The organism is Streptomyces sp. NPDC085927, from assembly GCF_044540975.1.
GTDB lineage: Bacteria > Actinomycetota > Actinomycetes > Streptomycetales > Streptomycetaceae > Streptomyces > Streptomyces hirsutus.
Window position 1 is genome coordinate 437,774 of sequence record NZ_JBITSN010000003.1, and the last position, 115,343, is coordinate 553,116.

A 115,343-nucleotide genomic window follows, 5' to 3' on the forward strand; every position below is an offset into this window, starting at 1 on the left:
CCGGAATCTGTGCGACATTGGGGGGAGGGTGGGTATACGGCTTTCGTACAGGTAGCGCACCGTAAGGGGCCACTCATGAACGTAGTCGAGCAGTACGCACGCGCCCAGCTCGTCACGGACGCGGACGCCTCCCAGGCCCTGGACCGCGGAACGGTGCCGGTCAGGCTGGTCTACGACCCCGAGCGCGACCCCCGAACCGTGTGGGTGAGGCTGACCGGTACCCCCACTCGCGAGTGGACCCTGCCCCGTGACCTGCTCGAACACGGGCTGCGCACTCCCATGGGCCGCGGTGACGTGCGGGTGTGGCCGTGCGGCCGTGTGCAGACGATCGTGGAGTTCCACTCGGCGCAGGGGGTGACGATGGTGCAGTTCGAGACGAAGGCCGTGACGCGGTTCCTGCGCCGCACACACGTGGCCGCGGCAGCCGCCGAACCGATCCCGCACTGACGGACGGCCCCGCTGCTCCGGGAGAGGCCCCCGGAACAGCTGCCGATCTGCCGCCGATCAGCCGCCGAGCTTCAGCAGGCTCGCCACGATCGGGCCCGCCGTGGAGCCACCGTGGCCGGCCGCCTGTACGACGCCCGCCGCCGCGAGGTCCCCGCGGTAGGCGGTGAACCAGCCGTTGGGCTTCTTCTGCCCGTCGACCTCGGCCGAGCCGGTCTTGGCACCCTTGTCACCGCCGACTCCGGCCATCGCCTTCGCCGCGGTGCCGCTGGTCGCCGTGTACGACATGAGCTGCCGCAGCTGCGTCGCGGTCCCGGCCGACATGGTGCGCGAGGCGGTGGCCAGCTTCCGGCCGTCCACCTCCGGTGACACCAGGTACGGCTGGTGGAACTCGCCCGCCTTGACGGTCGCCGACACCGACGCCATGTTCAGCGGGTTCATCCGCACGCCGCCCTGGCCGATCAGGGAGGCGGCCATGGGGGCGTCCTTCTGCACCGGCACCGAGCCGTCGAAGGACGAGACCCCGATCTGCCAGTCGTCGCGCGAGAGCCCGAAGACCTGCTGGGCCTGCTTGGTCAGGTCGTCGTCCTTCAGCTCGGGCGCCTGGCTGATGAAGGCGGTGTTGCAGGAGGCGCCGAAGCTGTCGCGGAACGTACCGCCCTTGATCTCGAACTTGTCGAGGTTCTGGAACTTCCAGCCGCCGTAGCTGGAGTACTTCGGGCACGGGTGCTTCTCGTCGATGGACGCGAGGCCCTTCTCGATCAGCAGCGAGGCCGTGAGGACCTTCATCGTCGAACCCGGGGCCAGCGACCCCTGGAACGCGGTGTTGAACCCGCGCGAGGAGTTCGCGGCGGCGAGGATCTCACCGGTCGACGCACGCATCACCACCACCGACGACTTGGCCTTCTTGGCCACCTGCTCCTCGGCCGCCGCCTGGAGTTCCGGGTCCAGCGTGGTCCTCACCGTGCCGGGGGTGCCCTCGCTCAGCTCCAGCACGGTCCTGTCGGAGGCCTCCGCCTTCTTGGACTCCTTGCCGCGGACGACCCGCAGCTCGATGCCGGCCTCGCCGCCCGCCGACTTGCCGTACTTCTCGCGCAGCCCGTCGAGGACCGGACCCAGGGACGGGTAGGTCTTGGTGGTCAGCTCGCCGCCGTCCCGGTCCAGCGCCTTGATCGGCGGGGTGTCCGTTTCGCCCGTGACCAGCTTGTCGCCGTCCTTGAGGTCGGGGTGCACGACCGTGGGCCGCCACGCGACCCGCGGCTCGCCGTCCCCGTCCCGGCGTACGACGGTCAGCCTGCTGTCGTACGCCAGCGGCTCGGCGATCTCCTTGTACGCCACCGTGCCCTTGACGGAGAACGGGACCTCGATGCCGGTGCGGGCGCCGGCGGTGAGGGTGACGTCCTCGACGCGGGCGTCCTCGGCGTAGCCGGTGAGCAGGGCGGTGGCCGCCTCCGGGTCGTCGGTGGCATCGGCGGCCTCGCTCACCTTGCCCTGCTGCCAGGCGGTGAGGAAACGGTCGGCCGCGGCGGTGACCTCGGCGGCGGACAGCGGACCGCTCTTGGCCCTGGCCTGCTGGGTGGCCGATGTCCGGGTGCCGTCCTCGGTTCCGGACCCGCTCCCGAACAGCGCGTAGGCACCGAGTCCGGTACCCCCGACGACGACGGCGATCACTCCGCCGAGCACGACGGGGTTGGTCTTCCGTCGCTCGGCGACGCGCCTTCTGTTGCCCACTGCTGTTCGATCCTCCGCAAAGTCCGCCGAGCCGCCGGCCGTACTGTCGTGCCGTCACATGGTCATACCGGGCCGATGGGCGTCGATGCTCCCAGGCCAATGACGGCCCCAGCCTAGAGTCCCGCCTTCCGGGCGTCGCGCTCAGCCGCCCGCTCGTAGCACAGCTGCGACAATCGGACCGGCCGCGTCGCCGCCGTGGCCGCCCTGCTGGGTCATGGCCGCCGCCGCGACGTCGCCCCGGAAACCGGTGAACCAGCTGTCGGAGGTGGCGTTGCCGTCGACCTCGGCGGAGCCGGTCTTCGCCCCGATGTCGCCGCCGAGACCGGACATGGCCTGCGCGGCGGTGCCCTGGGTGGCCGTCAGGCGCATCATCTGCTTCAACTGGCTCGCGGTACCCGCCGGCAGACCCTTCGCCTGCGCCAGCTGCCGGCCGTCGAGCTCCGGGGAGACGAGGTACGGCTGGCGGAAGGTACCGGTGATGGCGGTGGCCGTCACCGACGCCATGTTCAGCGGGTTCATCTGCACCTGACCCTGGCCGATGGCGTTCGCCGCGCGGTCCGGGCCGCTGACGGCGGGGACGCTGCCGTCGAAGGAGACGACGCCGGTCGCCCAGTCGTCCCGGCCGAGCCCGAACCGCTCCTGCGCCTCCTGGGTGAGCGAGGCGTCGGTCAGCGGGTCCTCGTCGATGAGCTTGATGAAGGCGGTGTTGCAGGAACGCAGGAAGCTGTCGGCGAGGGTGGCGCCCTCGTTCGGCTCCATGCCGGTGAGGTTCTTGAAGGTCTGGCTCTGCCAGGTCGCGGTGGGCGGACAGGGTGCCGGGCCGTTCATCGAGGCGACACCGTTGTCGATGAGCAGGGCTGCGGTGATGATCTTCATGGTGGAACCGGGGGCGACCCGGCCCTGGAACGCCGCGTCGAACCCGTCCTCGCGGTGGTTGGCCACGGCCAGCACCTCGCCGGTGCTCGGCTGCACGGCCACCACCGACGACTCGGCGAACTCCTTCACCGCCTTCTCGGCTGCGGCCTGCACGCCCGCGCTGAGCGTCGTGCGCAGCTTGCCGGGCTTGCCCTTCGCGAGGGTCACCAGCGTGGAGTCGCCGGCGCCGGCCCCGCCCGCGGAGCCGTCGGCGTGCCGGATCGCCAGCTCGATGCCGGGGGTGCCGCCCGCCTTGTCGCCGTACTTCTCGCGCAGGGTGTCCAGGACCGGGCCGAGAGAGGGGTACTTCTCCTCCGTCAGCACCGTGCCGTCCCGGCCCACGGCCTCGATCGGCGGCTGCGCGGCCTCCCCGGTGACCAGGGTGTCGCCGTCCTTGAGCTCCGGGTGGACGACGGACGGCTCCCAGTCGACCAGGGCCCGCCCGGTACTCTTCCCGCGCACGACGGTCAACTCGCTCTTGTAGGCGAGCGGTTCGGACTTCCCGTCGTACGAGACGGTCGCCTTCACACGGAACGGCACGGTGGCGCCGGCGGGCGTACCGGGCGTGATCTCGACGTCGGCTATGCGGGCGTCCTCACCGTAGGCCGCCAGCAGCGGGGCGGCGCCCTCGGCGTCGTTCGTGTACGACGCCGCCTGCGTTGCCTCCCCCTTCTCCCAGGCCGCGAAGAACGTCCCGCTCGCCTTCTCGACCTCCTCCTTGTCCGGCGGCCCGGACTTCTTCGTCACGGCCGCGTCCGAACCGCCGCCGCCCCCGTCGCCGTTCACCGCCGACACGATGTTGTAGACCCCGTATCCGGCCCCGCCCACCATCACCGCGAACACACCACCGATGACGGCGGTCTTGACCCCCTTGCCCATCGGGCGTTTCCCCTCCCCCGCCGGACCCCCACGTCTTCTGAACGTGTTCAGAAAGTTCGGCGAGTGAGCACTCTACGCACAAGGAGTGACGGCAGGGGCGACTGTTTCCCTTTGTTGTCCGAAAGGAGATCGAGGCCGGCCGTCACCGACGAGAGCCCGCCCAACCCCGGACGCCGGGCGTGAAGTTCACGCTCCGAGACCCCGCACGTCCCGCCCCCTCCGCATGCCGCCGATGCCGAGCCCGGGGCAGTTCACCGGGTGCGCAGGCGTTTGCCACCCGTACACGCAGGCACTTGTCGGCCGGCGCGCACGGACAAGCCGTCGGTGCCCGCTGTCAGGACCGGGGCGGGCACCGGTCGGCGGCGCGTGAGAGGAGGTCGACGACCTGCAGGGCTCCGGCCACTTCGGCCGGGGCGGCTCGGGGGTCGATCCTGCGGGCGAGGGCGGCCGCGATCACCGCGAAGTCCTCACCCCGGCTGTACGGGGAGTCCAGGCCGGCTCCGAGGGGCTGCTCATGGCGGTCGGAGCGCTGAAGGCCGTCGCCGACCTTCCAGGACTCGGCCAGGACGAGGCCGGCCAGTTCGGGGAGGGACGCGTCGGCGAACCCGGCGCGGTACCGGTCGATGGTGTTGATGAGGGCGGGAACGCCCCAGACGACGAACGTGAAGTCCTGCATCGCCGTGGAGACCGTGACCCGACGGGTGACGGCCCGGCCGAGCAGGAAGGTCGTGGCCACGGAAGCGTGTGGACGCGGAGTGCGGCGGATGTCATGATCACGGCGGCGTCCGGAGCGGGTCCGGCGCGCAAGGGGGGAACCGTGCGGCTCTATCTCGCCATACCTTCTGTTCTGGTGGCGCTGCTTCTCGCCGCCTTGGGCGTAGCGGCGGTTACCCGTGGCTGGGTGCTCCCCATGAACCGGCGCCACGTTCGCCGCGTTCGCCTCTACGGCTGGGGGCAGTTGGTGGCTGCCTTCGGCCTGTGCTGTCAGGTGGTCTTCGGACTGGTGATCACCGACCCCGGCATCCGGGAGTGGGCGGCCCCGTCCGGCAGCGGGCTTCTGGTGGCCGGCCTCATCGTGATGACGGTGAGCCACCGCCCGGGCGGCAATCGACAGGGCAGCGACATGTCCTAGTAACCCAGTCCGACTTCGCGATCTTGCCGGGTGGTGGTGGGGGGAAGTGCCTCAGGTGGCGGTGAGTCCGGTGCTGCGCGTAGATCGCGTTGTGGGCCCGGGTGCGCCCCATGGCATTACCGGCATGTCTGTGCGTCTTCGTGCGCCGAGCACTGCCGGAAGCGATGCGTGCCCGCGACAAGGCCGCGGTGAGTGCCCTGCGCGCAACACTTGCCGCGCTGGACAACGCCGAGGCGGTGCCCGTGGACGAAGCCGAGCTCCGCGGTTCGGCCATCGAGCATGCGCCGGTCGGCGCCGGCGCCACCGAAGCGGCGCGGCGTGAGCTGAGCGAGCGCGGCGTGGTGGATGTCGTGCGAGCCGAGGCCGCCGAGCGCCTGGAGATCGCGGCGCAGTCGACTGCGCCCGCGCACGCCGACCGAGCCGCGCGGCTCCGCGCCGAGGCCGCCGTACTGCTTCGCTTCCTCGACGGCCCCGGCGCCGCGTAGGAAAGGACTGCCGGCGGCCCACAACGACCGGGGGGGGGGGGGGGGGGGGGGGGCCCCCCCCCCCCCCCCCCCCCCCGGCGCCCCCCCCCCCCCCCGCCCCCGCGCCCCCCCCCCCCCCCCCCCCGGGGGGGGGGGGGCGCCCCCCCCCCCCCCCCCCCCCCCGGTACGTCTGTCCGGCTAGACCCACGTGTCGAGCCACATCCGGGCCCGCCAGTCGTCGATCGGGATGGCCTGGCCGGTGTAGATGGGCCAGAAGTAGATGAAGTTCCAGGCGATCAGGAGGGTCAGGACGCCCGCGGCCGTGGCGCCCGCCACGCGGCGGGTGTCGCCGGCGCGGGGCGGGCCGATGAGCGCGCCCAGCAGCATCGCCACCGCCAGGCACAGGAAGGGGAGGAAGACGACGGAGTAGAAGTAGAAGATCGTGCGCTCCTGGTAGAAGAACCAGGGCAGGTAGCCGGCCGCGATGCCGCAGGCGATGGCGCCCGCCCGCCAGTCGCGGCGGAAGAACCAGCGCCACAGGACGTAGAGGAGCGCGAAGCAGCCCACCCACCACAGCAGGGGCGTGCCCAGGGCCAGCACCTCGCGGGCGCACTTCTCGGCCACGTCGGCCGGGCAGCCGCCCGTGCCGGGTGCCGGGGAGTCGTAGTCGAACGAGACCGGGCGGCCCGCGACGATCCAGCTCCACGGGTTGGACTCGTAGGTGTGCGGCGAGGACAGGCCGACGTGGAACTCGTACACCTGGTTCTCGTAGTGCCAGAAGCTGCGCCACCAGTCGGGGAACAGCCACGACCAGGCGCTGTCCTTGCCGTCGGTCACGGCCCAGTCGCGGTAGTAGCCGCCGCTGCCGTCGTCCGGGGAGAGGAACCAGCCGAGCCAGGAGGTGACGTACGTCGCCAGGGCGACCGGCACCGTGGACAGGAAGGCCCAGCCCAGGTCGCGCTTCACCACGGCCCGGACGGGGCGGTGGGCGCCGGCGGTCCGGCGGGAGCCGACGTCCCACAGCACCGCCATCACACAGAACGCGGCCATGATGTACAGGCCGTTCCACTTCGTGGCGAACGCCAGGCCCATCATCAGGCCCGCCGCCAGCCGCCACGGCCGCAGGCCCAGCCGTGCGGTCTCGGCGATGTGCGCGTCCGGCAGGGTCCTGCCGTCGGTGCCCACGGGCAGCGCGGCCGCGAGCTTCTCCCGCGCCCGGTCCCGGTCGACGACCAGACAGCCGAAGGCCGCCACCACGAAGAACATCAGCACCCCGTCGAGCAGCGCGGTGCGGCTCATCACGAAGTGCAGGCCGTCCACCGCCATCAGCGCGCCCGCCAGGCAGCCGAGGAACGTCGAGCGGAACAGGCGCCGGCCGATCCGGCACAGCATCAGGACCGAGAGTGTGCCCAGCAGGGCCGTCATGAACCGCCAGCCGAACGGGTCGAACCCGAACATCAGCTCGCCCAGCCCGATGACGTACTTCCCGACCGGCGGATGTACCACGTACGCCGCTTCGATCGGGACGGGGACGTCACCGCCGGAGGAGAGGATCAGCTTGTCCGCGGCCTTGTCCCAGTTGACCTCGAAGCCGCGCTGGACCAGCGCCCACGCGTCCTTCGCGTAGTACGTCTCGTCGAATATCACCTTCTTGGGGCTGCCCAGGTTCCAGAAGCGCAGCACCCCCGCCAGCAGGGTGACCAGCAGCGGACCGCCCCAGCCCGACCAGCGCGTGATCCGCTCGCCGAGTGCCGGTGGTGCCCCGAGCGCCGTCCACAGTCTTCCGGCCGGCTTCGTGTACGGCGGGACCAGACGGTCGCGGACGTCGCCCCCGGGCCCCGCCGTGTAGCCGAAACGGCGGAGCCGCTGCTGCCACGACGGTTGCTGGTCCTGCGGCGGCTGTTCCTGCCGGGTGTCCGTGGAGGACGCGGTACTCGTCACCGCGCCATCGTAGGGAATGGCTCTGTGCGAGTCCCGTGCATGGGAGGTATGGGCCCGGTATGCCCCAGGTGCGCCCGGCTCCGCCGCACCGGGCGAGGGGCGGGTGCGCGTGCGGACCGGGTGCGGGGCCGGGTCGGGGCGCGGGCACGGGGTGGGGGCGCGAGCGCGGGGGCGGGGCGCCGGCCGTCCTCGTGGGGTCCCGGGTGCTGGGAGGATGAGGGGGTGACCGGAATCCTCGTACTCGCAGGCACCCCCATCGGCGACGTCTCCGACGCACCGCCCCGGCTCGCCGAGGAGCTGGCCGGTGCCGACGTCGTCGCCGCCGAGGACACCCGGCGGCTGCGGCGGCTGACCCAGGCGCTCGGCGTCACCCCCAAGGGACGGGTGGTCTCCTACTTCGAGGGCAACGAGTCCGCCCGGACGCCCGAACTGGTCGAGGAGCTGGCGGGCGGCGCCCGCGTGCTGCTGGTCACGGACGCCGGGATGCCCTCCGTGTCCGACCCCGGATACCGGCTGGTCGCCGCCGCCGTCGAGCGGGACATCAAGGTCACCGCCGTACCCGGACCGTCCGCCGTGCTCACCGCGCTCGCCCTGTCCGGGCTCCCCGTCGACCGGTTCTGCTTCGAGGGGTTCCTGCCCCGCAAGGCCGGAGAGCGGCTGGGGCGGCTGCGGGAGGTCGCCGGGGAGCGGCGCACCCTCGTCTACTTCGAGTCCCCGCACCGGCTCGACGCGACGCTCGCCGCGATGGCCGAGGTGTTCGGCACCGGGCGCCGCGCCGCCGTCTGCCGTGAGCTGACCAAGACGTACGAGGAGGTCAGGCGCGGTCCGCTGGCCGAACTGGCCGCATGGGCGACCGAGGGCGTACGCGGCGAGATCACCGTCGTCGTCGAGGGCGCCCCGGACCACGGGCCCGAGGAAGTGGACGCCGCCGAGCTGGTGCGCCGGGTACGGGTGCGCGAGGAGGCGGGGGAGCGGCGCAAGGAGGCCATCGCGGCGGTCGCCGTGGAGGCGGGGGTGCCCAAGCGGGAGGTCTTCGACGCCGTGGTGGCGGCGAAGCGCTCCGAAGGGTGAGCAAACGCTCCGCGGGGTCGGCCGGGTTCGGGGAGCGCCGTGGGGGAGCGGTCCGTCGCGGGACGGCGGTGGGTGGTGGGCAGCGGGCGGTGGGCCGAGCGCGCCCGCGCTGCGGAGCCGCAGACCGGGGGGATCGGTACGGTCCCGCGCCCTCGGGCGCGGGACGGCGCGTCCACGGCCTTCCGTAGGATCGGGGCATGCCTTCGAACGCCCCCGGCGCCGCCACCACCTCGGACAAGAACGCCGCCCCGCCGCTCCCTGAGCCGCTGCGGGTGCCGGTCGCGGACTCGCACACCCACCTCGACATGCAGTCCGGCACGGTGGAGGAGGGGCTCGCCAAGGCCGCGTCCGTGGGCGTGACGACGGTGGTCCAGGTCGGTTGCGACCTCGCGGGCTCACGCTGGGCCGCGGAGACGGCCGCCGCGTACGACGGCGTGCACGCGACCGTCGCGCTGCACCCGAACGAGGCGCCGCGCATCGTGCACGGGGACCCTGGGGGTACCTCCCAGCCCCCCAGGGCTGGGGGAGGTTGGTCGCGGCAGGGGGCGCGGGAGCCCGGCGGGGACGCGGCCCTGGACGAGGCGCTCGCCGAGATCGACCGGCTGGCCGCGCTGCCCCAGGTCAAGGGCGTCGGCGAGACCGGACTCGACTACTTCCGCACCGGCCCCGAGGGCAAGGAGGCGCAGGAGCGGTCCTTCCGCGCCCACATCGAGATCGCCAAGCGGCACGGCAAGGCCCTGGTGATCCACGACCGTGACGCCCACGCCGACGTGCTCCGCGTGCTCAAGGAGGAGGGCGCACCGGAACGCACCGTCTTCCACTGCTACTCGGGGGACGCCGCGATGGCGGAGATCTGTGCCCGCGCCGGGTACTTCATGTCGTTCGCCGGCAACGTCACCTTCAAGAACGCCCAGAACCTGCGTGACGCCCTCGCCGTCGCCCCGCCGGAGCTCGTCCTGGTGGAGACCGACGCCCCGTTCCTGACGCCGGCGCCCTACCGCGGCCGGCCCAACGCCCCGTACCTGGTGCCGGTCACCGTGCGCGCCATGGCGGCCGTACGCGGCACCGACGAGGACACCCTCGCCACGGCCCTCGCGGCGAACACGGCACGGGCCTTCGGTTATCCACAGGCGTGACCTGCGGGGTCCCGCGCCCCGTACCCTTGTCCCCGTGACGAGCCCCACCCCCGACGCCCTCCTGGGCCCCGCCGAGGTCCGCGAACTCGCGGCCGCGCTCGGCGTACGGCCCACCAAGCAGCGCGGCCAGAACTTCGTGATCGACGCGAACACGGTCCGCCGTATCGTTCGCACCGCCGGGGTCCGCCCGGACGACGTGGTCGTCGAGGTCGGACCGGGACTCGGCTCACTCACCCTGGCGCTGCTGGAGGCCGCCGACCGGGTCACCGCCGTCGAGATCGACGACGTCCTCGCCGCCGCGCTGCCCGCGACCGTCGCGGCCCGGATGCCGGAGCGGGCCGACCGGTTCGCGCTGGTCCACTCCGACGCGATGCAGGTCACCGGGCTGCCCGGCCCCGCCCCGACCGCGCTGGTCGCCAACCTGCCCTACAACGTGGCCGTCCCGGTGCTGCTGCACATGCTCGAGACCTTCCCGAGCATCGAACGCACCCTCGTCATGGTCCAGGCCGAGGTCGCCGACCGGCTCGCCGCCCCGCCCGGTTCGAAGGTGTACGGCGTGCCCTCGGTCAAGGCCAACTGGTACGCCGAGGTCAAGCGAGCCGGCGCCATCGGGCGGAGAGTGTTCTGGCCGGCGCCCAACGTCGACAGCGGCCTGGTCTCCCTCGTCCGCCGCGACGAGCCGCTGAAGACCACCGCCACCCGGCGCGAGGTCTTCGCCGTCGTCGACGCGGCCTTCGCCCAGCGCCGCAAGACCCTGCGGGCCGCCCTCGCCGGATGGGCGGGCTCGGCCGCGGCGGCGGAGACCGCACTGGTCGCCGCCGGGGTGTCGCCGCAGGCCCGCGGCGAGTCCCTGACCGTCGAGGAGTTCGCGCGCATCGCCGAGCACAAGGGGCAGGCCGAGCCCGGGGAACGACGGGGGCAGCGAGGACAGCAGGGACCGAAGCAACAGCAGGAACCGAAGCAGCAGCAGGGATCGAAGCAGTCACCCGAGGAGCCCGTCGCGTGAGCGTCACCGTCCGCGTGCCCGCCAAGGTCAACGTCCAGCTCGCGGTCGGCGCGGCCCGCCCCGACGGCTTCCACGACCTGGCCAACGTCTTCCTCGCGGTCGGCCTCCACGACGAGGTCACCGTCACGCCCTCCCCCGGCGGCCTGCGCGTCACCTGCGAGGGCCCGGACGCCGCCGAGGTCCCCCTGGACCGTACGAACCTCGCCGCCCGCGCGGCCCTCGCGCTCGCCGAGCGGTACGGCCGGGACGCCGACGTGCACCTGCACATCACCAAGGACATCCCCGTCGCCGGCGGCATGGCGGGCGGCAGCGCGGACGGCGCCGGCGCCCTGCTGGCCTGCGACGCGCTGTGGGGGACCGGCGCCTCGCGGCAGGAACTGCTCGACATCTGCGCCGAGCTGGGCAGCGACGTGCCGTTCGCGCTGGTGGGCGGGGCGGCACTGGGCACCGGGCGGGGCGAGAGACTGACCGGGCTGGAGGTCGGCGGCACCTTCCACTGGGTGTTCGCGATGGCACGGCGAGGACTGTCCACCCCGGCGGTCTTCCGGGAGTTCGACCGGCTCGCGCAGGGCCGGGACATCCCCGAGCCCGTGGCCGCGCAGCCCCTGCTCGACGCCCTGGCCAAGGGCGACCCCGTCGCCCTCGCCGCCTCGGTCTCCAACGACCTCCAGCCCGCCGCCCTCTCCCTCTTCCCCGAGCTCTCCGACACCCTCGCGGCGGGCAGGGCGGCGGGCGCGCTGACCGCCCTGGTCTCGGGATCCGGGCCGACCACCGCGTTCCTGGCCGCCGACGCCGAGTCGGCGGCCGAGGTGGCGGCGGTGCTGCACGCCTCGGGCACCTGCCGGACGGTGCGCACGGCGGCGGGACCGGTACCGGGCGCGACCGTGCTGAACGACGCGTAGGCACCTGGCCGGCCGCCTGCCCTCCGGGCCGCGGTGGGCCGTCCCGGACCCCGGTCCGGCGAGCGGTCCGTCGCGCGCGATTACCCTGGAGGGTCGATGCATCCCCCTTGGTTCAGGAGCGTAATGGCCGTCAATCTCGTCAATGTCGAGAACGTCAGCAAGGTGTACGGCACCCGTGCCCTCCTCGACGGCATCTCCCTGGGCGTCTCGGAGGGGGACCGCATCGGTGTCGTCGGGCGCAACGGCGACGGCAAGACCACCCTGATCCGGATGCTCGCCAAACTGGAGGAGGCGGACACCGGGCGGGTCACGCACTCCGGCGGGCTGCGCCTCGGCGTGCTGACCCAGCACGACTCCCTCGACCCGAAGGCCACGGTCCGGCACGAGGTCATCGGCGACATGGCCGACCACGAGTGGGCGGGCAACGCCAAGGTCAGGGACGTCCTGACGGGGCTGTTCGGCGGCCTGGACCTGCCGGGATTCCCCAAGGGCCTGGACACCGTCATCGGACCGCTGTCCGGTGGCGAGCGGCGCCGGATCGCGCTCGCCAAGCTGCTCATCGACGACCAGGACCTGGTCGTCCTCGACGAGCCCACCAACCACCTCGACGTCGAGGGCATCGCCTGGCTCGCCCGGCACCTGCGGGAGCGGCGCTCCGCGCTCGTCTGCGTCACCCACGACCGCTGGTTCCTCGACCAGGTCTGCACCCGCATGTGGGACGTGCAGCGCGGTGACGTGTACGAGTACGAGGGCGGCTACACCGACTACGTCTTCGCCCGCGCCGAACGGGAGCGCATCGCCGCCACCGAGGAGGTCAAGCGGCAGAACCTGGTCCGCAAGGAGCTGGCCTGGCTGCGCCGCGGGGCGCCCGCGCGGACGTCCAAGCCACGCTTCCGCGTCGAAGCCGCCAACGAGCTGATCAAGGACGTGCCGCCGCCCCGGGACAGCAGCGAGCTGATGAAGTTCGCCTCCTCCCGGCTGGGCAAGACGGTCTTCGACCTGGAGGACGTCACCGTCCAGGCAGGGCCCAAGGTGCTGATCAAGCACCTCACCTGGCAGCTCGGCCCCGGTGACCGGATCGGTCTGGTCGGCGTCAACGGCGCCGGGAAGACGTCCCTGCTGCGGGCCCTGACCGAGGCCGCCCGCAGCGAGGGCGAGATCCAGCCCACGGCGGGACGGATCCACGTCGGCAAGACGGTCAAACTCGCCTACCTCTCCCAGGAGGTCGCCGAACTCGACCCCACCTGGCGGGTGCTCCAGGCCGTGCAGGCGGTCCGCGAGCGCGTCGACCTCGGCAAGGGGCGCGAGATGACCGCCGGGCAGCTATGCGAGACGTTCGGCTTCAACAAGGACAAGCAGTGGACGCCCGTCGGCGACCTGTCCGGCGGTGAGCGGCGGCGGCTCCAGCTGCTGCGGCTGCTCATGGACGAACCCAACGTCCTCTTCCTCGACGAGCCCACCAACGACCTCGACATCGAGACCCTCACCCAGCTCGAGGACGTCCTCGACGGCTGGCCCGGCTCGATGATCGTCATCTCCCACGACCGGTTCTTCGTCGAGCGCACCACCGACCGGGTGTTCGCCCTGCTCGGCGACGGCGCCCTGCGGATGCTGCCGCGCGGTATCGACGAGTACCTGGAGCGGCGCAAAAAGATGGAGGAGGCGGCCGCCGCGTCCGTCGCTCCGTCCTCGTCGGCGAAGCCGGCCGCGGACGCCGCCCCCGAGAAGAGCGCCGCCGACACGCGCGCAGCCAAGAAGGAACTGCAGAAGATCGAACGGCAGCTCGACAAGGTCTCCGAGAAGGAGGCCAAGCTGCACGCCGCGATCGCCGAGAACGCCACGGACTTCGGCAAGGTGGCCCAACTCGACGCCGAACTGCGGGAGACGGCCGGTCAGCGGGACGCGCTCGAACTGCGGTGGCTGGAACTCGCCGAGGACGCCTGACCCCGGCCGCGCCGCGCCCCCGACCCTCCCGCGTCCCCACGCGCACCGCTGTGCACGTCCCCGTACAGGCACCCCGCACGCCCTGCTCACGCCCCGGTGCAGGTCCGGGCGCGGGCTCGTGCGCGGGGCGTGCGGGGTGTGAAGGGGGCGTGGAGGCGCGTAACGAGGGCATCACAGGCGGGTTCTCCCTTGGGAACAGCGGTGGACGGGACCCGGTGGCCTGTCGGTACCGGGTGATAGAAAGACCCCGTCTGAGAACTGTAAGAACCACCTCAAGACGACTCTGGGAGCACCACGTACCTCAGGGTGTGGCTAAAAATCAGTGACCAAGGGGGGAACGCGCTGATGGCTCAGCCGCCCAGTCAGCCGCCGCAGGATGGCTTCGGAGCACCACAGGATCCGCCCGCCCCGGGCGGCGGTTTCGGGGCTCCGACCCCGCCACCCCCGCAGGGCCCGCCGTCCGGACCGCCGCAGCCGGGGTACGGCTACCCGCAGCAGACCCCGCCCCCGCAGCAGCCGGGACCGTACGGGCAGCCCCAGCCGGGACCGTACGGACAGCAGCCGGGACCGTACGCCTCCGGGCCGTACGCCTCCGGCCCCTACGGCGGCCAGCCGCAGCAGCCCGGTCCGTACGGGCAGCAGCCGGGGTACGGCTACCCGCAGCCGCAGTTCCCGGGCGCGCCCGGCACCCCGCCGCCGGGACCCGGCTCCCGCAATCCCTTCAAGGGCAAGCCCGTCGTGGTCATCAGCGCCGCGGTGGCGGTACTGCTCGCCATCGGCGGCACCGTGTGGGCGGTCTCCGGCGGCGACGAGGAGAAGGACAAGAAGCCCGTCGCCCGGCAGAGCGACGACCCCGAGCCCCAGCCCTCCGGCGCCCCGGTCAACCCGGGTGACGGCAGCGGCGACGGCGACTCCGGCCCCGAGGACCTCAACGAGGGCCGCAAGTCCGGCGAGTCCAAGGTGCTCTGGTACAAGGAGGCGCCCGACGCGCCCGGTTCCGGAGCCGACGCCCCCGGCATGTGGATCACCGACAAGACGGCGGTGAAGGCGGCCTACAAGGAGCTCTCCGCCTACAACGTCGCCGACGGCAAGCCGACCTGGGAGCCCCTCGTCTTCCCGCAGAAGATCTGCGCGGTCACCCCGGAGAAGACGTCCGACGACAAGGTCGTCATCGCGTACATGAGCGGCAGCAGCGACCGCGCCAAGTGCAACCAGCTCCAGCTCGTCGACCTCGACACCGGCGAGAAGGGCTGGACGCAGAAGGTCGACGACGGCGCGCTGTTCGACTCCGTGATCTCCATCGAGATGACCCTCAGCGGCAACACGCTGATGGTCGGCCGCTCGCAGTCCGGCACCGCGTTCGACGTGACGTCCGGCGACAAGATGTACGACAAGAGGAAGTACGGCGAGGCCTGCTTCCCCGCCGCGTTCGCCGGCGGCGAGCGGCTGATCCAGGTCGCGTCCTGCGGCGCGGGCGGCAACAACGAGCACGACGAGGTCCAGGAACTCGACCCGAAGACCGGCAAGGTCAAGTGGACCCAGAAGTTCGACAAGGGCTGGCGCGTCGAGCGCGCCTACTCCGTCGACCCGGTGGTCATCTACAGCACCAACAAGGACAAGAAGGCGTGGAACATCTCCACGCTGGGCGCCGGCGGCTCGATCCGCTCCCAGGTCTCCGTGGACGAGGACTTCGGCACCCAGTGCGGCTGGGCCATCCTCGCCCGTGACCTCCAGGGCTGCGAGGGCGTCGTCGTCGACGGGGACACCCTCTACCTGCCCACCAAGGCGACCACCGGGGCCAACGAGGTCGTCGCGGTCAGCCTCGCCACCGGCAAGGAGAAGTGGCGGGTGAAGTCCCCCGTGGCGAACTCGATGGTGCCCGTGAAGGTCGAGGGCGGCAAGCTCATCGCCTACGTGGAGCCGTCGTACGACGGGGGCGGGCGGATCGTGTCGATCGCGACCACGGGCAGCAGCCACAAGCCGGTCACACTGCTGCAGAACCCGCAGGGCACCGCGGCCATCGAGAGGGGCTTCTTCAGCAAGTCCATCGACTGGGTCGACGGCCGCTTCTACATCTCGACCACCCGGCTGACCGGCAATGACGACACGAAGGAAAAGCTGATGCTCGCCTACGGCAAGTGAGGCACGCAGCAGCGGTGAGGCGCGCCGGCCCCCGCCGGCCGGCGCCCCCGCCCCCTCCGGTCCCTTCCCCGCCGCCCGTCCCCGTCTTCGAGTTCTTCGAGGTACTCACGTCATGACGCAGCCGCCCCAGCCGCCCAACCAGCCGGGCTTCGGCCCGCCGCCCGAGCCCGAGCCGTCCCGGCCCGAGCAGCCGTCCCGGCCCGAGCAGCCGCAGCAGGCCCCCGCGGCCCCGCAGGCCCAGCCGGGCTTCGGTCCGCCGCCCGAGCCCGCGCAGCCGACGCAGCCGCCGCCGGCTCAGCAGCCGCCGTCCGCACCGGGCGGGCCCGACCTCAGCAAGACCCCGGAGCCGGGCTACGGCTACCCGCAGGCGCCCCAGCCCCCGCAGCAGTCGCCCCAGGCGGTCCCGCAGACCCCGCCGCCGGCCGCTCCGGTGCCGGGTGGTCCGCAGACGCCGCCCGGGTACGGCTACCCGCAGCAGCCTCCGGCCGGCTACGGATACCCGGGCCAGCCGCAGCCGGGCCAGCCCGGTGCGTACGGCCAGCCGCAGCAGCCGTACGGTCAGCAGCCCTACGGCCAGCCCTACGGTTATCCGCACCCGACCATGCCGATGCAGTCGCAGCCGGGGCAGCCCGGCGGCGGGCGGAAGGTCAACGCGACGCTGGCGATCATCGTCGCCGCGGTCGTGGCCATCGCCCTGATCGTCGGCGCCGGTGTCTGGTACTCCTCGGCCGGCGGTGACGACGAGAAGAAGAACACCGCGAACTCCGGCGACAGCGGCGGCACGAAGGGCGCCAAGGGCGGGGGTTCCGGCGGCGGGACCACCGGCGACGAGAAGGCCCCGGCCGACCCCTCCGCCAAGGTCCTCTTCCAGGTGCCGGCGCCGAAGGTCCCGAAGGACACCACGACCATCGTCACCTCCGGCTCCTGGATGACCGACAAGGTGTACGCCAAGAGCGGCGTCGCCGAGGTCGTCGGTTACGACGCCGCCAAGGGCAGCGAGCTGTGGACGCTCGACCTGCCCGGACCGGTGTGCGAGGCCAGCGACCACGTCACCGAGGACGGCAGGACGGCGATCATCTACAAGCCGAAGATGCCGACCAAGACCGCCCCGCAGAGCTGCACGCAGGTCGCCGCCTTCGACCTCGCCACCGGCGAGAAGCTGTGGTCCGAGACGGCAAAGACCGGCACCCAGGAGATCAGCTTCAACAACGTCACCATCAGCGGGAACACCGTCGCGGCGGCCAGCACCAGCGGCGGCGCCGCCTGGGACATCACCTCCGGCAAGCCCCTGTGGGCGCCCAAGACGTCCGACTCCTGCTACGACTCCGGCTACGGCGGCGGCCCGAAGATGGTCGCGGTGCGCAAGTGCGGTTCGTACGACCAGCGGCAGCTGCACATCCAGACCATCGACCCGAAGGACGGGAAGGTGATCTCGGAGTACAAGATGGCCGAGGGCATCGAATACGCGGCCGTGGTGTCCACCGACCCGCTGGTCGTGGCCGCCGACGTCGGCGACTCCGCCGGTGACGGCAGCGGCATCTCCGACTTCTTCTCCATCGACAACAAGAGCGGCGAGCTGCGGACCCGCATCTCCGCGCCCGGCGAGGAGTTCGCCGCCCGCTGCGACGGCATCACCAAGATCGAGCACTGCAGCGGACTGGCCGTCGGCAAGGACCGGCTGTACATCGCCACCGAGGAGCACGAGGGCACGGGCGACGGGTACAGCCGGACCAACGAGGTCGTCGCCTTCGACCTGTCCACCGGCAAGCAGACCGGCCAGCGCGCCGACGCGGGCGACGGCTACATGATCGTCCCGCTGCGGATGGACGGCGACAACGTCATCGCGTACAAGCGTCCGCCCTACGACAAGGGCGGGCAGGTCGTGAGCATCGACGGTGGTTCCTTCAAGGAGACCAGGCTGATGGAGAACCCGGCGGAGAAATCCGTGCGGGACGTGGAGGCGCGGATGCTGCCCCAGCACGCCGAGATCCTGTACTCGCAGGGCCGGCTGTACATGTCGGACGTGTACGCCAGCGATTTGTCCTCGGGCGACAAGGAGTACCTGGCGATCGCGTTCGGCACCGGCTGATCGTTCTTCGGCCTGCCGGGAACCGCTCGGGACCGCTTCGGTCCGCTCCGGTCTGCTTCCGGTTCGTTTCCAGGTCCGCTCGTGAGGCCCGTTCGTGAGGCCCGTTCGTACGGCCCCGCCCCTGCTCAGGGGCGGGGCCGTACGCGTACCGCTCCTCGGATGTCCATGGTCGAGGAATGCGAGAATTTCGGCGTTCCGGGGCGATTCTCGCCGGTAGGGGGAGCGCGACGTCGAACAAGCGTGTAGCTTCCGGGACCGGACGGGGAGGCGGCGCACGGGGGTGCGCTCGCGGTTTGGGGGGATGATCGATGGGCGTGCGGTTGATGGTGGTCGACGACCACCGGCTGCTCGCGGAGGCGTTGGCCTCGGCGTTGAAGTTGCGGGGACACCGGGTGCTGGCCGCGGCGGCACCGGTGGCGGGGGCGGCGGATCTGGTGATCAGCAGAGCGCCGGAGGTGTGCCTGCTGGGGACGGCGGCACCGGCGGAGCCCGGGATCTTCGACCCGGTGGTGAAGATCAAGCGGGAACGGCCGCAGGTGGCGGTGCTGGTACTGGGCCCGGTGCCCAGCCCCCGCGGGATCGCGGCGGCGTTCGCGGCGGGCGCGTCCGGCTATGTGCGGCACGACGAACGCATCGAGGGCGTCGAACGGGCGATCATGAAGGCGCGGGCGGGGGAGGCGGCGGTGGCGCCGCAACTGCTGCAGGGCGCGTTCGGCGAACTGCTGAACCCGGCGGTCCAGCCGGACGACGAGGGCCAGCGGCTGCTGCGGATGCTGACCCCGCGGGAGGTGGAGGTCCTGGTCCGGGTCGCCGAGGGCGAGGACACCCGGCTGATCGCGGCGGGCATGGGCATAGCACCGTCCACGGCACGGACGCACGTACAGCGCGTCCTGATGAAACTCGGCGTGGGCTCCCGGCTGGAGGCCGCGGCGCTGGCTGCCCGGACGGGGCTGCTGGACCGGGCGGGCCCGGTGCGGGGGACGGGAGCGCCCGAGGAGTGAGGGCGCCCGCGGGGCGGGACGCCCGCGGTGCCGGTGCCTGTGCCACCGGTACCGCGGACCTCCCCGCCGCGCCGCGCGTCCTCGGACGTCCCGCCGCGCGCGGGTGATCAGCTGCCCCGCCGGGTGCTCAGTCGCCCTGCTGCCGCTCCTGTACGGCGTCCGTGACGTCCGGGGGCGGTGGAGCGGTGGGCCGCAGCTTCAGCCAGACGAGGAAGAACAGGCCCAGGGCCAGCATGCCCAGGCCGGTCCACAGGTTGATGTTGATCCCCTCGGCCTTTTCGATGTCCGCGTCGGACGCGGTGATGCCCGCGATCGTGACGATGACGCCGTACACCACGAACAGACCGCCGATGAGGCGGCGGATGTCGAAGAGGCGGGCGGCGGTCGCGGACTTGGCCTCCAGTTCGGAGACCTCCTCCTGGAGGTCCTTGTCCGAATAGTGCGCGGAGCGGTCCGCGGGGTGGCGCCCGGACGAGGAGCCGGAGTCGGACGGGGATGCGGAGTGGTGGTCGGACATGGTCTCTCAATCCTCCCGCGGTCAGAACGAGAACGGGATGTAGCAGGCGGCCGCCAGGATCACCGCGCCCCAGCCGAGCAGCGCGGGCCTGCGGTACCAGGCGTCGTCGCCCTCGGCGGGCGGCTCGGCCATGCCGGGCGAGACGGTGCCGTAGACCAGGCCCTGGAGGTCCTCGGCCGGCTTGGGTGCGGTGAACAGCGACACCGCGACCATGACCACCGCGCCCGCGACGAAGCCCGCGATCGCGGAGACGAAGTTGGCGCCCTGGTCGGTGGGGATGCCGACGATGCCCTGCTTGTAGAGGACGAAGTAGTTGACCATCGCGGCGGTGGTGCCGGCGATCAGCCCCCAGAAGCCGGACTTCATCGACGCCCGCTTCCAGAACATGCCGATGATGAAGACCACGAACATCGGCACGTTGAAGAAGGAGAACAGCGTCTGGAGGTAGCTCATGATGTTCGAGAACGACGAGGCCAGGAAGGCCGTGCCGATCGACGCCAGGACCCCGGCCACGGTGATCAGCCGGCCGAAGCGGACGTAGTAGCCGTCCTCGCGGTCCTTCACCACGTACCGCGCCCAGATGTCGGTGGTGAACACCGTGTTGAAGGACGAGATGTTGGCCGCCATGCCCGCCATGAACGCGGCCAGCAGACCGGTCACGGCGATGCCCAGAACGCCGTTGGGCAGCAGTTGCTCCATGAGGTACGGGATGGCGTCGTTGTACTGGAGATCCGAGTCCGCGGTGCCGATCTTGGGCACCAGGACGGCCGCGACCAGGCCCGGGATCATCACCAGGAAGACGATGAAGATCTTCGGGTACGCGGCGATGAGCGGGGTGCGCTGGGCCGCGGAGAGGTTCTTCGCGGACAGGGCGCGCTGCACCTCGGCGAAGTTGGTCGTCCAGTAGCCGAAGGACAGGACGAAACCGAGACCGAGGACGATGGTCAGCCAGTTCGCACCGAGCGGGTTGTCGCTGCCGATGCCGGTGCCGCCCCAGGACGTCATGAAGTCGGCGCCGCGGGACTCGGTCAGGGAGTCCGACAGCCCGTTCCAGCCGCCGACACTCCTCAGCCCGAGCACGGTGATCGGGATGAGCGCGGCGAGGATGACGAAGAACTGCAGCACCTCGTTGTAGATGGCCGAGGAGAGACCGCCGAGGGTGATGTAGGCGAGGACGAAGAAGCCGGCGACCACGATGGCCACCCACTGCGGCCAGCCCAGCAGCGCCTCCACCACGATCGCCAGCGCGTAGAGGTTGACGCCGGCGATGAGGATGGCCGCGCAGGCGAACAGGAGCGAGCTGAGCAGGTGGGCCGCCTTGTCGAAGCGCAGCAGCAGGAACTCGGGGACCGAGCGGACCTTGGAGCCGTAGTAGAACGGCATCATCACCAGGCCGAGGAAGACCATCGCGGGGATGGCGCCGATCCAGTACCAGTGCGTGGTGTAGACGCCGTACTGCGCGCTGTTGGCGGCCATGCCCAGGATCTCGGTGGCGCCCAGGTTGGCGGCGACGAAGGCCAGACCGGTGACCCAGGCGGGCAGGGAGCGGCCGGACAGGAAGAAGTCGAGGCTGGTCTTCACCGACCGGCGGGCCGCGAAGCCGATGCCGAGGACGACGACGAAGTAGATCCCGAGGATCAGGTAGTCGAGCCAGTTGGTGGGGAGCCGCAGCTCGGCGGCGAGGTGGAGCGGACTGGCGGGGTCGGTGGGACCGATGACGCCGGTGGAGCCCGTGGGGCTGATGGCACCGGTGGGGCCGGTGGGAGGAGTGAGGTGTGGGGTGAATGGTGCAGGCAGATGTGTGGGGGTCTGCATGGAGTACTCGCTTCGTTGCGCGAACCGATACGTCGCGGAACCTACGCCTCCGCGTTCACTGATCGACCACTTCCGCTGGTGCGGTTTGTTTGATGGTGATGTTGACGGTCCTGGTGAGTTGTGTTTTGGTATGTTGGGTTATGTTGAAACGATGTGAAGACGGTGCAGTGAAGACCGTGCAGTGAACGGCTCGAATGGAGCGTCCGGCGTGAAGAAGACCTCGACCCGGCTGGCCGACGGTCGCGAACTCATCTACTACGACCTCAGTGACGACACTGTGCGCGACGCGGCCGACCGCCGCCCGCTGGACGCCACCGTCACGACGTCCGAGATCCGCCGCGACCCGCTGCTCGGCGACTCCGTGGCCATCGCCTCCCACCGCCAGGGCCGCACCTACCACCCGCCGGCCGACGAATGCCCCCTGTGCCCCTCCGAGGGCGACCGGCTCAGCGAGATCCCGGACTCCTCGTACGACGTCGTGGTCTTCGAGAACCGCTTCCCCTCGCTGGCCGGCGACTCCGGCCGCTGCGAGGTCGTCTGCTTCACCTCCGACCACAACGCCTCCTTCGGCTCCCTGGGCGAGGAGCAGGCACGCCTGGTCCTGGACGCGTGGACGGACAGGACGTCGGAGCTGTCCCATCTACCCTCCGTTGAACAGGTGTTCTGTTTCGAGAACCGGGGTGCCGAGATCGGCGTCACCCTCCAGCACCCGCACGGGCAGATCTACGCCTACCCCTTCACCACCCCCCGCACCTCCCTGATGCTCCGCCAAGTGGCCGCACACAAGGAGGCGACCGGCGGGGCAAACCTGTTCGACACCGTCCTGGCGGAGGAACGGGCGGGGGAGCGGGTCGTCCTGGAGAGCGACCACTGGGTCGCCTACGTGCCGTACGCCGCGCACTGGCCCTACGAGGTCCACCTGTATCCCCAGCGCCGGGTGCCCGACCTGCTCGGGCTCGACGAGGCGGCACGCGCGGAGTTTCCCCGGGTCTATCTGGAACTGTTGCGGCGGTTCGACCGGATCTTCGGCGAGGGCGAGCCTCCGACCCCGTACATCGCGGCCTGGCACCAGGCCCCGTTCGGCACGCTGGAGGAGTTCGACGGCATCACGCGCGACGACTTCGCGCTCCACCTCGAGCTTTTCACCATTCGCCGCACATCCGGCAAGCTGAAGTTCCTCGCGGGCTCCGAGTCCGGCATGAACGTGTTCATCAACGACGTGCCGCCGGAGCGCGCGGCCGAGCGACTGCGAGAGGTAGCGAGTTCATGAGCGGGAAATACCTGGTCACCGGCGGCGCGGGCTATGTCGGCAGCGTCGTCGCCCAGCATCTGCTGGAGGCGGGCCACGAGGTCGTCGTCCTCGACAACCTCTCCACCGGCGTGCGCGAGGCCGTCCCGGCCGGTGCCTCCTTCATCGAGGGCGACATCCGCTCCGCCGCCACCTGGCTCGACCCCTCCTTCGACGGCGTCCTGCACTTCGCCGCGTTCTCCCAGGTCGGCGAGTCGGTCGTGAAGCCCGAGAAGTACTGGGACAACAACGTCGGCGGCACCATGGCCCTGCTCGGCGCGATGCGCGAGGCGGGCGTGCGCCGACTGGTCTTCTCCTCCACCGCGGCCACCTACGGCGAGCCCGAGCAGGTCCCGATCGTCGAGACCGCCCCGACCCGCCCCACCAACCCCTACGGCGCCTCCAAGCTCGCCGTCGACCACATGATCACCGGCGAGGCGGCGGCCCACGGCCTGGGCGCGGTCTCCCTGCGCTACTTCAACGTGGCCGGCGCCTACGGCCACTGCGGTGAGCGGCACGACCCCGAGTCCCACCTGATCCCGCTCGTCCTCCAGGTCGCCCAGGGCCGCCGCGACGCGATCAGCGTCTACGGCGACGACTACCCGACGCCGGACGGCACCTGCGTACGCGACTACATCCACGTCGCCGACCTGGCCGAGGCCCACCTGCTGGCCCTGACCGCGGCGACCGGGGGCGAACACCTCATCTGCAACCTCGGCAACGGCAACGGCTTCTCGGTCCGCGAGGTAGTCGAGACGGTCCGCCGGGTCACCGGTCACCCGATCCCCGAGGTCGTGGCCCCCCGCCGGGGCGGCGATCCGGCGGTCCTGGTGGCGTCGGCCGCCGCGGCCCACGAGAAACTGGGCTGGAAGCCGTCCCGCCCGGACCTCGCCGGGATCGTCGCGGACGCGTGGGAGTTCGCGCAGCGGCAGCAGCAGGGCAAGCAGTAGCAGGACGTTCAGGACGACGAAGAGTCAGGGGCAGGGCATGAGCGAGTCCATCGCCGGCGAGGCGGCCGCGGGAGCGGTCGGCGAGCGATTCCGGGAGCTGTACGGAGCCGAACCGCAGGGCGTCTGGGCGGCGCCGGGCCGGGTCAACCTCATCGGTGAGCACACCGACTACAACGACGGCTTCGTCATGCCGTTCGCCCTGCCTCACACCGCGGTCGCGGCGGTCTCCCGGCGCGACGACGGCGTCCTGCGCCTGCACTCCGCCGACGTGGCCGCACCCGTCGTGGAGGTCACGGTCGACTCCCTCACCCCCGGCACGGACAAGAATTGGACCGCCTACCCGGCGGGCGTCGTCTGGGCCCTGCGCGAGGCCGGCCACACCGTGACCGGCGCCGACATCCACCTCGCCTCGACGGTCCCGGCCGGCGCCGGCCTGTCCTCCTCGGCGGCCCTGGAGGTCGTCGTCGCCCTCGCCCTCAACGACCTGTACGAACTGGGCCTGCGCGGCTGGCAGCTGGCCCGCCTGTGCCAGCGCGCGGAGAACGTCTACGTCGGCGCCCCCGTCGGCATCATGGACCAGACGGCGTCCGCCTGCTGCGAGAGCGGACACGCCCTGTTCCTCGACACCCGCGACCTCTCCCAGCGGCAGATCCCCTTCGACCTCGCCGCCGAGGGCATGCGCCTGCTGGTCGTCGACACCCAGGTCAAGCACAGCCACAGCGAGGGCGAGTACGGCAAGCGCCGCGCCGGCTGCGAGCGGGGCGCGGCCCTGCTGGGCGTCGACGCCCTGCGGGACGTCCCGTACGCCGGCCTCGACGCGGCGCTGGAGCGGCTGGGCGACGAGGAGGAGGTCCGCCGCCTGGTCCGGCACGTGGTGACGGAGGACGAGCGGGTGGAACAGGTCGTCGCCCTCCTGGAATCGGGCGACACCCGCGCCATCGGCCCCTTCCTCGTCGCGGGCCACGCCTCCCTGCGCGACGACTTCCGCGTCTCCTGCCCCGAACTCGACCTGGTCGTCGACACGGCCGTCGCCGCCGGCGCCCTCGGCGCCCGCATGACCGGCGGCGGCTTCGGCGGCTCGGCCATCGTCCTGGCCGAGGAAGCCGACGTGGACGCCATCACCAAGGCGGTGGAGAACGCCTTCGCCACGGCCGGCTTCAAGACCCCCCGCGTCTTCGAGGCGGTGCCTTCGGCGGGGGCGCGACAACTCCGCTGAGCACCGGGCGGCTGTGCCGGCCAGAGCCCGGCACAGCCGCCCGTGAAGTGACGCCAAGGGCCGGACGAGTGCCCGTGCCCCTGGTACCCAGCACGGAGCCTCTTGCCTCCGGCTGCGCTACGGGCTCATCGGCCTCGACGCTGCCGAGCCGCTCGCCGACGAGAAGGTGAAGCCGGACAGCGGCCTGATCACGCGTCGGTACCGGCGGACGCATGGGCACGCTCCGTCAAGGAGCCGGCCGTGTCCGCCATGCGGGATCCGGGGGTCGCCCGCCGTCCCGCGGCAGGCCCGCACGTCACGTGGAGCGTTCCGGCAAGGGCGAGACAGCAACGTAGTGCGTGGTGTCTTCGGGTACGCCGGTGTGTTCCACGCCGTCGTCGTCGAGGTAGCGCCATTCGAACGGCACACCTCGTGCCGTCATCACATCGGGACCGTCCATCAACTGGAAGTGGAGGTGCGGCTCGGACGAGTTGCCTGAGTTGCCGCATTCGGCGATCTCCTGACCCGCCGTCACCCGGTCGCCCACGGCCACACGCAGCGAGCCGCGCCGCAGGTGCGCGAAGGCCGCGTACACGCCGTCGCCGAGGTCCAAGATGATGTAGTTCCCCATGAGGTGCCTCGGCCAGCCGAGACTGCGGACGAAACCCTCCAGGTAGAGGAAGAGGAAGGCGGGCAACGACATGCGCGACAGATGGTCCCGCTGCCGTCCCGCGGTCGCGACGACGACTCCGTCGGCGGGGGCGAGCAGCGGCATGCCGTGGGTGGGGTAGAGGCGAGGGCTCCGCGCGAGTGGCCAGAGCCAGCGGAAGGGCGGAGCCTCCGGGGTGTCCCCTTCGCCGCTTCCGCTTCCTTTGGGTACGTACTTCAGATCGATGGCGTATGTCTGTGCGTGGCTGTGGGTGTGGCTGGGGATCTTCGTGGCCGGGCCGTTGAGAGCCATCCAGCGTCCGGAGGTGGGGGCGCGGAGGAGTACCGGCTCGCGGTCCAGGGGCGGGTGCTGGGCACGGATCAGTGTCACGCGCATGATCTGGCTGGCGATCAGCAACGCCACACCGGTGTACCAGAGCGGGCCGAGCCCTTGGGTGTTCACCACGATGCACAAGGCACCGACAGCGAGCACCAGGCCATAGCGTTTCCACAGCATCACGAGCATGCGCACCTCTTCGCGGGTATGTCAGTTCGGACGGCGTCCGCATCCTGTCATTGCGGAGCGGCAGGTTCCGGCGGGGCCGACCGTCAGACGGCTCCGACGGGAGCCAACTGCTGGCTCGCCAGACGTCGATAGGTGGCGTCGTCCGCCATCAGTTCCAGGTGGCTGCCGCGGGCCCGCAGCCGGCCGTCCTCGATGACGAGGATGTGGTCGGCACCCATGGTGGTGGAGATGCGGTGGGCGATCGTGAGCACCTGGCAGCCGGCACCGATGGTGGTGAGGGCGGAGCGCAGCGCGGTCTCGGAGTCCGAGTCGAGGTTCGACGTGGCCTCGTCGAGGAGCAGGACCGCGGGGCGGGTCAGTAGCGCCCGGGCGATGGCCAGACGCTGGCGCTGACCGCCGGAGAGCCCTGTGCCACCCTCCCCGAGGTTCGTGTCGAGTCCGTCCGGCAGGGCGGAGACGACGTCGGTGAGGTGGGCCGCCTCCACTGCCTGGGCGATCTCCTCAGCCGTGGCGTCGGGCCGGGCGTAGACGAGGTTCTCGCGGACCGTGCCCCGCATGAGCGGGGAGTCCTGCTCCACCAGGCCGATGCGAGAGCGGAGTTCCCGCAGCGGCAGGAGGGAGGCGTCCTCGCCCGCGATCCGGATCGTTCCCTTGTCGGGGTCGTAGAAGCGTTCGATCAGCTGGAACAGTGTGGACTTGCCCGCGCCCGACGGTCCGACGATCGCGGTGACGCCGGTGGCGGGGAGCGTGAACGAGACGTCGTCGAGGGCCGGGGGCACGGCGTCGGAGTAGCTGAAGGTGACGTTCCGGAACTCGACGGCGGCGGTGCCGTCGGCCTTGTCCCGGTCCTGCCTCGCTCCGCGTCCCGCCGGGACCTCGCCGGTCTCCTGGTCGACGGTGGCAAGGTCGTTGACGCGGTCGATGGCGGCCCGGCCCTGCTGCAGTTCCCCCAGCGACATGAAGAACATCACCAGCGGTGAGACGAGGTAGAAGAGGTACATGATGAACGAGGTGAGGTCCGCGGCCGGGAGGGCTCCCGTGGCGGTGCGGGCCATGCCCCAGGTGATCACCACCGCGAGGGACACCTGGGTTCCCACGTTCATCGCGGGCATCAGCATCGACGACAGCCGGGTCACCCGAATTCCGCTGCCGCGCGCGGCCTTGGCGAGCGTCTCGATCCGTTCGGCCTCACGGCCCTCGGCGTTGGATGCCTTGACCGTGGTGAGCGCGCCGAGAACCCGTAGGAGTCCGGAACCGTATTCGCTGGTGTCCTCGCGGTTCTGGACCGCCGCCTTGCGGACCGCTCTGGCCAGGAACAGCGCGAGTGCGGACGCGGCTCCGAGGCAGCCCGCGGTGACCAGGAGCAGCCGCCAGTCGATCCAGGCCATGACGGCGATGCAACCGACGGTGGTGAAGCCCGAGGTGATCATCTGGGCGACGGACGAGGACAGCGCGATCCGGGCGATCGAGGTGTCGGAGACGGTACGGGTGAACACGTCACCGTGTTCGAGCCTGTTGAAGGCCCGTATCCGGGAGTGGAGCAGGCGTCCCGTCAAGGTGGAACGCATGTCGAGGACGATGTTCTCGCCCGCCCTGCCGATCAGGTAGAAGTGCGTGGCGGCGAGCACCGCGTCGGCGACGAACAGGGCGGCGATGGACAGGATCGGCCAGGTTGTCGACTTGTCCAGGGCGACGGCTTCGATCAGGTCGCCGATGAGGAGCGGCTGCACGAGGGTCGCAGCGGTGCCTCCGAGACCGAGGACGATGCCGACGGCGAGAAGGACCCGGTGGCGTCGGACGATCGCGGAGAGGTTCACGACGTGCCCTGCCCGAAGGCGACGGCCACGATCACCGCGATGCTCGTGGCGAAGACGCTGCCCAGGGCCATCGCCCGTCCGGTGAGCCGGCCGTCCTCACGGAACGCCGCAGACATGATCGGCGCGGCGAAGACGAACGCAGCCGTGAACCACCACACGCGGTTTGCTGTCATCACTTGTTTCTCCCTTGCACGGCTCGCTCCCACCGGCGGTGGCTCAGGCGTTCTTGGTGTACGTGGTCAGGAACATCGGGTACTGCTCGGTATAGGGCGAGAGGTTCCAGTCGGCGTAGCGGCCTTCCGGGGTGAGCCCGGCCGCCGTGGCGTACCGGTCGACCTCGTCGGGGATCGTGAGGCGCGCCAGTTCACTGCCCACACGGGTGCTGCCGTCGGACTCGTACCAGATGTGGGAGCACTGCCATATTCCGGGGGCGAGCGTGGAGTGGGTCTGCAGTCCCGTTCCCGGCTCCGGGTAGGGCGTGAAGAGGGTGGTGCGCAGCTGGCCGTCGTGGAGCTCCTCCACCGCGGGGAGATTGCCGGTCTCCACCACCAACCGGCCGCCGGGAACGAGGAGTTCGGCGGCTCGGCGCACCGCCTCCTGCTGGTCCTCGGGGCTGAGCAGCATCGACAGCGTTCCGCACACCATGTAGACCAGGCCGTACGTGCGGGTGTCGCTGTACGTGCGGATGTCCGCGTGCACGGAGACGACGTTCTCGCTGCCCGGGGTATCGGCCAGCTCGGCGAGCATTTCCGGGGACGAGTCGACCCCCGTCACCGGACCGGTCTTCAGGGAGAGCGGAACGGCGATGCGTCCGGTGCCGACCCCGAACTCGAGGGTGCCTGCGTCGGGGTCGGGGTGGAGTCGGGCCAAGGTGTCCGCGACGGCCTGGGCGTCGGCGCCTTTGGGGAAGATCCGGTCGTACCACTTCGCGAACTGTGTGCCGTAGCCGATGTCTGCAACTGCGCTGGTCATACGAGGTTTCACTTCCCTTGGGCTTGGAGGGTTCGGGGGGCGCGCGGCCTGGCGCGGTCAGGTGGGCCAATAACCGCTCTTGGTCTGCATCACGGAGCGGAGAAGGCGCACGCGTCCGTCGTCGGCGAACTCGCCGAAGGTGAATACCTCCATCTCTCCGGCCCGGCGCCCGTGCTGCGAGGGCACCATGGAGTAGCGGGCGGCGAAGCGGTTGCCCTGGGCGAGCGCCGTGTGGATGTCCAGGGTGTAGTCGGGGCCCGTGTCGCGGGCCGCGGCGAGGGACTGCAGGGCCGAGGGGCGCTGCATCGACGTGCCGTTGATGTACTGGACGGAGTCGGGAGTGTGGAACCGGTCGTAGGCCTCCTCGAGGGGCGTGTGCGGGTCGTTGGCCAGCTCCGCGAAGGTCGTGAGGTAGACCGCGGGGTCCGCCGGCACACCGCTCGGTGTTCCGGCGGGCACCGCGTCGCTGTCCCAGGTCCCGGTGTCGGAGCTGCCCCACCCGTATGTCGACCGCGCGGTGGTGACGGTGGACGCGACGCGTCCGTCGTCGGCGAGGTCGGCGAACACCACTGCCTCGGTGTTGTGCCGTACCTGCATCACCAGGGGCTTGCTGATGGTGTAGCGGGCGGCGGCGCGGGTGCCGTCCACCACTGCCTCGTGAATCCACAGCTCGTAGGGAGTCCGGTCCGCCCGCCACCGCGAAAGGTTTCTCAGCGCGGTGGCCCGGTCGCGCTGCTTCCGGTTGACCACGTGGGTGGCGTCCGGTACGTGGTAGCGGTCCCAGACGTCCTCGAGGTTCTGCGTGGTGGCGAACGCGTCGGCGGTGTAGGAGCGGAGATAGCCGACGAAGTCGTCGGCGGGGATCGGGGCAGTGGTCATGGTGCGTTCTCCAACACTGGTGCTAGGTGGTTCCCGGTGGTGTGCCGGCCCGCGTTCAGGCCACGGTGAGGTGCGGGCCGGCGCGGCGCATCGGGGTGTACGGCGAGATGAACAGGGGCTCGGGGTCCTCGCTGGTGTCGTGCCCCGCGGCGCGTACGACCGCGAACTGGAAGCCCTTGACGTCGGCCTCGCCCTGCCGGTCGCGGATCGTCTTGCGGATGAACTCGGCGAGCACCCGGTAGGAAGGGGTCTTCTGCACCTCCCTCGTCCCGGTTTTGGCGGCTTGCTGGAGGATGGCGGTGCACAGGTCGAACACCGACTTCTCCGGGCGGCGGGTGGCGAACCAGAACGCCTGGGACATCCTCCGGGGCTCGATCATGTCGATCTCACTCCACTCGGACGTCTCGCCCGCGTGGTCGAGGGTGCGGTAGACGTAGTGGAAGTCGTGTGTCGCCGGGTTCGGGGCGAAGAACTTCCAGTTCGGGACGAAGGAGAACAGGTCCTTGGAGCGGATCCGGTCGAACGCCGGGTGCGGGTGCTGTGCGGCGACGGTCGCCACCAGCATGCCGGCGCCCACGACGCGCGCCAGGGAACCGGGACCGGTGAACGTGTCCTTGAGCAGGGCAGTGGGGTTCATCTCTGTGCTCCTTGCTCGTCGGCGGCGGACTCGCCGTGCTCGTCGCCCGTGCTGTTCTTCAGGAAGTCGGTCATGTGCTGCACCGTCTTGTGGGCGAAGAGCACGTTGGTCAGCAGGGAATCGTGGTCGGCGCCTTCGATGACCTTGATGTCGGCGCGCTGGTGCACCCGGGCGAGTTCGTTGTACATCAGGAGCTGTTCCGGGTCCTGGTCGACGGTCTGCTGCGCGGCGACGATCAGCGCGGGCGCCTCCACCTGTGGAATGTCGCCGTCGAAGGACCTGAACTCCTTCTCGACCGCCTCCCATTCACGCTTGCCCGCCTTCCAGATCCGGGCGTCGGTGTACTGGGCGAACACCTTGTCCTGGTAGTTCGCCGGGAGCCGGCTGAGCCATCCGGGGCGGCTCATGAGGATGCCGGTGCCCAGGGAGACGTAACGGGCGGCGAGCGTGATGTTGTCGCTGAGGTCCTTCGCCCCGTCGCTCTGGCCCTCGGAGCGCTGCAGCTGGGCGGGGTGGGACGGGTCGAGGTAGACGAGGCCGGCGACCCGGTCCGGGATCCGGGCCGAGACCCGGCGGATCAGCTCTCCGCCCAGGGAGTGGCCGACCAGGACCGCCTTGCGGTGCTCGGGCACCGTGGCGCGGATCAGGTCTTCCAGGTCGTCGACCGACTCGTCCAGGACGAACGGCGCATTGGTCCGCCGGAGGCTGCCCGCGTACCCGGCTCGCGCGTAGGAGACGACCGCGTTGTCCGAGTCGTTCACGAACTGCTCGGTGATCCAGGCGAAGTGCTCGGACGTCGAGGTGAGCCCGGCGCAGAAGACGAGCACCGGAGCGTCCGTCCGGTCGTCCCGGCCGCCCGTCTCGTACATGAGCTCGTTGCCGTGCCGGGTGACGAGCTTCCGTGACGTGGGCCAGCCTTCGCGGACCACTGCGCGGCGCTGGGCGGCGACTGCGACGCTGACGGCGATGCCTCCGGCGAGCAGCAGGGCCGCGGCCTTCACCGCACGGTCGTCGCGTCCCGCCACCAGCGGGTGCGTCTTGGGGGCCGTGGTGTAGGCGACCGTGGGGTGCATGGCGGGGAAGGCCGTCATGAAGCGCCCGAGTCCCATGACGAAGCCGTTGGCGACGTGGAAACTTCCCGCCGCCGCGAGCATCGGGCGGGTCATTTTTCCTCCCGCGAGGTACACGACCGGGAAGAGGCATTCCATCGCCAGCACGCCGTGCTGCAGGTACTTCGCGGTCCGCGGGTAGCGCTGGGTGAGCCGGTAGGCGCTCTCGAATCCGTAGGTGCGGGTGCGCATCACCCCGGGAAGTGCCGAGCCGTCACGCCACTTGTCACCGAGGAGTTTGACCCAGCCGGAGGCCGCGTAAGCCAGGCTCGTCTGCAGCGCCACGTACCAGAGGAATGCGTCCTTGGCCTGAGAACTCTTCGACAGGCGGGCAAGGCCGGTGGCGGTCTGCACCAGGTTCGCCACCTGGTCCGAACCGTCCGTGCCGTAGCGGTGGCGGGTTTGCAGAACGGAGGTGGAAGCGGTGAGGAAAAGGCTTCCGGCCCCGCGCCATCTGCTGTTGCCCGGCAAGAGGAGCCCCACACTCACGGCCGCCCGGGCGGCGTGCAGCGCCACCGTCACCTTCTTGCCGCTGACGGCCTCGGTGATCCTGCGGATGGTCAGGTTCTTGGCCTCCGGTGCCTCCTTCATGATTTCCCAGTCGTTGAGACCTCCGGGATCCATCTGCTTGTGCTGGTGCAGATACTCGAGAGAAGAGGAGAGAATGGTGAGTGCGGAAAGGCGTTCAGATATACCCAAGGCGCGGTCCCGGGATATCGGAACCGGAGAGAAAAGCGACGAGAAAATCTTCTTCGTTAGTCTCACAGGACATTCCTCACGACTGAATCATGGGGTGGGCTAATATGTGCAGGCTGTCGGGCCGCGATTGCAGCGCGGCCCGACAGCCTGCTCGCCGCTCGCAGAGGTCACTCTCCGAGCGGCTTCAGGAGCCCGCCTCATGTCAAGGGCTGCTGAAGATGTGCTTTAGCCGGCGGCGCGGCCGAGCTCGTAAGCGCCGACCACGGCAGCGCCGGCCGCGAGTCCGCCGGCCGCGTACGGGCAGGTGACGAGAACGGCGGGGGTGAAGGCGACGGGCATGGTGCGGGTGACCCGGTCCTTCTCGCCCTCGGTCAGGTTCGGCGCCGTGATCGAGCGCACACTTTCGATGACGTGAGTCATTCCGATCTCCTCTTGTGGATGGTCCGGAAAGCCTGGCGGCTTTTAGTTGACGACACGGCCGAGGACGTACGCGGCCACCGGTACGGTGAAGGCGACGACGCCGGCAGTGATCTTGACGGCGGCAGGCACCGCCACGGCCGGGGTGGCCATGACGGGAACGCCGCCGTTCATCGTCATCCCCTCGTCGAGGGAGCCCAGTTCCTTCTGGTTCATGAAGGCAGCGATGTTGCCCATGGTCCATTCCTCCTGTGATTGCAGCCGATATTTCGGGGTTGAAATCATTGTCGATCATGTACGGTGGAGTGCCGGCGGAATGAAATCCGTGAACGAATGGCGGGTGCGGGTCGGTGTGGAGCGGTGCAAAAGATTTCCACATGAGGCACCGTCCGCGAAATGAAAGGGTGAAACGTGTCATTTCGTGGACGGCTGGCCTTCCGAGCATCGCCTGGATTTCTTGTTCGGTAGCTGCCCGTCGGTGATCGATCGACTTCCCCCGACGGGCATCACTATACGAATATCGCGAAGCTTGAAATCAAGAGGATTTCATGTGACGTGCATCACAGATTAAAAATGATTGAGGTTCGATTGGGTGCCGATGTCGTTCCGGTATTGGCGTGAAGCTGGTGATGACATAAGTCATGCTTTTCGTGTTGACCAGCAAGGACAAAGGCGGGAGGGGGCCGAAAACAGGTCGACCTTGATGGCTTGGACTCGACAGTCGGCATTCGGCCCCGGCGGGCGGCGCCCGGTTGCGCTCCACGGTCACCCTCGAGGTGACGGGAGGCTGATCGCCCCAGGCGACGGAGGTGAACTCATCCTGGTCACCCGCCTGTGCTCCCGCCGGCCGCAACCGGCGGCTTCTGTTCGCGCCAAGCGTCCGAGGGGTATTTTCCGGCCACTCTCGGTTCGCTTGCTTCGGAGTGTCGGCGCGGTGACGTGCGCTGCTCTCATTGAATATGGCAAACGTAAGCGTCGAAAAATGGTTGGGAGTGCCCGACCGGCGAAAAGCAGGTGAGGGAGTATTGCCCTCGCGTACGCGCTGTGCCTGAAGCTGAGATCGAATGCTGCAGTGATGTTCTACCGGTCGTTGCGGAGTGAGGTGCAATATATGTTTCCTTCCGCTGCGGATCCTCCTGTCCCGTTGATCGCATGGCGGCTTTCGCATACAAGCCGTTCTCTTTGGCGGTTGTGGCGCCCTGTGTGCTCGAGGATGGTGAATGGAGGAAATTCCCGATGAAGAATTTATTGCATTCATGGTGGCGGTTCGCTGAATTGGCGGAGGGATGATGCTGCTCGAAGGTGAACCAGGGACCCCGCTCGCTGGTTCCCTCGCCGTGAACGACCCGGAGGCGAGGGCTGAGTCGGCCATGGCCACCTGCACGGTTGTCGCCGGGCCGGGCGGTGCGGCGCCTGCCGCTCTCACGTCTCCGTGAAGTCGCAGAATCCGCGCGTGCCGGCCCCTCTCCACCGCCGGGCGAATCTCCACCGCCACTCATCCGCTGTCGAGCCCCGCGCGCTGGGTACGTAAGAGTGATCGCGCGCCGGGCGGGCCCAACGGCTGGACCCGTCCGGGAGACCAGCTCCCTGTCGCCGGCAGGTCCGTGCGGGCAATCCACGGGTCATGAGCCCTGGCGGCAGCGGTGCCCGTCCTTCCGGCGCGGAACCACACGGCGCGGATGGCCGCCAACGCATATCTCGCAGGCAGCCAGACCCTTGTCCGCCATCGGCATTCGTTCGGCACCGAAGGGTCCGACCCGGTGTCGTTCCCGGCGCAAGCGGCAGCCGTTTTCGACGACGTGGAAGGCGCACTCGGCGTCGCCGAAGCGGCTGGTGGTCATGACGGCAGGCCCTTTTCGACGGTCGGCGGGTCATGACCGCGATCGGTTCGGCGGGACTGCGGCTGGAGTGCTGGGCTGTGCCTGCCTCTTGTGGTTGCGGCTCGCGGGCACGGCCCGTGGTGCGCTACGCCCTGCCGTGCGGGCCGTGCGGGCCGTGCGGGCCGAGCGGAGGCGGAACGCGGATGCCGTGTTCGTGGCGCAGCGCGGAGAGCGCGGCCAGATAGCCGGACATTCCATGCACGCTGGGTCCCGGTGGCGTGGAGGCCGAGCACAGGTACAGGCCGGGCAGCGGGACCCGGTACGGATCCCACTTCGCGGTGGGGCGCAGCAGAGCCTGGCGGAGGGTCATGGCCCCGGCTCCGATGTCGCCGCCCACGTAGTTGGGGTTGTACGTCTCGTAATCGGCGGCGCTCACACCACGCGCGGCGACGATGGTGTCGCCGAAGCCCGGTGCGTACTGCTCGATGCGGCGACGGACGAGGTCGACGGGGTTTCGCGGGTCGCCATGGGGAACGTGGGCATAGGCCCAGACCGGGCGTTTGCCGCCGACGGACCGGCCGGGGTCGGTCGCGGCGGGGTCGACGAGGAGTATGAAGGGCTCGGGGTCCCGGGTGCCGCGTACGGCCGCCGATTCCGTGCGGTACATGTCGGCGCGGGTACCGCCGAGGTGAACCGTGCCCGCCCGGCCGGTTTCGGGATCGGACCAAGGGATGGGTCCGGACACCAGGAAGTCGACCTTGGACGCCCCGGGTCCGTACCGAAAGCGCTCGAGGGCCCGGCGGTAGTGCCCGGGCAGTCGGTCTCCGGCGATCTGGAGGAGCCCCTTGGGGCTGGTGTCGAGCAACACCAGCGGCACGTCTCCGAGTTCGCCGAGGTCCTTGATCGGTTGTCCGGTGTGGATGCGGCCGCCGTGCGCGACGATGTCCGCCACGAGGGCGTCGGCGATGCGGGCACTGCCTCCCCGGGGCAGGGGCCATCCCGTGGTGTGCGCCAGATGTCCCAGCAGCAGCGCGACGGCGCCGGAGGCAAGTGAAGGGAGTCTGCCGACGGCGTGCGCGGCGACGCCCGTGAGGAGGGCGCGGGCCCGCTCGGTACGGAAGGGCAGCCTGGTGGCGTGGGCGAGCACCCTGGGCGCCAGGAGGAACGGTGCCGCCAGGTCGTCGGGGATGCCGCGCTGGTCGGACAGGATCAGGTCGACGACACCCCGGCTGTGTGCGGCGAGCGGCGCCATGAGCCGCCGCCAGCGTTCGCCGTCCGCACCGAGCCCGGCGCTGGTCTCGGCGAGGTCGCGGTGGGCGAGGACCGTGTCCTCGCCGGGCAGCGGGTGAGCGTAGGGAATCTCCGGCTGGAGCAGGTCGACGCCGCGTGCGGGCAGGTCGAACTCCCGGAAGAAACGGGACGCGGCCGCCATGGGGTGCACAGCCGCACAGATGTCGTGCACCACGTCGGAGTCGAAGAGCGGCTCGGTGCGCAGACCGCCACCGGGCGTGTCGTGCGCCTCGTACAACTCGACACTGAGACCCGCCCGCAGGAGTGTGACAGCGGCGGCGAGCCCGTTGGGGCCTGTACCGACGATCACCGCGTCCGTCATGCGATTGCCCCTCCTGCTGGTCTCACGGCGGGCTCGCGCAAGGGGCCTCCGTCGGTCACGCACAGTGGATACAAGCAGCACTCGAGAACTCTCGATATGGCGCAGATCACAGCAGAAGGCGGAGCTGTCCATTCCGGATGCCTGGCGTGCGTCACGACTTCGGTATGACGAATGCCACCGCGCCCCATGGGGCGGTTGTCGCCCCGCCCTGGAAAATCCACCGCAGCGGCCGGGGACGCGAACACCGGCGGCCTGGGAAATGTGATCGAAGCCACGCGGATCGAGGGAGCGGCGGCGGCAAGCGGCGCACGAAGGCGCGAAGGTACGACTGACGGGCCGCGGGCGCACCTTCTCCGAGGGCCGTGCTGCAGCGCTCCCGAAGATCGTCGAGGGTCCCGAGCGCTCGGCGGCGACGGCGGACGCCGTTCCCGCGACGGCCGCCACCGGGGTGGCGCAATGGAGGCAGTGCCCACTCGACGGCAGGGCGGTGACGGCGCTCGAGCGCGTACCCGTACGACCCGCGGTGTTCACTCCGGCCGCCCGCCGTACCCCGGCCGCTCCGAACCGTTGTGCCGGCCGCGGCATTTCGGCAAAGGCCGGCGCGGCGCACGGCCGCAGCGGGTGACCCGGCGCCCGCAGGCGGTCCACGGCGCAGGAAGTCTCCGCCGCGGCGAGGCGCCGGAGCCGAGGGGCGGGCGAGCCCTCGCTCGTGGGGCCGTCGCTTCCCGTCACTGTTCCCGGTGCCACTGTGCCGAGGATCAGATCCAGCCCTGCCCGCGGGCGACATGGGCGGCCTCGTGCCGGTTGGCCACCTTCAGCTTGCCGGCGATCCTCGAAAGATAGTTGCGTACGGTCCCGGGGGACAGGGCTGCGCGCTGTGCCACCTTGGCCAAAGGTGCCCCGTCCGCGGACAGTGCCAGAATGTCCGCCTCCCGCCGGGTCAGCGGGGACTTCCCCGCCGAGGCCGCATTCGCGGCCATCTCCGGATCGACGTAGTGGGCACCCCGGTGAACCATTCTGATGATGACGGCCAGTTCTTTCGCGGACGTCGTCTTCGGCACGAATCCCCGGGCCCCCGCCGACAGGGCCGATGTGAGATGTCCAGGCGCCGTATGGGAGGTGACCACGATGCATCGTATGGAGGGCAGGGTCTGCTGCAGATCACGGATGACGCTGATCCCGCTCCTGTCGGGCATGCTCAGATCCAGTACGCAGACGTCCGGAACGAGCTTCTTCGCCATCGCGGCCGCTTCCACACCGCCCGCGGCCTCACCGACCACTTCGAGGTCCTCCTCCGTCGCCAGCAGCACGGAGAGCGCACCCAGGACCAGTTTCTCGTCATCGGCCAGGAGGGTTCGAATCCTCACGCCTCGTTCCTCTCGTGGAAGGGGACAGTGACCAGGAGGCGGTACGTGCCGTGAGGCCGGGGGCCGTGCTCCAGGCGTCCTCCCAGCGGTGCGACGCGCTGCTTCAGCCCTTCCAGGCCCGTACCGACCTCCAGGTGCCGGCCCGGCACCCCACGCGCACCGTCGTTCACCACCCGCAGGACGCACTCTCTCGCTCCGTCCGCGCCGGACAAGGCGAGAGCGATCGTGCAGGTGGTGGCGTCCGACGCGTGCCGCAGGACGTTCGTGGCCGCTTCTCGCACGGCCCAGCCAAGTACCTCCCGCACCTCGCGGGGCAGGCGCAGGCCGCAGCTCTCGCCGGTCACGTCGCACCGGATGCCGGAGACCCGGAGCAGGGAGCGCGCGCTTTCCAACTCGTCGTCGAGTGACGCGGTGCGCACCGCGTTCACCACCGCCCGCAGCTCGCTCTGCGACGCCCTCGCCAACACCTGCACCTCTTCCATCTCCTCCAGCTTTCCGGTGCGTGCGACGAGTTCGGACTTGATCGCGATGATGGCCAGATGCCGCCCCAGCGTGTCGTGCAGATCGCGGGACACCCGCAGTCGCTCCTCGGTCACCGCGCGCAGGGCGGCCTCGTCCGCGGCGGTCTCCAGCCGGGAGATGAGGGAGACGGGCCGCATCGCGGTGCGGACGGCGAGGACGATGGTCAGAAGGACCCCGCCGGCGGCCAGCGCCGAAGGCAGCGGGGCGTGCGGGCTGACGGCGGCGGCCACCGCGACACACGTGACTCCAGTGGCCAGTCGGACGCGCAGCGGCAACTCGGCCACCGCGATGGCCGCAGGCACGACGGCCATTCCGGAGAGCGGGACGACCTCCATCCGCGAGAAGGCTCCGGTGTAGGGGAGCAGCCAGAGACAGGCCGGCCATACCGAGGCGGGCGCGAGCAGGGCGAGCGGTGGGACCGGGTAAGGGCGTCCGGTCCACACCGGACGCAGCAATACCACCAAATGAAGGGTGTAAAGGACGCATGCGACTAAGAGGGCGGGGTGCGGATCGGGCATTTCCGCAATGAGGACGAATGCCCAAGGAGGTGCGGTCAGGTAGGTGGCGAGGCGTCGCCGGGTGCGTCTCGCAAGTCTTCGGGCCTCTTGGCGCGTGGCATGCAATTGCATGGATTCCGATGGAGGCCGGCGCGGATCCCGGTCGGGGGGCGGGGTGGGCGCAAGGGGCGGCTGCCGCATGTCCTCCCCTGCCTGTCGCCTCCGGCGGGAGTCGCCGGGGGCCTCTGCGGACGGAGGCTGACAGGACTCGGACAAGTAAGGCAAGTTGGGCCTCGCAAAGTGGGTTCATCCCGCAGGGGCGTTTCGGCTTTCTTGCCGGGCTGCTGTCGGCAGGCAGTTGCCTGTTCGGGCTCCGGAAGCGGTCGAAGGCATGGCGCCGCCGGACCCGTGTGTGTGGCGACGTCCCCTGCGGGCCGGTCGGCAGGCTCAGCTGCGAAGACGGAACGGGTCGTACTCCGGCGGGCTGCGGCGCATCAAGTCGTTCATGTGCCGCCGGATCGAAATCGCACTGCGCAGGGGCTGTGTCCGCTCCGGAAGACGGCACCCGGATCCGGCGTGATCAGTGACGACCGCGGGATCGGGCGGTGAGTCGGGAGGCGCGGCGGCTCGCAGGCCGTCCGGGGTGGCAGGGGCGGGTTCCGGTCAAAGAGGTTTCTGTCCGGGGGAGTGAATCCCTGCGTCAGCGCCGTCGTCGGCGAAGGATGCGCGAGGGCGCACCGCTGCGGATTCCCTTCCCGTCGGCGTGACGGACTGCGAGTACGCGCGGGTGTCGAGCAGCGTGAGATGCGCACCTCTCGGCGCGTGAAGCCTGGAAGTAGACATGGGATCCCCTGAGCATGCCGTGCTGGAGGTGCGTCCGCTTGATCAGCCGTTCTTACCGAATCCTCACCGCCCACCTGCACGAGTGTCAACTATGGGTGGCACTTGTGCGGGGTGTTCCGAATGACCTGCCTGGTGACTGACAGTTCTTGCCGGCATGCGGGCCGAGGGCCCTCCAGACTTCCCTGGCCCCCATTCACCCCGGACAGACGAGGAGCTGGGCCGTGAGGGAGAGCGGTGACGAGCTGGCCCAGCGCGTGGCAGTGCGCCTGGAGAAGCTGTTCCAGAACGTCACCCCCGCCCGGTCGGGTCGGGCGTGGACGAACCGGGAGGTCTCCGAGGCTACGGGCGTGGCCGTGGCACGGATCGCCGGCCTTCGCTGCGGTCGACCGGTCGAACCCCTGCACCGCGCCCCCCGCGGGAGCACATCTCCGCACGTTTCACCGACCGTCTCAACCGGCTGTTGGCACAACGGACGGACGAACGTGGGCAGCCCTATTCGCTACGGGCGGCAGCCAGGGCCTCGGGGATGTCCTCGACCTGTCTCGACAAGTTGCTGGAAGGCCGCAGCCAGCCCACACTGTCGAAGCTGAAGCCCCTGGCCGCCTTCCTCCAGGTCGCATCGACGTCCTCCTGACGGACGATCTGGGCGCCGTCGCCCACCATTTCGGAGTCCGCCGATAAGCCCTCACCCACGACAGCGGCGAGCCGGTGGTCATCGAGTTCGAAGACACCCTCAAGGCCCTGGCCGCCTATCGCCGCATCGCTCACCATCCGGCCGCCGTGAAGATCGCTTTCCGTATGGCCGGTCTTCCCCAGGGGCAGGCGTCCGAGGTCGCGGCCGCGGTGGAGGGCCTGCTTGCGGACCTGTCTCCGCACGACGCTGACTCGTGACCTCTCCGTCTTGCCGGGAAGTCACCTGCGACCGGCAGTACTTGGGCAACCCGGCGACGAGGGTGCATGTGGGTGTCCGGACACCACCGATACGGCCTTTGCAAACGAGCTAATCCACCAGGAGCGCGCACCCGGGCGCACGATCGGGCGGGGCGTCATAGGATCACGGCGTCGTGGTTCTGGCCAGGCCACAGGCGTTCAAACACTACGGGGGCACCATGCGAATCGGGCGGGAACGGCGGCGCGCAGTCCGGCTGATCCGGGAGCTCGGTCTTCCGGAATTGCCTGTGCTACGGGACGTCGTCGAGTCGGTGGCGCGAGTCCGCGACAGACCGATCGAGGTCACCCACCGTCGGCTCCCCTCCCCGGCCTCACCGGTTTCTGCGCACAGTCGGCCCACCGTGATGTCGTCGTCATCGGTGACAACGCATCGCCTCTGAACAGAATCCTCACCGGCTGCCACGAACGTGTGCATCTGTGGCGCGGACACACTCCGGAGCAGGGCGCGCTGTTCGAGAACGAGCCCACCTGGTCCGTATGGCCAGCGCACTGCAACACCATGACGATCGCCACCGGCCCGGGTGAGCGGACGATCGGCACCAGCGAGTTGCCTGGGCGCAGTGTCAAGGGGACGGGGCCGACGGAGGAACAGGCGTGCGCAGGCGGGAGGGCGGGGGCGGGTGCACTCAGGCCAGACGTTTCGTCAAGGTGTACTCCGTGATGCCCGGGGGATAGTCCGGGATCACGCAGACCACCTCGTAGCCATGCCGTTGGTAGAACTTCGGGGCCTGGAAGTCCCAGGTCTCCACGCGGGAGAAGCGGCAGCCGCGCCGGCCGGCGGCGATGCGTTCCGCCGTGGACAGCAGGAGGGTGCCGAGCCCCGCTCCGCGGTGGCGTTCGTCGACCCACAGGTACGTCACGTGCAGCCAGGCCGTCCAGGTGTGGCCGACCAGGCCGCCCGCCAGATCACCGGCCGGGTCCGATGCCCACACGTGCAAAGGGGACTCGCGTTCCTGCGGGGTTCCGCGCAGGGCGCGCAGCACCGGCGACGCCGCCGTGTTGGTGTCCCGCAACCGCCTGTGGAGCAGATCACGTCGGTCCTTGTCGACTTCTGTCTCAAGACGAAACATGTGGCTCACCATAAACGCGCAGGAGCGCCAGTTCTGCAAATAGCCTTCCGCTCCCGGCCCTCGTCCGTACTCTGATGAACAGCGCCGGTGGGGGCCGGCGCCGTTCAGGGGGCGAGACACTCGGGTACGCGATCCGGGGCGGGGCGGTGGTGACGTACGGCGGCGGCCGGGCGGCTCCGGGCGGCCCGCCCCGGGATCGGTGGTTCCGGTGGTTCCGGCCGGGTCCCGTTGGTCCGGAACCGGACTCCGGCGTCGTACCCGTGCCGGTGTCCGGTGTCGTCTTTTGGCGACGGGGTAGTCCCCTGCTCTGCAGAGAGCATGGGGAAGGGGGTTTCGTGCAACGTATCCGAGTGCTGGTCGTCGACGACCATCGCATCTTCGCCGAGTCGCTCGCCGCGGCTCTGGCCGCCGAGCCGGACGTCGAGGTGTCCGCGGCGGGCAGCGGGCCGGCCGCACTGCGGTGCCTGGAGCGGGCGGCCGCCGAGGGGCGGCGGTTCGACGTCCTGCTCGTCGACGCCGACCTGGGCGGCACAGTGCCGTCCGGCCCGTCCGCCGTACCGGCGCGAGCGGGCGACGAGGACGGCATCGTCGACGGGATGTCCCTGGTCACCGGGGTGCGCTCGATCCAGCCGCGGGTACGGATCGTGGTGCTCGCCGAGAAGGACGACCCGCGCCGTGCCGCGCTCGCCCTCCAGGCCGGAGCAGGCGGCTGGGTCGCCAAGGACTGCTCGCTGAGCCGGCTGCTCACCGTCATCCGGGGGGTGCTGCGCGACGAGACGCATCTGCCGCCCGCCCTGCTCACCGGTGTGCTGCGCGAACTCACCGCCGCCCGCAAGCACCGCACCGAGAGCGAGCGGCTCGTGGAGTCCCTGACCCCGCGCGAGCGGGAGGTGCTGCGGTGCATGGTCGCGGGCCTGGGGCGCAAGGCCGTCGCCGAGCGCCTGTACCTGTCCCCGCACACCGTCCGTACGCACATGCAGAACGTGCTCGGCAAGCTGGGCGTGCACTCCACCCTCGCCGCCGTCGCCCTGGCCCGCAGGGCGGGCGTCGGGCCGGTCGACCTAACCGGGGATGTTGTCGAACGGGGCAGTCAGTTGGCGTAGCAGGCCCGCCAGTTCGCCGCGCTGGGCGCGGGAGAGCTCGGCGAGGATCGCCCGCTCCTGCGCCAGCAGTCCGGCCAGCGCCTGGTCGCCGCGGTCACGGCCCTCGTCCGTGAGGCGGACCAGGACCCCGCGCCGGTCGCTGGGGTCGGGCAGGCGCTCCACCAGACCCTTCTTGGTCAGGCGGTCGATGCGGTTGGTCATCGTGCCCGAGGTGACCAGCGTCTGCGTGAGGAGCTGCCCCGGCGAGAGCTGGTAGGGGGCGCCCGCGCGGCGCAGCGCGGTCAGGACGTCGAACTCCCAGGGCTCCAGCCCGTGCTCGGCGAAGGCCAGTCTGCGGGCCCGGTCCAGATGCCGGGCGAGCCTGCTCACCCGGCTGAGCACCTCGAGCGGTTCCACGTCGAGGTCCGGGCGCTCCCGGCGCCATGCTGCGACCAGCCGATCGACCTCGTCCTCCATGACGATCAGTGTAGTGGTTGTGTCGATGTGAAGTCTCTTGACGTCAAGTTTCTTGACGTCGAGCCGGGTGTGCGGAACGGTGGGTACCCGTCAGCCCGTTCGTCGGCCGGCCCGTCCGCCGGTTGCCGATCCACCAGGAGGTGCCCCGTGCCCGCGGTCACCGATCCCCGCTGGGACCCCGCCCAGTACCTGCGTCACGCCGGTCACCGGGCCCGTCCCTTCGCCGACCTCCTCGCCCGGGTCCCCGAGCTGCCCGGCGACCCGCCCCGCATCGCCGACCTCGGCTGCGGCGCGGGCAACGTCACCGCGCTGCTCGCCGGCCGCTGGCCGCGCGCCCGCATCACCGGCTACGACAACTCGCCCGAGATGCTCGACAGGGCCCGCGCCGACCACCGGGGCCCCACCCCCGACGGCGGCCGGATCGACTTCGCCCACGCCGACGTCCGCACCTGGACACCCGAGCCCGGCCGGCCGTACGGCCTGATCGTCAGCAACGCCACCCTGCACTGGATCCCCGGGCATACGGAACGGTTCGCGGACTGGGTGGCGGGTCTGGCTCCCGGCGGCACCCTCGCCTTCCAGGTGCCCGGCAACTTCGACGCCCCCAGCCACGTCCTCCTGCGCGAGCTCGCCCACTCCCCGCACTGGGCCGGCCGCCTCGGCGGTGTCCTGCGGCACGCCGACGCCGTGCTCCGTCCGGAGGCGTACCTGGAGCGACTGACCGCTCTCGGCTGCACCGCCGACGTGTGGGAGACGACGTACGTCCATCTCCTCCAGGGTGAGGACCCCGTCCTGGACTGGGTCGAGGGCACCACCCTGCGGCCCGTCCTCACCGCCCTCGCCGACGACCCCGGGGCGCGCGACGCCTTCGTGGACGAGTACCGCACCGCCCTGCGCGACGCCTACCCGGCCGGCCCGCACGGCACCCCGTTCCCGTTCCGCCGGATCTTCGCCGTGGCCCGCGCACAGCAGGAGGAGACCCGGTGATCACCGGCCTCGACCACGTCCAGCTCGCCGCGCCGCCCGGCAGCGAGGAGCGGCTGCGCGCGTACTACGTCGACGTCCTCGGCATGGTGGAGATCCCGAAGCCGCCCGTACTGGCCGCACGCGGCGGCTGCTGGTTCCGGGCCGGCGGCGTCCAGCTGCACCTGGGCATCGAGACCGGATTCCGGCCCGCGAAGAAGGCCCACCCCGGCATCGAGGTCACCGCGATCGAGGCGTACGCCACCCGGCTGCGGGACTGCGGCGCCCCCGTCACCTGGGACGACGGCCTCCCGGGCCACCGCCGTTTCTACTCCGAGGACCCGGTCGGCAACCGCCTGGAGTTCCTGGAACCGGTCACCTGAGCGCGATGCCGGTCCTGTACGGGTGATGCCACGCGGTCGGCTCACCGGCCCGTCGGTCCACCGGCCCGTCGGTCCACCGGCCCGTCGGCTCACCGGCCCGTCGGTCCACCGGCCCACCGGCCCGTCGTCCCGGTTCCTCCGGTCAGTTCTTCCGGTGTCCGATCAGCCGCGGCTTCTGCTCCAGGCCGTCCAGGCCGTGCCAAGCCAGGTTGACCAGGTGCGCGGCCACCTCCGCCTTCCGCGGCTTGCGGACGTCCAGCCACCACTGGCCGGTCAGCGCCACCATCCCGACCAGCGCCTGCGCGTACAGCGGAGCCAGCTTGGGATCGAACCCGCGGCTCTTGAACTCGCGGCCCAGGATGTCCTCCACCTGGGTGGCGATGTCCGAGATGAGGGAGGCGAAGGATCCCGTCGACTGGGGGATCGGGGAGTCACGGACCAGGATGCGGAACCCGTCCGTGTACTCCTCGATGTAGTCCAGCAGCGCGAACGCCGCCTGCTCGCACAGCTCCCGCGGATGACCCGCGGTCAGTGAACCCGTCACCATGTCCAGCAGACGCCGCATCTCGCGGTCCACCACCACCGCGTACAGGCCCTCCTTGCCGCCGAAGTGCTCGTACACCATCGGCTTGGAGACCCCGGCCTTCGCCGCGATCTCCTCCACCGACGTGCCCTCGAAGCCCTTCTCGGCGAACAAGGTGCGGCCGATCTCCAACAGCTGCTCACGGCGCTCCGCGCCGGTCATCCGGGTGCGGCGGGCGCGCCGCGGCTTGTCATTGCTCGAGGTGCTGCTGGAGTCGGTCGCCACGGCAACCATCATGCCGCTTCGGCCGCCTCCTGCCCGCGCAGGGAGCGGCCTTCCCCTGTTTCGCGGCGTGAATCGATACGCGAGCGTGACGGCCAGCGCACGTCGTACGCCCAGCCCAGCATCTCGAACCAGCGGATCAGACGGGCGCTCGAATCGATCTGCCCCCGCTCCACGCCGTGCCGCGCGGACGTCGGATCGGCGTGATGCAGGTTGTGCCAGGACTCGCCGCAGGACAGCACCGCCAGCCACCACACGTTGCCCGAACGGTCCCGCGACTTGAACGGCCGCTTGCCCACCGCATGGCAGATCGAGTTGATCGACCACGTCACATGGTGCAACAACGCCACCCGGACGAGTGACCCCCAGAAGAAGCCGGTGAACGCGCCCCACCAGGACATCGTCACCAGACCGCCGATCAGCGCCGGCAGCGCCAGCGACACCCCCGCCCACAGCACGAACTGGCGGGAAATCGCCCGCAGCGTCCGGTCCTTGATCAGATCCGGCGCGTACTTGTCCTGCGGAGTCTGCTCCTCGTCGAACATCCAGCCGAGATGAGCCCACCACAGGCCCTTCAGCAACGCCGGCAACGACTCCCCGTACCGCCACGGCGAATGCGGGTCGCCCTCGGCGTCCGAGAACTTGTGGTGCTTGCGGTGGTCCGCCACCCAGCGCACCAGCGGCCCCTCCACCGCCATCGAGCCCGCCACCGCCAGAGCGATCTTCAGCGGACGCTTCGCCTTGAACGAACCGTGCGTGAAGTGACGGTGGAAACCGATGGTGATGCCATGGCAGCCCAGGAAGTAGAAGGACACCAGCAGGCCGAGGTCCAGCCAGCTCACCCCCCAGCCCCAGGCCAGCGGCACCGCTGCCAGCACGGCCAGGAACGGGACGGTGATGAAGACCAGCAGCGCGATCTGCTCGATCGAACGCTTGCGCTCCCCGCCCAGCGTGGCGGAGGGGGCGGCTGCGGTGTCGGCGCCGGAGGGCACGGCTGCGGTGTCGGCGCCGGTGCCGGAGGGCGGCGGCTTCTTCGAGGCTTCGTCGATGACATCAGGACGTGAGGTCATGCGTGTCCCTTGTGGGGTATGAGGAGGGAGGGTGATGCCGGGCTCCCGGAACCGAGCGGCGTTTCCTACGGGACCGTAACCTACGGCATCGTAAGTATGGCAGTGCGCGGCCCGGCGGCAAGAGCCCACGAGCCTGTGCGTCCCGGCCGACACCTATCCTTGGAATTGGTCGGACAGCGCGGTCCGCTCTGATTACCTCCTTCCCGGATGCCCGGCCCGTATGCGGCGCCAGCCGCCCGGAGACGCCGTCCGGGCCCTCCAGACCAGCCTCCACACTGCAAGGAGCCGCACCTGTGAGCAGTGCCGACGACCAGACCGTGTCCACGGCGACCACGAGCAGCGAACTGCGGGCCGACATCCGCCGCCTGGGTGATCTCCTCGGAGAGACCCTCGTGCGCCAGGAAGGCCCCGAACTCCTCGACCTCGTCGAAAAGGTCCGCCGACTCACCCGCGAGGACGGCGAGGCCGCAGCCGAACTGCTGCGCGGCACCGAACTCGACACCGCCGCCAAACTGGTCCGCGCCTTCTCCACCTACTTCCACCTGGCGAACGTCACCGAACAGGTGCACCGCGGCCGTGAGCTGCGCACCCGCCGCGCCACCGAAGGCGGACTGCTCGCCCGCACCGCCGACCGCCTCAAGGACGCCGACCCCGAGCACCTGCGCGAAACCGTGCGGCACCTCAACGTCCGCCCGGTCTTCACCGCGCACCCCACCGAGGCCGCCCGCCGCTCCGTCCTCAACAAGCTGCGCCGCATCGCCGCCCTCCTCGACACCCCCGTCATCGAGAGCGACCGGCGCCGCCTCGACACCCGCCTCGCCGAGAACATCGACCTCGTCTGGCAGACCGACGAACTGCGCGTCGTACGCCCCGAACCCGCCGACGAGGCCCGCAACGCCATCTACTACCTCGACGAGCTGCACGCGGGCGCCGTCGGCGACGTCCTCGAGGACCTCACCGCCGAACTCGAACGCGTCGGCGTCACCCTCCCCGACGACACCCGCCCCCTCACCTTCGGCACCTGGATCGGCGGCGACCGCGACGGCAACCCCAACGTCACCCCCCAGGTCACCTGGGACGTCCTCATCCTCCAGCACGAACACGGCATCAACGACGCCCTGGAGATGATCGACGAACTCCGCGGATTCCTGTCCAACTCCATCCGCTACGCCGGCGCCACCGACGAACTCCTCGACTCCCTCAAGGCCGACCTCGGCAACCTCCCCGAGATCAGCCCGCGCTACAAGCGCCTCAACGCCGAGGAGCCCTACCGGCTCAAGGCCACCTGCATCCGGCAGAAGCTCGAGAACACCAAGCAGCGCCTCGCCCAGGACACCCCCCACCAGAGGGGCCGCGACTACCTCGGCACCGGCGAACTCCTCGCCGACCTGCGGATCGTCCAGACCTCGCTGCGCGAGCACCGCGGCGCCCTCTTCGCCGACGGCCGCCTCGCCCGCACCATCCGCACCCTCGCCGCCTTCGGCCTCCAGCTCGCCACCATGGACGTGCGCGAACACGCCGACGCCCACCACCACGCCCTCGGCCAGCTGTTCGACCGGCTCGGTGAGGAATCCTGGCGCTACACCGACATGCCCCGCGACTACCGCACCAAGCTCCTCGCCAAGGAACTCCGCTCGCGCCGGCCCCTCGCCCCCACCCCCGCACCCGTCGACGCGGCCGGCGAGAAGACCCTCGGCGTCTTCCAGACCGTCAAGCGGGCCCTGGAGATCTTCGGCCCCGAAGTCGTCGAGTCCTACATCATCTCCATGTGCCAGGGCGCCGACGACGTCTTCGCCGCCACCGTCCTCGCACGGGAGGCCGGGCTGATCGACCTGCACGCCGGCTGGGCGAAGATCGGCATCGTCCCGCTGCTGGAGACGACGGACGAACTGAAGGCCGCCGACACCATCCTCGAGGACATGCTCTCCGACCCGTCCTACCGGCGCCTCGTCGCGCTGAGGGGCGACGTCCAGGAAGTCATGCTCGGCTACTCCGACTCCTCCAAGTTCGGCGGCATCACCACCAGCCAGTGGGAGATCCACCGCGCCCAGCGCCGGCTGCGCGACGTCGCCCACCGCTACGGCGTACGCCTGCGCCTCTTCCACGGCCGCGGCGGCACCGTCGGCCGCGGCGGCGGCCCCACCCACGACGCCATCCTCGCCCAGCCCTGGGGCACGCTCGAGGGCGAGATCAAGGTCACCGAACAGGGCGAGGTCATCTCCGACAAGTACCTCATCCCCGCCCTGGCCAGGGAAAACCTCGAACTCTCCGTCGCCGCCACCCTCCAGGCGTCCGCCCTGCACACCGCGCCCCGCCAGTCCGACGAGGCCCTGGCCCGCTGGGACGCCGCCATGGACGTCGTCTCCGACGCCGCCCACGACGCCTACCGCCGGCTCGTCGAGGACCCCGACCTCCCCGCCTACTTCTTCGCCTCCACCCCCGTCGACCAGCTCGCCGACCTGCACCTCGGCTCCCGCCCCTCCCGCAGGCCCGACTCCGGCGCCGGCCTCGACGGACTGCGCGCCATCCCCTGGGTGTTCGGCTGGACCCAGTCCCGCCAGATCGTCCCCGGCTGGTACGGCGTCGGCTCCGGCCTCAAGGCCCTGCGCGAGAGCGGCCTCGACACCGTGCTCGACGAGATGCACGAACAGTGGCACTTCTTCCGCAACTTCATCTCCAACGTCGAGATGACCCTCGCCAAGACCGACCTCAGGATCGCCCAGCACTACGTCGACACCCTCGTCCCCGACGAGCTCAAGCACGTCTTCGACGCGATCAGGGCCGAGCACGAGCTCACCGTCGCCGAAGTGCTCCGCGTCACCGGTGAGAGCGAACTCCTGGACGCCGACCCGGTCCTCAAGCAGACCTTCACCATCCGCGACGCCTACCTCGACCCCATCTCCTACCTCCAGGTCGCCCTGCTCAAGCGCCAGCGCGACGCCGCCACCGCCGGCGACCAGCCCGACCCGCTGCTCGCCCGGGCCCTCCTCCTCACCGTCAACGGCGTCGCGGCGGGCCTGCGCAACACCGGCTGACCCCGAAGCCGCCCACGACGAAGGGTGCCCCCGAGCCGTACTCCGGCCCGGGGGCACCCTTCGTCGTTCCGCAGCCCCTGCGCACCACAACCGTGGGGATCCGGCCTCACGCCACCAGGAACGCCGCCGTCACCAGCGCCACCCCCGACAACCCCATCACCCACGCCGCCCGCGTCCGCAGCAACCCGCCCGCCACCACCACCGACGCCAGCATCAACGCCCCGCCCAGCGGCACCCACGCGTAGAGAACCCCGGCGGGACCGGAACGGACCGCCTCGGTCCCGCCCGGCTTCATGACGACGGTGTACGTCCGCCCCTTCGCCACGGCCGCGTTGTTCTCCAGCACGACCTCGGCCCGCGGCTGCGACCCGGGCGACACCGGCGTGTACACCCCCGTACAGGTCCGCTCACCGCAGGACTCCACCGCCACCGCGCCCTGCTCCCGCCCCTTCGTCAGCATCGCGTACTGCGCCGTGCCCCACGACGCCCACACACCCGCGATCAGGATCAGCACGGTGACCGCGCCCATCACCGCGAACCGGCCGAAGCGCAGAGCGGTGGACGAACCCCGGGAGGACGAGACGGCTGAAGGCATGGCCGAGATCTTTGGCCATGCCCTTGCGGTCGGTCAACTCCGTGAGGAATCCGCCCCCACTCAGGAGTTGTACGTCCCCTGCGCCCGCTCCAGACCGTCGAGCACCAGACACTCCACCGCGTCCGCCGCCCGGTCCACGAAATAACCCAGCTCCTTGCGCTCCGCCGACGAGAAGTCCCGCAGCACGTAGTCCGCCACCTGCATCCGCCCCGGCGGCCGCCCGATCCCGAACCGCACCCGGTGATAGTCCGGACCGAACGCCTTCGTCATCGACTTCAGCCCGTTGTGGCCGTTGTCCCCGCCCCCCAGCTTCAGCCGCAGCGTCCCGTAGTCGATGTCCAGCTCGTCATGGACCGCCACCACATGCGCCACCGGCACCTTGTAGAACTCCCGCAGCGCGTTCACCGGCCCGCCCGACAGATTCATGAACGACGTCGGCTTCGCCAGAATCACCCGCCGGCCGGCCGGACCCGGCGGACCGATCCGCCCCTCCACCACCTGCGCCTGCGCCTTCCCGGCCCGCTTGAACCGGCCCGAGATCCGCTCCGCCAGCAGGTCCGCCACCATGAACCCCACGTTGTGCCGGTTCCCGGCGTACTCCGGCCCCGGATTGCCCAGCCCCACGATCAGCCAGACAGCCGCCGCATCGGTCGTCACGTCCCTGTCTCCTTCGTCCACGTCCGCGTCCCGTACTCGTCCCCACACGCACGTCGGCCGCTGCCCCCGCACGGGAGCAGCGGCCGACGCGTAGGAAGACTACGAGAAGGATCAGGCCTGGGCGGCCTCGTCCTCGTCACCCTCCGCGGCCTCCTCGGCCTGCGCGGCCAGCACCTGCAGCACCACGGTGTCCTCGTCCACCGCCAGCTTCGCACCGGCCGGCAGCTCCAGGTCCTTGGCGAGAATCGTGGCGCCGGCCGACAGGCCCTGCACCGAGACGGTCACGCCGTCCGGGATGTTCGTCGCCTCGGCCTCGATCGGCAGCGTCGGAATGACGTGCTCCAGCAGGTTGCCGCCCGGAGCCAGCTCACCTTCGGCGGTCACGTGGATCTCGACGGTGACCCGCTCGCCCCGCTTCACCATCAGCAGGTCGACGTGCTCCAGGAAGCCCTTGATCGCGTCACGCTGCACGGCCTTCGGGATCGCCAGCTGGCTGCCCTCACCGTCGATGGCCAGATCGATCAGCACGTTCGGCGTACGCAGCGCCAGCAGCAGCTCGTGGCCCGGCAGGGTCAGGTGCAGCGGCTCGAGACCGTGCTCGTACACCACGCCCGGAACCTTGCCCTCGCGACGGATACGACGCGCCGCGCCCTTGCCGAACTCACGCCGCGTCTCCGCGTGAATCTTCACCTCGGACATGCTCACCACTCCTCGAAGTCAGAAACCGTTGGGGATACCCCCCGCTCCGTGGAGCTTGGGGAAAGTCACCCGGCCACGAACGGCCTGCTACGAAGAGCGCGTCGATTACGGACCGCCGTACTCCACCTCTCGCGAAGCGGTACGGCCTCCCTCGCCGAGCAACTGGGGCAGTCTACTCGGACAGGGAGGCCGTACCCAAAACGATCAGCCGGGACGCAGGGGAATCCGGAGCAGAACCCTTACTGCACGACCCTTACTGCTCGTCGAACAGGCTCGTCACCGAACCGTCCTCGAACACCTCACGCACCGCACTCGCGATCGTCGGCGCGATCGACAGCACCGTGAGCTTGTCCAGATCGGCACTCAGCTCACCCGGAGTCGGCAGCGTGTCCGTGAACACGAACTCACTCACCCGCGAGTTCTTCAGCCGGTCCGCCGCCGGACCCGACAGCACACCGTGCGTCGCCGTCACGATCACGTCCTCCGCACCGTGCGCGAACAACGCGTCCGCCGCGGCGCAGATCGTGCCACCCGTGTCGATCATGTCGTCGACCAGGACGCACACCCGGCCCTTGACCTCACCGACCACCTCGTGGACCGTGACCTGGTTCGCCACGTCCTTGTCCCGCCGCTTGTGCACGATCGCCAGCGGCGCACCCAGCCGGTCGCACCAGCGGTCCGCCACCCGCACACGGCCCGCGTCCGGCGACACCACCGTCAGCTTCTCCCGGTCCACCTTCGCGCCCACGTAGTCCGCCAGCAGCGGCAGCGCGAACAGGTGATCCACCGGACCGTCGAAGAAACCCTGGATCTGGTCCGTGTGCAGATCCACCGTCAGCACCCGGGTCGCACCCGCGGTCTTCATCAGATCCGCGATCAGGCGCGCCGAGATCGGTTCACGCCCGCGGTGCTTCTTGTCCTGCCGCGCGTAACCGTAGAACGGCACGATGACGGTGATCGACCTCGCCGACGCGCGCTTCAACGCGTCGATCATGATCAGCTGTTCCATGATCCACTTGTTGATCGGAGCCGTGTGGCTCTGGATCAGGAAACAGTCGGCACCACGGGCCGACTCCTCGTACCGCACATAGATCTCGCCATTGGCGAAGTCGAAGGCCTTAGTCGGAACGACCCCGACACCCAGCTGGCTGGCGACCTCCTCGGCAAGCTCGGGGTGGGCCCGGCCGGAGAAGAACATCATCTTCTTCTGGCCGGTCGTCTTGATCCCGGTCACAGCACTATCTCCTCAGAGGTGTCGCAGAAACTCGCGGCTCGAAGGCGAGAGACCTCTCAGACGGCACGCGAGAAGCCATCTCACCTGATGGGGTGCGGATGTGCATTTATCACGATACGACGACTCCGGCGCACCGCTTTCCGGTCAACCCTCCTCGGCCGACCCCCGGACAGCCTCCTCCGCGGCCTTCGCGGCAGCACTCCCCGGACGCTTACGAGCCACCCAGCCCTCGATATTCCGCTGCTGGCCACGGGCCACAGCCAACGAACCGGGCGGCACATCCTTCGTGATCACAGAACCCGCAGCGGTGTACGCACCGTCCCCGACCGTGACGGGCGCCACAAACATGTTGTCCGAACCGGTCCGGCAGTGCGAGCCGACCGTCGTGTGATGTTTGTCCTGCCCGTCGTAATTCACGAACACACTCGCCGCACCGATGTTCGAGAACTCGCCGATCGTCGCATCCCCCACATACGACAGATGCGGAACCTTCGTCCCCTCACCGATCGACGCGTTCTTCGTCTCCACATACGTACCGATCTTGCCCTTGCGCCCGAGCCGCGTCCCCGGACGCAGATACGCGAACGGCCCGACGGAAGCCTCCGCACCGACCTCCGCACCCGACGCCACCGTGTTGTCCACCCGCGCACCGGCACCCACCCGGGTATCCGTCAACCGAGAGTTCGGACCCACCTCACACCCCTCCGCAAGGTGCGTCGACCCGTGCAACTGCGTCCCCGGATGCACCACCACGTCCTGCTCGAACGTCACCGAAACGTCCACCCACGTCGTAGCGGGGTCGATGACAGTGACCCCCGAGAGCATCGCGGCGGTCAGCAGCCGGTCGTTGAGAATCCGCCGAGCCTGGGACAACTGCACCCGGTTGTTGATCCCCGCGATCTCCCGGTGATCCCCCGCCACCGACGCACCCACCCGGTGCCCCGCCTCACGCAGAATCCCCAGGACGTCCGTCAGGTACTCCTCGCCCTGACTGTTGTCCGTCCGCACCCTCTTCAACGCGTCCGCCAGCAACGCCCCGTCGAACGCGAACACACCCGAATTGATCTCCCGGACCGCCCGCTGCTCCTCGGTCGCGTCCTTGTGCTCCACGATCGCGGTGACGGCTCCGGACGCCTCGTCGCGCACGATCCGCCCGTACCCCGTCGCGTCCGGCACCTCGGCCGTCAGCACCGTCACCGCGTTCCCGTCGGCGGAATGCGTGGCCGAAAGGTGCCGCAGCGTCTCACCGGTCAGCAGCGGGGTGTCACCACAGACCACGATCACGGTCCCGTCCACGGAACCGCCCAGCTCCTCCAGCCCCATCCGCACCGCGTGCCCGGTGCCGTTCTGCTCCGCCTGCACCGCGGTACGGGCCCCCGGGGCGATGCCGGCGAGATGCGCGGTCACCTGCTCGCGGGCGTGCCCCACGACGACGACCAGGTTCTCCGGCTCCAGCTCGCCGGAGGCGGCCAGCACATGACCCACCAGGGAACGGCCACAGATGTCGTGCAGGACCTTCGGGGTGGCCGACTTCATACGGGTGCCCTCACCCGCTGCGAGAACGACGACGGCTGCCGGGCGATTGGCGCTCACAAGGATGCCCTTCGGCTGTAAGGGGGAGGGGACATCCGCAGGATACCGGGGTGGTCGTGGGGGGACATGAGTGCGGGCCCTGACCGGGGGTTTGGCCGGTCAGGGCCCGCACTCAACAGGCTCCCGGGGGAGGACTCGAACCCCCATAAGTGACACCAAAAGACACCGTCTTGCCCTTAGACGACCCGGGATAGTCCTTATGTCCGGTTCGATGGATCACCCGGAAGGACAGCTCCTACTATGCCGTACCACCAGCCCTCGACGCGACGGTACAGGTCAGCTCCGTTCCTGACGTCGACGCGAAGGCATCCGCGGTAGTTGTTGTCGATGTTCTTCCGATTGGTGCGCGGGTTGTGCTTCTTGAGGGTGGTCTTCATGAGGCCGGCGGCGTCGATGCCCACGTGGTGGGCCCAGAACTTCTCGGCGGTCGCCACATCGGCGTTCTCGTGGATGTGTAGCGCGAATCTGAGGCTCACTGGATCTACGTCGAGCAGGTCGAGCCACGCCAGGAAGACCGTGATCATGTCCGGGTCGCTATTGACGAAGGTGATGCGCTCTCGGCGGCTGTAGGGCTTGCTCTTCGAGCCTTCGGCCCAGTAAAGGCCCACGCCGATCATGAAGAGCTCGCGGTCGGTCAGCGTGCCCACCTCGCTCATGGCCCGCTGTTTGGTGCGCTGGCGATCCTCCTCTCGCAGTCGAAGCGTGGCTTCCCGGCCTCGCTTTGCGATCGCCGATGCCTCCTCGCGGGTTCGTGGCCGGCGCTCCGGTTTCGGCAGGTCCCTGACCCACAGCGAGATCGAGCTCTTGGAGCAGCCCAGCTCCACCTGGATCCGGTCGTACGTCCAGCCCTGGAGTCGGAGTTCTCTCGCCTTCTCGCGCCGGTCGTCCTTCGCGTTCGGGCGCTTCGTCCATTCCGGCGGCGGCTCACCCTGCAGGAGGCGGTTGAGGATGTCGTTGTTGTCGACGTGGAGCCGGTCGCGGATCTGGCGTCGGCTCAGCCCCGCCCGCCGCAGCGCCACCGCCTGGTCCCTCAGTGCTTCGAAGTCGGCGTATTTGCCGGGTGCATGTGTCACCTGCATACCGTCCGGCCGGAATGCGGGCTTCCGGGGTCGAACGGTGTGCGGTTCGGCAGTTCGAGGGATTTCGGGCCGTACCGCATCCGAACGGTCACGGATTGTGGTGGGGGTCAGTCGGGGAAAGTCCCCGGAAAACCGGCACGGGGCGCCCGTAGGGTGGAGGCATGACCACGACGGGGGAAGACCATGTGACGGCCCGGGGAGGGCCATGGTGGTGGGGCAGGCGGCGCAGTGCCGTGCTGGATGTGGGCCTTGCGGCGGTGTCCGCGCTGGAGTGCGGGCTGGAGGGGATCCCGTTCGCGCGGGACGCGGGGATTCCGGTGGCCGCGGGTGTGGTGTTCGGGTTGCTGGCGGGGTCGGTGCTGCTGGTGCGGCGGCACTGGCCGATCGCCGTGGTGCTGGTGGTGATCGCCATCACGCCGGCCCAGATGGGTTTCCTGATGGGTCTGGTGGGTCTGTACACGCTGGCGGCGTCGGAGTTGCCGCGCCGGATCATCGCGTCGCTCGCCGGGATGTCGCTGGTGGGGACCTTCATCGTGACGTTGGTGCGGGTGCGGCAGGACATGGTGCGGGGGGAGCTGGACCTGGGGGACTGGTTCATTCCGTTCGCGTCGGTCACGACGTCGTTGGGGCTCACCGCGCCGCCGGTGCTGCTGGGGCTGTATGTGGGGGCGCGGCGGCGGTTGATGGAGAGTCTGCGGGAGCGGGCGGACAGTCTGGAGCGGGAGCTTCAGTTGCTGGCCGAGCGGGCCGAGGAGCGGGCCGAGTGGGCGCGCAACGAGGAGCGGACCCGGATCGCGCGGGAGATGCATGACGTGGTCGCGCATCGGGTGAGTCTGATGGTGGTGCACGCGGCGGCGTTGCAGGCGGTGGCGCGGAAGGATCCGGAGAAGGCGGTGAAGAACGCCGCGCTGGTGGGGGACATGGGCCGGCAGGCGTTGACGGAGTTGCGGGAGATGCTCGGGGTGCTGCGGTCCGGCGGGAACGGGGCGGGGCGGAGTGCGGGGGCGTCGGTGCCGTTGGCGGCGGTGGGTGCGGCGGCCGCCGCGGCGGCGTCGCGGGCGGTGGACGAGGCTCGGCGGGCCGGGGGTGAGGGGCCGAGTCTGTCGGAGATCGATGAGCTGGTGGGGCAGTCGGCGGCCGCGGGGATGGTGGTGGCTCTGTCGGTGGAGGGGGAGGGCCGGCCGTACGCGGGGGAGGTGGAGGCGACGGCGTACCGGGTGGTGCAGGAGGCGCTGACGAATGTGCACAAGCACGCGCCGGGGGCGAAGGCGTATGTGCGGCTGGCGCATCGGGTGTCGGAGATCGCGATGCAGGTGGAGAACGAGCCGCCGCCGGAGGCCGGGGCGTCGGCGCGGTTGCCGTCGGGTGGGAACGGCTTGGTGGGGATGAAGGAGCGGGTGTCGGCGCTGGGCGGGGTGTTCGTGTCGGGGCCGACGGATGCGGGGGGTTTCCGGGTGTCGGCGGTGATTCCGGCGTCGTAGGCCCGTCGGGGGCAGGGACGCGGGCAGGGTGGCGGGTAGGCGGCCGGAGGGCGCGGGGTCCGGTGGCGCTTGGTGCTTGGTGCCCGGTCTGCGGTCGGCCGGTGTGCGGTCAGCCTGTGGTGAGGCGGGAGGGTTCGGTGCCGGTGATGAGGGCGGTGAGGCCCTGGTCGATGTGGTGGCCGAGGTACCAGTCGCCGGTGTGGTCGAGGGCGTAGACGCGGCCTTCGGTGTCGATGGCGACGAGGGTGTGGGTCTCGGGGTCGGTGCCGAGGGGGCAGACCTCGGTGCCGAGTGTGCGACCGAGGTCGCCGAGGGTGCGGGCCATGTGGAGGCCGTGGAGGGGGTCGAGGTGGAGGGTGGCGGGGGCGAGTTGGCGGCCGGGGGTGGTGGGGGTGATGTGGAGTCCGCCGAATTCGGCCCAGGCCTCGACGGCGGCGGGGAAGACGCTGTGGCGGTGTCCCGCGGGTGAGGCGTGGTCGCGCAGGGTGTCGGCCCAGACTTCGGCCTGTTTGATGTCCCAGCGTCCCGGTTGCCAGCCGGCGGTGCGCAGGGCGGTGGCGACGGGGGCGGGGAAGCGGTGCGAGGTTCCCCCTGGCTCGGGTGGGGCCGGGTGGCTGGGGGAGGGGGTGCGGTCGGTGCGCATGTGCCGTTCGTTCGTCGTGGTGCGGCCGGTGGTGGGTGAGGGGGTGGCCTGCCGGGTGGTGGTCGAGGGGTGGGTGGGTGTGGGTCAGGGGTTGGTACGGGCGGGGCGGACGGAATCACTCACCGGGTCGGGCGTCCGGGGTCGTTTGGGTCGTCCGGGTCATCCGGGGTCGACGATGCGGACGCCGAAGTGGGCGGCGAGGGCGGTGCAGGCGCGGCAGGGTGCGGCGTAGGTGCCGTGGAGGGGGTCGCCGTCCTCGCGGATGTGACGGGCGGTGAGTTTGGCATGTTTGAGCGCTTTGCGTGCTTCGCCGTTGGTCATGGGTTTGCGTGCGGCGCGTTTGCTGCGTGCGGCGTCGGCGGCGGTGAGGTGCCGGGAGATGAGGATCGTCTCGGCGCAGCGGCCGGTGAAGCGGTCGCGTTGGCCGCTGGTGAGGGTGTCGAGGAGGTCCTGGACGAGGGGGTGCAGGCCGGGGGGTGTGTCGCCGCGGGCGGCGGTGCCGGTGAGGGTGGCGCCGCGGATGGAGAGGGCGGCGGCGATGGTGGGCAGGATGCCGTCGCGGCGGTGATGGAGGAGGGGGGTGCGGGCGGCGTCGGTGCTGCTCCAGTCGATGCGGGGGTCGCCGGTGCGGGGGTCGGCGGCGTGCCCTGCCGGTGCCCCTGTTTGAGTCATGTTCATGATCGCATTCCCCTCCTGTGCATCCCCCGGAAGGTCACAGAGTGCCAAATGGCGTGGCTGATGGGGAAGCTGGGGCGGGGCGACACGCCCAGGTTTGGGCGTGCTGTCACGGGAGGGTGACGTTTGGTCACGGAACCGGACGGGTGAGCCGCCGGTGCCCGGTGACCGGTGACGCCGTACCGCATAGGCTGTTGGTGTCGCGATTCCTGCGGTGATCCGTGCGGACGACGTGCGGGGCGCCGGGGGATGGCGGCGGTAAGCAGTCGAAACAGACGTGACAGTCGAATACGTTCCGTAACGACACGATGGTGGTCGGTGCGGGTCGTACAGAGTGCCGCAGGGGGCAACCGCCATGACGACAGGTCGGCTCGGGCAGAGAGCCGTGCCGCCGAATGCGGCCTATTCCGGGCAGGTCGTGCACTTCCCGGATCCGGTACGGGCGGCCCGTCACCCGAGAGGGGTACGGGTGGACGAGCGCGGTTACCCCGATTTCTCGCCGTACGCGCGTGCGTCGGCGGAGATCGCGGAGCCGCCGGAGGGATTCGGTGTCGACGAACTGCGGCTGACGGACTACGTGTCGGCGAACGCGGCGCTCGCGGCGACCGGTCATGAGCTGTGGGACACGGTGCCGGCGGTGGCGACGCCGCACGGCTGGACGTGGCATCACGTGGTGGCGTCGCGGCGGCTGGAGCTGGTGCCGGTCGAGGTGAAGGCGCTGCTGCGGCACCACGGTGGTGTGGTGACGTCGGGCGTGGACCAGGAGAAGCGGGGCACGCGGCCGCTGCAGGAGACGCGCCCGGCGCATTTCCGGCTGCCGAAGTCGGGGCTCGCGGTGACCGAGGCCCAGGTGCTGAGCGTCGAGGAGGACCTCGGCTACCGGCTGCCCGGCGCGTACCGGTCGTTCCTGAAGGCGGCGGGCGGTTGCGCGCCGGTGGGTACGGCGCTGGACGCCGAGCTGGGCCTGCTGGTCGACCAGCCGTTCTTCACGGTGCGGGACGAGGCCGCGGTCAACGACCTGGTGTACGTCAACAAGTGTCTGCGTGATCACCTCACCAAGGACTATCTGGGCGTCGGTTTCGTCCAGGGCGGTCTGCTGGCGGTGAAGGTGCGGGGCGACCGGACGGGTTCGGTGTGGTTCTGCTCCTACGACGACGCGCGGGACGTGGATCCGTCGTGGTCGCCGGCGGAGCGGGTGGAGCGGCTGCTGCTGCCGTGCGGGGACGACTTCGACGCGTTCCTGGCCCGGCTGGCGGGGTCGCCGCCGGAGCTGGAGACGGTGGCGAATCTGATGGTGGACGGCGGCTTCGCGCAGGTCGTTCCGGTTGCTGCGGGGGAGTGAGGTCCGGCGATGGTGACGTTCGCGCAGGCGCAGGAGCGTGCGGAGGAGTGGGTCAACGGGGATGTGCCGTCGTATCAGCACCGTGAGGTGCGGGTACGGGAGTTCGGCCTCGGCTTCGTGGTGTGGGCGGAGGACCGCGCGGACGGGCCCCGTTCGGACGGCGGCGCGCAGCGGCTGGTGATCGCCCGGGACAGTGGCGAGGCGACGCTGTGGCCCGCCCTGGCGGTGGGCGAGGTGATCCGCCGGTACGAGGAGGAGTACGCCCGTACGGACGCGGCGGCCGAACCGGCGCCGGCGGCTCCGGCGCGGGTGGATCTGAATCAGACGTCGTTCCTGCTGAGTCCGCCGGAATGGTTGCAGGAGGCGGCGGACCGGCTGGGGATTCCGGACCGGAGGGGAGAGACGTCGGGCGGTTCGGCGAGTACGCCCGGCGCGGCCAGTGCGGCGGGTGCGTCCAGTGCGGCTGGTGGGTCCGGTGCGGGTGGTTCCGGGGTCCCGGTGCCGGGTGCGCCGGTGGCGCCCGGGAGTGGTACTTCCTGGCCCGCCGCCGGGGGCGGCACCCCGGCGGGGCCCGGCGCGGGTGCTCCGGGTGAACCGGCCGGGGCGACACCGTGGGCCGGTACGGACACGAACGCCGACGCCGGCGAGGACGGTTCGGTGCCGCTTCCGGTCACCGTTTTCGCTCCTCCGCTGAGCCAGTCCGACGACGACACGCCGCCGCCGCCGCCGACGACGTCGGCTTCGAACGCCCCGACCGCACTGATGTCGGGGGGCAGCCGGCTGCCGCCGAGGGCGCTGACGCCGGCGTTCCCGGACGCGGAGGCGCAGTCCCCGCCGCGCGCGCCGGAGACCCCGGCGGCGCCGAGCGCCGCGGACATCGCCGACGCCGCGACCAGCAAGGCGGCTCCGCCGCGCCGTCCCTCGGGTCCGACGACGCCGCCTCCGCCGGGTGCTCCGGGCACGCCGGGCGTGCGGCCGGGGGGTACGCCTCCGCCTCCGTCGTCGCCTCCTTCGGGTCCCGGTGCGCAGGGTGCTCCGGCGGGCGGGTACGTACCGACGCAGATGGTGTCCGCCCCGGGGTCCAACGGCCTCGGCGGTTTCAACAACCCGGCAGGCCCGGGGGGTTCGACGGGCGGCCCGCCGCCCGGTGCCCCGACGCCTCCGCCCGCGCCGGGTACGCCGCCCGGCGGTGTCCATCACGCGATGACGATGTTCGCCGACCCCGGCCGGCCGGGTGCCGGCGCGCCCCAGCCTCCGGGCCCGCCCGGTGCTCCGGGCGCCCCCGGTGTCCCTGGCGCTCCGGGCGCTCCGGGCGTCCCGGGGGGTGGGCGGGGCACCGTGCATCACGCGGAGACCGTGCTGTCGGGCCCCGCGGTCGGTGGGCCCGGTGTGCCTCCGCCGCCGGCTCCCGGTGGCCCGGGTGTGCCTCCGCCTCCTTTGCCGCCCGGAATGCCCGGCGGGATGCCGGGTGCGGTGCCGCCGGGTGTGCCCGGACCCGGCCGGCCGCCGGCGTACGGCTATCCGCCGCAGCCGGTCGGGCAGCCGACGGTCGGCCCCGGTTACCAGGCCGTGCTGCGCTACCGCGCGCAGGACGGTTCCGAGCAGCAGCTGATCCGGCGTTCGGCGCCGGGCACGCCGCATCCGGAGTGGCAGATCTTCCACGAGCTGCGGGCGATGAACGTGCCGCCGGACCAGGTGCTGGAGCTGCACACGGAGTTGGAGTCGTGCGAGCTTCCGGGTGCGTACTGCGCGCGGATGATCCGGGAGCAGTGGCCGCAGGCGCGGATCACGAACATCGCGCCGTACGGCACCGATCAGGCGAGCCGCCAGCAGGGCATGCAGCAGCTGCTCGTTCACCAGGGCGAGTTGCATCAGGTGGCGGACGGGCCTGCCCGGCCGGCGCCGGTGCGCGTGCCGTTGACGCCGGTGCAGCCGGCGCCGCCGGTTCCGCCGGAGGTCATCGGGCAGGAGCTGGCGGGGGCGTTCGGGACGGGGGTGTTCCGGTTCGAGCAGCAGGCGGTGTCCCGGCAGGGTGTGCCGCCGGTCGTGGCGCACACGCTGGTGGCCGCCGGGCTGCCGCTGGACATGGGCCCGTTCTTCTGGGCGCAGGCCCAGCCGGGCCGTCCGGTGCCGACGCTGGCGGAGCTGGCTGCGGAGCGGGGTGTGCAGCCGGCCTCGGACGCGGGCTCGTACCTCGTCATGGGCAGCGACTTCGGCAAGGCGGTCTGTGTGCAGTACGGCACGGCGAACATCGTCGCGGTGCCGGTGGAGGCGGGGCCGGGCGGTGCGCCCGTACCGCCGCAGTTCGTGAACACGGGGCTGCCGGAGTTCGCCCGCTGCCTGGCGTTGCTGGGGCGGATGTGGCGGCTGCGGTTCGGGCTGAACCAGGAGCAGGCGGGCCGCTGGACCGTCGACTTCCAGATGCAGCTGGCGGCGCTGGATCCCGCGGCGCTCGGTTCGCCGGAGAGCTGGTGGTCGGTGCTGCTGGAGCAGATGTGGGACGGACTGCTCTGAGCATTCGCCGCTGCCGCGGACGCTGCCGCGGACGCCGTGCAGAGGTGAGGAGCCGGGCCCGGTCGGACAGGTGTGTCCCGGCCGGGCCCGGTCGCGTGTCGGGGGTTGACGCGGTGTCAGGGTGTGAGGCGGCGTATGTAGCTCGCCCCCGGGCGGTTGTCGACGGTGGTGTTCGCCACGTGGGTGAAGGCGTTGCGGGTGAGCACGGTCGTCGAGGCCGGGTTGTCCAGGGTGGTGACCGCGGTGAGGGCGGTGAGGGAGTAGAGGGTCCCGGCCAGGCGGCAGGCTTCCGCGACGGCTGCCGTGGCCACGCCCCGGCCTGCCGACCGTTCCCCCACGCGGTAGCCGAGTTCCGCCGCGCCCTCCGCCGCATCGATCAGGTTCACCCGGCCGGCGAGGTTCCCGTTCTGGTCCAGGACGACATGGAAGTGGCAGACGCCCGCCTCCTGTTCGGCCAGGAGGGACGCGTGGCGGGCGGCGAAACCGGCCGGTGTGAAGTACGCGTCCCCCCGGTCCGGTACCGATCGGGCGAAGTACGCGCGGTTGTCGCGTTCGAAGGCCAGCAGTGCGGGCGCGTGCTCGGCGCGGAGGCGTTCCAGGGTCACCATGGCCGAAGGGTAGGGAGCGCCCGCCCCCTGGGCACCGGGATTTTTCACGGGTGTGGGGAGCGGGCCGTCCTGCCTGCCCCGGCTGCGGCAACAGGCCCCGCACTTGACCCTCACGCGGCGGGAAGGTGGAAGCTGACCGGGACCTCAGGACGAGGCGACCCCGAGAAACAGTCCGCCTGACGGTGGAGAGCCCTTAGGGGTACCTCCGTATTACGGCTCGGGGAGGGGTCGTACTGGCGGAGGACGAGACGGGGCGGGGTTGGTCCTTAACCTGGCTTTACGCCGCTGGGGGGTGGCGGAACACACCATCGGGGGTGGGGTTTTCCCCAGGAGAAGACTGCGCCGGGCACCAGGGCGCCCGGCCTTCCCCGCCGCCAGACTGAATCACGTCGAACGACCACGCACGAGACGGCCGCCGGGCACGAGGACGGTCGCGCGGGCACCGCTTTCCCACCTGCTGACCGACATAGGAGACTTACCGTGACATCGGCTGTGACCATTCCCAAGCACGGAGGAACTGGTGGGCGTACGGCCGTTGCCGCGCGGGCGCGGCAGGTCGTGAAGGCGTACGGGTCCGGTGAGACCCGCGTCGTCGCCCTGGACCATGTCGACGTGGACATCGCCCGCGGCCGGTTCACCGCGATCATGGGCCCGTCGGGGTCCGGCAAGTCCACGCTGATGCACTGCCTGGCCGGGCTCGACACCGTCACCAGCGGGCAGATCCACCTGGACGAGACCGAGATCACCGGGCTGAAGGACAAGAAGCTCACGCGGCTGCGCCGGGACCGGATCGGGTTCATCTTCCAGGCGTTCAACCTGCTGCCGACGCTCAACGCGATCGAGAACATCACGCTTCCCATGGACATCGCCGGCCGCAAGCCGGACCAGCCGTGGCTGGACCGGGTGGTGGAGACCGTGGGGCTCGCCGAGCGGCTGAAGCACCGGCCCACCCAGCTCTCCGGCGGGCAGCAGCAGCGGGTGGCGGTGGCGCGGGCGCTGGCGGCCCGGCCGGAGATCATCTTCGGTGACGAGCCGACCGGAAACCTCGACTCGCGCGCGGGTGCCGAGGTCCTCGGCTTCCTGCGCCGCTCGGTCGACGACCTGGGTCAGACCATCGTGATGGTCACGCACGACCCGGTCGCCGCCTCCTACGCGGACCGGGTGCTGTACCTCGCCGACGGCCGCATCGTCGACGAGATGCACCAGCCGACGGCCGAGCAGGTCCTGGACCGCATGAAGGACTTCGACGCTCGGGGGCGTACGTCATGACCGTCCTGAAGACCTCGATGCGCAACTTCTTCGCGCACAAGGGGCGGATGGCGCTGTCGGCGGTGGCGGTGCTGCTGTCGGTGGCGTTCGTGTGCGGCACGCTCGTGTTCACGGACACGATGTCCACGACGTTCGACAAGCTGTTCGCGGCCACCGCGTCGGACGTCACGGTCAGCGCCAAGGACGCCTCCGACGGCGGCGAGACGACCTCCGACAACGGCAGGCCGCCGGTCATACCGGCCTCCGTGCTCGCCGAGGTGCGGGACGTGGACGGGGTGAAGTCGGCGGAGGGGGCGCTGCACTCCACCTCGCTGACCGTCGTCGACGCCGACAAGGAGAGCCTCTCGCCCACCAGCGGCGGGCCGACCATCGTCGGCAACTGGACCGCCAACGACGCCCGCACCATGAAGATCACCTCCGGTGCGGAGCCCCAGGGCCCCGGCCAGATCCTCGTCGACGCCGACACCGCCGACAAGCACGGCCTGAAGCTCGGTGACGAGATCGGCGTGATCAGCGTGGTCGGCACGCACACCGCGAAGGTCTCCGGCATCGCCGACTTCACCGTCACCAACCCCGGTGCCGCGATCTTCTTCCTGGACACGAAGACCGCCCAGCAGGCACTGATCGGTGAGAGCGGCGTCTTCACCAACGTCAACGCCACGGCCGCCGACGGCGTCAGCGACGCACAGCTGAAGAAGAACGTCGCGGCCGCTCTGGGCAGCGACTACAAGGTGCTGACCGCGCAGGAGAGCGCGGAGGCCGGCCAGAAGGACGTCGAGGGCTTCATGAGCGTCATGAAGTACGCGATGCTCGGCTTCGCCGGGATCGCGTTCCTCGTCGGCATCTTCCTGATCATCAACACGTTCTCCATGCTGGTCGCCCAGCGCACCCGGGAGATCGGCCTGATGCGGGCCATCGGCTCCTCCCGCAAGCAGGTCAACCGCTCGGTGCTGATCGAGGCGCTGCTCCTCGGCGTCGTCGGTTCGGTGCTCGGGGTGGCCGCGGGTGTGGGGCTCGCGGTCGGGCTGATGAAGCTCATGGGCTCGATCGGCATGGAGCTGTCCACGGACGACCTCACGGTCGCCTGGACGACCCCGGCGACCGGACTGCTCCTCGGCGTCGTCGTCACCGTCCTGGCCGCCTACCTGCCCGCGCGGCGGGCCGGGAAGATCTCCCCGATGGCCGCACTGCGCGACGCGGGTGCCCCCGCGGACGCCCGGGCCGGCTGGATCCGGGGTGGCATCGGCACGCTCCTGACCGCGGTCGGCGCGGGCGCGCTGTACCTCGCCGCGGCGGCGGACAAGGCCACGGAGGGCTCGATGTGGCTGGGCCTGGGTGTGGTGCTGTCGCTGATCGGGTTCGTGCTCATCGGCCCGCTGCTCGCGAGCGGTGTGGTCCGGGTCCTGGGCGTCGTCGTGCTGCGGGTCTTCGGTCCCGTGGGGCGGATGGCCGAGCGCAACGCGCTGCGCAACCCGCGCCGCACCGGCGCCACCGGTGCCGCGCTGATGATCGGGCTGGCCCTGGTGGCGTGCCTGTCGGTGGTCGGCTCGTCCATGGTGGCCTCCGCCACCGACGAGCTCGACAAGACGGTGGGCACGGACTTCATCATCCAGTCCGACAGCGGCCAGCTGCTCACTCCGCAGGCGGTGAAGGCGGTCCAGGACACCCCGGAGCTGGAGCGCGTCACCGAGTACAAGTGGACCGAGGCGGACTTCACCACGCCCGACGGCACAACGCTCGAGGACACGGCGATCACCGCGGCCGACCCGACGTACGCCACCGACCTGCGGGTCGAGACGGTGGAGGGGAAGCTCTCCGACGCCTACCGGCCCGACTCGATGTCCGTCCACGAGAAGTTCGCCGAGGACCACGGCATCGGCCTCGGCTCGACGGTCGACGTCGCGTTCAAGGACGGGTCGGCCGGCAGGCTGACCGTCCGGGCGATCACCAGCAGTGACGCCGTGGTCGACGCGGGCGCGATGTACACGTCGATCGACACCCTCGCGAAGTACGTCCCGGCCGACCGGATGCCGCTGGACATGCTGCTCTTCGCCACGGCGAAGGAGGGCCAGCAGGACGCCGCGTACACGGCGCTGAAGGACTCGCTGCACGACTACCCGCAGTACACCGTGCGCGACCAGACCGACTACAAGGAAGCGCTCAAGGACCAGATCGGCCAGCTGCTGAACATGATCTACGGCCTGCTGGCCCTGGCGATCGTCGTCGCGGTCCTGGGTGTGGTGAACACCCTGGCCCTGTCGGTGGTCGAGCGGACGAGGGAGATCGGCCTGATGCGGGCCATCGGCCTCTCGCGCCGCCAGCTGCGCCGCATGATCCGCCTGGAGTCGGTCGTCATCGCCCTCTTCGGTGCCCTGCTGGGCCTGGGGCTCGGCATGGGCTGGGGCGCCACCGCCCAGCAGCTCCTCGCACTGGAGGGTCTGAAGGTCCTCGAGATCCCGTGGCCGACGATCATCGGTGTGTTCATCAGCTCGGCGTTCGTGGGGCTGTTCGCGGCACTGGTCCCGGCGTTCCGGGCGGGCCGGATGAACGTCCTGAACGCGATCGCCACGGAATAGCCGCGGCTCCGGGTGGCCGGCGGTGACTTCGCGCGGCCACCCGGTGAAGCGGCCGCGACCGGCCACCGCACACGGGGGTTGCGGGGGACCGCCCGGCACCGGGAAGCCCAGGAGGGCCACCGGCGCCGGGCGGCTTCATGCGTGCGGGTGCCTTCAGGGCACCGGCCGGGCCGGAGCGTTCGCCGTGCACGCCTCGTGCGCGGTGGCCGGCCCGTCCGTGCCGGCGGGAAACCAAACGGGGTTGAACATCTCCCGTACGAAGATCAGCGGCCTGCCCGCGTGGCACATCACGTACGTCTTGGACGCGCAGGTCCGGTCCGGTGCCTCGGGCCAGGCGACGCGGCCGATATGGAGCAGGCGCCGCTCCAGCCGGCGGCCCCGGCCGGCCAGCGCGTACCCCAGGGGCTGCGGGGCCGGCATCACCGCGTCCACGTCGGCGTCGAGGCCGGCCGCGGCGACCACGACGTTGGCGGAGACGGGCACCCCGGCGGGGGTGACCAGCCGGGTCCGGCGCAGCAGGCACGGCCGGCCCGCCTCCAGACCCAGTGCGGTCCGGGGGCCGGGGTCCTCGAGGGCGTGCGCGGACAGCCGGGCGGTGTGGGTGATCCGGACGTGCAGGGGGGCCTTCGCCGCCGCTTCGAGGAGGACGGTCGTCAGGCCGTCGCTCGCCAGGAGCATGCGCGTGCGGGAGGAGGTGAACCCGGTGATGCGCCGGTCGAGTCCGGGCACGGGGCCGGGGGGCGGAGCGCAGGGAGGGACTGTGGTCATCTGATGCGGGACTTGCTTTCGCTGAATGCGGGAGGACTCGGCACGGAGCGGGGACGGAGTACGGGAGCGCGGCGCAGAGGTGCGGTGCAGGGGTGGGGCAGGGGAGGGACGGGCCTACCGGTCGGTCGCGTGCGGTTTGTGTCCCCACGCCGTCAGCATCGCGATGAACATCTCCCGGGTCTCGGGCCGGCGCACGTGGGCGACGGCCTCGTCCAGCGTGGCCCGGGCGATCCCGTCGGCCAGCAGGTGGCTCTCGGACTGCTCGAGCGTGTGCGCGACGAAGGTGGCGAACCCCGGGTTCATCCCGATGATCGGATGGTGCGCGAGCAGGCCGACCTTGGCCAGTCCCATGTCCGTGAGGATCTGCGGGTACCGGGAGGCGAAGTGGAGATCGCTGCCGATCACGTTCGCCATCATGCGGAAGTGCCCCGTCATCACCTCGCGGTAGGCGGGATGGTGGTACTGCCCGGGGTGCAGTGAGACACCGTCGGTGAGCACCAGCAGCCCTCCCGGCCGCACCCAGGACAGCATGCGGGGCAGCAGTTCCTCCCGCTGCCGCAGGTGCATCATCAACAGCCTGGCGTGGACGAGGTCGAACTCGCCCGGAAGGAAGTCGGTGTGGTTGATGTCCGCGTGGACGACATCGAGGTGGGACCGCTTCCGCGCCAGGAACGTGATGTCGCGGTCGACCGCGGTGACCGGCCCGTGGACGGTCCGGCTCAGCCAGGAGCTGACGGTGCCCGTCCCCGCTCCGACGTCCAGGCAGCGCCAGCCGGGGCCGACACCGAGGTCGTGCAGGGTTTGGAAGGAGACCGGGTCCAGGGCCCGGGTGAGTCCGTCCAGGCGTGTCTGTTCGTTGTCGCGTGCCGATGAGAACAGCACGTCGCCGTAACTTTCCGTAGCCACGGTGGTATCAACGATCTACTGGGTGTAGCGACACGGGCGGAACGGGCGGTTCGAGGAGGGCTGTCCGTCGCTGCCCGCCGCCCGGCCCGTGCTCGGTCCGCCGCCCGGCCCGTGCTCGGTCCGCCGCCCGGCCCCGTGCTCGGTCCGCCGCCTGCGCCGTGCTCGGTCCGCCGCCCGTGCCGTGCTCGGTCCGCCGCCCGCCGGGGCGCGGTGTCCGGGTACGGGCGTCGTACGCTGGAGATCCCCGGCCCGCGGCGCGTGTCGGGCCCGTCGTGTTGCACACCTCCGGATGGAAGCGCCCCGAATGAGCCTGCACGGTCTGTTGGACGCCGTCGTCAAGGACACCGCCCTCGCGGAAGCGATCTCGGCGGCCGCCGACGGCAACCGCATGCACGTCGATCTGGTCGGTCCCTCCGCCGCCCGCCCGTTCGCGGTCGCCGCCCTCGCCCGGGAGACCGGCCGTACGGTGCTGGCCGTGACGGCGACCGGCCGGGAGGCGGAGGACCTGGCGGCGGCCCTGCGCTCCATGCTCCCGCCGGAGGAGGTCGTGGAGTACCCGTCCTGGGAGACGCTGCCGCACGAGCGGCTCAGCCCCCGCAGCGACACCGTGGGACGCCGCCTGGCCGTGCTGCGCCGGCTGGCGCACCCCCGCGCGGACGACCCGGAGACGGGCCCGGTGTCGGTCGTCGTCGCGCCCGTACGGTCCGTGCTCCAGCCGCAGGTCAAGGGCCTGGGCGAGCTGGAGCCGGTCGCGCTGCGGACCGGGGGGAGCGCCGACCTGAACGAGACCGTCGAGGCGCTCGCCGCCGCCGCGTACGCGCGCGTGGAGCTGGTCGAGAAGCGCGGCGAGTTCGCCGTACGCGGCGGCATCCTCGACGTGTTCCCGCCCACCGAGGAACACCCCCTCCGGGTGGAGTTCTGGGGCGACGACATCGAGGAGATCCGCTACTTCAAGGTCGCCGACCAGCGGTCCCTGGAGATCGCCGAGCACGGCCTGTGGGCCCCGCCCTGCCGGGAGCTGCTGCTCACCGAGGACGTACGGGAGCGCGCGCGGGTGCTGGCCGAGCAGCACCCGGAGCTGGGCGAGCTGCTCGGCAGGATCGCCGAGGGGATCGCGGTCGAGGGCATGGAGTCCCTCGCGCCGGTCCTGGTCGACGACATGGAGCTGCTGCTCGACGTCCTGCCCGAGGGCAGCATGGGCGTGGTGTGCGACCCGGAGCGGGTGCGGACCCGTGCGGCGGACCTGGTCGCGACCTCGCAGGAGTTCCTGCAGGCGTCCTGGGCGGCCACCGCCCAGGGAGGCGAGGCGCCCATCGACGTCGGCGCGGCCTCCCTGCGGTCCATCGCGGACGTCCGTGAGCGGGCCCGCGAGCTGGGGATGATGTGGTGGGCGGTGTCGCCGTTCGCCGCCGACGAGACGTTCGCGTCCGACGACGGGGCGGGGGACTCGGACACCCTCAAGCTCGGCATGCACGCCCCGGAGAGCTACCGGGGCGACACCGCGCGGGCGCTCGCCGACACCAAGGGCTGGCTCGCCGACGGCTGGCGCACGGTGTTCGTCACCGAGGGCCACGGTCCGGCCGCCCGCACCGTGGAGGTGCTCGGCGGCGAGGGCATCCCGGCCCGCCTGGCGGGGACCGAAGGGAAGCCGGGGACGGGCGACCTCGGTGAGATCGCCCCGTCTCTCGTGCACGTCGCCTGCGGCTGCATCGACCACGGCTTCGTCGACCCCGTGCTCCGGCTCGCGGTGCTCACCGAGACCGACCTGTCCGGCCAGAAGGCGTCCGGCCGCGAGGGCGCCCGGATGCCGGCCCGGCGCCGCAAGACCATCGACCCGCTCACCCTGGAGGCGGGCGACTACATCGTCCACGAGCAGCACGGCGTCGGCCGCTACATCGAGATGGTGCAGCGCACCGTGCAGGGCGCGACCCGCGAGTACCTGGTGGTGGAGTACGCCCCCGCCAAGCGCGGCCAGCCCGGCGACCGCCTCTACATCCCCACCGACCAGCTGGAGCAGATCACCAAGTACGTCGGCGGCGAGGCGCCCACCCTGCACCGGCTCGGCGGCGCCGACTGGACCAAGACGAAGGCCCGCGCCAAGAAGGCCGTCAAGGAGATCGCCGCCGACCTGATCAAGCTGTACAGCGCGCGCATGGCGGCCCCCGGGCACGCCTTCGGCGGCGACACGCCCTGGCAGCGCGAGCTGGAGGACGCCTTCCCGTACGTGGAGACGCCCGACCAGCTCACCACCATCGCCGAGGTCAAGGAGGACATGGAGAAGACGGTCCCCATGGACCGGCTGATCTGTGGCGACGTCGGCTACGGCAAGACGGAGATCGCGGTGCGGGCCGCGTTCAAGGCCGTCCAGGACGGCAAGCAGGTCGCCGTCCTCGTCCCCACGACGCTGCTGGTGCAGCAGCACTTCGGCACGTTCGGCGACCGGTACGCGCAGTTCCCGGTGAACGTGCGGGCGCTGTCCCGTTTCCAGACCGACACGGAGGCCAAGGCGGTCCTGGAGGGCCTGCGGGAGGGCTCGGTGGACGTCGTCATCGGCACGCACCGGCTGTTCTCCTCGGAGACGAAGTTCAAGGACCTGGGTCTGGTCATCGTCGACGAGGAGCAGCGGTTCGGCGTCGAGCACAAGGAGCAGCTGAAGAAGCTGCGCGCCAACGTCGACGTGCTGACCATGTCGGCCACCCCGATCCCGCGCACCCTGGAGATGGCGGTCACCGGCATCCGTGAGATGTCGACGATCACCACGCCGCCGGAGGAGCGCCACCCGGTGCTCACCTTCGTCGGTCCCTACGAGGAGAGGCAGATCGGCGCGGCCGTCCGCCGTGAACTGCTGCGCGAGGGGCAGGTCTTCTACATCCACAACCGGGTCGAGTCGATCGACCGCGCGGCGGCCCGGCTGCGCGAGATCGTGCCCGAGGCGCGCATCGCGACCGCCCACGGGCAGATGTCGGAGACGGCGCTGGAGCAGGTCGTCGTCGACTTCTGGGAGAAGAAGTTCGACGTGCTGGTGTCGACGACGATCGTCGAGTCCGGCATCGACATCTCCAACGCCAACACCCTGATCGTGGAGCGCGGCGACAACTTCGGCCTGAGCCAGCTGCACCAGCTGCGCGGCCGGGTGGGCCGCGGCCGGGAGCGCGGTTACGCGTACTTCCTGTACCCGCCGGAGAAGCCGCTGACGGAGACCGCGCACGAGCGGCTCGCGACGATCGCCCAGCACACCGAGATGGGTGCGGGCATGTACGTGGCGATGAAGGACCTGGAGATCCGCGGCGCCGGAAACCTGCTCGGCGGCGAGCAGTCGGGCCACATCGCGGGCGTCGGCTTCGACCTGTACGTGCGGATGGTCGGCGAGGCCGTCGCGGACTACCGGCGCCAGCTGGAGACCGGAGAGCTCCAGGAGGAGCCGCCGCTCGAGGTCAAGATCGAGCTGCCCGTCGACGCGCACGTCCCGCACGAGTACGCGCCCGGCGAGCGGCTGCGGCTCCAGGCGTACCGGTCCATCGCCTCCGCCAACAGCGAGGAGGACGTCAAGGCGGTGCGCGAGGAACTCGTCGACCGCTACGGCAAGTTGCCGGAACCGGTGGAGAACCTGCTGCTGGTGGCGGGGCTGCGGATGCTCGCCCGCGCTTGCGGCGTCGGCGAGATCGTCCTGCAGGGCAGCAACATCCGGTTCGCGCCGGTGGAGTTGCGCGAGTCCCAGGAGCTGCGCCTCAAGCGGCTCTACCCCGGCACGGTCATCAAGCCGACCGCGCACCAGGTGCTGGTGCCCCGGCCGAAGACCGCGAAGGTGGGCGGGAAGCCGGTGGTCGGCCGGGAGCTGCTGGCGTGGGTCGGGGAGTTCCTGACGTCGATCCTGGGGTCGTGACCCGGCAGGCCGCGCCGTACCCGGGACCGTCCTGACGAGCGGAACCGCCCACGGGGAAGGGAGTCCGTGGGCGGTTCCCGACCGGAGTCACGTCGGGTCGTGGTGACGTATGTACCGGTCGGTCCTGCCGTGCGGGCTCCCTGGTCCCCTTGCGGGGCCGGGCCGCGCACGACGGATCGTCCGGGTTTCCCGGTGTGTTCCGGCCCGGCGGCCGGGCGAGGGTCCGGGAGCCGGGCGAGGGCCCGGAGGCTACGCCTGACCGGGGCGGTCCTGGTCGCGACCCTGGTCCCGGCTCATGCCGAGCCGGTCCTCGGCCTGCCGCTGCCCGGTGTCGACCTGGTTCTCGTACTTGCCGCCGGTCCTCTCGTTGACTTTCTTCTCCGCGGCGTCGGAGGCCTTCTTCGCCTTGTCCTGTGCCGCGCGGTTGCTCTTGAACTTGTCGAAGATGCCCATCCGGAGCTCCTTCCCAGGTGACTCAGCACCGACCATACGCGGAACGTGCAACGAATGCCCCTTTTGCGGTGATGTGGTCTGGACCTCTCGCTGGCTACCGTGGAGACAGTGAGATCCCGGCCGTTCGGGACGGGTGCAAGGCGCAAGGAAAAGGGGGCGCCGTGAGGCGGTACTCGACAACGTTCTCGGCGGATGCGGAGCGGGGCGGAGCGGGACGTGCGGGGGCGGCCGGCCGACGGGTGCGCCGCGACGGCGCGCCCAGGGGCCTGCGCCGTACCGGCCCCGTGGCACCGGCGCTGGCCGCCGTGCTGCTCCTCGCCGGCTGCGAGGCCCTGGAGGAGGGTGGTTCTCCCGCCGCGGGCGACGGTGCGGCACAGGTCCCGGACGGACGGGTCGTCAGCCCCCTGGACAACCCGAAGGGCGTCGAACCGGGCCTCGCCCCGCTGACCGGGGAGACGGACCGGACCGCCGGACGCGAACTCATCGGGACGGTGAAGACCAAGGGGCGCGGGCCGAGGACCGGATACGACCGCGACGAGTTCGGCTATGCCTGGAAGGACACGGCCGACGGCGTCCCCTTCGCGAGGAACGGGTGCGACACACGGAACGACCTCCTCCAGCGCGACGGGCAGGAGCTGCGGTTCAAGTCCGGTTCCCACTGTGTGGTCGTGGCCATGACGTTGGCCGACCCGTACACCGGCAAGACCATCGAGTGGCGCAAGGAGAAGGCGGCCGAGGTCCAGATAGACCACGTGGTGCCGCTCTCGTACAGCTGGCAGATGGGTTCCTCCCGCTGGTCCGTGGCTGAACGGGAGCAGTTGGCGAACGACCCCCTCAACCTCATCCCGGTCGACGGCAGCACCAACTCCTCCAAGAGCGACTCCGGGCCCGCGGCCTGGCTGCCGCCCAGCAAACGGATCCGGTGCGCGTACGCGGTCCGCTTCGCGCAGGTCGCCGTCAAGTACGAGATGCCGGTGACCACCGCCGACAAGGAGATGATGATGCGGCAGTGCGGCAACTGACCGTCGCCACGTGCGGCCACGGGGGCGACCTGTCACGCTCCGTCCGTTTCGTGAGGCCGCGTATGCGCGGTGTCCGCCCTCCGCGCGGAGGGCGCGCGGAGGGCGCGTGGGGGAGGGCGGGGCGGTCATGACGGCAACGGTTCGGTACACACCGGGACCGGTTGTCCCTGTCGGCCTATACGCTCGGACTCCCCACCGCGTTCTGCTCCGCGCAGACTCGCGGACCCGCACCACTTGTCCCATCGGCTACACCGGTCCAGGAGCAGTCATGTACGGCCACGGCGCGGCGCCGCCCCCTCGCAGCACGGCGACGGTCATCACCCTGCGCGTGCTGATCGCCGCCGCCGGCTTCCTGTCGTGCGGACTGCTGTCCTGCGTGCCGCTGTTCCGGGTCGCGGTCCTGCGCGGGCGCTTCCTCGACTGGCTGCTGGCCTGGGTGAGTCTGCCGCTGTCCCTCTTCTTCCTGATGGTGATCGGTTCGCTGCCGGAGACGGACACCCGGACCGATGTCGCCCTCTACTGTCTCCTGTCCCTGGGCGCCGGCGCCGCCGCCTACTACCTGACCATGGACATCCGCCACCACCGCCTGCTGCACCGGCACGGGATGTACGGCCCGCAGTCGCCCTACGCCGCGACGATGCACGCGCCGGGCGGCGCCCCCCTTCCGTACGGCTACCCGCAGCCCGCGTCGCCGTACGCGCAGACGGTCGTCCCGCAGCCCGGGGTGCAGCTGCCTCCGACGCCCGTGCCGCACCACGACACGCCGTCCTCCTCCGTCCCCCCGGCGCAGCCGCCGCAGCGCCCCGGACCGGCCCGTATCGACCAGGTGCGCGCCGAACTCGACGAGCTCAGCGACTACCTGCGCAGAAGTGACGGCGGCCAGGGCCAGGGCAACGACCGGGGTGACAGGTGAGCGTGACGGCGAAACGTGTCGTCGCCGGCCGCTACGAACTGTCCGCGCTCATCGGACAGGGCGGCATGGGGCAGGTCTGGACGGCCTACGACAAGCGGCTGGACCGGCGGGTCGCGGTGAAACTCCTGCGCCCGGACAAGGTGGCCGGCCAGGAGGCCGACGAACTGCGCCGCCGTTTCGTGCGCGAGTGCCGGGTGACGGCCCAGGTCGACCATCCGGGCCTGGTCACCGTGCACGACGCGGGCAGCGAGGACGGCGACCTGTTCCTCGTCATGCAGTACGTCGACGGTGCCGACCTCGGCGACCACCTCGCCGAGCACTCCCCGTACCCGTGGCAGTGGGCGGTCTCGGTGGCCGCGCAGCTGTGTGCCGCGCTGAGCGCGGTGCACGCCGTGCCGATCGTCCACCGCGACCTCAAGCCGCGCAATGTGATGGTGAAGCAGGACGGCACGGTCACCGTGCTCGATCTGGGCGTCGCCTCCGTGATGGACAGTGACACCACGCGCCTGACGCACACCGGTTCGCCCATCGGCTCGCCCGCCTACATGGCCCCCGAGCAGGCGATGGGCGGCGTGGTCGGCCCGTACACGGATCTGTACGCGCTCGGTGTGCTGCTGTACGAGCTGCTCAGCGGCGACGTGCCCTTCGCGGGCTCGACGGCGCTCGGTGTGCTGCACCGGCACCTCTACGAGGCGCCGGTGCCGGTGCGTCAGGTCCGCCAGGAGGTCCCCGAGGCGCTGGAGGCACTGGTGCTGCGCCTGCTCGCCAAGGACCCGCAGCACCGCCCCGCCTCCGCCCAGGAGGTCTACGAGCACCTGACGCTGCTGCTGCCGTCGCGGGGCACGCCCACCGGGGCGCCCCTCGACCCCACGCGTCCCTTCCTGCGTCCGCACGCGCCCTGGCCGGACCGGGCGCGTACCCCCGCGCCCCAGCCCGCCCCCGCCACACCGCCCGCGCCCGCCGCGGAGAAGGCCGACGTCGCCGCCGCCGTGGACGAGGTCAAGCGGCTGCTCGGGGAGGGCCGCATCACCCAGGCCGTGGACATCCTCGGCGGCATCCTGCCCGCCGCCGCCGAACAGCACGGCGAACACTCCCCGGTCGTCCGCACCCTGCGCAAGCAGTACGCGGCCACTCTCCTGGACGACGGCCAGTACCGGCGCGCACTGCCCGAACTGCGCCGCCTCGCCGACGAACGCGCCACCGAGGCGGGCCAGGCCGACCCGCAGTCCCTGCGCTACCGCTACGAGGCCGCCCAGTGCCTGGAGCAGCTCGGCCAGCCGACGGCGGCGCTCTCCGAGTACCGGGCGCTGCTGCCGTACTACGAGAACCAGTACGTGGCCGCGGGCGACCCGCAGCTCGCCCATGACGTCCGCCGCCGCATCGGCCACCTCCTGCTCGCCCTCGGCGACCGTCCCGCGGCCCACGAGACCCTGGCCCGGCTGCTGCACGACGTGGAGCGCTCCCAGGGTCCCGGCCACCCGCTCGCCGGCGAGATCCGCCGGACCCTGCAGTGGCTGGGACAGGTGCGCGGATAGCGGGGCAGGACGTCCCCTTCCGGCACCCGGCCGGGCCGGTGGGCGCGCGGCGGTGCCGGAAGTCCCGGTGAATCGTTGGTCGAATGGGTTGGCCAGAGCTCGGCCGCTGCCTACCATCGATCATCGCAGGACTTTGTGCACCGCCGCACAAGCTTCCCCAGGAGGTCTCCTTGCACCGCCGTCGCCGCACCGCGCTCCTCCTCACCGCCGCCCTCACCGCGGCGGCCCCCTTGCTCACCGCCTGCGGGAACGACGCCCGTCCCGGGGCGGCGGCCGTCGTGGACGGCCAGCGGATCACGGTGTCGCAGCTGGAGAACCGGGTCAACGAGATCCGCGCGGCCCAGCAGGAGGCGGTGCCGGACGAGGCCCAGTACGAGCAGGCCATCGCCCGCACCGGCAGCCTCACCCGCGACACCCTGCACAGCATGGTCCTGGACCGGGTACTGGAGCGCGCCGCGCGCGACGCCGGTGTGACGGTCACCCCCAAGGAGACCCAGGGGATGCGGTCCGGTCTGGAGGAGCAGGCCGGCGGGGCCGAGGCGCTGGAGTCGACCTGGCTGCAGCAGTACGGCATCCCGCCGGAGCGGCTCGACGACAACCTCCGCCTCCAGCTCCAGGCCCAGAAGCTCGCCCAGCGGCTCGGCACCGACACCAGCAGGCCCGAGTTCTGGCAGGCGCTGTCCGAGGCGAGCAAGAAGCTCGACGTCGACCTCAACCCGCGCTACGGCACCTGGGACGACGAGAAGAGCAGCCGCGTCGACGCCGGGACCCCGTGGGTGCGCGAGGTCACGGGGGCAGCCGGAGCCCAGCCGGTCGCCTGACGCGCGGGCCGATCGCCCGACATGCCGGGCGTACTTTCACACCGGGCCGGTCCCCCTGTGGACAACTTTCGGGGGCCGGCGGCGCCGTGGGTTAGTTTCGGATCGTGAACGCAACCAGCCCCGCGGCACCCTCCGCGGCCCCGACCGGCCGCATCGTCCTGCTCACCACCAGCCACCGCGTCGCGCCCGGCCTGCTGTCCTGGCCCGCCTGGCAGACCCTGCACGCGGCCGACAAGGTGCTGTGCGCGGACGGCGCCCACCCGCAGCTGCCGTATCTGCGCGAGGCGGGCATACCGGTCGAGGAGGCGTCCCCGGCCGCCGAGGACCTGGTGGATGCCTGCGCCGGCGGGCGGACGGTGGTGGTCGTGGCGACCGGTGAGGGCGAACCCGCCCTCACCGACGGCCTGGCCCGCCTCGCCGGCACCGGCCGCGTCCCGATGCCGGAGCTGGAACTGCTCCCCGCCTCCTACGACCTGCCGGGCGCCCGCCTGCTCGACCTCGTCCAGGTCATGGACCGCATCCGCGCCGAGTGCCCCTGGTCCTCCCGCCAGACCCACAAGGGCCTGGCGAAGTACGGCATCGAGGAGGCGTACGAACTCGTCGAGGCGATCGAGGAGGGCGACCGGGACGAACTGCGCGAGGAACTGGGCGACGTCCTCCTTCAGGTCGTCTTCCACGCCCGCATAGCCGAGGAGCACCCCGAGGAGCCCTTCTCCGTGGACGACGTGGCCGGCGGCATCGTCGCCAAGCTCGTCCACCGTCACCCCCACGTCTTCGGCGACGAGACGGCGACCACCCCCGAGGAGGTCAAGGAGCACTGGCTGCGCACCAAGGCGGTCGAGAAGCGGCGCAGCTCGATCACCGAGGGCATCCCGCTGGGCCAGCCGGGACTGGCCCTCGCCGCCAAACTCGCCTCCCGCGTCCGCACGGCCGGGCTGGACGTCCCCCTGCCCCGAGCGGAGGGCATCGGCTACGAACTGCTCGGCCTCGCGGTGCGGGCCGAGGCGGAGGGCGCCGACCCGGAGGCGGCACTGCGCGCGGCCGCCCGGGCCTACCGGGACGCGATACGGGCCGCGGAGGGCGTGGGGGAGTAGGCACCCCTGCCGCGCGCCGCCGGACACCTGCCGTGGAAAGCGGGGCGCACCTGCCCGTGGGCTGTTGGGCACCCGCCGCGGGGAGGAGGGCGCGCCTTGCCCGTGGGCCGCCGGACGCCCGTCGCGGGGAGCGGGGCGCGTCTCCCCGCCCGCCGCCGGATACGGTCGAGCGGTGACCGACCAGCCCCAGCCCCAGTTTCAGTCCCAGCCCGAGAACGGCGCCCCCGAACTCTTCACCTGGGAGTTCGCGAGCGACCCCTACCCCGCGTACGCCTGGCTGAGGGAGCACGCGCCCGTGCACCGGACGCGGCTGCCCAGCGGGGTGGAGGCCTGGCTGGTCACCCGTTACGCCGACGCCAAGCAGACCCTCGCCGACCCCCGCCTCTCCAAGAACCCGGCCCACCACGCCGAGCCCGCCCACGCCAAGGGGAAGACCGGCATCCCCGGTGAGCGCAAGGCCGAGCTGATGACGCATCTGCTCAACATCGACCCGCCGGACCACACCCGGCTGCGCAGACTGGTCAGCAAGGCGTTCACACCGCGCCGGGTCGCCGAGTTCGCGCCCCGGGTGCAGGAGCTCACCGACGGACTCATCGACCGGTTCGCGGACAGCGGCTCCGCCGACCTCATCCACGACTTCGCCTTCCCGCTCCCCATTTACGCCATCTGCGACCTGCTCGGCGTTCCCCGGGAGGACCAGGACGACTTCCGCGACTGGGCGGGCATGATGATCCGCCACCAGGGAGGCCCCAGGGGCGGCGTAGCCCGGTCGGTGAAGAAGATGCGCGGCTACCTGGCCGACCTGATCCACCGCAAGCGCGAGGCCCTGCCCGCCGAACCCGCCCCCGGCGAGGACCTCATCTCCGGCTTGATCCGTGCCTCCGACCACGGTGAGCACCTCACCGAGAACGAGGCCGCCGCCATGGCCTTCATCCTTCTGTTCGCCGGTTTCGAGACCACCGTCAACCTCATCGGCAACGGCACCTACGCCCTGCTCACCCACCCGGAGCAGCGTGAGCGCCTGCAGACGTCGCTCGCCGCAGGGGAGCGCGGGCTGCTGGAGACCGGAGTGGAGGAACTCCTGCGCTACGACGGGCCCGTGGAGCTGGCCACCTGGCGGTTCGCCACCGAGGCACTCACCCTCGGCGGGCAGCGCATCTCGGCCGGCGACCCGGTCCTCGTCGTCCTGGCCGCCGCGGACCGCGATCCGGATCGGTTCGCCGACCCCGACACGCTCGACCTCGCCCGGCGCGACAACCAGCATCTGGGGTACGGCCACGGCATCCACTACTGCCTCGGCGCTCCTCTGGCCCGTCTGGAGGGCCAGACCGCGCTCGCCACCCTGCTGACCCGTCTGCCGGACCTCGAACTCGCGGTGGACCCGGCCGAACTGCGCTGGCGCGGCGGCCTCATCATGCGCGGACTGCGCACACTGCCGGTGCGGTTCACCGCGCTGCCGATGTGATCTCGCCTACGGAGCACCGTGCCCGGCACCCGTTCCGAAATGACCCGGATGGTCGCCGAGTCCGCTCCGGGCCGTCCTCCGGCCGCCCTTTGCCTCCGCGCAAGTGACCGTCAGGTCCGCCGTGGACACGGTCCGTCGAGTTCGGGTGGGGCCGGCGTAAAGGTGACACCCACTCAACTCTGTGATCTTCATGTGATCTGCGCGGCATGAACTTGTGACAGACGTTCGAGTGCGGATACGTTCACCCATCAAGCACGGCGTCTCGCTTCTGCGATACCACAGTTCCAATCGCCGTGCGAGCAACCGTTGTCTGCGAAAGGTCTCCGCATGCTCTCCGGGAACGGTCGTCACCGTCGCCCCCGCCAGGCTCCGGCTCTTATCGTCGCGGCCGGAGTGACCGGCTCGGCCATCGCGATTCCCCTCCTCGGGGCCGGCGCGGCCAGTGCGGCCGACGGCTCGACCTGGGACCGGGTCGCCGAGTGTGAGTCCGGTGGCTCCTGGAGCCAGAACTCCGGCAACGGTTATTACGGCGGCCTGCAGTTGACCCAGACGGACTGGGAGAAGTACGGCGGCCTCGACTACGCGGCCAGCGCCGACCAGGCCAGCCGCGGCCAGCAGATAGCGGTGGCCGAGAAGATCCTCGCCGACCAGGGTGTCGGCGCGTGGCGGGCCTGCGGGCTGCTGGGGGGCCTGGGACAGGACTCGCCCGCGCTCGACCTCGGTACCGGCGCGAAGGGCGACGCGTCGGGCAAGTCCGGTTCCGAAAGGTCCGTCACTCCGTCGCCGTCCCAGTCCTCCGACTCCTCGAAGGACGCCAAGGACACCAAGGACACCAAGGACGCGAAGGACGCGAAGGGTGCCGCGGACGGCAAGGAGAAGGAGGAGGGTGCGGGCGGACCGGTCGACCCCGACGCTTCCCCCTCCGCCTCCCCGTCTCCCTCCGCCTCGGCCAAGGGTGACGACTCGGACAAGTCGGGGCAAAAGGAAGATGCTTCGGAATCGTCCGATGGCGAGAGCTCCGGCAGCGGCCGCCACCGCGGCGCCAGCGCCGAGGAAGAGGTGCGCGAGGACCGTGACGCCGGATCCTCCGGCCGGCACGCCTCACGCGGCGGTCTCGGCTTCACGCGCGGCCTTGACAGTGCGTCCCCGTCCAGCAGCTCCGGCTCGGGTGCCGGGAGCGACTCCTCGGTCGCCTCCGACTCCCTTGCCCTCGGCGGCGGATGGCTCGCCCAGTACAGCGGAGGGGACGAGGTCCTGGGCGCGGCCGCCCCGAACCTCATCCTTCCCGGTCAGACGCTCGCGTTCGGGTTCGAATCGGACAACGGCTGACATCCGGGCGGCAGCTGGGGGCGCGGGCACTTCCCGGTCGAGCGGTGGCCGGGTGCGGGTCGGGCGGTGACGGGGCGACAGGCGGACCGGTGTGCGAAAAAGTGCGTCGACAGCGCCAATTGACGTTGCGTTTTGCCGCGAATGTCCGGTTTAAAGATGATGAGAGATAGGTCTCAGAAGGCCTGATCTTCTTTGATAATCCGCCGGGCCCGTGTCTACGGTCGTGACCGCTCGTCATCACGGGCCCCGGCTGCCGCCACGCCGAATCCTGCCAGTGGCAGCACGGGAACAGTCGTCGCGTCATGCGCCGTAGGCAGGAGCGGGGGACCCAAGGTAGGCGCCGAATCCGGTGAGGGATGCCGGATGCGGCTAGGGGTGAAGCCGTGTCCCGTGAGGGACGCGGCCGGGCAACTCAACCGGCCCGAACCCGACAGCTCACCTCGTAGGCGTCGGTGAGGGGATCCATCCATGCTGTTTTCCGGCAAGGGCAAGCACCGTCGTCCGTCCAAGGCCACCCGTGTCATCGCCGTCGCCGGCGTCACCGGTGCCGCTGTCGCCGCCCCGCTGATGGCGGCCGGCAACGCTTCCGCCGCCACCGCCTCCGAGTGGGAGACCGTCGCCCAGTGCGAGTCCGGCGGCAACTGGTCGATCAACACCGGCAACGGTTACTACGGCGGCCTGCAGTTCTCCGCCTCCACCTGGGCCGGTTACGGCGGCACGGCGTACGCCGGCACCGCCGACCAGGCCAGCAAGGCCCAGCAGATCGAGATCGCCGAGAAGGTCCTCGCGGGCCAGGGCAAGGGTGCCTGGCCGGTCTGCGGCAAGGGCCTGTCCAACGCCGCCCACACCGGTGGCGGCTCCACCGAGGGCTCGGGCAACCAGAGTTCGGGCAACCAGGACAGCGGCTCCTCGCAGCAGTCCCAGCAGCAGGAGTCCCAGCAGCAGGAGTCCCCGAAGCGGAACACCGAGGCCGCTCCCGAGCGTTCGGCCGAGCAGAAGGCCTCCCGCTCCGACGAGCGTCCGGCCGCCAAGAAGACCGTCACCACCCCGACCGGTGAGAAGGTCGAGAAGGGCGACGGCGAGTACAAGGTCGTCAAGGGCGACACCCTCAGCTCGATCGCCTCGGAGCAGGACGTCAAGGGCGGCTGGGACAAGCTGTTCAAGCTGAACGACGACATCGTCGAGGACGCCGACCTCATCTACCCGGGCCAGCAGCTGCACCTGAAGTAAGGCCGCGGCCGCGAGTCCGGGCCCCGTCCCCACGGGTGCCTGCCCCGCCCCGGCGCGTGCCCCCGTACGCGCCGGGGCGGGGCTTTTTCCGTGTCCGGTACCGGAGTGGGTCCGTGCGTGGTACCGGAGTGGGTCCGTGCGTGGTGCCGGAGTGGGTCCGTGCGTGGTGCCGGAGTCGGTCCGTGCGCGGTGCCGGAGTGGGTCCGTGCGCGATGCCGGAGCCGGCCTCCCGTCTCCCGGTTTTCCGATACCGCCTTTGTTCCGTTCGGAAACAATTTACTCTCGGTTCTGTCCGCGGAGCGGCCGACCGGATGGCCGATCGCCCCGAGCCGGATAGGCTCGGGTCCGCAGGGCCCCGTGGCCCCGCTGAACCACGTCACATCCATGAAGGAGATGCTCGTGCCGTCCATCGACGTCGTCGTAGCCCGGGAAATCCTGGACTCCCGAGGCAACCCCACGGTCGAGGTCGAGGTCGGCCTCGACGACGGCAGCACGGGTCGTGCCGCCGTTCCGTCCGGCGCCTCCACCGGCGCCTTCGAGGCCATCGAACTCCGTGACGGCGATCCCGACCGTTACCAGGGCAAGGGTGTGGAGAAGGCCGTCCTGGCCGTCATCGAGCAGATCGGTCCGGAGCTCGTCGGCTACGACGCCACCGAGCAGCGCCTGATCGACCAGGCGATGTTCGACCTGGACGCCACCGACAACAAGGGCTCCCTCGGCGCCAACGCCATCCTCGGCGTCTCCCTGGCCGTCGCCCACGCCGCCTCCGAGGCCAGCGACCTGCCGCTCTTCCGCTACCTGGGCGGCCCCAACGCGCACCTGCTGCCGGTGCCGATGATGAACATCCTCAACGGCGGTTCGCACGCGGACTCCAATGTGGACATCCAGGAGTTCATGATCGCCCCGATCGGCGCGGAGTCCTTCTCCGAGGCCCTGCGCTGGGGCACCGAGGTCTACCACACGCTGAAGAAGGTCCTGAAGCGCAAGAGCCTGGCCACCGGCCTCGGCGACGAGGGCGGCTTCGCCCCGAACCTCGGCTCCAACCGCGAGGCCCTCGACCTCATCCTCGAGGCCGTCAAGGAAGCCGGTTACACCCCCGGCGAGCAGATCGCCCTCGCGCTCGACGTCGCCGCCTCCGAGTTCTACAAGGACGGCACGTACGTCTTCGAGGGCAAGGAGCGCTCCGCCGCCGAGATGACGGAGTACTACGCCGAACTGGTCGAGGCGTACCCGCTGGTCTCCATCGAGGACCCGCTGTTCGAGGACGACTGGGAGGGCTGGAAGGCCCTCACCGACAAGCTCGGCGACAAGGTCCAGATCGTCGGCGACGACCTGTTCGTCACCAACCCGGAGCGCCTGGCCCGCGGCATCGAGGAGGGCGCGGCCAACGCCCTGCTGGTCAAGGTGAACCAGATCGGTTCGCTGACCGAGACCCTGGACGCCGTCGAGCTGGCCCAGCGCAACGGCTTCAAGTGCATGATGTCGCACCGCTCCGGTGAGACCGAGGACGTCACCATCGCCGACCTGGCCGTCGCCACCAACTGCGGCCAGATCAAGACCGGCGCCCCGGCCCGCTCCGAGCGCGTCGCCAAGTACAACCAGCTGCTGCGCATCGAGGAGATCCTCGACGACGCCGCGGTGTACGCGGGCCGCAGCGCCTTCCCGCGGTTTCGCTCCGCGAACCAGTAGGCGCGGCGCTCCGCGAACCAGTAGGCGCGGCGCTCCGCGAACCAGTAGGCACAGCGCTCCGCGAACCAGTAGGCGCGGCGCTCCGCGAACCAGTAGGCGCAGCAAGGGCTGACCCGTACGGGGACACGACCCGGGTCGTGTCCCCGCCGGTAGTCCCTACGTCCCCGGACGCGGTCCCGTACCGTGTCCGGGGACGTACGTGCGTATGGCAGGGGAACGGGAGGCGGGGACATGGCCGTGAAGGACCGGGACCGGTTCTCCACCGCGACCAGGATCCGGCTGATCGGCGAGCAGACCGCCGCCCGGGTCTACCGCTCGCAGACCAAGCGCCAGGCCCGCCGCTCCCGGCTGACCGGCCGGGCCGCGCTGCTCGCCCTGGTGGTCTGTTCGCTGATCGTGGCCCTCGCCTATCCCATGCGGCAGTACGTGTCCCAGCGCGCCGACATCGCCGACCTCCAGCAGGAGAAGGACGAGACCCGCCAGCGGGTCGAACAGCTGCGCGACATGAAGGCGCGCTGGCAGGACGACGCCTACGCCGAGCAGCAGGTCCGCGCGCGGCTGCACTACGTCATGCCCGGCGAGACCGGCTACATCGTGATCGATCCGAGCGCGGCCGACCAGCCGCGCGCCGACCGCGGATCGGCCGCCCGCCCCTGGTACGCGAACGTCTGGGACGGCGTCGACAAGTCCGACGCGGCCGAGCGGTGAGCCCGGAGCCGTAGCCTTGATGCCCTGCGGTTCACCGGAACCCGCAGGGCCGACCGCACGACCCCGTACGACCCCGCACGACGGCGACAGCCCGTCGTACGGAGACCCGCGCGGAAGTCGCGCGGAAGCCGCGCAGACAATCGTAGAGAACCACCGAGAACCGCCGAGAACCGCAGAAAGACAGGTATGGACACGCCCCCGCCCACGACCCCGCGCACCGAACCGACCGACGCGGACGTCGAGGCGTTCAAGCAGCAGCTCGGCCGGCCCCCGCGCGGGCTGCGCGCCATCGCGCACCGCTGCCCCTGCGGGCAGCCGGACGTCGTCGAGACCGCGCCGAAGCTGCCCGACGGCACCCCCTTCCCGACGCTGTACTACCTCACCTGCCCCCGGGCCGCCTCGGCGATCGGAACGCTGGAGGCGAACGGCGTGATGAAGGAGATGACGGAGCGGCTGGCGACGGACCCGGAGCTGGCGGACGCGTACCGCGCGGCGCACGAGGACTACATCCGGCGCCGCGACGAGATCGAGGAACTGAAGAACTTCCCGAGCGCCGGCGGGATGCCGGACCGGGTGAAGTGCCTGCACGTCCTGGTCGCCCACTCGCTGGCCGCCGGCCCCGGGGTCAACCCGCTGGGCGACGAGGCGCTCGCGATGCTGCCGGAGTGGTGGCGCAAGGGCCCGTGCGTGACGGCCGTCGAGCCGCCCGCCGGCGAGGGATGGCAGGTGGAGAGCTCGGACGGCGGTTACTTCGCGGCCAAGCCGATCGAGGAGAACGACCGATGACCCGAGTCGCCGCCATCGACTGCGGTACCAACTCGATCCGGCTCCTGGTGGCCGACGCCGATCCGGCGACCGGTGAACTGACCGACCTGGACCGGCGCATGACGATCGTGCGGCTCGGCCAGGGCGTCGACCGCACGGGCCGGCTCGCCCCCGAGGCGCTGGAGCGGACGTTCGCCGCCTGCCGTGAGTACGCGGAGGCCATCAAGGAGCACGGCGCGCAGCGCCTGCGCTTCGTCGCCACCTCCGCCTCCCGCGACGCCGAGAACCGGGACGAGTTCGTGCGCGGGGTGCTGGACATCCTCGGCGTGGAGCCCGAGGTCATCACCGGCGACCAGGAGGCCGAGTTCTCCTTCACCGGCGCCACCAAGGAACTGACGGGCCGTGCGGACCTGCACCGCCCGTTCCTGGTCGTGGACATCGGCGGCGGCTCCACCGAGTTCGTCGTCGGCGACGACCACGTACGTGCCGCCCGGTCCGTGGACGTGGGCTGCGTACGGATGACCGAGCGGCACCTGCTGGTGGACGGGGCGGTGATGGACCCGCCGACCGAGGAACGGATCGCGGCGATGCGGGCCGACATCGAGGCCGCCCTCGACCGGGCCGAGCGGACGGTCCCGCTGCGCGAGGCCCGCACCCTGGTCGGCCTGGCCGGCTCGGTCACGACGGTGTCGGCGATCGCGCAGGACCTGCCCGCGTACGACTCGACGGCCATCCACCACTCCCGGGTCACCCTGGAACGCGTCCGCGAGATCACCGGCCGGCTGCTCCACGCCACCCACGCCGAACGCGCGGAGATCCCCTCCATGCACCCGGGCCGGGTCGACGTCATCGGAGCGGGCGCCCTGGTCCTCCTCGCCGTCATGGAACGCACCGGCGCGAAGGAGGTCGTCGTCAGCGAACACGACATCCTGGACGGGATCGCCTGGTCGGTGGCGTAGGCGTAGAAGACGTGCGTGTGGGCGCGGTCCGCATCCCGGGAGTCCCGGCCCACGGGCGAATTCTTCGACGCCGGAGCTCTCGGGACACGGGCCGCCCCCCCCAGGTCCGTACGGCGGCTGCCGGTTCACGTGGCCACGGTCCGGACCCCGAGGGCGAGGTACACCGCGGCTGTGATCCTCGCGGTCACGCGCCGGAAGCGGGGCGTGCGCAGGGTGCGTGAGGCGCGCCGGACGAGGACGGTCCAGGCGAGCAGCCGGAGTGTGATCAGCAGCGCGTGGGGCCGACAGGCCGCCGATGGCGAGCGCGGCGTGGATGTACAGCCCGGTGATGGTCCCGAGGGCGACGGAAAGAGCCTGACGGCGGCCGCTGCCGCGGCTGCTTCCGGTGACGTGCTGGACCGGAGGGGCCAGGCCGGCTCCGGGGGTGGCGACCGGGGGAGGGCCGCCGCCAGGAACCCGAGGACGGCACAGGGACGGACCACGATGCCTCCGGGCCGAGTGGATGGGGTCAGAGCACGACGCGGAAATGGGTGGTCAGGCGCCGGTCGTCGCCCAGGAGATGGAAGGCGAGGCCGGGCGGCTGGTCGCGGTCCGCGGGCCGGTCGCCCTCCCAGGGCATGCGCAGGGTCCAGGTGACGGCAGGACCGACGATCAGGGGGCGGGCGGCGAAGGTCGAGGCGGCCGCCGTGTGGGCGTGTCCGGTCAGGACGGCGGCCACCTGCGGGTGCGCCGCCAGCAGGGCCGCCAGTCGTCCGGGTTCTTCGAGCATCCCGGAATCGGGCAGCGGGTGGTGGAGTTCGACCGGCGGCTGATGGAACGCGACCAGGGCCGGGGTGTTCTGCGGCAGCCCGGTCAGGGTGGTGTCGATCCAGTCGAGGGTCCGGGCGTCGAGGCGTCCCTCGTCACGGCCGGGAATGGTGGAGTCGCACATCAGGACGGCGGTCCCGGCGACGTGGTGGAGCCGGTTGACGGGCCCGTCCTCGGGTGCCTCTTTGAGCAGGGCCTTGCGGTAGGCCGGACGCGCGTCGTGATTGCCGGGGCAGGTGAGCACCGGGAAGGGAGCGGCCAGAATGCGGGCCGCCTCCTCGTACTCGGCTTCCTCGCCGTGATCGGCGATGTCCCCGGTGACCAGGACCGCGTCGACCGGGCGGGGCAGGGCCCGCAGGTAGTCCATGACACGTTCGGCACGCCGGGTGGCCCGTTCGCTGCCGTCCAGGTGCAGGTCACTGACCTGGGCAAGAAGCACCGTCATTTTCCGTCCCCTCCCATGGCGGCCTCAACCGCAGTTTCTCTAACGGAAGTTCTCGTTTTCCCATGAGAGACCCTAGGGTGCGCGCAGGAATGTGATCAAGTGATCGGCGAACGAGCGGGGAGGGACGGGGATGTCGGCGGAGCGTTGGCCGGCGCTGGAACTGGCGAGCACGATCCGTCACGACGGGGACGGCGGCGTCACCGACGACCTCGCTACGGTCCAGGGAACGACCCACTGGATCCAGGCACAGGCCGGCCTGCTCACCGGCTGCGTGCCCGCTGGGGAAATGACGGCGGACGAGGACCTCGGAGCCGAGATCGTCGCGTTGCGACGCGCGGTCCGGGCGCTGTTCGCCCGGGCGGTGAGCCCCGCTCCCCCCAGCTCGGCGGACGCCCGGCGGCTGATGCCGGCCGAGCAGGCACTGGCCCACCTCAACGCGGTCGCCGCCCGTGAAACGGTCGTCCCGCAACTGGAATGGCCGCCGGACGGTGTCCCCACGCCCCGCCTGCTGTCGGCGGAGACCGATCCGAAGGTCCGCCTCGTGGCGGCCCTGGCCCGCGCCTCCATCGACTTCCTGAGCGGCCCGCAGCGCGAGCGGTTGCGGGCCTGTGCCGCACCCCGCTGCGTGCGCTACTTCGTCAAGAGCCATGGGCGTCAGGAATGGTGCAAACCGTCATGCGGAAACCGGGCCCGAGCGGCCCGCCACTACCGGCGGCAGCGCATGACCGCCGAGGGTGATCCCGCCCCGTCCTGATGCACGCCGAAGCAGGGCTCACGCCCGCTCCGTCCGTCGTGGGATCCGATCCGGCCGGCACCGGCGGGAGTTGACGGACCTCGGAAGGGCGGACGCGGGCCCGCCCCGGCGCGGCGCGCTCGCCGCCGGCGTGCTCTTGGCGGCCCTTGCCATTCCCGGCTTCTCCACCCCTGCGCGTGCCGCGAATCAGCCGGGGAGCCCCAGCAGGAGGACAAGCCGTGCCGGTGCCTCGCGGGTCCAGGCGGTGCGCACCATGACGGACCGGAGCGCCGACAGCCTCGACGAACTCGGCGCCGAACAGCACTCCGCTGAGCAGCGTGGATACCGTTTGAGCGGCTGAGGGAAGGGGCCGACCGGCCCTTTCGGGGCCTGCCGGCGGGAAAGTTCGTGAAGTTCTTCACAAGGAAATTGCCCCGGTAGGTCGAAGAACTGAGTCCGGTTGCCCCTTTCGGGCCCCCTGGGCTGCTTTGAACATGTTCAGAAGGTGTGGGCGAGAGGCGTCCGGCAGGTTGCCCCCGAGGGCACGCGGGGGGACTCACGGCGTCGCCGGGATCGAAGAGAGGCAGCTCACGCGGCATTGACAACGGGTCGGGCAGGGTCCTGGTTCCCGACTCCCGGCATGGGCTTGATCACAAAAGCCGGGAAGTGTAACACGACCGCTGACCAAGCTTGTGAAGGGGCGCACGAACGCACCCCCTCGGGCGGGTGGATACTCGATGGCATGAGCACCACGGAGCGTCCCAGGATCCTCGTAGTAGGCGGTGGGTACGTAGGCCTGTACGCAGCTCGGCGCATCCAGAAGAAGATGCGTTACGGCGAGGCGACCGTCACCGTCGTCGACCCGCGGTCGTACATGACCTACCAGCCCTTCCTGCCCGAAGCCGCCGCCGGCAACATCTCCCCGCGGCACGTCGTCGTCCCCCTGCGACGCGTGCTCCCCAAGGCGGAGGTCCTCACCGGCCGGGTCACCACCATCGACCAGGACCGCAAGGTCGCCACGGTCGCGCCGCTCGTCGGCGAGGCCTACGAGCTGCCCTTCGACTACCTGATCATCGCGCTGGGCGCGGTCTCCCGTACCTTCCCGATCCCCGGCCTCGCCGAGCAGGGCATCGGCATGAAGGGCATCGAGGAGGCCATCGGCCTGCGCAACCACGTCCTCGAGCAGCTCGACAAGGCCGACTCCACCACGGACGAGGAGATCCGCCGCAAGGCGCTCACCTTCGTCTTCGTCGGTGGCGGCTTCGCGGGTGCGGAGACCATCGGCGAGGTCGAGGACATGGCCCGGGACGCGGCCAAGTACTACAGGAACGTGTCCCGTGAGGACATGCGCTTCGTCCTCGTCGACGCTGCCGACAAGATCCTCCCCGAGGTGGGTCCCAAGCTCGGCAAGTACGGCAAGGAGCACCTCGAGGGCCGTGGTGTCGAGGTCTACCTCTCCACCTCCATGGACTCCTGCGTCGACGGCCACGTCGTGCTGAAGAACGGCCTCGAGGTCGACTCCAACACCATCGTGTGGACGGCCGGCGTCAAGCCGAACCCGGCGCTGGCCCGCTTCGGCCTCCCGCTGGGCCCGCGCGGCCACGTCGACACCCAGCCGACCCTCCAGGTCACCGGCACCGACTACATCTGGGCCGCGGGCGACAACGCCCAGGTGCCGGACCTCGTGGGCCGCAAGGCCGGCAACGAGAACGCCTGGTGCCCGCCGAACGCCCAGCACGCCCTGCGCCAGGCCAAGGTCCTCGGCGACAACGTGGTCTCCGGCATGCGGGGCTTCCCGCAGAAGGACTACAGCCACGCCAACAAGGGCGCCGTGGCGGGCCTCGGCCTGCACAAGGGCGTGGCGATGATCGTCATGGGCAAGATGAAGATCAAGCTCAAGGGCCGGCTCGCCTGGTACATGCACCGTGGCTACCACGGTCTCGCGATGCCGACCTGGAACCGCAAGATCCGTGTCTTCGCCGACTGGACGCTCGCCGTATTCCTCAAGCGCGAGGTCGTCTCGCTGGGCGCGATCCAGTCCCCGCGCGACGAGTTCTACGAGGCCGCGAAGCCGGCGCCGCTGCCCGCGGCCGCCAAGAAGGAATCGACCGAGAAGGCCGAGAAGGCCAACGCCTCCTGACGCCAGGCCGATCGACCGCTGGTCGCCCGACCCGCCGGCCCTCCGGGCCCGCGTACGGCCGGGCGACCTCCGGTCCGCCTGATCCGCCGGTCCGTCCGATCGACCGGTCCGTTTGATCCGCCGGCCCGTCCGATCCGCGTCCCATCTGGCGCTCCTGCTCCGAGCGACAGGCTCCGGGTCGTCGGCCAGGCCGTCCTCGGCTCCCGAAAGGGCCGCCCGCCATCCGTGGTGCGGGCGGCCCTTTCGGCGTTTTGCCCACTCATGACGCGCGCCTAGGACTGCCGCGCGCCCCGCAGGTGTTTACGTGGTGACGACACGACATTCCGGGATTTGGCCTTCCCGAGCTCTCGACGTCGCTCGAGCAGGGGACGCCCCTATCGGAGGTGCACACCATGAGAGATGCCGCCTCGCGGCTGAAGGGCCTTGTCGAACAGCTGGTGGGCGCACCGCTCCCGTTGCGCGTCCGCGCCTGGGACGGATCACAGGCCGGTCCGCCGGACGCCCCGATCCTCGTCGTACGCAACCGCCGCGCCGTGCGCCACCTGCTGTGGAAGCCGGGCGAACTCGGCCTCGCCCGCGCCTGGGTGTCCGGCGACCTGGACGTCGAGGGCGACCTGTACACCGTCCTCAAACTCGTCTCCGGTCTCCTCTGGGAGCGCGGCGAGGACACCCCCACCCTCGCCCGGTCCCTGCGCGACCCCGGCGTCCGTGCGGCCGTCCGCGGCCTCGTCGCGCTGGCCGGCCCGCCGCTGCCGCCCGGCCCGCCCCCGGAGGAGATCCGCAGGCCCCACCGCGGCCTCCACACCAAGCGCAGCGACAAACGCGCCATCAGCCACCACTACGACGTCGGCAACGACTTCTACGAGATCGTCCTCGGCCCGTCCATGGTGTACTCCTGCGCCTACTGGCCCGCCCCGTCTCCGCGTGCCACCCTCGAACAGGCCCAGCACGACAAGCTCGAACTCATCTGCCGCAAGCTCGCGCTGACCCCCGGCCAACGGCTGCTGGACGTCGGCTGCGGCTGGGGTTCCATGGCGATCCACGCCGCCCGCGAGCACGGCGTGAGCGTCGTCGGCATCACCCTCTCCCAGGAGCAGGCCGCGTACGCCCGCAAGCGCGTCGCCGACGCAGGGCTCACCGACCGGGTCGAGATCCGCGTACAGGACTACCGTGATGTCACGGACGGCCCCTACGAGGCGATCTCCTCGATCGGCATGGCCGAACACGTCGGCTCCCCGCTCTATCTGGAGTACGCCACCGCTCTGCACCGCCTCCTCAAGCCCGGCGGACGGCTGCTGAACCACCAGATCGCACGCCGCCCGCACCGGGACGAGACGGAGTACGCACTGAACCCGTTCATCGACGCCTACGTCTTCCCCGACGGCGAACTCGCCCCCGTGGGCACCACCGTGTCCCTGCTGGAGCGGGCCGGCTTCGAGGCGCGCGACGTCGAGTCGATCCGCGAACACTACGCCCTCACCCTGCGCCGCTGGGTGGCGAACCTGGAGGCCGGCTGGGACCGGGCCGTCACGCTCACCGGGCCGGGCCGTGCCCGCGTCTGGCGGCTGTACATGGCCGCCTCCGCGCTCGCCTTCGAACGCAACCGCATCGGCGTCAACCAGGTCCTGGCCGTGAAGACCCCCGAATCCGGCGCCTCCGGCCTGCCCCTGCGCGCCCGCGCCTGGAACTGACCGCGGCCCCTGCCCCCTGGCACGACCACGGGCACGACCACGGGCACGGCGGCAGGCACGACGACGGGCCCTGCTCCGGTGACCGACCCCGACCGACTCCGGCCGACGCCAGGAGTCCGGCCGAGTGCGGCCACCGGAACAGGGCCCGCGCCCCGCTCTCCCGTACTACTCCGCCTTGATGGCCTGGAGCATGTTCAGCCGTGCCGCCCGCCGGGCCGGCCACAGGGCCGCGAGCACGCCCACGACGCCGGCCAGCAGCAGGAAGACCGCCATCCGGCCCCAGGGCAGGATCAGTTCGTACGTCGCCATCCTCGAGCCCACCAGCTGCCCGGCCGCCCAGCCGAAGAACACGCCCAGACCGATGCCGAGCACTCCGCCGAACAGGGAGATCACCAGGGACTCCAGGCGGACCATCCGCTTGATGCCCTTGCGGTCCAGGCCGATCGCGCGGAGCATGCCGATCTCCTGGGAGCGCTCGAACACCGACATGGCCAGGGTGTTGATGACGCCGAGCACCGCGACGAGCACGGCCATCGCCAGCAGTCCGTAGACCATGTTCAGCATCAGCGTGAACATGGACGCCAGTTCGTTGGAGATGTCCTTCTTGTCCTGCACCTTGACGGCGGGGTTGGTGCCGAGGGCCTCCACCAGCCGGTCCTTCGCCGCGTCGGAGGCCCCGCCGGAGGTCTTCACCATGACCTGCATGTCGACCGGGTCCCGCTGGTGCGGGGTGAGGGCGGCGGTGTCGAGCAGGATGCCGCTGAACATCTCGTTGCCCTCGTAGACCCCGGCGACCGTCAGCTCCTGCTTCTTGCCGTCCTCGTGGGTGAGGGTGAAGCCCGAACCGACCTTCCAGCCGTACCCCTCGGCCGTCCTGCGGTCGACGACGATCCGCGTGCCGGCCACCTCGAAGGCGCCGTCGCGGACCGGGAAGTCGGTCAGCTCGTCGATCGAGGAACCGTCGACGCCGGTCAGGTACTCCGTCTGCCCGTCGATACGGGCGGCCGCGTTGCGCAGCGGGCTGCTGGCCGTGACGTCCTCGGACTGCTTCAGTGTCCGCGCGACGTCCGGCGACAGCGAGTTGCCGTTCGCCATCGACACCACGTAGTCGGCCTCGATCGCGGAGGCGGCCATCTTGTCGATGGCGTTCTGCAGGCTGCCCGCCACCACCGTCATTCCGGTGATCAGGGTGAGCCCGATCATCAGCGCGGACGCGGTCGCGGCCGTACGGCGCGGGTTGCGCACCGCGTTCTGCCGGGCCAGCTTCCCGGACACCCCGAAGAGGCGCAGCACCGGCGCCGCGGCGGCGATCAGCGGACGGGACAGCAGCGGGGTCAGGATGAACACGCCGATGATCAGCAGCACCGCGCCGAGACCCATGGGGGCCTGGCCGTCCGAGCCGCTCATCGTCGTCGCCGCGAGGACCACCGCGATGCCGGCGCCCGAGAAGAGCCCGCCCAGCGTGTTGCGCAGCACCAGCGACTTGGTGGTCGCCTTGGCGTGCACGGAGCTCATCGCCGCCACCGGCGGGATCTTCGCGGCCCGGCGGCCGGGCAGCCACGCGGCGAGCATGGTGATCAGGATGCCGACCGCGAACGCGGTGGCGACGGTGCCCGGCGTGACCACCAGCGGGCCGGCGGGCACGGTCGCCTCGAACGTCCCCATCAGGGCACGCAGGCCGGCCCCGATGCCGATACCGGTGAGCAGCCCGACCACGGCGGCGACCGCGCCCACCACGAACGCCTCGATCAGCACCGACCGGGTGACCTGCCGGCGGGAGGCGCCGACCGCGCGCATCAGCGCCAGCTCCCGGGTGCGCTGGGCGACCAGCATGGTGAAGGTGTTGGCGATGATGAACGTACCGACGAACAGCGCGATGCCGGCGAACACCAGCAGGCTCTGCTTCAGCCCGCTCATCGAGGAGGCGATCATGCTCGCCTGGTCGTCGGCGAGCTGCGTGCCGGTGGTGGTCTCCACGGCACCCTCGGGCAGCGCCTTGTCCAGCTGCGCCTTCAGCGCGGTCTCGGAGACGCCGTCCTTCGCCTTGACGGCGATCTCGTCGAACGTGCCCTCCTTGCCGAACAGCTTCTGCGCGGTCGCCGTGTCGAACAGCGCGAGGCTGCCGCCGGCCGCGACATTGCCGTCGTCGGTGGTGAAGATGCCGGTGACGACCGGCTCGAGGACGGGGCCGTCGACCGACATCCGCACGGTGTCGCCGACCCGGTAGCCGGTGCGCTTCGCGGTCTCGGCGTCGATGAGGATCTCGTCGGCGCCCTTCGGCGCGTGCCCTTCGGCCAACGGGTAGCGGGGGTCGTCGGTGCCCCAGTAGTTGCCACCCTGCGACTGGAAGCCGTCGCCGATCAGCTTGCCGTCCTGGTCGGCCATCGCGGTGAACCCGGTGACGACGCCGATGGCCTGCGCGGCGCCGGGCACCTCGGCGCTGTCCTCGACCGTGGCCGAGGTCAGCTCCTGGACCTCACCGAGCCGGTCGCCCTCGGCCTGCTTCCATCCGGGGGCGACGGCGACGTCGACGTGGTCGAAGCCCTTGGCGGAGCTCTTCTGCAAGGCGTCGGAGATGGTGTTGGTGAAGACCAGGGTCCCCGACACGAAGGCCACGCCGAGCATCACGGCGAGCACGGTCATCAGGAGCCGGGCCTTGTGCGCGAACACATTGCGCAAGGCGGTACGGAACATGGGTGTCTTCTCGAGTCCAGTCGTACGAGTGGGGGGCGGGGGCGTCAGCAGAAGTGAGGTCGCATCACCGGAAGAGGTGAGGGGCGGTTGTGCGCTGACGGCGGCTCGGCCGGTGACGGCTCAGCTCGTACGGCCCTTGGCGTCGAACTGCTTCATGCGGTCGAGCACCGAGTCGGCCGTCGGCCCGTGCACCTCGTCCACGATCCTGCCGTCCGCGAGGAACACCACCCGGTCCGCGTAGGCCGCGGCGACCGGGTCGTGGGTCACCATGACCACCGTCTGCCCCAGCTCGCGCACGGAGTTGCGCAGGAAGCCGAGGACCTCGGCGCCGGAACGGGAGTCGAGGTTGCCGGTGGGCTCGTCGCCGAAGATGATCTCGGGCCTGGAGGCCAGTGCCCGCGCGACGGCGACCCGCTGCTGCTGACCGCCGGACAGCTGGGACGGCCGGTGGCTCAGCCGGTCGGACAGGCCGATCATCCGGATCACGGTGTCGAGCCACTGCTTGTCCGGCTTGCGCCCCGCGATGTCCATCGGGAGGGTGATGTTCTCCAGGGCCGTCAGGGTCGGCAGCAGGTTGAACGCTTGGAAGATGAAGCCGATCTTGTCCCGGCGCAGCTTGGTGAGCTGCTTGTCCTTGAGGGAGCCCAGCTCGGTGTCACCGATACGCACGGAACCGGCCGAGAACGTGTCGAGGCCGGCCACACAGTGCATCAGCGTGGACTTGCCGGAACCGGAGGGGCCCATGATCGCGGTGAACTCGGCCTGCCGGAAGTCCACGGAGACCTGGTCGAGGGCGACCACCTGGGTCTCGCCCTGGCCGTAGATCTTCGACAGCTCCGTGGCACGTGCGGCCACGGTGGTGGTCCGGTCGGCGATGGGTGCGGTGGTCACGGGATGGGCACTCCTGACGGGACGACGTTTCACGGCAACGGAACGAGATCCATCGTTCCGCCCGCCGGCCGCCGTGTAGTCACCCGCAGCTCCGGTTCCGGGGGGCGACTCAGGGTGGACGCCGGAGACCGCCGTCATACCTGGGGGTGACGGCGGTCTCCGGGGAGGCGAGGGTGCCGGCTCCGAGGAGAAAGCGTTTTCGAGCCGAGCGGGGCCCTCCCGGCGCCGGTTGCCGTGAGAACAGGTGGAGCACCCTTGTTCGGACGGTGAAATTCCGTCATTCCGTACGTGCGGCCGGGTCCCCGCGCGCAAGGCTGGTGGCATGTGCTGATGGCGATTTCCGTGGCCTGATACACCCTCAGGCGCCAATAAAATAAGACAACATCGGCCCACCACCCCGCAGTTCGGGTGAGGGGTCCCGATAGGCTCGGGGGGCCCGACGCGGAGCCCATGGCCTGCCCGGATGGTGGAATGCAGACACGGCGAGCTTAAACCTCGCTGCCCCTGCTGGGGGCGTGCCGGTTCAAGTCCGGCTCCGGGCACCTTTCCTCGAGCTCCTCCGCTCGGGGGCAAGGGGGAGGGCACTGAGGACCGGCTCGGAGGACTCCACCATGCGGCCGAGCCTGCGCCGCCACCCGGACCTGGAACGGCACCCGCTGGACGGGCGCCCCTGCGGTGATCCGGAGCGGATCGCCACCCCCACGGCCCCTACGAGGGCTCCCCGCTGCCCTGAGGGGAGCATCGGCGTCACCTGTGGCTCAGTGCCAACCGGACCGACCGGGCTCCTCGCGTCCTGCGCCAGGCGGCGCTCGCGCAGGGCGCCGGCCCGATGGGTGCGCCCCCGCGGCGCGTGGTGTGCGGTCGCGGAGGCGGTACCGGGGCGGCGCCCGACGAGCAGGCCGGGTTATCGGGCACGGCTGTCCACAAACGCGGGTGCGGGGGACATGAGGGTGCTCTCCCGGAACGGGGAGGGGCGGGGGTCAGCGGTCACGCAGCTCCAGGGTGCAGCACTTGACGCTGCCGCCCGCCTTGAGCAGTTCGGTGAGCTCGACGCCGACCGGTTCGAAGCCGTGGGCGCGCAGCTGGGCCCGCAGGCCCTCGGCGGCGGTCGGCAGCAGGACGTGACGGCCGTCGGAGAAGGCGTTCAGGCCGAAGACGGCGGCGTCCTCGGCGGAGGCGATCACGGCGTTCGGGAACAGCGTGCGCAGCACGGCCCGGCTGCCCGGGGTGAACGCCTCGGGGTAGTACATGATCTCGTCGTCCGAGAGCACCGCGAGCGCGGTGTCGAGGTGGTAGTGCCGGGGGTCGACCAGCGTCAGCGAGGTCACCGGCAGACCGAAGAACTCCTGCGCCTCGGCGTGCGAGCGGATGTCGGTACGGAAGCCGGTGCCCGCCAGGATCCGCCGGCCGACGGTGAGGAAGTCGCCCTCGCCCTCGTTGATGTGCTGCGGCCACAGCACGTCCCGGTAGCCACGCTCCTGGAACCAGCGCAGGTAGGCGGGCCCCTCGGCGGTGCGCTCCGCGTGCCGGAAGCGGGCGCCGAAGACCTTGCCGTCGACGACGGTGGCGCCGTTGGCGGCGAACACCATGTCGGGCAGGTCCTCGACCGGCTTGATCTCCTCGACGCTGTGCCCGAGTTCGATGTAGAGGTCGCGCAGCCGCTCCCACTGGCGCAGCGCGAGCGCGGCGTCGGTGCTGCGGTCGGGATTCATCCACGGGTTGATCGAGTACGTGACGTCGTAGTGCCGCGGCCGGCACATCAGCAGCCGGCGGCGGGTGGCGACCCGGGGGTCCCGGCGAGCGGGCCGCTCGCCGCGGTGGGCCGGATCGGTGGGCATGAGGGTGTCACTGACGGGCACGGGTGCCTCCTTGACGGGTACTCAGGGATGGTGAGTACGGGCGTGACTCGGGGTGATGAGGGGCGCCGGCCCGTCCGGGGGTGGGGGACGGGCCGGGCGGTACCGGAACCGGGCGCAGGAGCCGGGGCCACCGGCCGGGGCCGTACGTGGACGGCGTCAGCCGACGACGGCCGAGTCCTCGCGTGGGCCGGCCCCGGCGGGCGGATCCTGCGGCGCCGCTTCAGCCGCTTCAGCCGCTTCAGCCTCTTCGGTCGGCCCGGCCGGCTCGTCCGAGGGGCGCAGGCCGGCGTAGGCCAGGGCCGCCGCCAGCACGCCGACGATTCCGCAGGCGAGCCAGATCCCGTCGCCGTAGCGGGTCCACATGAGCATGCCGAGAGCCGGTCCGATCGCGGAGCCGAGGCCGAAGACGGCCTGGGAGGCGGCGATGTACCGGCCGCGGACCCTCTGTTCGGCCTTGGCCGGGTGGGCCCACAGGGTCGGACCGCTGACCATCAGGCCGCCGACGCTGACGACGGTGGTGAGCAGGATCAGCGCGGGCACGCTGCCGGGCAGGCCGAAGCCCGCGACGCCGAGGCAGTACACGAACGTGCCCACGGCCGCCGCCGTGCTCGCACGCCACCGGCTCACCCGGGCGGTCACCGCCAGCTCCAGGCTGATCAGCAGCGCCGAGGACAGAGTGAGGACCACGCTGTAGAGGGCCGTGGAGTGGCCCGCGTCCTCCAGGTCGATCGGCAGGACCGAGAAGAACTGGGCGTAGACGAGCGCACTGAGCAGCATCGACGCCAGATAGAAGAGGAAGCGGTGGTCGCGGATCATCGCGCCGTACGCCGACTGCTTCTCCTCCTCGGCCGCGGCGCCCTCGGCGGGGTCCGGCGCGGAGGCCTTCTTCACCGGCCTGGGCAGCAGGACGGCGGCGAGCAGCGCGTAGACGAGGGCGGTCACGCCGTCGAACCAGAACAGCAGGTTCCAGTTGATCTGGATGAGGCCGGCGGCGAGCAGCGGTCCGGCCGCGGCGCCGATGTTCATGGCGATCCGCAGCATGGAGAAGCCCATGACCCGGAACTCGTCCGGCATCAGCTCGCTCAGCAGCGCGGAGGCGGCCGGGCGGTAGGCCTGGGTCATCAGGCCGAGCAGGACGACCAGCCCGAGCAGCACCGGATAGGTGCCGGGCTCGGCCAGCCACGGGATGACGAAGACCAGGACCGAGGAACCGCCCATCGCCGCGATGATGGTGTTGCGGCTGCCGAGCCGCAGGGTCAGCTCGCCGCCCAGGACGGTGCCCGCGACCGCGCCGACGCCGTAGGCGCCGAGCAGGAAGCCGGCCCGGTCGACGCCGTAACCGCGGTGCGTCAGGTACAGCACGAGGAAGGTCTGGACGAAGGCGCCGAGCTGGTTGAGCAGCACGCCCCCGAGGAGGTAGCGGACCGGGCGCGGCGTCGCCCGCAGCGCGTCGAGGACGCCGGGGGAGGCGTCGTCCTTGGATTTGGGCACACTCATTGCGTCACCTTCGTTGGGATGGGGGGACCCGGGTGAGGCCTCTGCGTGGGGAGCCTCGGTGGGGGCCCGCGGGAGTTCAGGAACCGATCGCCTGGTCGAAGGAGAAGACCCCGTCCGGGTCGTACTTCCTCTTCACCTGCGTCAGGCGCTCGTAGTTGGTGCCGTAGTAGGCCTCGCGCCAGCCGGTCAGCTCCGGGTCGACGAAGTTCTGGTAGGCGGAGCCCGTGACGTGCGGGGCCATCGCGGCGTGCAGGCCGTTCAGCCAGTCGAGGTTGGCGTCGATCCGCGCGGGGCCGTCGTCGTCCGTCCACGAGGTGTCCAGGGACACCAGGAACAGGGTGTCGCGGTGGACGAAGGCGGTGGCGTCGGGGGCCACCCGGTTGATGGCGCCGCCCCAGGAGAACAGTCCGGCCCCGCCGCCGTCGGCGTTGTGGCTGCCGGGCCAGCGCTCCACCCAGGACAGCAGGGTCTCGACGCCCCCGGCGGCCAGGGGTTCGCGGATGTAGTTGGAGCGCAGTGCGAACTGGTCGCCGGTGGTCGCGTGGACCATGTGCGCGTTGGCCTCCCAGAACGTCCGCTCGGTCACGTCCCGGGACACCGGCGCGGCCGCGGTCAGCACCGGGTCGAGGATCTCCAGGCACCGGTGCGCGGGCCCGAAGTACTGTCCCTGGAGGGTGACCTCCAGGTTGTCGCGGATCGCGCCGAGGCCGGTGCCGTGCGTCCACACCCCCAGCCGGGCCGCGAAGTCGTCCGGTGCCCGCTGCACCATGCGCTGGCCGGCGTCCAGGACGGCGGCCGCGTCCGCCCACTTCCAGGTGAGGTGGAAGGTCGTGACGTCGGGGACCGGGTGGGCCTGGAAGGTGAGGGAGACGTTGATGCCGAAGTTTCCGCCGCCGCCGCCCTTGCACGCCCAGAACAGGTCCGGGTTCTCCCGCTCGCTCGCCACCACGAGGGAGCCGTCGGCCAGCACCACCGAGGTCTCCACCAGGGCGTCGGCGGTCAGGCCGTAGCGGCGGGCCGCGAACGCCGCGCCCCCGCCGAGCGCGAGCCCGGCCACGCCGACGGTCGGACTGGTGCCGGTCGAGAAGACCATCTCGTACGGCCGCATCGCGTCGTAGACATGGCTGATCTTCGCGCCGCCGCCCGTGACGACCAGCCCGGTGGAGCCGTCGGCGCGGGTCTGCGTGAGACGGCCGAGGTCGATGACCAGGCCCTCGTTGACGGAGTAGCCGGCGAAGCTGTGACCGCCGTTGCGGGCGACGACGGGGACGCCCCGCTCGCGCGCCCACAGCAGGGCCCGCTGGACGTCCGCGGTGTGGGCCGCGGTGACGACGGCGGCCGGAACACGGTCCCGGTAACGGGTGTTGAACAACCGTGAGCCCACCCGGAAGCCGGCGCTGCCCGGGAGGAGGACGCGGCCCTCGACCTCGCGGGCGAGAGCGGAGAAGTCGGCGCCGGACACCTCAGCGCACCTCCTCGATGTACGAGATGCCGCTGCCGGCGTGGGCGCCGTAGCGCTCCCAGCGCTCGTGCAGCCGGATCCGCCCATCGGCCTGGACCTCCGGGGTGTTCACGCTCCGGCCGGAGATCACGCGCCCGTCGTCGAGGACCATGCTGTAGGAGAAGCTGATCACGCCGTCCGTGTCGCGGGTGCCCGCGAGCGAGCCGCGCCGGACGTCGCCGCCGGCGAACTCGGCCCAGACCAGGTCGCCCTGCTGCCGGTAGAGCGCGATGGGCGCGTCGTCGGCCGGGTCCGTGAGGACCTTCCTGAATCGCTTGCCGTCGTAATTGATCACATCAGCCATGCAAGCGGCGGCCGGAGTTGCCCGGAAGGGCCGCGGCCGACGGCCAATCAACCGGACGCGGGCGGGCCTGGGACCGGGTTGATTGGCCTTGCCGGACATGACTTCCGGGCAATGCGCACGCCCCGTGGAATCGGGTCGTCACTCGGCTTCGGTGCGTTTCAGGAGGCGAACAGCGCGTGGGCGACAACGGTGCACACAACGGCGTGGACGGCGAGCCGGGAGCGGACGGCGTGGTCCTGCTCATCGGGTGCGGCATGCGCAGGTACCGCGAGTACCTGCTGGCCGGCGCGGCGGCGACGCATCCCGTCTGGCTGTTCACGGGCGAGGAGCCCGACTGGCAGACCCCCTTCCTCACCGGGCACACCATGGTGGACGTCACCGACCGGGCGGCCGTGCTGGCGGCGGCGGGGGAACTCGCGGGGCGCGTCCCCGTGCGCGGGGTGCTCAGCTGGGACGAGACCCTGATCGTGACGACCGCCCACGTGGCGGAGGCGCTCGGACTGCCCGGTGCGGGCGTGGACGGCGTGGAGGGCTGCCGGGACAAGTTCCGCAGCCGCCGGCTGCTCACCGCGGCAGGTGTCGACCAGCCGCGGTACGCGTGGGTGGACACCGCCGAGGAGGCCCTCGCGGCGGCGGGGACGATCGGCTGCCCCGTCGTTCTGAAGCCGCGCGGGATGGGCGCCAGCATCGGCGTCGTGTTCGCGGCGGACCTCGGTGAGGTCGCCGAGGCGTTCCGCACCGCCGACGAGGCCGGCCGGATCGGCGCGGTGTCCTACCGGGGCGGCGCGCTGGTCGAGGAATACCTCGAAGGGCCCGAGATCAGCATCGACGCGGCCGTGGTCGACGGCGAGTACCACCCGATGTTCGTGGCCCGCAAACAGGTCGGACTCTTCCCGTACTTCGAGGAGACCGGCCACCACGTCGCCGCCGACGACCCGCTGCGCACCGACGGGACGCTGCTGGAGACGGTCCGCGCCGCACACCGCGCCATCGGCTACGGCTACGGCATCACCCACACCGAGGTGAAGCTGACCGCGCGCGGCCCGGTCATCGTCGAGATCAACGGCCGTCTCGGCGGCGACCTCATCCCGCGCCTGGGACAGCTCGCCACCGGCATCGACCCGGCCCGCGCCGCCGTGCGCGCCGCGCTGGGTCTGCGCCCCGACTTCTCCGACACCGTGCACCGCACGGTCGGCATCCGCTTCGGCTACCCGCCCGAGGACTGCGAGGTCGTCTCCGTCACCCCGCCCACGGAGGCCGAGGGGCTGCTGGCCGCCGAGGCACTGGTGGAACCCGGTGCCGAGCTGCGGCTGCCGCCGAACGGCTACATCGCCCGTCACTCGTACGTCGTGGTCACCGGCGCGGACCGGGCGCAGACCGATGCCCGGCTGGACGCGGCGGCGGCCCGGGTCGGTCTCGACCGGCGGCCGCTGTCCGTGCCGGTTCCGATCTGACGGCGGCAGGGACGCCTTCGCCCCGCCTGCCGCCGGCGCGCCTTCGGAGGGTCCGCCCCGCCGCCCTTGTCCGTCCCCGGGAGCTGCCGCTCCCCAAGGAGCCATGCCCCCCCCACGAGCCCTCGCCCGAGCCCCACGAGCCCCCCACGAGCCCCCGCACCGAAGCCCAGTCCCTTTATCTGGAGTACTTCATGGCACACCGCACCGTCGAAATGCTCGCTGTCGGCGCCGGCCCGGCGAACCTCGCCCTCGCGGTCGCGATCGAGGAGCTGGCCCCCGAACTCGCGGGCCGGACCCTCGTCGTCGAGCGCGAGAAGAACGTGATGTGGCAGCGGGGCATGCTGCTGCCCGACGCCCTCAGCCAGGTCTCCTTCCTCAAGGACCTGGTCACGATGCGCAATCCGCGCAGCGGGTTCTCCTTCCTCAGTTTCCTGCAGGCACACGGACGGCTGGACGCGTTCGTCAACCTCGGCAGCTGGGTGCCGTACCGCAGTGAGATATCCGAATACCTCCAGTGGGTCGCGGACTCGCTGGAGGAAGTGAACGTCGAGTACGGCCGGGACGTCACCTCGGTCACCCCCGTGTACGGCGACGGCGGGGAACTCACCGGCTGGCAGGTCGGGCTGGCGGACGGAGACACGATCGGCTGCCGTTACCTGGTGATCGGCGCCGGGCGGGACGCGCATGTGCCGGCCGTGTTCGAGGGGCTGCCCGCCGAGCGGGTCATTCACTCCACCGAGTACCTGCAGCGCATCGGGTCCGTCCCGGCCGACCGGCCGCTGCGGGTCGCCGTCGTCGGCGGGGCGCAGAGCGCGGCCGAGCTGTTCGGCGCGGCGCTGCGGGACCTGCCCGGCTGCCACCCCACGATGATCATGCGCTCGATCGGTCTGAACGGCTACGAGAGCAGCAAGTTCACCAACGAGCTGTTCTACGCGTCGTTCGTCGACGACTTCTACGAGGCCGCCCCGGACGCCCGCCGTCAGCTGCTCGCGGAGATGCACCGCGCGAACTACGGCGGCCTGGCTCCGGCCACCCTCGACAGCCTGTACCGGCAGTTCTACCAGGACCGGCGGGAAGGCACCGGCCGGCTCGGCATGATCACCATGACCGACGTCACCGGCGCCGCGACCGACGGCGACGACATCGTCCTGACCCTCGGCGACCGCCGCACCGGCGCCACCGGCGAGCTGCGCACCGACCTGGTGCTGCTCGGCACCGGCTTCGACGGCGCGATGCCCCGCATGGTCCGCGACCTCGGCACCGGGCTCGGTCTGGACGGGCTCCGGGTCAGCCGCAACTACCGTCTCGAGCTGGGCCGTCCGGCCACCGGGGCCCTCTACCTCCAGGGGGTCAACGAGGCCACCCACGGCATCGCCGACTCCCTGCTCAGCGTCCTCGCCGCCCGTTCGGCGGAGATAACCGAGGACATTCTCGTGCACCGCGCGGAGCACCCTGCCGGGGACCGTGAGCCCGCCCTCGCCACTGCCTGACCGACGCTCGCTCCCAGCAGAAGGACGTCCCGTGCTGATCAAGAACCTCGACCGCGCCGGCCTCACCCATGAGAACGGCCTCGACGCCCAACGCCTGCTTCCCTGGCCCGACCTCAACGCGCCCTTCGAGGGCTCCTGGTGCGTCATCCGCCCCGGTACCGCGTCCACCCCGCACGCCCACCACGAGTACGAGATCTTCATCGCCCTGCGCGGCGAGGCCTTCCTGGAGTCCGGTGGCGAGCGCGTGCCGTTCCACGCCGGCGACATCGTGCACTTCCCGCCCCACCACGAGCACCGCGTCGTCAACGACTCCGACGCCGACTTCGAGATGTACAGCGTCTGGTGGGACGCCGAGATGGCCGAGCGCTTCACGACCCGTCACACGACACGGGAGGCGTAGCACGATGAGCACCGACCAGCGGCGCACGGTCATCATCGGCCCGCCCCCCACCCCCAACGGCGATCTGCACGTCGGCCATCTCGCCGGCCCGTACATGGCGGCCGACGTCCACGCCCGCTACCTGCGGGCCACCGGGCAGCCGGTGCTGTACACGACGGGCACCGACGACAGCCAGACGTACGTCGTCTCCAGCGCGGCCAAGCTGGGCACCGGCCCGGGGGCACTCGCCGAGAAGTCCTGGCACGACATCCGCGAGACGCTCGGCCTGATGGGCATCTCCGTCGACGGCTTCGCCCCCTTCGACGACGGCTACCGCGCCATGACCCTGGACTTCCTGACCCGGCTGCACGAAGCCGGCAGGTTCAGGCTCCGCACGGTGCGGCTGCCCTACGTCGAGGCCACCGGCGAGTTCCTCATGGAGGGTCTGGTCAGCGGAGGCTGCCCGGTCTGCCTGGCGGTCAGCCGGGGCGGACTGTGCGAGAGCTGCGGGCACCCCAACAACTTCGCCGAGCTGACCGACCCGCGCTCCACGACCGACCCGGACGCCGAGGTCACCTACCGCGAGACCGAGATCCTCGTCCTGCCGCTGGAGGAGTACCGCGAGCGGCTCACCGCCTTCCACGAGGCCAAGCAGTCCACCTGGCGGCCGCACATCGTGCAGTTGATGCGTGAGCTGCTGGCCCGCCCGCTGCCGGACTTCCCGATCACGTACCCGACGGACTGGGGCATTCCCGCCCCGTTCCCGGAAACGCCGGGCCAGGTGCTCAACGCCTGGGCGGAGGGCATGCCGGCCTCCATGTACTGCACGGCGGTGGCCCAGCGCGCCCGCGGCGAACAGCCGTCGAGCGACGACGAACTGTGGCTGGCCGGGAACGACATCCGGCTCGTCTACTTCCTCGGCTTCGACAACGCCTACTTCTGGGGCCTGACCCATCTGGCGCTGCTGCTCGCCCACGAGGGCCGGTACGTCGTCCCGGACGCCATCGTCTGCAACGAGTTCTACGAGCTGGAGAACGAGAAGTTCTCCACCAGCAAGGGCCACGTGGTGTGGACCCGCGACCTGGTCCGCGAGGTCCCGCGCGACCTGGTCCGCTTCCACCTCGCCCTCACCGCCCCCGAGCACGCCCGCACCAACTTCTCCCGGGCCGCCCTGGAGAAGATCACCGGCGAGCGTCTGGTCGAGCCGTGGAACCGGCTGGCCGGCCTGCTCGGCAAGGCGGTCGCGGAACTCGGCCTGCAGGGCCGCGACCTGCCGGTGTCCGAGGCGGCGAACGCCCGCCGGGCGGCGATGGCCGAGCGGTTCGAGGCCGGCTACCGCCTGACCGGGTACAGCCTCAGCCGTACGGCCGACCTGATCCCGCTGCACACCGAGCGCCTCCTGGCCCGGGCCGAGGCCCTGCCGGCCGGTCCGGGCCCGGCCACCCGTGAGGCGTCCACCGCCGAGCTCGGCGACCTGTTCGCGGAAGTGCGCACCCTGCTCGCCGCGGCTTCGCCGATCCTCATCGACCTCGCCGAACGGGCCCGCCCGGAGGGGGGTTTCGACGGCACGTTCACCGTGGCGCCGACGGAGCGGACGACCAGGCCGTTCACCGTCCCGACGCTCGGCTGACCACCGGGACGGACCGGGAAACGGGCCTTGCCCGGCCCGTTTCCCGGTCCGTTTCCCGGATCGTGTCCGGCCCGTCCGGCCCGTCCGGCCCGTCCGGCCCGTCCGGCCCGTCCGGCCCGTCCGGCCCGTCCGGCCCGTCCGGCCCGTCCGGCCGTCTCCGGTCCCGGCGGGCGTCCGGCCCGTGCCCTCTCCATCCCGACCCCGTACCCGAGCAGCGAAAGGAGGTGCCCGATGCGTGTCACCGTGGTGGGGGGCGGCGTGATCGCCCTCCTGACAACCGTGGAGTGCGCCCTCGCCGGACACCGGGTCACGGTCGTCGACCAGGGCCCCATCCCGTACAGCAGGGCCACCTCCTTCGACCAGCACCGCATCATCCGGGCCCTGCACCCGGCCGACCCGCACGCCACCGCGGCCGCGCTGAGCGCCCACCGGCGCTGGCTGGACCTGGAGGAGCTGCTCGCCACCCGCTTCTACGAACAGGTCGGCGCGCTCACCGTGCTCCCGCCCGACGCGGCGGACGAGGGCGCGTTCCTGCTCACCGGCGCCGGCGGGCACGCCCGCACGCTCACCGCCGCCGCGCTCGCCGACCGCTACCCGCACCTCTCCCTCGACGGCGCCCTGGCAGGCGTCCTGGAGGACGAGGCCGGAGTGCTGCTCGCCGAGCGCGTGCTCGCCGCCTGCGTGGGCTGGCTGAAGTGGCGGCCCGGCATCGAACTGGTCGAGCACCGGCCGGTGGTCGCGGTGGACGGCGAGCGCGGGCGGGTCCGGTTCGCGGACGGACAGGTCCTCGACGCCGACGGCGTCCTGGTCGCCGTGGGGCCGTGGGCGCGCGGGCTGCTGCCCGACCGGGTGGCGAAGACGCTCACCCTGCACCGGCAGTCCCTGCTGTACTGCAGAGCGCCCGGGGAGCAGGCCGAGGCGTGGGCGGCCACGCCGGCGATCCCGGCGCTCGGCACGCGGCGGGGGGCCTGGCTGATCCCGCCGGTCGCCGGCACCGCCCTCAAGGTGACCTCCGCCGCGCTGTGCCGCGAGGTCGGCGCCCTCACCGATCACCACACGCCCGAGGAGTACCAGCGCGAGCTGGCGGCCGAGTTCGGCGACCTGCTGCCGGGCTTCTCCCCGGCCTGGGTGCTCGGCAGCAAGGACTGCTACTACCTGTCGTACTCCGGGACCGGCGGCCCGCTCGTGGTCTCCCTCGGCGGCTCGGCCCACGCCTACGCGGCCTGCGGCGGCTCCTCGTTCAAGTTCGCGCCGCTGATCGCCCGCACCCTCGCCGACCGCGTCCTCGGCCGCGCCCCCGACCCGACCGGTCTGACGGCCCTGGACACCGCACCCCTCGACGCCTCCCCATGACCCCGCTGAAAGGAACGCCATGAAACTCCTGGCGATCGAAGCCCGGCAGAACGCCACCTACTACGTCTCCCGCTACCAACAGCTCGTCGGCCTCGGCGCCGACGTGTACGTCCTCAACGGCGAGGGCACCGACGACTTCTGGCCCGCCGACCGCTACCGCATCGCCGGCTCGCGGGCCGTCACGGACCTGATCGCCGCGGCCAAGGAGTGGCACGCCGAGGAGCGGTTCGAGGGCGTCCTCACCTTCTCCGAGTCCGGGGTCCTCGCGGTCGCCGCCGTCGCCGAGGCCCTCGGACTGCCCGGCATCGGCCTGGAGGCCGCCCGCGCCAGCCGGAACAAGCTGCTGATGCGCCAGGCCCACGAACGCGGCCACGCCGCCCACCCGTCCTTCCGGTTCGTCACCGACGAGGACCAGGCCCTGGCCGCCGCCGAGGAGTTCGGCTACCCGGTGATCGTGAAGCCGACCCTGGGCGCCGCCTCCCACTACGTCTTCCGCGCCGACGACGAGGCCGAGCTGCGTGAGCGCTACACCCAGGCCGCCCAGGGCCTGACCGAGCTGTCCTGGTACGCCATGGAGGCCGACGGCCTCGACCTCGGCCCGCACGGACTGCTGGTGGAGTCCTTCCTCGACGGCGACGAGTTCCTCATCGAGGCGCTGGTGTGGGACGACGGGGTGTACCTCGGCTCGATCGTCGACCGGGTCACCGCCGAGGGCGACACCTTCGACGACGACGTCCACCACGCCCCCACCGCGCTCACCCCGGAGCAGGTCGAGGCCGTCCACGAGGTCGTCGCGGCGGGCGCCCGCGCCCAGGGCCTGGTCCGCAGCGTGATGCACGCCGAGGTCCGCTTCCACGACGGGCGCCCGCACCTGGTGGAGATCGCCGTACGCCCCGGGGGCGGCGGTCTGGACCACATGGCCCGCGTCTCCGCCGGCTACGACCCGATCGCCGCCGTCGCCGACGTGGCCCGCGGGATCCGCCCACGGGTCGGGCACTACGCGCCGACCGGCGTGCACACGGCCGCCCTGTGCCTGCTGCCGCGGGCCTCCGGCCGGATCGGCGACGTCCACGTCCCCGACGAGGTGACCGGCCGGGACGGCCTGCTCTTCCTCAAGCTCACCGCGAAGCCGGGGGACCTGGTCCGCCGCCCGCCGGAGGGCAACAGCATCCTCGGCTTCCTCGGCGTGACCGGCACGTCCTTCGAGGACGCGATGTCCACCGCCGAGGAACTCGCCGCCCAGGTCCGCGCCGACCTCGTCTGAACCCAGGAGTGAATGACATGACCGTACGACCCGTGATCATGGTCGGCTTCGTGGCGGTGGCGGTGACCTCGCTCGCCCAGTTCCAGCCCGAGGGCTCCGTGATCGTCGTCGACGAACCCGACGTCATCCGCAACCGCGAGCTGCGGCCCAAGGCCGACGAGGCTCCCGTGGTCCGTGAACTGATCGCCTGGGAGTACCAGCTCGAAGGCGCCGCCGACGCGTTCTACAACACCCACCCCGACCTCGACCCGGCCGCGATCGCCCCGCTCCAGGAGTACGCCACCCCGTTCGCCGCCCGCCTCGCCGAGCGCTACGGACTGCCCACCGGCGGCTACGGCGCCCTGCGGATCCTGCGCGACAAGGCCCTGCTGCGCAAGGTCAGCGCCGCCGCCGGCATCCTCAACCCCGAGTCGGTGGAGGTCGCCGGACCGGACGAGGTCCGCACCTTCATGGCCGCCCACCCCGGCCCGGCCGTCCTCAAACCCGCCAACCGCCAGGCCGCCCTCGGCACCCGCGTCCTCACCTCCGCCGACGAGATCGACGAGGCCTGGGCGGAGACCACCGCCATGGACGAGGGCGTGATGGAGACCGACCGGGGTTTCGAACTGCGCATGCTCGTCGAGCGGTGCGTGCGGGGCCCTGAGTACAGCGTGGAGATGCTGGTCGAGCGCGGCCGGGTCCTGTTCGGCAACGTCACCGGCAAGGACCTCTACCCCGGCTCCCGTCCGATCGAGCTGGGCCACCTGGTTCCCGCCGACATCCCCGGCGAGCTGGACGCGCTGCTGCGCGCCGAGACCGCACGTCTGCTGAGGTCCGTCGGCTTCGGCACCGGCACCGTCCACTGCGAGTGGATCGTCGAGGACGGCCGCCCCTACCTGGTCGAGTGCGCGGGCCGCTTCCCGGGCGACGGCATCGTCGACCTCATCGACCGCGCGTACCGCGTCGACCTCGTCCGCGACTACTGGACGCTGATGAAGGGCGAACCCCTGACCGCGGACCTCCCGGCGAAGGCGCCCGGCGCCGCCGCGGTCCGCTTCCTGCACACCGGGGAGGCCGGTGTCGTCGAATCCGTCACCGGAGTCGAGGCGGCGCGGGAACTGCCCGGCGTGGAGGTGTGCTCGGTGAGCGTGGAGCCCGGCGCCGAGGTGCGCGAGCTGCACAGTTCCTGGGACCGTGTCGGCTCGGCCGTCACGGAGGCCGCCACCGGTGCCGAGGCGCACGCGGCGGCCGTACGGGCGCTGGAGACGATCGAGCTGAAGGTCCGGCCGGCGCGCGCGTGACCGCGCCGGCCGGACCGCCCACAGGAGGAAGGACGGGCAGGACATGCCCACCGTCGCAGACGTACGGCGCCTGGCGCTGGCGCTGCCGCGCACCGAGGAACATCTGATCCGGGACCGGGTGAAGTTCCGCATCGGCAAGATCGTGTACCTCGCGCTGTCCCGTGACGAGACCACCCTGGGTTTCGCGTTCCCCAAGGAGGAGCGCGCGGCCCTGGTGGCCTCGGACCCGGGGAAGTTCTCGATGCCCCGCGAGTCCGACCTCCGGTACCACTGGGCCCGGGCGACGCTGAGCGCCCTGGACCTGCCGGAACTGACGGAACTGGTCACCGAGGCCTGGCGCATGTGCGTCCCCGCGCGACTTGCCCGCGCCCACCTCGGCCCCGGCCCCGAGCCTTCGGCCCCGCCGCTCCGGTTGGCGCACCTGCGTGCCTCCGCCGAGGTGTTCGCCGCCTACCCGGGCATCGACCGCACCTGGCTGGAGCTGCGCGCGCTGACCGCCCCGGGCCTCGACCCGGCCGACCCCGCGCACCGCACGGCCCTGCACCGCTGGCTCAACTCCTGGGGCTGCAGGCTCCCCTACCCTCGCGAGGGCGAGCCGTACGTCCTCGGGGAGGCCCTCGCCGCCTGGGCCGTCGCGCACCCCCTCCCGGACACCCCGCTCGCCGAGCTCACCGACCCCGCGATCGACGTCCTCGCCACGGCCTACGACGACCTCGCGCACCTCCCCGCCAAGACCCCGCCCCGCCCCCGCACCCTCGGCCCGACCGCCGCCGCGAAAGCGCTGTACGCGTTGCGACCGCACACCGTCATGCCCTGGGACGCGGCCATCGCCCTCGAGCTGTACGGCGCCCGGGACGGCGCCGCCTTCGCCCGTCACCTGCGCACGGGCCGGGCCTGGGCGCGGACGGTCCTCACCGAGAGCGGCCTGAGCGCCGACACGCTGGCGGCCGGCCTGGGACGGCCCGCCGTCACCCTGCCGAAGGTCCTCGACGAACACCTGTACGTGACGATCACCCGCCGCGGGGGCCCCTGACCACCGCTCGGCCCGTCCGAATCCCGCCCCCTCTTCCCCACAGGCGTGTGACGATCGTCCGCACCTGCCCCGCATGTGAAAGGAACCTGGAATTCATGACAGTTGACCAGAGCGCCAAGGACAAGGCCCAGCGGCTGCGCACACTCGGCACCGACACGGTCCTCGTGCTGCCGAACGCCTGGGACGCGGGCAGCGCGGCCGTGATGGCCGCCGCGGGCGCCCCGGCCATCGCCACCACCAGCGGCGGTGTGGCCTGGTCCCTCGGCAGGGGCGACGGTGAGCAGGCCACCCGGGACGAGATGCTCGCCGCCGCCGCGCGTATCGCCGCCGCCGTGGACGTGCCGGTGACGGTCGACGTCGAGGCCGGTTACGGAGCGGCCCCGGACGAGGTCGCCAAGACGGTCGCCGCGGTGGTCGCCGCCGGTGCCGCCGGCATCAACCTGGAGGACTCCAGGGCCGCGGGCGGCCCGCTGTTCACGCCCGAGGAGCAGGCCGAGCGCATCGCCGCCGCCCGCACCGCCGCCACCGAGGCCGGTCTGCCCGAGCTGGTGATCAACGCCCGTACGGACGTGTACCTCTTCGGTATCGGTGAGGAGTCCGGCCGCCTGGACGACGTCCTGGCCCGCGCCGCCGCCTACGCCGAGGCGGGTGCCGACGGCCTCTTCGTCCCCGGCCTGCTCGACCTGGCCGTTCTCGGTGACCTGTCCGCGCGCTCCCCGCTCCCGGTCAACGCCATGGCGGGCCCCGGCGGTCCCAGCGTCGCCGAACTGGCCAAGGCGGGTGTCCGCAGGGTGAGCGTCGGCACGGGCGTGGCCCAGGCCGCGTACACGGCGGCCCGCCGCGCCACGCTCGAACTGCTGGAGTCGGGCACCTACGACGCGCTGGACGACTCGCTGGACTTCTTCCAGATGAACGGACTGTTCAGCGGCTGAGCACAGCGGTGGAACGCCGGAAGGGGGGCCGGCCACCGGCCCCCCTTCACCTGTACGCGGGGACGCTCAGCGGTTCGCGGTCCAGCGCGCGACCACCCGGTCCAGCACGTCCAGGGGGAGCGAGCCGTTGCCGAGCACCAGGTCGTGGAAGGCGCGGACGTCGAAGCCGGGGCCCAGCTCCCGCGCGGCACGGGAACGCAGGCGCTGGATCTCGAGGCGTCCCGTCATGTACGACAGGGCCTGCCCCGGCCACTCGATGTACCGGTCGGTCTCGTTGTGGATCTCGACGTCGGCCAGGACGGTGTGTTCGCGCAGGAAGCCGACGGCCCGCTCGCGGCTCCAGCCGAAGTGGTGCAGACCGGTGTCGACGACCAGCCGGGCGGCCCGCAGCGAGTCCATCGCGAGCATGCCGAGCCGGGCCAGGGGCCCCGAGTACAGGCCCATCTCGTCGGCGAGGCGTTCCGCGTACAGGCCCCAGCCCTCGATGTAGGCGTTGATCCACGCGATCCGCCGCAGCCGGGGCAGCCCGGTCAGCTCCTGGGCGAGGGAGAGCTGCACATGGTGGCCGGGCACCGCCTCGTGGAACGCGGTGGCCTCGGCGAGCACCCGCGAACGCTCGGTCGCCCGCTCGGTGTTGGCGTGGTAGGTGCCCGGACGCGACCCGTCCGCGGCGGCCGGCATGTACCAGGCCTGCGGCGCCCCCGGCACCTCCCGGCCGTCCAGCACACAGGCGGCCGCCGGCAGCCGCCCGAACCGGCGGGGCGCGGCCAGCTCGGCCCGGGCGACGGCCGTACGGGCGGCCGAGAGCATCTCGTCGGCACCGTTCCACCGCAACCGGGCGTCGGACCGCAGCCGTTCGCGCACCTCGGCGGCGGTCGGCGAGCCCCCGAACGCCTGCGCCCCCACCCGCGCGTACTCCTCCTCGATACCGGCCAGCAACCCGGCGCCCGCGTCGTGCAGTTCCCCGGGGGAGCGGTCGGTGGTGGTGTGGATACGGGCAAGCGTGGCGTAGTGCTCCTCGCCGTCCGGCAGATGGCACAGCCCGGGCCGCTCCTGCGACCGCCCGCGCGGGGCGAGTCCGGTGTCGAGGACCTCCCGGTAGGCGGCGAACGCCGGCCGCACCCGCTCGTCGATCAGCCGGTCCCGCTCGGCGTGGTGCCGCTTCGCGAGCGGTACGGCGCGCAGCGGGTCCCCGGCCGGGTCGGCGAGGTAGGAGTCGAGCCGGGCGACGGCCGTACGGACCCGCTCGGCGACCGGCAGCCGGCCGGCGGCCGCCCCCGCGCGGTGCCGCTCGGCCGCCTGCGCCAGATACTCCGGGACGCCCGCGAGCCGCTCCAGGTGCCCGCGCTCCTGCTCCTCGCCCACCGGACGCACCTCGGGCAGGGAACCGAGGAGCCGGCCGATCGGCGAGGTCTGGTAGTCGGCGACGGTGTGCTCGATCAGCCGGGCCCCGAGCCGGCCGGCGACGGCCGACGCCTGCTGGACGACCACGGCCCGGGTCACCTCCTCCCCGGCGTCCGCGACCGGCGCCTGCCGCGCCCGCCGGGCCAGCCCCGACGCCCGCTCCCGCAACGCGGACTGTGCCTCCTCGGAGGGGTCGGCGAGCCGTCCGACGGTTTCAGGGCACCCTTCCAGGGCGTCGTCCAGCGGGTCCTCGGCGACGATGAGTCCGACGGCCTCCTCGGCGAGAGCGGTCACGGGGGTGGCGGGGCTCGTGGGGGCGGCGATGCCGGTGGTCGTGTCGGTCATGCTCGGGCGTCTCCTGTCAGGGCGTGGGAACGGCACCGCGCGGTACCGGGTACGGGTTCGGGTTCGTGCGCCGTCCGATCCGCCTGTGCACGTGCGAACTGCCTCACCAGCGGCGGGAGTCCGTACTGCCCGGCCACGTCGGTCCGCTCCACCAGCCCGGCGTCGACGAGGTCCTCGAGGAGGTCCTCGACGGCGCCCGCACCCCGTTCCAGGGAACGGGCGAGCGCGGTCACGGACTCGTGGGCCACCTTGTCCACGGACGGCGCGGTCCGGGTCGCCGCGAACCGCCGCAGCACGAGACGGGCGTCCGGAGCGAGCCGGCGGCAGGCGTCTTCGTAACGTTCGGCGAGGTCCTCGTCGCCGACCCGCAGCCGGGCGAACAGCCGCTCCCCGTCGACCAGTTCGTCGATCGCTTCGGTGAGCAGGGCGGCCGGGCGGGCTGCCAGCCGACGCGCGGCGAGGGTGAGGGCGAGCGGCAGGTCGCCGCAGGCTTCGGCGAGCACCAGGCCCGCCCGCGGGACGGCGGCGAGCCGCTCCCGGCCGAGGACCGAGGCGAGCAGCTCCATCGACTCGTCCCGGTCCAGCACGGGCAGCGCGAGGCGCCGTATCCCGTCCAGGCCGAGCAGCCGGGACCGGGCGGTCAGGACGATCCGGCAGTGCGGGGCGGCCACCAGCAGCTCGCGCACCTGACGTTCCCGGCGCACCCCGTCGAACACCACGAGCAGCCGCCGCTCCCGCAGCACCGACCGGTACAGGCCCACGCGCTGCCCCGGGTCGTCGGGGACCTGCTCCGGTGCGAAGCCGAGCGTCCGCAACAGGCCGCCCGCGATTCCGGCCGCGTCCTCGCGGCCGTCCGCGGCCGCACCGAGGTTCACGTACAACAGGCCGTCCGGCAGGCCGGCCGCCAGTTCGGAAGCCAGACGCAGCGCGAACGCCGACTTGCCGACGCCGGCCTGGCCGTGGACCAGCAGGGGCGGGACGGACCCGTCGGCCGGGCCGGTCAGCACCCGTGCCCGGTCCAGCAGCCGGGTCCGGCCGGCCAGCGGCCGCGGCTCCATGGGGAGCTGGGCGGGCACCGGCGGCTGCGCCCGTACCGCGGCGGCCCGCAGCCGCGTCTCCGGCACTCGGTGCACGGCCCCGGCGGCCGGCCGGCCCTCGTGGCCGGTCTCCCGCGCGGCCTCCCGCCAGCGCCGCTCCCACACCGCACGGTCCCCGCCGCACGCCTCGGCGAAGGCGAGCGCCACCTGAAGACTGGGCAGCCGGTAGCCGGCCGCCGCGTCCGAGAGCACCGAAGCGGAGAACAGTGCCCGCTTCGCCAGCTCCCGGTAACTGGGGGAGCCCGCCCCGGACCGGAGCCGGCGCAGCTCCCGGGCGAAGGCGGTGGCCGGTCCGGCGTCCTGCGTCAACGGCTTCTCCGGTCTGCCCACGCTCACGCTCCTCGGGGATCGGTGGCGTACGCCGCGGGGTCGCCGCGGGTCTCCGCCGTCTGCTGCCTGTCCCCGCAGACTCCGGCGGGCCGTTCCCGTTCCCCTCCCGGTGCGGTACCGCCGCCGTTTTCACCGCCCCCGTACCGCACACCCGAACGAGCGTTTATGATCCGGCTTGCCCTGATCCCCGATCGGGGGGCGGGGTACGGGGGCGGGGGAGCCGAATGACAGTCATGCATGCGAGGAACGACGGGCACAGAGCCGTGGACGACGGCCTGTTGCGTCCGTCGTCCCAGGACGCAGACACGTGGTCGGCCCACGAACGCCCGGCGGACGGGGCGGCCCCGGCGCGAGGACTGTGCTTCCTGCTGCTCGGTCCCCTGGAGGGCTGGTCGCAGGGGACCAGGCTCAGGCTGAGCGGCACCATCCAGGAGCGCGTCCTGGCGACGCTGCTGCTCGAACCCGGCCGGCTGGTCCCGGTGCCCCGGCTGGTCGAGGCGGCCTGGGAGGAGAACCCGCCGGCCACCGCCGGCCACCAGGTCCGCAAGGCGGTCGCCGATCTGCGCCGGCGCATTCCCCGCGGCAGCGAGGTGATCGTCACGGACGGCCCCGGCTACCGGGCCGCGCTCGCCGGGGTCCGGCTCGACCTGCTGGAGTTCGGCGCCCATCTGCGTTCCGCCGCGTCCGCCGAGTCCGCCGGCCGCATCCCGGACGCCGTACGGGAACTGACCGCGGCGCTCGCCCTGTGGCGCGGGCCCGTCCTGGCCGGGACCGGCGCGGCGGTGATCGACGCGGCCGCCACGATCCTGGAGGAACGCCGGGTCACCGCGGCAGAGCAGCTGTTCGCGCTGCGGTTGACGCGCGGAGACGGCAAGGCGCTCGTCGCCGATCTGCGGGACCTCGTCGCGGCCCACCCGCTCCGCGAGACCCTGCGCGGCCAGCTGATGCTCGCCCTGTACCGCTCGGGACGGCAGGCGGAGGCCCTGGAGGAGTACGGCCGGGTCCGCGCCCTCCTGGCGGAGGAACTCGGTGTCGATCCCGGCCCCCACCTGGCCGGACTGTACGAGGACATGTTGCGCGACAGCGTGGACCTCCTTCCGGCCCGGGGACCGTTACCGTCTGCCGAACCGTCCCTGCGGGGGGCCGGCCGTGAGCGTGCTTCCGTCGGGTGGCGGGGCCGGGGCGGCGGGGCCGGACCCGCGGAGGCTGCCGGGGCGGCCGGGATCGGGACCGCGGGAAGCGCGGACGGCCATGGCGAGGCCGTCGGCACGGAAGGCGCCGGGAGCGGCCGGAGCGGCGGGAGCGCGGGGAGCGGCCGGAGCACCGGGTCCGCCGCGCGCGCCGGGGACCACGAGGGCACCGGCCCGGCCGGCGCGGACGGCACCACCGCCCCCGTGCCCGTCGGCATCCCCGGGCCTCCCTCCCCCCAGCCGCCGGAGGCCCCCTGCACCCTTCCCTACGACCTCTCCGACTTCACCGGACGGCGTACCGAACTCACCCGCATCACCGAGCTCGCCACCGG

At 71.4% G+C, this 115,343-nt stretch carries 94 protein-coding genes, 2 tRNA genes and 1 riboswitch (1 of these 97 cut by a window edge); of the genes, 51 read left to right on the forward strand and 45 right to left on the reverse strand.

From position 1 onward, the window contains the following. The first annotated feature begins 75 nt into the window (after nucleotides 1–75). Nucleotides 76–447, forward strand: coding sequence for an SsgA family sporulation/cell division regulator (locus ACIF80_RS11070; protein WP_399802214.1), 372 nt, complete (start codon nucleotides 76–78; stop codon nucleotides 445–447). Between the two features lie 57 nt (nucleotides 448–504). Here ACIF80_RS11070 and ACIF80_RS11075 read toward each other — a convergent pair whose 3' ends face one another. The 3 genes from ACIF80_RS11075 to ACIF80_RS11085 all read right to left on the reverse strand — a co-directional run bounded on the left by ACIF80_RS11075 (nucleotide 505) and on the right by ACIF80_RS11085 (nucleotide 4,705). After that, nucleotides 505–2,175, reverse strand: a complete 1,671-nt coding sequence (locus ACIF80_RS11075) for a penicillin-binding transpeptidase domain-containing protein (RefSeq protein WP_399802217.1) — start codon at nucleotides 2,173–2,175, stop codon at nucleotides 505–507. Nucleotides 2,176–2,316: 141 nt separating this feature from the next. Beyond that, nucleotides 2,317–3,969, reverse strand: a complete 1,653-nt coding sequence (locus ACIF80_RS11080) for a penicillin-binding transpeptidase domain-containing protein (protein ID WP_399802220.1) — start codon at nucleotides 3,967–3,969, stop codon at nucleotides 2,317–2,319. A gap of 334 nt (nucleotides 3,970–4,303) precedes the next feature. Continuing rightward, complete coding sequence (locus tag ACIF80_RS11085; RefSeq protein WP_399802223.1) at nucleotides 4,304–4,705, reverse strand: hypothetical protein; 402 nt, start codon at nucleotides 4,703–4,705, stop codon at nucleotides 4,304–4,306. A gap of 81 nt (nucleotides 4,706–4,786) precedes the next feature. Between ACIF80_RS11085 and ACIF80_RS11090 the strand changes: the two genes are divergently transcribed. Further along, nucleotides 4,787–5,101 (forward strand): hypothetical protein, encoded by a 315-nt coding sequence (locus ACIF80_RS11090; RefSeq protein ID WP_399802224.1) that lies wholly within the window; start codon nucleotides 4,787–4,789, stop codon nucleotides 5,099–5,101. A gap of 164 nt (nucleotides 5,102–5,265) precedes the next feature. After that, nucleotides 5,266–5,586, forward strand: coding sequence for a hypothetical protein (locus ACIF80_RS11095; protein WP_399802648.1), 321 nt, complete (start codon nucleotides 5,266–5,268; stop codon nucleotides 5,584–5,586). Between the two features lie 177 nt (nucleotides 5,587–5,763). Here the strand turns inward: ACIF80_RS11095 and ACIF80_RS11100 are convergent, their stop codons facing one another. After that, complete coding sequence (locus ACIF80_RS11100; RefSeq protein WP_399802226.1) at nucleotides 5,764–7,506, reverse strand: dolichyl-phosphate-mannose--protein mannosyltransferase; 1,743 nt, start codon at nucleotides 7,504–7,506, stop codon at nucleotides 5,764–5,766. A gap of 222 nt (nucleotides 7,507–7,728) precedes the next feature. Here ACIF80_RS11100 and rsmI point away from each other — a divergent pair, with 222 nt between their 5' ends. The 8 genes from rsmI (at nucleotide 7,729) to ACIF80_RS11140 (ending at nucleotide 18,797) form a co-directional block, all read left to right on the forward strand. Continuing rightward, nucleotides 7,729–8,577, forward strand: coding sequence for a 16S rRNA (cytidine(1402)-2'-O)-methyltransferase (rsmI, locus tag ACIF80_RS11105; RefSeq protein WP_399802229.1), 849 nt, complete (start codon nucleotides 7,729–7,731; stop codon nucleotides 8,575–8,577). A gap of 197 nt (nucleotides 8,578–8,774) precedes the next feature. Next, nucleotides 8,775–9,713 (forward strand): TatD family hydrolase, encoded by a 939-nt coding sequence (locus tag ACIF80_RS11110; protein ID WP_399802232.1) that lies wholly within the window; start codon nucleotides 8,775–8,777, stop codon nucleotides 9,711–9,713. Nucleotides 9,714–9,747: 34 nt separating this feature from the next. Continuing rightward, nucleotides 9,748–10,719 (forward strand): 16S rRNA (adenine(1518)-N(6)/adenine(1519)-N(6))-dimethyltransferase RsmA, encoded by a 972-nt coding sequence (rsmA, locus tag ACIF80_RS11115; RefSeq protein ID WP_399802234.1) that lies wholly within the window; start codon nucleotides 9,748–9,750, stop codon nucleotides 10,717–10,719. Next, a complete protein-coding gene (locus ACIF80_RS11120) occupies nucleotides 10,716–11,621 on the forward strand; it encodes a 4-(cytidine 5'-diphospho)-2-C-methyl-D-erythritol kinase (protein ID WP_399802237.1) in 906 nt (301 codons plus the stop codon). The genes rsmA and ACIF80_RS11120 overlap by 4 nt, the downstream gene beginning before the upstream one ends. Before the next feature lie 123 nt (nucleotides 11,622–11,744). Further along, nucleotides 11,745–13,565: an ABC-F family ATP-binding cassette domain-containing protein gene (locus ACIF80_RS11125; protein WP_399802240.1), complete on the forward strand. Its 1,821-nt coding sequence runs from the start codon at nucleotides 11,745–11,747 to the stop codon at nucleotides 13,563–13,565. Nucleotides 13,566–13,910: 345 nt separating this feature from the next. Continuing rightward, entirely contained in the window at nucleotides 13,911–15,707 is a 1,797-nt protein-coding gene (locus tag ACIF80_RS11130) for a PQQ-binding-like beta-propeller repeat protein (RefSeq protein WP_399802242.1), read from the forward strand. 112 nt (nucleotides 15,708–15,819) lie between these two features. After that, nucleotides 15,820–17,796, forward strand: coding sequence for a PQQ-binding-like beta-propeller repeat protein (locus ACIF80_RS11135; protein ID WP_399802244.1), 1,977 nt, complete (start codon nucleotides 15,820–15,822; stop codon nucleotides 17,794–17,796). Nucleotides 17,797–18,104: 308 nt separating this feature from the next. Continuing rightward, on the forward strand, nucleotides 18,105–18,797 hold the full coding sequence (locus ACIF80_RS11140; protein WP_399802247.1) for a LuxR C-terminal-related transcriptional regulator: 693 nt from the start codon (nucleotides 18,105–18,107) through the stop codon (nucleotides 18,795–18,797). A gap of 127 nt (nucleotides 18,798–18,924) precedes the next feature. Here ACIF80_RS11140 and ACIF80_RS11145 read toward each other — a convergent pair whose 3' ends face one another. Both ACIF80_RS11145 and ACIF80_RS11150 read right to left on the reverse strand, forming a co-directional pair. Continuing rightward, the gene (locus ACIF80_RS11145; RefSeq protein WP_399802249.1) at nucleotides 18,925–19,314 is read right to left on the reverse strand and encodes a hypothetical protein; all 390 of its coding nucleotides are present in this window, start codon (nucleotides 19,312–19,314) and stop codon (nucleotides 18,925–18,927) included. Between the two features lie 21 nt (nucleotides 19,315–19,335). Beyond that, nucleotides 19,336–21,129, reverse strand: a complete 1,794-nt coding sequence (locus ACIF80_RS11150; RefSeq protein ID WP_399802252.1) for a sodium:solute symporter family protein — start codon at nucleotides 21,127–21,129, stop codon at nucleotides 19,336–19,338. A gap of 208 nt (nucleotides 21,130–21,337) precedes the next feature. Between ACIF80_RS11150 and galT the strand changes: the two genes are divergently transcribed. Genes galT through galK form a run of 3 tightly spaced genes read left to right on the forward strand, consistent with a single transcriptional unit; the run spans nucleotide 21,338 to nucleotide 24,583 of the window. Then, nucleotides 21,338–22,399 carry a galactose-1-phosphate uridylyltransferase gene (galT, locus tag ACIF80_RS11155; RefSeq protein ID WP_399802254.1) on the forward strand — a complete coding sequence of 354 codons (1,062 nt, stop codon included), beginning with the start codon at nucleotides 21,338–21,340 and terminating at the stop codon, nucleotides 22,397–22,399. After that, nucleotides 22,396–23,367: a UDP-glucose 4-epimerase GalE gene (gene galE / locus ACIF80_RS11160; RefSeq protein ID WP_399802256.1), complete on the forward strand. Its 972-nt coding sequence runs from the start codon at nucleotides 22,396–22,398 to the stop codon at nucleotides 23,365–23,367. Before galT ends, galE begins: the two co-directional genes overlap by 4 nt. Before the next feature lie 37 nt (nucleotides 23,368–23,404). Further along, a complete protein-coding gene (gene galK, locus ACIF80_RS11165) occupies nucleotides 23,405–24,583 on the forward strand; it encodes a galactokinase (RefSeq protein ID WP_399802259.1) in 1,179 nt (392 codons plus the stop codon). 295 nt (nucleotides 24,584–24,878) lie between these two features. On the opposite strand, the gene ACIF80_RS11170 is transcribed toward galK, so the two are convergent. The 9 genes from ACIF80_RS11170 to ACIF80_RS11210 all read right to left on the reverse strand — a co-directional run bounded on the left by ACIF80_RS11170 (nucleotide 24,879) and on the right by ACIF80_RS11210 (nucleotide 32,503). Then, nucleotides 24,879–25,736: a M23 family metallopeptidase gene (locus ACIF80_RS11170; RefSeq protein WP_399802262.1), complete on the reverse strand. Its 858-nt coding sequence runs from the start codon at nucleotides 25,734–25,736 to the stop codon at nucleotides 24,879–24,881. A gap of 83 nt (nucleotides 25,737–25,819) precedes the next feature. Next, the gene (locus ACIF80_RS11175) at nucleotides 25,820–27,553 is read right to left on the reverse strand and encodes an ABC transporter ATP-binding protein (RefSeq protein ID WP_399802264.1); all 1,734 of its coding nucleotides are present in this window, start codon (nucleotides 27,551–27,553) and stop codon (nucleotides 25,820–25,822) included. Next, nucleotides 27,550–27,726: a hypothetical protein gene (locus tag ACIF80_RS11180; RefSeq protein ID WP_399802266.1), complete on the reverse strand. Its 177-nt coding sequence runs from the start codon at nucleotides 27,724–27,726 to the stop codon at nucleotides 27,550–27,552. Before ACIF80_RS11180 ends, ACIF80_RS11175 begins: the two co-directional genes overlap by 4 nt. A 43-nt stretch (nucleotides 27,727–27,769) precedes the next feature. Further along, a complete protein-coding gene (locus ACIF80_RS11185) occupies nucleotides 27,770–28,525 on the reverse strand; it encodes a class I SAM-dependent DNA methyltransferase (protein WP_399802267.1) in 756 nt (251 codons plus the stop codon). Between the two features lie 57 nt (nucleotides 28,526–28,582). Continuing rightward, on the reverse strand, nucleotides 28,583–29,404 hold the full coding sequence (locus ACIF80_RS11190) for a nuclear transport factor 2 family protein (RefSeq protein ID WP_399802269.1): 822 nt from the start codon (nucleotides 29,402–29,404) through the stop codon (nucleotides 28,583–28,585). 55 nt (nucleotides 29,405–29,459) lie between these two features. After that, nucleotides 29,460–30,041 (reverse strand): hypothetical protein, encoded by a 582-nt coding sequence (locus tag ACIF80_RS11195; protein WP_399802271.1) that lies wholly within the window; start codon nucleotides 30,039–30,041, stop codon nucleotides 29,460–29,462. After that, nucleotides 30,038–31,849, reverse strand: coding sequence for an alpha/beta fold hydrolase (locus tag ACIF80_RS11200; RefSeq protein ID WP_399802274.1), 1,812 nt, complete (start codon nucleotides 31,847–31,849; stop codon nucleotides 30,038–30,040). Before ACIF80_RS11200 ends, ACIF80_RS11195 begins: the two co-directional genes overlap by 4 nt. 225 nt (nucleotides 31,850–32,074) lie before the next feature. Then, complete coding sequence (locus ACIF80_RS11205; protein WP_399802277.1) at nucleotides 32,075–32,269, reverse strand: hypothetical protein; 195 nt, start codon at nucleotides 32,267–32,269, stop codon at nucleotides 32,075–32,077. A 42-nt stretch (nucleotides 32,270–32,311) separates the two neighbouring features. Then, nucleotides 32,312–32,503 (reverse strand): hypothetical protein, encoded by a 192-nt coding sequence (locus ACIF80_RS11210; RefSeq protein WP_399802280.1) that lies wholly within the window; start codon nucleotides 32,501–32,503, stop codon nucleotides 32,312–32,314. Between the two features lie 1,442 nt (nucleotides 32,504–33,945). Between ACIF80_RS11210 and ACIF80_RS11215 the strand changes: the two genes are divergently transcribed. Next, on the forward strand, nucleotides 33,946–34,143 hold the full coding sequence (locus ACIF80_RS11215; protein ID WP_399802282.1) for a hypothetical protein: 198 nt from the start codon (nucleotides 33,946–33,948) through the stop codon (nucleotides 34,141–34,143). An 88-nt stretch (nucleotides 34,144–34,231) separates the two neighbouring features. On the opposite strand, the gene ACIF80_RS11220 is transcribed toward ACIF80_RS11215, so the two are convergent. From ACIF80_RS11220 to ACIF80_RS11240, 5 genes are all read right to left on the reverse strand, one after another. Then, nucleotides 34,232–35,698, reverse strand: a complete 1,467-nt coding sequence (locus ACIF80_RS11220; RefSeq protein ID WP_399802285.1) for a phytoene desaturase family protein — start codon at nucleotides 35,696–35,698, stop codon at nucleotides 34,232–34,234. A 758-nt stretch (nucleotides 35,699–36,456) separates the two neighbouring features. Next, complete coding sequence (locus ACIF80_RS11225; protein ID WP_399802288.1) at nucleotides 36,457–37,065, reverse strand: response regulator; 609 nt, start codon at nucleotides 37,063–37,065, stop codon at nucleotides 36,457–36,459. After that, complete coding sequence (locus tag ACIF80_RS11230; RefSeq protein ID WP_399802291.1) at nucleotides 37,062–38,048, reverse strand: sensor histidine kinase; 987 nt, start codon at nucleotides 38,046–38,048, stop codon at nucleotides 37,062–37,064. The genes ACIF80_RS11225 and ACIF80_RS11230 overlap by 4 nt, the downstream gene beginning before the upstream one ends. A 1,371-nt stretch (nucleotides 38,049–39,419) precedes the next feature. Continuing rightward, a complete protein-coding gene (locus ACIF80_RS11235; protein WP_399802294.1) occupies nucleotides 39,420–39,803 on the reverse strand; it encodes a hypothetical protein in 384 nt (127 codons plus the stop codon). A 701-nt stretch (nucleotides 39,804–40,504) separates the two neighbouring features. Next, on the reverse strand, nucleotides 40,505–40,960 hold the full coding sequence (locus tag ACIF80_RS11240; RefSeq protein ID WP_399802297.1) for a GNAT family N-acetyltransferase: 456 nt from the start codon (nucleotides 40,958–40,960) through the stop codon (nucleotides 40,505–40,507). Between the two features lie 323 nt (nucleotides 40,961–41,283). Between ACIF80_RS11240 and ACIF80_RS11245 the strand changes: the two genes are divergently transcribed. Further along, the gene (locus ACIF80_RS11245) at nucleotides 41,284–42,051 is read left to right on the forward strand and encodes a LuxR C-terminal-related transcriptional regulator (RefSeq protein ID WP_399802300.1); all 768 of its coding nucleotides are present in this window, start codon (nucleotides 41,284–41,286) and stop codon (nucleotides 42,049–42,051) included. On the opposite strand, the gene tamR is transcribed toward ACIF80_RS11245, so the two are convergent. Next, nucleotides 42,010–42,507 carry a MarR family transcriptional regulator TamR gene (gene tamR, locus ACIF80_RS11250; protein ID WP_381371047.1) on the reverse strand — a complete coding sequence of 166 codons (498 nt, stop codon included), beginning with the start codon at nucleotides 42,505–42,507 and terminating at the stop codon, nucleotides 42,010–42,012. The genes ACIF80_RS11245 and tamR overlap by 42 nt on opposite strands. 147 nt (nucleotides 42,508–42,654) lie before the next feature. Here tamR and ACIF80_RS11255 point away from each other — a divergent pair, with 147 nt between their 5' ends. Together ACIF80_RS11255 and ACIF80_RS11260 are read left to right on the forward strand one after the other, a co-directional pair. Beyond that, complete coding sequence (locus tag ACIF80_RS11255; RefSeq protein WP_399802304.1) at nucleotides 42,655–43,494, forward strand: trans-aconitate 2-methyltransferase; 840 nt, start codon at nucleotides 42,655–42,657, stop codon at nucleotides 43,492–43,494. After that, on the forward strand, nucleotides 43,491–43,853 hold the full coding sequence (locus ACIF80_RS11260) for a glyoxalase (RefSeq protein WP_399802307.1): 363 nt from the start codon (nucleotides 43,491–43,493) through the stop codon (nucleotides 43,851–43,853). Before ACIF80_RS11255 ends, ACIF80_RS11260 begins: the two co-directional genes overlap by 4 nt. 142 nt (nucleotides 43,854–43,995) lie before the next feature. Here ACIF80_RS11260 and ACIF80_RS11265 read toward each other — a convergent pair whose 3' ends face one another. Next, nucleotides 43,996–44,673 (reverse strand): TetR family transcriptional regulator, encoded by a 678-nt coding sequence (locus ACIF80_RS11265; protein WP_399802310.1) that lies wholly within the window; start codon nucleotides 44,671–44,673, stop codon nucleotides 43,996–43,998. Beyond that, nucleotides 44,670–45,728, reverse strand: coding sequence for an acyl-CoA desaturase (locus ACIF80_RS11270; protein WP_399802313.1), 1,059 nt, complete (start codon nucleotides 45,726–45,728; stop codon nucleotides 44,670–44,672). The genes ACIF80_RS11265 and ACIF80_RS11270 overlap by 4 nt, the downstream gene beginning before the upstream one ends. A 293-nt stretch (nucleotides 45,729–46,021) precedes the next feature. On the opposite strand from ACIF80_RS11270, the gene ppc reads away from it, so the two are divergent. Beyond that, complete coding sequence (gene ppc / locus ACIF80_RS11275; RefSeq protein WP_399802316.1) at nucleotides 46,022–48,763, forward strand: phosphoenolpyruvate carboxylase; 2,742 nt, start codon at nucleotides 46,022–46,024, stop codon at nucleotides 48,761–48,763. A gap of 106 nt (nucleotides 48,764–48,869) precedes the next feature. Here ppc and ACIF80_RS11280 read toward each other — a convergent pair whose 3' ends face one another. From ACIF80_RS11280 to ACIF80_RS11310, 7 genes are all read right to left on the reverse strand, one after another. Further along, nucleotides 48,870–49,358 (reverse strand): hypothetical protein, encoded by a 489-nt coding sequence (locus tag ACIF80_RS11280; protein ID WP_399802318.1) that lies wholly within the window; start codon nucleotides 49,356–49,358, stop codon nucleotides 48,870–48,872. A gap of 60 nt (nucleotides 49,359–49,418) precedes the next feature. Then, nucleotides 49,419–50,015 carry an aminoacyl-tRNA hydrolase gene (pth, locus tag ACIF80_RS11285; RefSeq protein ID WP_399802320.1) on the reverse strand — a complete coding sequence of 199 codons (597 nt, stop codon included), beginning with the start codon at nucleotides 50,013–50,015 and terminating at the stop codon, nucleotides 49,419–49,421. A 111-nt stretch (nucleotides 50,016–50,126) separates the two neighbouring features. Further along, entirely contained in the window at nucleotides 50,127–50,714 is a 588-nt protein-coding gene (locus tag ACIF80_RS11290) for a 50S ribosomal protein L25/general stress protein Ctc (protein WP_399802322.1), read from the reverse strand. Nucleotides 50,715–50,967: 253 nt separating this feature from the next. Further along, a complete protein-coding gene (locus tag ACIF80_RS11295) occupies nucleotides 50,968–51,948 on the reverse strand; it encodes a ribose-phosphate diphosphokinase (protein WP_364740966.1) in 981 nt (326 codons plus the stop codon). Between the two features lie 144 nt (nucleotides 51,949–52,092). Continuing rightward, nucleotides 52,093–53,541 carry a bifunctional UDP-N-acetylglucosamine diphosphorylase/glucosamine-1-phosphate N-acetyltransferase GlmU gene (gene glmU / locus ACIF80_RS11300; protein ID WP_399802325.1) on the reverse strand — a complete coding sequence of 483 codons (1,449 nt, stop codon included), beginning with the start codon at nucleotides 53,539–53,541 and terminating at the stop codon, nucleotides 52,093–52,095. 120 nt (nucleotides 53,542–53,661) lie between these two features. Next, nucleotides 53,662–53,732 (reverse strand) — tRNA-Gln (locus ACIF80_RS11305). 6 nt (nucleotides 53,733–53,738) lie between these two features. Then, nucleotides 53,739–54,614: a hypothetical protein gene (locus tag ACIF80_RS11310; RefSeq protein WP_399802326.1), complete on the reverse strand. Its 876-nt coding sequence runs from the start codon at nucleotides 54,612–54,614 to the stop codon at nucleotides 53,739–53,741. A 167-nt stretch (nucleotides 54,615–54,781) separates the two neighbouring features. Here ACIF80_RS11310 and ACIF80_RS11315 point away from each other — a divergent pair, with 167 nt between their 5' ends. Continuing rightward, entirely contained in the window at nucleotides 54,782–56,101 is a 1,320-nt protein-coding gene (locus ACIF80_RS11315; RefSeq protein WP_399802328.1) for a sensor histidine kinase, read from the forward strand. 109 nt (nucleotides 56,102–56,210) lie between these two features. Here the strand turns inward: ACIF80_RS11315 and ACIF80_RS11320 are convergent, their stop codons facing one another. Both ACIF80_RS11320 and ACIF80_RS11325 read right to left on the reverse strand, forming a co-directional pair. Beyond that, nucleotides 56,211–56,744, reverse strand: a complete 534-nt coding sequence (locus ACIF80_RS11320) for an SUKH-3 domain-containing protein (RefSeq protein ID WP_399802330.1) — start codon at nucleotides 56,742–56,744, stop codon at nucleotides 56,211–56,213. Nucleotides 56,745–56,903: 159 nt separating this feature from the next. Then, complete coding sequence (locus ACIF80_RS11325) at nucleotides 56,904–57,422, reverse strand: YwqJ-related putative deaminase (RefSeq protein WP_399802333.1); 519 nt, start codon at nucleotides 57,420–57,422, stop codon at nucleotides 56,904–56,906. Between the two features lie 352 nt (nucleotides 57,423–57,774). Between ACIF80_RS11325 and ACIF80_RS11330 the strand changes: the two genes are divergently transcribed. Both ACIF80_RS11330 and ACIF80_RS11335 read left to right on the forward strand, forming a co-directional pair. Then, complete coding sequence (locus ACIF80_RS11330) at nucleotides 57,775–58,761, forward strand: SMI1/KNR4 family protein (RefSeq protein WP_399802335.1); 987 nt, start codon at nucleotides 57,775–57,777, stop codon at nucleotides 58,759–58,761. A gap of 9 nt (nucleotides 58,762–58,770) precedes the next feature. Beyond that, nucleotides 58,771–61,275, forward strand: coding sequence for an SUKH-4 family immunity protein (locus tag ACIF80_RS11335; RefSeq protein ID WP_399802337.1), 2,505 nt, complete (start codon nucleotides 58,771–58,773; stop codon nucleotides 61,273–61,275). Nucleotides 61,276–61,391: 116 nt separating this feature from the next. Here the strand turns inward: ACIF80_RS11335 and ACIF80_RS11340 are convergent, their stop codons facing one another. Continuing rightward, nucleotides 61,392–61,883, reverse strand: coding sequence for a GNAT family N-acetyltransferase (locus ACIF80_RS11340; RefSeq protein WP_399802338.1), 492 nt, complete (start codon nucleotides 61,881–61,883; stop codon nucleotides 61,392–61,394). 480 nt (nucleotides 61,884–62,363) lie between these two features. Between ACIF80_RS11340 and ACIF80_RS11345 the strand changes: the two genes are divergently transcribed. Further along, entirely contained in the window at nucleotides 62,364–63,152 is a 789-nt protein-coding gene (locus tag ACIF80_RS11345; protein WP_399802341.1) for an ABC transporter ATP-binding protein, read from the forward strand. Then, complete coding sequence (locus tag ACIF80_RS11350) at nucleotides 63,149–65,728, forward strand: ABC transporter permease (RefSeq protein WP_399802343.1); 2,580 nt, start codon at nucleotides 63,149–63,151, stop codon at nucleotides 65,726–65,728. The genes ACIF80_RS11345 and ACIF80_RS11350 overlap by 4 nt, the downstream gene beginning before the upstream one ends. Nucleotides 65,729–65,881: 153 nt before the next feature. On the opposite strand, the gene ACIF80_RS11355 is transcribed toward ACIF80_RS11350, so the two are convergent. Together ACIF80_RS11355 and ACIF80_RS11360 are read right to left on the reverse strand one after the other, a co-directional pair. Next, the gene (locus ACIF80_RS11355) at nucleotides 65,882–66,496 is read right to left on the reverse strand and encodes a hypothetical protein (RefSeq protein ID WP_399802346.1); all 615 of its coding nucleotides are present in this window, start codon (nucleotides 66,494–66,496) and stop codon (nucleotides 65,882–65,884) included. A 114-nt stretch (nucleotides 66,497–66,610) separates the two neighbouring features. Then, nucleotides 66,611–67,402, reverse strand: a complete 792-nt coding sequence (locus ACIF80_RS11360) for a class I SAM-dependent methyltransferase (protein ID WP_399802349.1) — start codon at nucleotides 67,400–67,402, stop codon at nucleotides 66,611–66,613. 304 nt (nucleotides 67,403–67,706) lie between these two features. Here ACIF80_RS11360 and mfd point away from each other — a divergent pair, with 304 nt between their 5' ends. Then, nucleotides 67,707–71,285: a transcription-repair coupling factor gene (gene mfd, locus ACIF80_RS11365; protein ID WP_399802351.1), complete on the forward strand. Its 3,579-nt coding sequence runs from the start codon at nucleotides 67,707–67,709 to the stop codon at nucleotides 71,283–71,285. A 249-nt stretch (nucleotides 71,286–71,534) separates the two neighbouring features. On the opposite strand, the gene ACIF80_RS11370 is transcribed toward mfd, so the two are convergent. Further along, nucleotides 71,535–71,738 (reverse strand): antitoxin, encoded by a 204-nt coding sequence (locus tag ACIF80_RS11370; protein ID WP_399802353.1) that lies wholly within the window; start codon nucleotides 71,736–71,738, stop codon nucleotides 71,535–71,537. 266 nt (nucleotides 71,739–72,004) lie between these two features. Here ACIF80_RS11370 and ACIF80_RS11375 point away from each other — a divergent pair, with 266 nt between their 5' ends. From ACIF80_RS11375 to ACIF80_RS11430, 12 genes are all read left to right on the forward strand, one after another. Then, complete coding sequence (locus ACIF80_RS11375; protein WP_399802650.1) at nucleotides 72,005–72,760, forward strand: HNH endonuclease family protein; 756 nt, start codon at nucleotides 72,005–72,007, stop codon at nucleotides 72,758–72,760. Nucleotides 72,761–73,028: 268 nt separating this feature from the next. Beyond that, nucleotides 73,029–73,673, forward strand: coding sequence for a hypothetical protein (locus ACIF80_RS11380; RefSeq protein ID WP_399802354.1), 645 nt, complete (start codon nucleotides 73,029–73,031; stop codon nucleotides 73,671–73,673). Nucleotides 73,674–73,711: 38 nt separating this feature from the next. Further along, on the forward strand, nucleotides 73,712–75,208 hold the full coding sequence (locus ACIF80_RS11385; protein ID WP_399802653.1) for a protein kinase: 1,497 nt from the start codon (nucleotides 73,712–73,714) through the stop codon (nucleotides 75,206–75,208). Nucleotides 75,209–75,378: 170 nt separating this feature from the next. Further along, complete coding sequence (locus tag ACIF80_RS11390) at nucleotides 75,379–76,029, forward strand: SurA N-terminal domain-containing protein (protein ID WP_399802356.1); 651 nt, start codon at nucleotides 75,379–75,381, stop codon at nucleotides 76,027–76,029. Between the two features lie 104 nt (nucleotides 76,030–76,133). Continuing rightward, nucleotides 76,134–77,123: a nucleoside triphosphate pyrophosphohydrolase gene (locus ACIF80_RS11395; RefSeq protein WP_399802358.1), complete on the forward strand. Its 990-nt coding sequence runs from the start codon at nucleotides 76,134–76,136 to the stop codon at nucleotides 77,121–77,123. Nucleotides 77,124–77,295: 172 nt separating this feature from the next. Further along, nucleotides 77,296–78,588, forward strand: a complete 1,293-nt coding sequence (locus tag ACIF80_RS11400; RefSeq protein ID WP_399802360.1) for a cytochrome P450 — start codon at nucleotides 77,296–77,298, stop codon at nucleotides 78,586–78,588. A 393-nt stretch (nucleotides 78,589–78,981) separates the two neighbouring features. Then, a complete protein-coding gene (locus tag ACIF80_RS11405; protein ID WP_399802362.1) occupies nucleotides 78,982–79,917 on the forward strand; it encodes a transglycosylase family protein in 936 nt (311 codons plus the stop codon). A 295-nt stretch (nucleotides 79,918–80,212) separates the two neighbouring features. Next, a riboswitch (cyclic di-AMP (ydaO/yuaA leader) is annotated at nucleotides 80,213–80,381 on the forward strand. A gap of 4 nt (nucleotides 80,382–80,385) precedes the next feature. Further along, the gene (locus ACIF80_RS11410) at nucleotides 80,386–81,147 is read left to right on the forward strand and encodes a transglycosylase family protein (RefSeq protein WP_399802365.1); all 762 of its coding nucleotides are present in this window, start codon (nucleotides 80,386–80,388) and stop codon (nucleotides 81,145–81,147) included. A gap of 399 nt (nucleotides 81,148–81,546) precedes the next feature. Further along, nucleotides 81,547–82,836, forward strand: a complete 1,290-nt coding sequence (gene eno / locus ACIF80_RS11415) for a phosphopyruvate hydratase (protein ID WP_399802367.1) — start codon at nucleotides 81,547–81,549, stop codon at nucleotides 82,834–82,836. 231 nt (nucleotides 82,837–83,067) lie between these two features. Beyond that, on the forward strand, nucleotides 83,068–83,544 hold the full coding sequence (locus ACIF80_RS11420) for a septum formation initiator family protein (protein ID WP_399802370.1): 477 nt from the start codon (nucleotides 83,068–83,070) through the stop codon (nucleotides 83,542–83,544). Between the two features lie 186 nt (nucleotides 83,545–83,730). Next, nucleotides 83,731–84,330: a DUF501 domain-containing protein gene (locus ACIF80_RS11425; protein ID WP_399802373.1), complete on the forward strand. Its 600-nt coding sequence runs from the start codon at nucleotides 83,731–83,733 to the stop codon at nucleotides 84,328–84,330. After that, entirely contained in the window at nucleotides 84,327–85,268 is a 942-nt protein-coding gene (locus ACIF80_RS11430; protein ID WP_399802374.1) for an exopolyphosphatase, read from the forward strand. Before ACIF80_RS11425 ends, ACIF80_RS11430 begins: the two co-directional genes overlap by 4 nt. 508 nt (nucleotides 85,269–85,776) lie before the next feature. On the opposite strand, the gene ACIF80_RS11435 is transcribed toward ACIF80_RS11430, so the two are convergent. After that, complete coding sequence (locus ACIF80_RS11435; RefSeq protein WP_399802376.1) at nucleotides 85,777–86,520, reverse strand: metallophosphoesterase; 744 nt, start codon at nucleotides 86,518–86,520, stop codon at nucleotides 85,777–85,779. A 130-nt stretch (nucleotides 86,521–86,650) separates the two neighbouring features. Here ACIF80_RS11435 and ACIF80_RS11440 point away from each other — a divergent pair, with 130 nt between their 5' ends. The 3 genes from ACIF80_RS11440 (at nucleotide 86,651) to ACIF80_RS11450 (ending at nucleotide 91,084) form a co-directional block, all read left to right on the forward strand. Next, nucleotides 86,651–87,274 carry a CGNR zinc finger domain-containing protein gene (locus tag ACIF80_RS11440; protein WP_399802378.1) on the forward strand — a complete coding sequence of 208 codons (624 nt, stop codon included), beginning with the start codon at nucleotides 86,651–86,653 and terminating at the stop codon, nucleotides 87,272–87,274. A 721-nt stretch (nucleotides 87,275–87,995) separates the two neighbouring features. Continuing rightward, the gene (locus ACIF80_RS11445; RefSeq protein WP_399802381.1) at nucleotides 87,996–89,393 is read left to right on the forward strand and encodes an NAD(P)/FAD-dependent oxidoreductase; all 1,398 of its coding nucleotides are present in this window, start codon (nucleotides 87,996–87,998) and stop codon (nucleotides 89,391–89,393) included. A gap of 392 nt (nucleotides 89,394–89,785) precedes the next feature. Next, nucleotides 89,786–91,084 (forward strand): class I SAM-dependent methyltransferase, encoded by a 1,299-nt coding sequence (locus ACIF80_RS11450; protein ID WP_399802384.1) that lies wholly within the window; start codon nucleotides 89,786–89,788, stop codon nucleotides 91,082–91,084. A gap of 165 nt (nucleotides 91,085–91,249) precedes the next feature. Here ACIF80_RS11450 and ACIF80_RS11455 read toward each other — a convergent pair whose 3' ends face one another. Together ACIF80_RS11455 and ACIF80_RS11460 are read right to left on the reverse strand one after the other, a co-directional pair. Further along, a complete protein-coding gene (locus ACIF80_RS11455) occupies nucleotides 91,250–93,778 on the reverse strand; it encodes an ABC transporter permease (protein ID WP_399802387.1) in 2,529 nt (842 codons plus the stop codon). A 120-nt stretch (nucleotides 93,779–93,898) separates the two neighbouring features. Further along, nucleotides 93,899–94,669: an ABC transporter ATP-binding protein gene (locus tag ACIF80_RS11460; RefSeq protein WP_399802389.1), complete on the reverse strand. Its 771-nt coding sequence runs from the start codon at nucleotides 94,667–94,669 to the stop codon at nucleotides 93,899–93,901. 457 nt (nucleotides 94,670–95,126) lie between these two features. On the opposite strand from ACIF80_RS11460, the gene ACIF80_RS11465 reads away from it, so the two are divergent. Further along, nucleotides 95,127–95,211, forward strand: a tRNA-Leu gene (locus tag ACIF80_RS11465). Between the two features lie 438 nt (nucleotides 95,212–95,649). Here ACIF80_RS11465 and ddaH read toward each other — a convergent pair. The 4 genes from ddaH to ACIF80_RS11485 all read right to left on the reverse strand — a co-directional run bounded on the left by ddaH (nucleotide 95,650) and on the right by ACIF80_RS11485 (nucleotide 99,830). Continuing rightward, on the reverse strand, nucleotides 95,650–96,507 hold the full coding sequence (ddaH, locus tag ACIF80_RS11470) for a dimethylargininase (RefSeq protein WP_399802655.1): 858 nt from the start codon (nucleotides 96,505–96,507) through the stop codon (nucleotides 95,650–95,652). Nucleotides 96,508–96,684: 177 nt separating this feature from the next. Beyond that, nucleotides 96,685–98,025, reverse strand: coding sequence for an MFS transporter (locus ACIF80_RS11475; RefSeq protein WP_399802392.1), 1,341 nt, complete (start codon nucleotides 98,023–98,025; stop codon nucleotides 96,685–96,687). Between the two features lie 76 nt (nucleotides 98,026–98,101). After that, on the reverse strand, nucleotides 98,102–99,487 hold the full coding sequence (locus ACIF80_RS11480; protein WP_399802395.1) for an FAD-binding oxidoreductase: 1,386 nt from the start codon (nucleotides 99,485–99,487) through the stop codon (nucleotides 98,102–98,104). A gap of 1 nt (nucleotide 99,488) precedes the next feature. Next, the gene (locus ACIF80_RS11485; protein WP_399802397.1) at nucleotides 99,489–99,830 is read right to left on the reverse strand and encodes a hypothetical protein; all 342 of its coding nucleotides are present in this window, start codon (nucleotides 99,828–99,830) and stop codon (nucleotides 99,489–99,491) included. Nucleotides 99,831–100,006: 176 nt separating this feature from the next. Here ACIF80_RS11485 and ACIF80_RS11490 point away from each other — a divergent pair, with 176 nt between their 5' ends. From ACIF80_RS11490 to ACIF80_RS11530, 9 genes are all read left to right on the forward strand, one after another. After that, a complete protein-coding gene (locus tag ACIF80_RS11490; RefSeq protein WP_399802399.1) occupies nucleotides 100,007–101,284 on the forward strand; it encodes an acetyl-CoA carboxylase biotin carboxylase subunit family protein in 1,278 nt (425 codons plus the stop codon). A 191-nt stretch (nucleotides 101,285–101,475) separates the two neighbouring features. Further along, on the forward strand, nucleotides 101,476–102,774 hold the full coding sequence (locus tag ACIF80_RS11495) for a SidA/IucD/PvdA family monooxygenase (protein WP_399802402.1): 1,299 nt from the start codon (nucleotides 101,476–101,478) through the stop codon (nucleotides 102,772–102,774). Nucleotides 102,775–102,805: 31 nt separating this feature from the next. Beyond that, nucleotides 102,806–103,174, forward strand: a complete 369-nt coding sequence (locus ACIF80_RS11500) for a cupin domain-containing protein (RefSeq protein ID WP_399802405.1) — start codon at nucleotides 102,806–102,808, stop codon at nucleotides 103,172–103,174. 4 nt (nucleotides 103,175–103,178) lie between these two features. Then, complete coding sequence (locus ACIF80_RS11505; RefSeq protein ID WP_399802408.1) at nucleotides 103,179–104,783, forward strand: class I tRNA ligase family protein; 1,605 nt, start codon at nucleotides 103,179–103,181, stop codon at nucleotides 104,781–104,783. A gap of 231 nt (nucleotides 104,784–105,014) precedes the next feature. Next, on the forward strand, nucleotides 105,015–106,136 hold the full coding sequence (locus ACIF80_RS11510; RefSeq protein WP_399802410.1) for an NAD(P)/FAD-dependent oxidoreductase: 1,122 nt from the start codon (nucleotides 105,015–105,017) through the stop codon (nucleotides 106,134–106,136). 19 nt (nucleotides 106,137–106,155) lie between these two features. Next, nucleotides 106,156–107,400, forward strand: coding sequence for an ATP-grasp domain-containing protein (locus ACIF80_RS11515; RefSeq protein WP_399802412.1), 1,245 nt, complete (start codon nucleotides 106,156–106,158; stop codon nucleotides 107,398–107,400). A gap of 17 nt (nucleotides 107,401–107,417) precedes the next feature. After that, on the forward strand, nucleotides 107,418–108,680 hold the full coding sequence (locus ACIF80_RS11520) for an ATP-grasp domain-containing protein (protein ID WP_399802415.1): 1,263 nt from the start codon (nucleotides 107,418–107,420) through the stop codon (nucleotides 108,678–108,680). Nucleotides 108,681–108,723: 43 nt separating this feature from the next. Further along, a complete protein-coding gene (locus ACIF80_RS11525; protein ID WP_399802418.1) occupies nucleotides 108,724–109,713 on the forward strand; it encodes an MmcQ/YjbR family DNA-binding protein in 990 nt (329 codons plus the stop codon). Nucleotides 109,714–109,808: 95 nt separating this feature from the next. Further along, the gene (locus ACIF80_RS11530; protein WP_399802420.1) at nucleotides 109,809–110,645 is read left to right on the forward strand and encodes an isocitrate lyase/phosphoenolpyruvate mutase family protein; all 837 of its coding nucleotides are present in this window, start codon (nucleotides 109,809–109,811) and stop codon (nucleotides 110,643–110,645) included. Between the two features lie 66 nt (nucleotides 110,646–110,711). Here ACIF80_RS11530 and ACIF80_RS11535 read toward each other — a convergent pair whose 3' ends face one another. After that, nucleotides 110,712–112,394, reverse strand: a complete 1,683-nt coding sequence (locus tag ACIF80_RS11535; protein WP_399802423.1) for a DUF885 domain-containing protein — start codon at nucleotides 112,392–112,394, stop codon at nucleotides 110,712–110,714. Continuing rightward, nucleotides 112,391–113,821: an NB-ARC domain-containing protein gene (locus ACIF80_RS11540; RefSeq protein WP_399802426.1), complete on the reverse strand. Its 1,431-nt coding sequence runs from the start codon at nucleotides 113,819–113,821 to the stop codon at nucleotides 112,391–112,393. The genes ACIF80_RS11535 and ACIF80_RS11540 overlap by 4 nt, the downstream gene beginning before the upstream one ends. Before the next feature lie 224 nt (nucleotides 113,822–114,045). On the opposite strand from ACIF80_RS11540, the gene ACIF80_RS11545 reads away from it, so the two are divergent. Next, nucleotides 114,046–115,343, forward strand: the start of a protein-coding gene (locus ACIF80_RS11545; protein ID WP_399802428.1) for a BTAD domain-containing putative transcriptional regulator. Its footprint extends 2,116 nt past the window's final position; the window shows 1,298 of its 3,414 coding nt (coding positions 1–1,298); its start codon is at nucleotides 114,046–114,048; the stop codon falls past the right edge of the window.

Bases quoted from the DNA above. Each gene is read 5' to 3' on its own strand.
- ACIF80_RS11350 (WP_399802343.1), top strand. From the start codon at position 63,149: ATGACCGTCCTGAAGACCTCGATGCGCAACTTCTTCGCGCACAAGGGG.
- ACIF80_RS11445 (WP_399802381.1), top strand. From the start codon at position 87,996: ATGAGCACCACGGAGCGTCCCAGGATCCTCGTAGTAGGCGGTGGGTAC.
- ACIF80_RS11290 (WP_399802322.1), bottom strand. From the start codon at position 50,714: ATGTCCGAGGTGAAGATTCACGCGGAGACGCGGCGTGAGTTCGGCAAG.
- ACIF80_RS11070 (WP_399802214.1), top strand. From the start codon at position 76: ATGAACGTAGTCGAGCAGTACGCACGCGCCCAGCTCGTCACGGACGCG.
- ACIF80_RS11185 (WP_399802267.1), bottom strand. From the start codon at position 28,525: ATGACCAGCGCAGTTGCAGACATCGGCTACGGCACACAGTTCGCGAAG.
- galE (WP_399802256.1), top strand. From the start codon at position 22,396: ATGAGCGGGAAATACCTGGTCACCGGCGGCGCGGGCTATGTCGGCAGC.
- ACIF80_RS11205 (WP_399802277.1), bottom strand. From the start codon at position 32,269: ATGACTCACGTCATCGAAAGTGTGCGCTCGATCACGGCGCCGAACCTG.
- ACIF80_RS11180 (WP_399802266.1), bottom strand. From the start codon at position 27,726: ATGACAGCAAACCGCGTGTGGTGGTTCACGGCTGCGTTCGTCTTCGCC.
- ACIF80_RS11145 (WP_399802249.1), bottom strand. From the start codon at position 19,314: ATGTCCGACCACCACTCCGCATCCCCGTCCGACTCCGGCTCCTCGTCC.
- ACIF80_RS11095 (WP_399802648.1), top strand. From the start codon at position 5,266: ATGCGTGCCCGCGACAAGGCCGCGGTGAGTGCCCTGCGCGCAACACTT.
- ACIF80_RS11080 (WP_399802220.1), bottom strand. From the start codon at position 3,969: ATGGGCAAGGGGGTCAAGACCGCCGTCATCGGTGGTGTGTTCGCGGTG.
- ACIF80_RS11525 (WP_399802418.1), top strand. From the start codon at position 108,724: ATGCCCACCGTCGCAGACGTACGGCGCCTGGCGCTGGCGCTGCCGCGC.
- ACIF80_RS11505 (WP_399802408.1), top strand. From the start codon at position 103,179: ATGAGCACCGACCAGCGGCGCACGGTCATCATCGGCCCGCCCCCCACC.
- galK (WP_399802259.1), top strand. From the start codon at position 23,405: ATGAGCGAGTCCATCGCCGGCGAGGCGGCCGCGGGAGCGGTCGGCGAG.
- ACIF80_RS11425 (WP_399802373.1), top strand. From the start codon at position 83,731: ATGGACACGCCCCCGCCCACGACCCCGCGCACCGAACCGACCGACGCG.
- ACIF80_RS11485 (WP_399802397.1), bottom strand. From the start codon at position 99,830: ATGGCTGATGTGATCAATTACGACGGCAAGCGATTCAGGAAGGTCCTC.
- ACIF80_RS11455 (WP_399802387.1), bottom strand. From the start codon at position 93,778: ATGTTCCGTACCGCCTTGCGCAATGTGTTCGCGCACAAGGCCCGGCTC.
- ACIF80_RS11150 (WP_399802252.1), bottom strand. From the start codon at position 21,129: ATGCAGACCCCCACACATCTGCCTGCACCATTCACCCCACACCTCACT.
- ACIF80_RS11135 (WP_399802244.1), top strand. From the start codon at position 15,820: ATGACGCAGCCGCCCCAGCCGCCCAACCAGCCGGGCTTCGGCCCGCCG.
- ACIF80_RS11520 (WP_399802415.1), top strand. From the start codon at position 107,418: ATGACCGTACGACCCGTGATCATGGTCGGCTTCGTGGCGGTGGCGGTG.
- ACIF80_RS11195 (WP_399802271.1), bottom strand. From the start codon at position 30,041: ATGAACCCCACTGCCCTGCTCAAGGACACGTTCACCGGTCCCGGTTCC.
- ACIF80_RS11280 (WP_399802318.1), bottom strand. From the start codon at position 49,358: ATGCCTTCAGCCGTCTCGTCCTCCCGGGGTTCGTCCACCGCTCTGCGC.
- ACIF80_RS11420 (WP_399802370.1), top strand. From the start codon at position 83,068: ATGGCCGTGAAGGACCGGGACCGGTTCTCCACCGCGACCAGGATCCGG.
- ACIF80_RS11410 (WP_399802365.1), top strand. From the start codon at position 80,386: ATGCTGTTTTCCGGCAAGGGCAAGCACCGTCGTCCGTCCAAGGCCACC.
- ACIF80_RS11320 (WP_399802330.1), bottom strand. From the start codon at position 56,744: ATGCGCACCGACCGCACCCCCTCCCCCAGCCACCCGGCCCCACCCGAG.
- ACIF80_RS11435 (WP_399802376.1), bottom strand. From the start codon at position 86,520: ATGACGGTGCTTCTTGCCCAGGTCAGTGACCTGCACCTGGACGGCAGC.
- ACIF80_RS11270 (WP_399802313.1), bottom strand. From the start codon at position 45,728: ATGACCTCACGTCCTGATGTCATCGACGAAGCCTCGAAGAAGCCGCCG.
- ACIF80_RS11190 (WP_399802269.1), bottom strand. From the start codon at position 29,404: ATGACCACTGCCCCGATCCCCGCCGACGACTTCGTCGGCTATCTCCGC.
- ACIF80_RS11530 (WP_399802420.1), top strand. From the start codon at position 109,809: ATGACAGTTGACCAGAGCGCCAAGGACAAGGCCCAGCGGCTGCGCACA.
- ACIF80_RS11440 (WP_399802378.1), top strand. From the start codon at position 86,651: ATGTCGGCGGAGCGTTGGCCGGCGCTGGAACTGGCGAGCACGATCCGT.
- ACIF80_RS11495 (WP_399802402.1), top strand. From the start codon at position 101,476: ATGGCACACCGCACCGTCGAAATGCTCGCTGTCGGCGCCGGCCCGGCG.
- ACIF80_RS11240 (WP_399802297.1), bottom strand. From the start codon at position 40,960: ATGGTGAGCCACATGTTTCGTCTTGAGACAGAAGTCGACAAGGACCGA.
- ACIF80_RS11325 (WP_399802333.1), bottom strand. From the start codon at position 57,422: ATGAACATGACTCAAACAGGGGCACCGGCAGGGCACGCCGCCGACCCC.
- ACIF80_RS11535 (WP_399802423.1), bottom strand. From the start codon at position 112,394: ATGACCGACACGACCACCGGCATCGCCGCCCCCACGAGCCCCGCCACC.
- ACIF80_RS11430 (WP_399802374.1), top strand. From the start codon at position 84,327: ATGACCCGAGTCGCCGCCATCGACTGCGGTACCAACTCGATCCGGCTC.
- tamR (WP_381371047.1), bottom strand. From the start codon at position 42,507: ATGGAGGACGAGGTCGATCGGCTGGTCGCAGCATGGCGCCGGGAGCGC.
- ACIF80_RS11220 (WP_399802285.1), bottom strand. From the start codon at position 35,698: ATGACGGACGCGGTGATCGTCGGTACAGGCCCCAACGGGCTCGCCGCC.
- ACIF80_RS11510 (WP_399802410.1), top strand. From the start codon at position 105,015: ATGCGTGTCACCGTGGTGGGGGGCGGCGTGATCGCCCTCCTGACAACC.
- ACIF80_RS11265 (WP_399802310.1), bottom strand. From the start codon at position 44,673: ATGATGGTTGCCGTGGCGACCGACTCCAGCAGCACCTCGAGCAATGAC.
- ddaH (WP_399802655.1), bottom strand. From the start codon at position 96,507: ATGCCCACCGATCCGGCCCACCGCGGCGAGCGGCCCGCTCGCCGGGAC.
- ACIF80_RS11475 (WP_399802392.1), bottom strand. From the start codon at position 98,025: ATGAGTGTGCCCAAATCCAAGGACGACGCCTCCCCCGGCGTCCTCGAC.
- ACIF80_RS11515 (WP_399802412.1), top strand. From the start codon at position 106,156: ATGAAACTCCTGGCGATCGAAGCCCGGCAGAACGCCACCTACTACGTC.
- ACIF80_RS11215 (WP_399802282.1), top strand. From the start codon at position 33,946: ATGGCCGCCAACGCATATCTCGCAGGCAGCCAGACCCTTGTCCGCCAT.
- ACIF80_RS11140 (WP_399802247.1), top strand. From the start codon at position 18,105: ATGGGCGTGCGGTTGATGGTGGTCGACGACCACCGGCTGCTCGCGGAG.
- ACIF80_RS11125 (WP_399802240.1), top strand. From the start codon at position 11,745: ATGGCCGTCAATCTCGTCAATGTCGAGAACGTCAGCAAGGTGTACGGC.
- ACIF80_RS11330 (WP_399802335.1), top strand. From the start codon at position 57,775: ATGACGACAGGTCGGCTCGGGCAGAGAGCCGTGCCGCCGAATGCGGCC.
- ACIF80_RS11355 (WP_399802346.1), bottom strand. From the start codon at position 66,496: ATGACCACAGTCCCTCCCTGCGCTCCGCCCCCCGGCCCCGTGCCCGGA.
- ACIF80_RS11380 (WP_399802354.1), top strand. From the start codon at position 73,029: ATGTACGGCCACGGCGCGGCGCCGCCCCCTCGCAGCACGGCGACGGTC.
- ACIF80_RS11450 (WP_399802384.1), top strand. From the start codon at position 89,786: ATGAGAGATGCCGCCTCGCGGCTGAAGGGCCTTGTCGAACAGCTGGTG.
- ACIF80_RS11210 (WP_399802280.1), bottom strand. From the start codon at position 32,503: ATGGGCAACATCGCTGCCTTCATGAACCAGAAGGAACTGGGCTCCCTC.
- ACIF80_RS11130 (WP_399802242.1), top strand. From the start codon at position 13,911: ATGGCTCAGCCGCCCAGTCAGCCGCCGCAGGATGGCTTCGGAGCACCA.
- ACIF80_RS11340 (WP_399802338.1), bottom strand. From the start codon at position 61,883: ATGGTGACCCTGGAACGCCTCCGCGCCGAGCACGCGCCCGCACTGCTG.
- ACIF80_RS11335 (WP_399802337.1), top strand. From the start codon at position 58,771: ATGGTGACGTTCGCGCAGGCGCAGGAGCGTGCGGAGGAGTGGGTCAAC.
- mfd (WP_399802351.1), top strand. From the start codon at position 67,707: ATGAGCCTGCACGGTCTGTTGGACGCCGTCGTCAAGGACACCGCCCTC.
- ACIF80_RS11370 (WP_399802353.1), bottom strand. From the start codon at position 71,738: ATGGGCATCTTCGACAAGTTCAAGAGCAACCGCGCGGCACAGGACAAG.
- ACIF80_RS11315 (WP_399802328.1), top strand. From the start codon at position 54,782: ATGACCACGACGGGGGAAGACCATGTGACGGCCCGGGGAGGGCCATGG.
- ACIF80_RS11110 (WP_399802232.1), top strand. From the start codon at position 8,775: ATGCCTTCGAACGCCCCCGGCGCCGCCACCACCTCGGACAAGAACGCC.
- ACIF80_RS11170 (WP_399802262.1), bottom strand. From the start codon at position 25,736: ATGCTCGTGATGCTGTGGAAACGCTATGGCCTGGTGCTCGCTGTCGGT.